Raw genomic sequence first — 115343 nt, 5'->3', positions numbered from 1 at the left:
GGCCGAGGCGACGGCGCTGGTCGTGCTGCGGCTGCTGGACGAGCTGGGCGTGGAGCTGGACGAGCCGGTGGCCCGGTGCATCTACGCGGGCCTGGTGACCGACACCCGCTCGTTCCGGCACGCCTCGGCGGCCACGCACGAGGTGGCCGCCCGCCTGCTGGCGGCCGGGGTGGACGCGGAGGCCGTCGCGCGTCCCCTGATGGACTCTCACCCGTTCGGGTACCTGGCGATGCTGGCCAGGGTGCTGGACCGGGCGCGCCTGGAGCGCGACGTCGCCGGCGGCCTGGGCCTGGTGCACGCGGTGGTGACCCTGGAGGACGCCGCCGGCCTGCGCCCGGAGGAGGTGGAGAGCGTGGTCGACCTGGTGCGCACCACGGCCGAGGCCGAGGTGGCGGCCGTCCTGAAGGAGCTGCGCCCCTCCCACTGGTCGGTCTCCCTGCGCGCCGTCTCCCGCGTCGACGTGAGCCGGGTGGCCCGCCTCCTCGGCGGCGGCGGCCACCGCCTGGCCGCCGGCTTCACCGCCACCGGCACGGCCGACGAGGTCCTGACCAACCTGCGCACCACCCTGAACCACCCCCACTAACCCGCGAGTCGTACCTCCAGACCTCGCGAGTCGTACGTCCAGGACCCCCGAATTCAGTGTTCGGGTACCCAGATGTGAGGGTTTCTTGGGTTCCTCGGACCTGTCGGCTGTCCTGAGTGTTGAACTCGGGGGTCCTGGAGGTACGACACGGTGGGCCTGAACGTACGACTCGCGCGGTCTGGACGTACGACACGCCGGGTCTGAACGTACGACTCGCGCGGGGGGGGCAAGTGGTGGAGAGGGTGCCGGCTCGGCGGGTGGTCGGGTTGGCGGCGCCGGCGCTGGTGGTGCTGGCGGCGGAGCCGCTGTACGTGTTGGTGGACACGGCGGTGGTGGGGCACTACGGGGCGGTGGCGCTGGCCGGGCTGGCGCTGGGCGGCGTGCTGTTCACGCAGGTGGCCACCCAGCTGACGTTCCTGTCCTACGGGACCACGGCTCGGGCCGCCCGGTTGTTCGGGGCCGGCCGGCGTCGGGAGGCCGTCGAGGAGGGGGTGCAGGCCACCTGGCTCGCGCTGGCGGTGGGCGCGCTGGTGATCGTGCTCGGCCAGTTGCTGGCGGGGCCGGCGGCGCGGCTGCTGGCGGGGCCCGGCGAGGTGGCCGACAACGCGGTGGCCTGGCTGCGCATCGCCCTGTTCGGCGCGCCGTTCGTGCTGGTCACGATGGCCGGCAACGGGTGGATGCGCGGTGTGCAGGACACCACCCGGCCGCTGCGCTACGTGCTGGTGGGCAACGGGATCTCGGCGGTGCTGTGCCCGCTCCTGGTGCACGTCGCGGGGTGGGGGCTGGAGGGTTCGGCGGTCGCCAACGTGGTCGCGCAGGTGCTGTCGGCGGGCCTGTTCGGCAGGGCGCTGCGGGCCGAGGGCGTGGGGCTGGCGCCGGACTGGCCGCGGATGCGGGCGCAGCTGGGGCTGGGGCGCGACCTGGTGCTGCGCAGCCTGGCGTTCCAGGCGTGCTTCCTGTCGGCCGCGTCGGTGGCGGCCAGGACGTCGATCGGCGCGGTCGGCGCGCACCAGGTCGTGCTCCAGCTGTGGACGTTCCTGGCGCTCCTGCTGGACTCGCTGGCCATCGCCGCCCAGTCGATCGTCGGCGCGGCGCTGGGCGCGGGCCGGCGCGAGCAGGCCCGCCGGTTCGCCTGGCAGGTCACCGGCTACGGCCTGGTCTTCGGGGTCTTCCTCGGGGCCGTCTTCGCGGCGCTGTCCGGGCCGCTGCCGCTGGTGTTCACCACCGACCGGGCCGTGCTCGACGAGATCCCGCACGCCTGGTGGTTCTTCGTCGCGCTCCAACCGGTCGCCGGGGTGGTGTTCGCCCTGGACGGCGTGCTGTTGGGTGCGGGCGACGCGCGGTTCCTGCGCACCGCGACGCTGGCGGCGGCCGGGATCGGCTTCCTGCCGCTGATCTGGGCGTCGCACGCGTTCGGCTGGGGCCTGGTCGGCATCTGGAGCGGGTTGACGGCGTTCATGTTCCTGCGCCTGGTGCTGCTGCTCGCGCGGACGCGGTCGGGGGAGTGGGCCCGGGTGGGGGCCGGGTGACCAGGGGGTGCCGGTGTGGTGAGTGGCCCGGTGTGGTGAGCGGCACGGCGCGGAATTGTTAACAATAGGCAAGTGTTTCTCGATACTGGGGATGCCACCGCACCGAGTCGAGGAGCTCCGCCTTGCCGGTCGATCGCGCCACCAAGCAAGCGTGGCTGATCTGGTCCACCGCCGTCGCCGTCTACGTCGCCGCCCTGTTCCACCGGACCTCGCTGGGCGTCGCCGGCCTGGAGGCCGGTGACCGCTTCTCCGTCGGACCCGCCGCCCTCGGCACGTTCACCGTGCTCCAGATCGGCCTGTACGCGCTCATGCAGATCCCCACCGGCCTGCTGGTGGACCGCTTCGGCCCGCGCCGCGTGCTCACCGCCGCCGCGCTGCTCATGGGCGCCGGCCAGACCCTCTTCGCGCTCGCCGACTCCTACCCGCTGGGCCTGGCCGCCCGCGCCGTGCTGGGCGTCGGCGACGCCATGACGTGGATCAGCGTGCTGCGCCTGGCCGCCGCCCACTTCCCGCCGCGCCGGTACGCCGTGGTGATGACGCTGTCGGCCGCGCTCGGCGGCGCGGGCAACCTCGTGGCCACGGTGCCGCTGACCCTGCTGCTCCAGCACGCCGGCTGGACGGCCACCTTCCTGGTCGCGGGCGTCGCGACCGCCGCGTACGCGGGCGTGGTCGCCTGGCGGGTGCGCGAGGTGCCCGAGGGCGTGCCGCAGCCGGTAGCCGAGCCGGTGCCGCTGCGCGCGGTGGGCACGCGGGTCGCGGCGGCCTGGCGGGAGCCCAGCACGCGCCTGGGCTTCTGGGTTCACTTCACCTCGATGTTCACGCCCGCGCTGCTCAGCCTGCTGTGGGGCTTCCCCTACCTGGTCGAGGCGCAGGGCATGTCGTGGCCGGCGGCGTCGGCGGTGCTCAGCACGCTGGTGCTGGTGGCCGTGGTCGCCGGGCCGGTGATGGGCGCGGTGATCAGCAGGCACCCGGTGTGGCGGATGCCGATCGTCGCCGGCTACCTGGCCCTGGCCGTGGTCTGCTGGGCGGTGCTGCTGGGGTGGCCGGGCGGGGTGCTGCCGGCGCCGGCGCTGTACGCGCTGTTCGGCGTGCTGGCGCTGGGCAACCCGGTGTCCGGCGTGGCGTTCGCCCTGGTGCGCGACTACAACCCGCTGCACCGGGTGAGCACGGCCACGGGCGTGGCCAACGTCGGCGGGTTCGCCGCGATCACCGTCACCGCGCTGGTGGTGGGCGTCCTGCTGGACGTCGTCGAGCCGGTCCTGACCGCGCCGCAGTCCTACCGGGTCGCGTTCCTGTCGGTGGCGGTCGTGCTGCTGCTCGGCGTGTGGCGCACGGTGGTGTGGTGGCGCCGGGCGCGCGGCGCGGTGCTGGCCGCGCTGGAGCGCGGCGAGGCCGTGCCCGTGGAGGTGCGTCGCCGGCGCTGGGACGTGCTGGCCGACGCCTAAGATGCTCGGTCGTGTCCGCACCCTCTTCTCGCACCCCCGTTCCGCCCGGCCTCGTCGTGGTCGACAAGCCCGCCGGCATGACCTCCCACGACGTGGTGGCCAGGGTCCGCCGCATCCTCGGCACCAGGAAGGTCGGGCACGCGGGCACGCTCGACCCGATGGCCACCGGCGTGCTGGTGCTCGGCATCGAGCGGGCCACGAAGCTGCTGGGCCACCTGGCGCTGGACAGCAAGGCGTACCTGTCGACCATCCGCCTGGGCGCGAGCACGACCACCGACGACGCCGAGGGCGAGGTGGTCTCCACCGCCGACGCCGCGGACGTGCCCGAGGACGCGGTCCGCGCGGGCGTGGCGGTGCTGACCGGCCCGATCCAGCAGGTGCCCAGCGCGGTGAGCGCGATCAAGGTCGACGGCAAGCGGGCCTACGCGCGGGTGCGCGACGGGGAGGTCGTGGAGCTGCCGGCGCGGCCGGTGACCGTGCACCGGTTCGACGTGCTGTCGATCCGGCGCGAGGGCGCCACGACCGAGCTGGACGTGATGATCGAGTGCTCGTCCGGCACCTACGTGCGGGCGCTGGCCCGCGACCTGGGCGCCGCCCTGGGCGTGGGCGGCCACCTGGCCAACCTGCGCCGCACCCGCGTCGGCCCGTTCGACCTGCGCGTGGCGCGGACGCTGGAGGGGCTGGAGGAGTCGCCCGGCCTGTCCCTGGACCTGGACGCCGCCGTGGCGACCGCGTTCCCCCGCCGCGAGATCGCGCCGCGCGAGGCGGTGGCCCTCTCGCACGGTCAGCGCCTGCCCGCGGGCGGGCTGACCGGCACCTACGGCGTGTTCGGGCCGGACGGGCACGTGGTGGCGCTGGCCAAGGACGAGGGCTCGGTCACCAAGCCCCTGGTGGTGCTCACGCCCGCCGGCTGAGCGCCACGCCGGTGTCCCCCGTTGGTGGTGGTCGACCGCGCCGACCGGGCCTACCGTGGACGGCATGGCGAGATGGGTCTGGCCGGCCGCGGCCGGTGTGGTGGCCTCGGCCACCGGTGTGGCGATCAACGTGGCCACGGACTTGAGCGCGAACCCGGTGGCCTGGGTGGCGGTCGTGCTGCTCACCGCGCTGGGCGTGGTCGTGGCGATGCGCGTGCAGGACGGCCCCCGGCCGGCCGGGGGCCCCGCGCCGGCCCGGCCCCGGGCCGAAGTGCACAACAGCGTCAGCGGCACCGTGCACGGCGGCGTGGTGCAGGCGGGCGACCTCGGCTCGGTCACGGTCAACTCGCCCACGACGGTCGACCAGACCGCGATCGCCCGCGACGGCGGCACGGTCTACCAGGCGGGCCGGGACGTCAACCCGAACCGGTGAGGGCGGGACCGCGGGTCGGCGCACGCGACCGACGGTGGTCCGACCGGCCCATCTAGGCTTGCCCGCGTGCAACGCTGGCGAGGGCTGGACCACCGACCGGGCGGCTGGGGCCGCTGCGTCGTGACCATCGGCGTGTTCGACGGGGTGCACCGGGGGCACCAGGCGCTGATCGGCCGAGCCGTCGGCCTGGCCGCCGAGAAGCGGGTGCCCAGCGTGCTGATCACCTTCGACCCGCACCCGGCCGAGGTGGTCCGCCCCGGCAGCCACCCCGCCCAGCTCACCGGCCTGCACCGCCGCGCCGAGCTGGTCGAGGGCCTGGGCGTGGACGTGTTCTGCGTGATCCCCTTCACCCCCGAGCTGTCCCGGATGCCCGCCGACGAGTTCGCCCACGAGGTGCTGGTCGACCGGCTGCACGCGGCGGCCGTGGTGGTGGGCGAGAACTTCACCTTCGGCCACCGGGCCGCGGGCACCGTGGAGCTGCTGCGGGAGCTGGGCACGCGGTTCGGTTTCGTGACGGAGGGGGCCGACCTGGTGACCGACGACGGCGTCACGTACTCGTCGACCTACATCCGGGCCTGCATCGACGCGGGCGACGTGGCCGCGGCCGCCCACGCGCTGGGCCGCCCGCACCGGCTGGAGGGCATCGTGGTGCGCGGCGACGGCCGGGGCAAGGACCTGGGCTTCCCCACCGCCAACCTGTCCACCGCCCGCTTCGCCGCCGTGCCCGCGGACGGCGTGTACGCCTGCTGGTTCGTCGACGGCGACGGCCGGCGCCTGAAAGCGGCGGTGAGCGTGGGCACGAACCCGACCTTCTCCGGCCGGGAGCGGCGGGTCGAGGCGTTCGTGCTCGACGTGGACGAGGACTTCTACGGCCGGCGCGTGGCGCTGGACTTCGCGCACCGCCTGCGCGGCATGGAGAAGTACGACACGGTCGAGGCGCTGCTGGAGCAGATGCACCGCGACGTGGCCGACACCCGCGCGCTGCTGTCGGCCGGGGACGGCGCGTGACCGGGTGGGCCACGTGAGTGGATCCGCACTTGCCGGGCCCACCGAGCTGGCAAGATGCCGGTGACGTCGAGCGGGCTAGGAGAGGGCGCCGGTGGAGGACCACAAGATCGTCCAGCGCAACCTCGCGCTGCAGCGCGAGTGGTACGGGGAACCCCTGGGTGACCGGGTGCGCCGGTTGGTGGTCGCCTTCAGCGTCTCGCAGGCCCAGCTCGCCGACGTCCTGGGCATCAGCGCCCCCATGTTGAGCCAGGTGATGAGCGGTCGGCGCGCCAAGATCGGCAACCCCTCCGTGCTCGCCCGGATGATCATGCTGGAGCGCAAGGTCCTGACCCCGGACGTGGCGACCGGCGCGCCCGAGGCGCTCCAGCGGGCACTCGACGAGGTCCGCGACTCCAAGCCGACGGTGAGCCGCGACTCGCTGCCGGTCAACGTCGCCGACGCCGAGGCCGTCGTGTTCCCGTACCTGCGCACCGTCGCGGACCGCCGCGAGCTGTCCCAGGCGGCCGACGTGCTGGGCGAGGACTTCCCGGGCCTGGCCGAGCTGCTGCGCCGGGTGGCGAAGGAACCGGCCCGCGACCGGTGACCCTCTTCACCGCCCTGTTCCCGCCCGAGGACGTGGTCGCCGAGCTGCACGGGGCCCTGCGCCCGGTCCGGCGGGCCCACCCCCGGCTGCGCTGGACCGACCCGGCCCGCTGGCACGTCACGGTCGGCTTCTTCGGCGACGCCGAGCCCGCCGAGCCCGCCGACCAGCTGGCCGGCCTGGCGGGGGTGACCGCGCCCGTGCTGTCCCTGCGCGGCAGCGGTCACTTCTCCCGGGGCGACGCCGCCGGGGTGCTGTGGATCGGGGTGGCCGGGCCGCTGGACGGGCTGGGCCGGGCCGCGGCGGGCGTGCCGGCCGACTGGCGTCCACATCTGACGGTCGCCCGCGGCGCGCCGCTGCCGCGGGTGGACTTCGTCGGTCGGGAGTGGACCGCCGCGGAGGTGGCGCTGGTGCTGAGCCGCCCCGGCGCGGACTACGTGGTCCTCGACCGGGTGCCCTTGACCACGCCGAACGGGTAGTCGTTCGCCACTGCTGGTAGCCTCGACAGTTGGGTTCGGCTGCGGTCCGCGGCGGCCGGCACCGACTACCCCGTGCAGGCGGGGCCTCGCGGAACGGAAAACAACAGCTAGGAGTAGCGGGAACGTGGCACTGACCACCCAGGAGAAGAAGACCATCCTCGCCGAGTACGGCGTCCACGACACGGACACCGGTTCCGCCGAGGCCCAGGTCGCGCTGCTGAGCAAGCGCATCGCCGACCTGACCGAGCACCTGAAGAAGCACAAGCACGACCACCACTCGCGTCGTGGTCTGCTGCTGCTGGTCGGCCGTCGCCGCCGGCTGCTCAACTACCTGCAGAAGGTGGACATCCAGCGCTACCGCGACCTGATCGGTCGACTCGGTCTGCGCAGGTGAGACGCGCCGGGGGGGAGTGATCACGACGATCACTCCCCCTTCGGCTTAAGCAAAAACAATTCACGAGGGACGTACGCGCGGCGCATCGGGACGACAGTCCGCCGGTCCTCGGTAGTGGCCCCCTGGCGGTGAGACCAGGGGACTTCGATCGAAGACCGGCCTCGTCCGGACCGCGACCCGCGCCCTGGCGCTGCGGCCCCCATGCATGACGAGGAGTTCCACACATGACGGACACCGAGGTCCACGAGACTTCAGCCCTGATCGACAACGGTCGGTTCGGCACCCGCACCATCCGCTTCGAGACGGGCCGCCTGGCCCGCCAGGCCGCCGGCAGCGTCGTCGCCCACCTGGACGACGAGACCATGCTGCTGTCGGCCACCACGGCCTCGAAGCAGCCGAAGGAGCACTTCGACTTCTTCCCCCTCACGGTGGACGTCGAGGAGCGGATGTACGCCGCGGGCCGCATCCCCGGCTCGTTCTTCCGCCGCGAGGGTCGCCCGTCGACCGACGCGATCCTGACCTGCCGCCTGATCGACCGGCCGCTGCGCCCGTCCTTCGTGGACGGTCTGCGCAACGAGATCCAGGTCGTCATCACGGTGATGAGCCTGAACCCGCAGGACCTGTACGACGTGGTGGCGATCAACGCCGCGTCCGCGTCCACGCAGCTGGCGGGCCTGCCGTTCTCCGGCCCCATCGGCGGCGTCCGGGTGGCGCTGATCGAGGGCCAGTGGGTGGCGTTCCCGACCCACGAGCAGCTGGAGAAGGCCGTGTTCGACATGGTCGTCGCCGGCCGCGTGGTCGGTGACGACGTCGCGATCATGATGGTCGAGGCCGAGGCCACCGAGCAGGTCACCGACCTGCTCGCCGAGGGCGCGCAGGCCCCGACCGAGGAGGTCGTGGCCGCCGGCCTGGAGGCGTCCAAGCCGTTCATCAAGGCGCTGTGCGACGCGCAGGCCGAGCTGGCGCGGGTGGCCGCGAAGGCCACCGGCGACTTCCCGACCTTCCCGGCCTACCAGTCCGACGCCTTCGAGGCCGTCGAGCAGGCCGCCGCGGGCGAGCTGTCCCAGGCGATGACCATCGCGGGCAAGCAGGAGCGCGAGGGCCGCATCGACGAGATCAAGGCGTCGGTGCTGGAGAAGCTGGCCGAGCAGTTCGAGGGCCGGGAGAAGGAGGTCGGCGCGGCGTTCCGCTCGCTGACCAAGAAGCTGGTCCGCCAGCGCATCCTGCGCGACAAGGTGCGCATCGACGGCCGCGGCCTGACCGAGATCCGCTCGCTGTCCGCCGAGGTCGAGCTGATCCCGCGGGCGCACGGCTCGGCGCTGTTCGAGCGCGGCGAGACCCAGATCCTGGGCGTCACCACGCTGAACATGCTGCGCATGGAGCAGCAGATCGACTCGCTGTCCCCGGAGACGCACAAGCGCTACCTGCACCACTACAACTTCCCGCCGTTCTCCACCGGCGAGACCGGCCGCGTGGGCTCGCCCAAGCGCCGCGAGATCGGCCACGGCGCGCTGGCCGAGCGGGCCCTGGTGCCCGTGCTGCCCAAGCGCGACGAGTTCCCGTACGCGATCCGCCAGGTCTCCGAGGCGCTGAGCTCGAACGGCTCGACCTCGATGGGCTCGGTCTGCGCGTCCACGATGTCGCTGCTCAACGCGGGCGTGCCGCTGAAGGCGCCGGTGTCGGGCATCGCCATGGGCCTGGTCTCCGACGAGGTCGACGGCAAGACCGAGTACGTGGCGCTGACCGACATCCTGGGCGCCGAGGACGCGTTCGGCGACATGGACTTCAAGGTCGCCGGTACCAAGGAGTTCGTCACCGCGCTCCAGCTGGACACCAAGCTCGACGGCATCCCGTCCGACGTGCTGGCCGGCGCCCTGGACCAGGCCCGCGACGCGCGCCTGACCATCCTGGAGGTCATGGCCGAGGCCATCGACCGCCCGGACGAGATGAGCCCGTTCGCGCCGCGCGTGACCTCGGTGAAGATCCCGACCGACAAGATCGGCGAGGTCATCGGCCCGAAGGGCAAGATGATCAACTCGATCACCGAGCAGACCGGCGCCGACATCTCCATCGAGGACGACGGCACGATCTACGTGGGCGCGGCCGACGGCCCGTCCGCCGAGGCCGCGATCGACATGATCAACGCCATCGCGAACCCGCAGCTGCCGAAGGTGGGCGAGCGCTTCCTGGGCACCGTGGTCAAGACCGCGGCGTTCGGCGCGTTCGTGTCCCTGCTGCCGGGCAAGGACGGCCTGATCCACATCTCCAAGCTGGGCAACGGCAAGCGCATCAACAAGGTCGAGGACGTCGTCAAGGTCGGCGACAAGCTCCGCGTGGAGATCGCGGACATCGACCAGCGCGGCAAGATCAGCCTGGTGCTGGTCAACGAGGACGCGGACGCCGCCAAGGCCGACGCGCCCCAGGCCGACAACCCCGCGCAGGACGCCGCTCCGGCGGAGGCTCCCGCCCAGTGACGACGAGCGTCGACGGGACGGCCGCGGGTGCTCCGAGCACCCGCGGCCGTCCGCTCGGGAGGCGTCCCGGGCACCTCCAGAAGCCGGGCACCACGGTGAGCCTGGAGCGCGGCGACGCCGGTGCGACCGTGCGCCGCACCCTGCTGCCCTCCGGGCTGCGGGTGATCACCGAGCGCGTGCCGGGGGTCCGGTCGGCGTCGGTGGGCCTGTGGGTGCAGGTCGGGTCGCGCGACGAGCGCGCCGAGGTGGCGGGCGCCGCCCACTACCTGGAGCACCTGCTGTTCAAGGGCACCGCGAACCGCACGGCGGCGGCCATCGCGGAGGAGATCGACGCGGTGGGCGGCGAGCTGAACGCGTTCACCGCCAAGGAGCACACCTGCTACTACGCGCACGTCCTGGACGAGGACCTGCCGCTGGCCGTGGACCTGGTGTGCGACGTGGTCTTCGAGGCGCTGTGCGAGCCGCGCGACTTCGAGACCGAGCGCGGTGTGGTGCTCGAGGAGATCGCCATGCGCGACGACGACCCCGAGGACCTGCTGCACGACGCGTTCCTCGACGCCCTGCTGGGCGAGCACGTGCTGGGCCGCCCGGTGCTGGGCACCGAGCAGTCCATCGGGGCGATGGAGCGCGACGCGCTGTTCGGCTTCTACAAGCGGCGCTACGCGCTGCCGCGGATGGTGCTCGCGGTGGCGGGCAACGTCGACCACGCGCAGGTGCTGCGCCTGGTGCGCAAGCAGCTCGGCGCCCGGCTGGACCGGGTCGGCACGCCGGTCGCGCCGCGCGCGGGCCGGGCCCGCATCCCGGCGTCGCGCAAGCTGGTGCTGCACAGCGACGACACCGAGCAGGCGCACCTCATGCTGGGCGTGCGGGCGCTGGACCGGCACGACGAGCGCCGGTTCGCGCTGAACGTGCTCAACGCCGCGCTGGGCGGCGGGATGAGCTCCCGGCTGTTCCAGGAGGTGCGGGAGCGGCGCGGCCTGGCCTACCAGGTGTACTCGTCGGTGGGCCTCTACGCGGACGCGGGCACGCTGTCGGTGTACGCGGGCTGCCAGCCCGACCGGCTCGGCGACGTGGCGGGCGTGGTGCGCGACGTGCTGGCCGCGGTGGCGAGCGAGGGCCTGTCGGACGCCGAGGTGGCCCGGGGCCGGGGCCAGCTGCGCGGCGGGCTCGTGCTGGGCCTGGAGGACACCAGCTCGCGCATGTCGCGCATCGGCAAGGGCGAGCTGAACTACGGCGACCACCTGTCGGTCGAGCAGACCCTGGCCCGCATCGACGCGGTCACCGCGCAGGACGTGGCGGACCTGGCGCGCGAGCTGCTGCGGCGCCCCGTCGCCGCCGCCGTGGTCGGGCCTTACGATTCCGCCGACGATCTGCCGTCCCAGGTGCACGAGGTGATCTCTTGACTGCTCAGCCGCCGCTCGACCCCGCGAGCGGGTCTTCGGGGTCTTCGCTCGACCCCGCGAGCGGGTCTTCGGGGTCTTCGCTCGACCCCGCGAGCGGGTCTTCGGGCGAACCCCTCCGCGTCGGCGTGATCGGCGCCCGCGGCCGGATGGGCGCGGAGGTGGTCCGGGCGGTCGGGGCCGCGCCGGACCTGGAGGTCGTCGCGGCGGTCGACGCCGGGGACCGGTTGTCGGACCTGGCCGACGCGGGCGCCCGGGTCGTGGTGGACTTCACCAGCCCCGACGTGGTGATGGACAACATCCGGTTCTGCGTGGACAACGACATCCACGCGGTGGTGGGCACCTCGGGGTTCGACGCGGGGCGGCTGGCCGAGGTCGCCGGGTGGCTCGAGCCGAAGCCGGGGCTGGGCGTGCTGGTCGCGCCGAACTTCGCCATCGGCGCGGTGCTGTCCATGCGGTTCGCCGAGCTGGCCGCGCGGTACTACGAGTCGGCCGAGGTCATCGAGCTGCACCACCCGCGCAAGCTGGACGCGCCCTCGGGCACGGCCGCGCACACCGCCCGGCTGATCTCCCGGGCCCGGGAGGCCGCCGGGCTCGGCCCGATGCCGGACGCGACGGCGCAGGAGGAGCCCGGCGCGCGCGGCGCGCTGGTGGGCGACGTGCGGGTGCACTCGCTGCGGCTGTCCGGGCTGATCGCGCACCAGGAGGTCGTGTTCGGCACGGAGGGCGAGACGCTGACGCTGCGGCACGACTCGCTGGACCGCACGTCGTTCATGCCGGGCGTGCTGCTGGCGGTGCGGTCGATCGCGGGGCACCCCGGCCTGTCGGTCGGGCTCGACGCGTACCTGGACCTGTGAGGTCCCGGCTGCCGTGAGGATCACCGCCCGGACCGCCGCGTTCCTGATCGCCGCCGCGCTGGCGGTGTACTTCGTGCTGCTCGGCGGTCGGGCGGTGCTGCTGCTGGGCACCGGGGACCCGGTCGGGATCGGCCTGGGCGTCGGCGTGCTGGTGCTGCCGCTGATCGGCGTGTGGATCCTGTGGGCCAACCTGCGGTTCGGCTTCACCGCGGAGCGGATGGCGCGGCAGCTCGCGGCGGAGGGCGGGCTGCCCGACACCTCCGAGCTGCCGCGCCGCCCGTCCGGCCGGGTGGAGCGGGAGGCCGCCGACGCGTGGTTCGAGCTGCGGCGGGCCGAGGCGGAGGAGCGGCCGGGTGACTGGCGGTCGTGGTTCCGGCTGGCCCAGGCGTACGACCTGGCGGGTGACCGCGGTCGGGCCAGGGAGACCATGCGGAAGGCCATCGAGCTTTTCCAGGTGCCGACGAATCCGGTGTGAGCCACCCGGGTGAGATGCGGTTCATTCGGATTTTGCGTTACTTCGCCTTTGATTCGATGGTGACTCTCCGTATCGTGGAGGGCGTGGCCAAGACCTGTCTGAACCTGAGGCTGACCGTTGCCCTCCTGGTGGTCCTCACCGCGCTGAGCACCGCCCTGACCCTCGCCTGAGCCCGTTCTCCCACCACACGAACGTGTGGTTCCGCGTGATGTCGGCCGGCTGCCGGGTAGACGCGGTGGCATGGATCGATCAGCTGTGGAACGCCTCTACGACTTCGACGTCCTGGACCGGAACGGGTGCCCCATCGGTCCCGTCGCGGAGCTGTGGCTGGCCGACGGCCGCCCGCAGTGGGCCGCCGTGCGCGGTGCGGGCGGCACCACCCTCGTCCCCCTGCGGGGCGGTCAGGTCCGGGACCGCGGGCTCGTGGTGCCGGTCGAGCGGTACGAGGTCGACGACGCGCCCCGGGTCGACGGGTCGGACCTGTCCGACACCGAGCAGGCCGACCTGTACGAGCACTACGGCCTGAAGCTGCCCGAGCAGCGCCTGGAGCGCCACCGGCGCGGGGTCAGTGCACCCACCAGCCCGCGAGCGCCGCGGGCGACGCCGCCAGCACGCTGAACCTGGCGAACCGGCCGACCACGCCGGTGGAGACGAACAGCCAGGAGGACATGCCGGCGAGCCCCGCCAGCACGGTGGTGAACATGAACGGCGGCAGGCCGACCACCGAGCTGACCGCGTGCGTGCCGAACATCCAGTGCGGGTGCCGGTGACAGCGCTCCCGCACCCACTCCAGCCGCACCCGCCACCGCTGCCGCCACGGTGACAGCGGCCGTTCGGGCCTGCCCTCGCGCCTGAAGAACGCGGGCAGCCGCAGCGAGCCCCGCGCGGCCAGGAAGTAGAGCATCTTCCCCAGCACCTGGCCCACGGCGACCGCGAGCCCGATCCACCACCACGAGATGTGCGGCTGCTGGGTCACCAGGCCGATCACGAATAACTCGATGCTGACCAGCGGCAGCACCGAGGAGCCGAACGCCACGCCGAACGTCAGGCACAACCACCCCAGCACCAGGCCGAGGCTACCAACGGATCAGCCCGGCGGGGGTGGGGTCAACCCCCCGGAAACCCGAATTTCGCGCAACGGTCGCCCACCGGCGTCCAGGGTGCGCACCGTGCCGTCGGGGTCCCACCCCGCCCGGCCGTAGAAGCCGACCGAGCTCCGGTCCGCCTCGGGCACCCAGGCGATCCCCCGGCCGGCCCCGGCCTCCCGCAGCCGCTCGGCCGCCGCGGCGAGCAGCCGGCCGCCGTGCCCGCGCCGTCCCCAGCGCGGTTCCACCAGCACGCTGACCAGCGCCGTGGTGTCCGCGTCCGCGGGCAGCGAGCCGTCCGCGCGGGCGACCTCCGCCGCGGGTGCCGGGCCGGCCACGCAGAACCCGACCAGCCAGCGGCCCTCGGCGGCCACCAGCACCTGGCCGTTGGCCACCACCCCCGCCCACGCCCCCGCGGTCTCGGCCACGTCGATGCCGGCCAGGACCTCCTCGGGCAGCAGGTCCCGGTAGGCGGTCCGCCAGGTGTCCCGGTGGATGCGGGCGATCTCCGCGACGTCGTCGGGGGTCGCGGTGCGCACGGACACGTCGGCCATGCGATCACCCTAGTGGGGGCCCGTTCCGGGCCGTCCGGGCACGTCGCCGGGGTGCCGCGGCACGAAGACCGAAATCCGCGTGATCCCGAGGGGGTCCGCGTGACAGCGTCTGCACGTGCGTTGGGCAGCGTTGGGCGTCGTCTATGTCGTGTGGGGTTCCACCTACGTGGCCATCAAGTTCACCATCGAGTCGATGCCGCCGCTGTTGTCGGCCGGGTCGAGGTTCCTCCTCGCGGGTGGCGTGCTGGCGCTGCTGGTCGCCTGGCGCGGCGGGATGCGGATGACGCCGCGGCAGTTCGGCACGGGCGTGCTGCTGGGCCTGCTGCTGCCCGCGTGGGGCAACGGGTTGGTGGTGCTGGCCGAGCAGTCCGTGGCGTCGGGGCTGGCCGCGCTGCTGGTGGCGTCCGTGCCGCTGTACGTGGTGCTGATGCGGCGGTTCGCCGGCGACCGGCCGCCGGCGGTGACGTACGCGGGCGTGCTGGTCGGGTTGGCGGGCCTGGCGGTGCTGCTGCTGGACGACGTGGGCCAGTCGTCCTGGTGGGGGCCGTGGGTGGTGCTGCTGGCGGCGTTCGGCTGGGCGTTCGGGTCGTTCCTGAGCGGGCGGCTGACCGGGCCCGCGAACCCGTTCGCGCTGTCGGCGGTGGAGATGCTGGCCGGTGGGGCGGCGCTGGCGGTGGCCGGGCTGCTGGCGGGGGAGCGGCTGTCGATCGGCGAGGTGACCGCGTCGTCGTGGGCGGCGTGGGGGTACCTGGTGGTGTTCGGGTCGCTGCTGGCGTTCAGCTCCTACGTGTACGTGCTGGGGCAGCTGCCGCTGTCGACCGTGGCGACCTACGCGTACGTGAACCCGGTGATCGCGGTGGTGCTGGGGGTGTGGCTGGCCGACGAGCGGGTGGGGGTGTTCCAGGTGGTCGGCGGGCTGCTGGTGGTGCTGGCGGTGGTGCTGGTGGTGCGGGCGGAGCGGGCCGGCGCGTCCCGCCGGCGGGACGGGGACCGGGAGCCCGCGGGGCTGCGGCGCCGGGCGTGATCGGGATGTCGTACCCGGGTGGGAGCATCCGGTGGTGCAGACGATGAGCGCAGACGTCGCCCGCCGGATCGCGTTGGGCGCGCAGGGTTTCGCCGATCCGCGACCGACCGGTGAGCCCACCCGGCGGCACCTGGCGAAGGTGCTGTCGCGGGTGCGGTTGTTGCAGCTGGACTCGGTCAACGTGGCCGTGCGGGCGCACTACGCGCCGGTGTTCAGCAGGCTCGGCCCGTACTCGCCCGCGCTGGTCGACGAGGCGGCGTGGGCGCACAGCGCGCGGCGGCCCCGGATGCTGGTGGAGTACTGGGCGCACGAGGCGAGCCTGGTGCCGGTGGAGGACTGGCCGCTGTTCCGGTCCGGTGCCAAGCGCCAGGGGTGGTGGAAGGGGACCACCGCGCTCGCCGCCTCCTCGCCCCGGCTGGTCGAGGACATCCTCGCGGTGGTGGGGGAGCTGGGGCCGATCGGGGCGGGCGCGATCGAGAAGGCGCTGGCGGGCGGCGTGGCGCGGCGCAGGGACCACTGGGGCTGGAACTGGTCCGAGGTCAAGCAGGTCTGCGAGTACCTGTTCGGGGAGGGCGTGCTGACCACGGGGTCGCGGCGCGGCTTCGAGCGGCTCTACGACCTGACCGAGCGCGTGCTGCCGGCCGAGGTGCTGGCCCGGCGGGTGTCGCCGGAGGAGGGCGCGCGCGAGCTGGTGGCCCGCGCGGCGACGGCGCTGGGCGTGGCGACCGAGCCGGACCTGCGCGACTACTACCGGCTCGCGCCCGAGCGCAGCCGGCAGGCCGTGTCGGAGCTGGTGGAGGCGGGGGTGCTGGAGCCGGTGGCGGTGCGGGGGTGGCCGGCGCCCGCGTACCGGCACGTGGCGGCGCGCGTGCCCCGGCAGGTCGTGGGGCGGGCGCTGCTGTGCCCGTTCGACCCGCTGATCTGGGAGCGCGCCCGCACCGAGCGGATCTTCGGCTTCTTCTACCGGATCGAGATCTACGTGCCGGCGGCCAAGCGCGTGCACGGCTACTACGTGTTCCCGTTCCTGCTGGACGGGCGGCTGGTGGGGCGGGTGGACCTGAAGGCGGACCGGGCGGCGGGGGTGCTGCGGGTGCAGGCCGCGTACGCGGAGCCGGGGGCGGACGTCGCGCGGGTGGCCGTCGAGCTGGCCGGCGAGCTGCGGGCGATGGCGGACTGGTTGGGGCTGGAGCGCGTGGACGTGGCTCCGCGCGGCGACCTGGCGCCGACGCTGGCGGCGGTGGCGCGCTGACACCGATCGGGTGACAAATATTGATATCTGTCAGCTGTCGGGTGATACTTGTTCCATGACTGCCATCCCCCAACGCCACCTGGGCACGTCCGGTCCCGCCGTCTCCGCGCTGGGCCTGGGCTGCATGGGCATGTCCGACCTGTACGGCCCGGCGGACGAGGCCGAGAGCATCGCCACCATCCACGCGGCGATCGACGCGGGCGTGAACCTGCTCGACACCGGCGACTTCTACGGCATGGGGCACAACGAGCTGCTGATCAACCAGGCCCTGCGCGACCGCAACCGGGACGACGTGCTGATCAGCGTCAAGTTCGGCGCGCTCCGCGACGCGGACGGCGGCTGGCGCGGCAACGACGCGCGGCCCGAGGCGGTGGGCAACTTCCTGGCCTACACGCTGCGCAGGCTGGGCACCGACCACGTCGACGTCTACCGCCCGGCCCGCCTCGACCCGGCCGTGCCGATCGAGGAGACCGTGGGCGCCATCGCCGAGGAGGTCCGGAAGGGCCACGTGCGGCACATCGGGCTGTCCGAGGTGGGCTCGGAGACCCTGCGCCGCGCCCACGCCGTGCACCCGATCGCGGACCTCCAGATCGAGTACGCCCTGATCACGCGGGGCATCGAGAAGGACATCCTGCCGACCGCCCGCGAACTGGGCATCGCCGTCACCGCCTACGGCGTGCTGTCGCGCGGGCTGATCTCGGGCCACTGGACGGCGTCGCGCGAGACCAAGGACTTCCGGGCGGTGTCCCCGCGCTTCCAGGGCGAGAACCTGGACCACAACCTGTCCCTGGTCGAGTCCCTGCGCGGAATCGCCGCCGACAAGGGCGTCTCGGTCGCCCAGCTGGCCATCGCCTGGGTCCTGTCCCGGGGCGAGGACATCGTCCCCCTCGTCGGCGCCCGCCGCCGCGACCGCCTGACCGAGGCGCTGGGCGCGCTGGAGGTGACCCTGACCGACGCCGACCTGGCGGCCATCGAGTCGGCCGTCCCCGAGGGCGCGGCGGCGGGCGACCGCTACGCGGCGCTCCAGATGGCCCACCTCGACAGCGAGAGGTGATCGCGCACAATTCGACGCACCACCCGCGATCGGCAAGGAGCACCACCGTGGCGGACGCCCTGACCGCAGAGACCATCCTCAGCGCGACGGAGGACGTCCTGCGCCGCTACGGCCCGGCCAAGGCGACGGTCGTGGACGTGGCCCGCGCCCTGGGCGTGAGCCACGGCTCCGTCTACCGGCACTTCCCGACCAAGGCCGCGTTGCGCGAGGCGGTCACCCAGCGGTGGCTCGACCGCGCGCACGCGGGCCTGTCGGAGATCGCGACCTCCCGCGAGCCCCCTCCCCGGCGCCTGCACTCGTGGCTGGCGGAGCTGTTCGACGCGAAGCGCCGGAAGGCGCTGGTCGACCCGGAGCTGTTCGCGACCTTCACCGTGCTGGTGGGGGAGAGCAGCTCCGTGGTCGCCCTCCACATCGCCGGGATGGTCGACGACCTGACCGGGATCATCACCGACGGTGTGGCATCGGGCGACTTCACCGCGCGCGACCCCCGGTTGGCGGCCAGGGCGGTCTTCAGCGCCACGGCCCGCTTCCACGACCCGGCGCACGCGGGGGACTGGTCGGACCCGGCGATCGAGATGGTGTTCGAGGCGGTGGTGGAACTGCTGGTGGCGGGGCTGCGCTCCGGGAGGTGACCGGCCGCGACGCCGGTGGTGGTCTTGGGCTTTCGGTCCTGGGCTTCCGGCACGCCTCCGGGTCGGGCGTGGCCCCGACCTCGTGGCCCGGGGGAGCCCGGTGGCGGTTCAGCGGCGGTGGCCCTGGCCACCCCGGTCCTGCTCCCCGCCCCGTGCCGCCTTTCCACCACGGGGTTCCCCACCCGGGCAGGGCCGTGGCATCGCGCCGGTGACCACGGCGCGGGCGGCAGCGGAGCGGTACCGGTCGAGCGTGCGGGGCTGCCTGCTGGGCGGCGCCGTCGGCAACGCGCTCGGCGCGCCCGTGGAGCGGTGGTCCGCCGACCGCGTCCTGGCCGCACGCGCCACGGGCGGCGTCCGGGACTACCCGACCGACGGCCCGCTCCCGCCGGGCTCCGTCACCGCCGACACCCAGCTGGCGCTGTTCACCGCGCAGGGCCTGATCCGCGCGGGCATCCGCCGCGACCGGGGGATCGGCCTCACCGTCGCGGTCGTCCACGAGGCGTACGACCACTGGCTGGACACCCAGCTGCGACCCGAACCGGCCCCCGACGCGGTCGGACCGCTGGGCCGGCAACCGTGGCTGCACCAACGACGAGACCCGGGCCGCACCACCCCGGCCGCCCTGACCGCCAACCGCCGCACCGGCCCGCGCTACGGCCACCGGGCGGACAACGGCTCCAAGGGCAGCGGGGCCGTCACGAGGGTCGCCCCGCTCGGCCTGCTGCCACCGGACGGCGCACCGGACCACTGGTTCTTCACCTCCGCGGCCGACGTCGCCGGGTACACCCACGGCCACCCCACGGCCCGGCTCGCGGCGGGGGCGCTGGGGTCGATCGTCCACCGGTTGGTGGGAGGTGCGGACCTGGACGAAGCCCTGGACGCCGCGCTGGACCTGCTCGCCGGCCACGAGGGTCATGAGGAGACCACCGCCGCGCTGCACCGGGCCAGGGCACTCGCTCGCGGCACCCGGCCGGGCATGCCGGGCACGCCAGGCACAGCGGGCTCGGCAGCCACGGCAGGCGCAGCGGGCCCGGCAGGCGCGGCGGGCGCGGTCGGCATGGCAGGCGCGGCGGTCGCAGCGGGCCCGGCAGGCCCGGCAGGCCCGGCGCACATGGCGCACATGGCGCACGTGGCGAACGCGGCGAACGCGGCGAACGCGGCGAACGCGGCGAACGCGGCGAACGCGGCGAACGCGGTAGCCGCAGGGGCGCTGGGCACCGGCCGCGTGGCCGAGGAGGCGCTCGCCATCGCGGTCTGCGCCGCACTCACCGCCCCGGGCCCGCAGGACGTGCTCGACGCGCTGTCGATCGCCGTCACCCACCCCGGCGGCACCGCCGCCACCGGCGCCGTCTGCGGCCAGCTCATCGGTGCCCGGCACGGCGAGACCGCGCTGCCGCCGGAGCTGGTGTTCCGGCTGGAGGGCCGGGGCACCGTCCTCGAACTGGCCGACGACCTGGCCTTCGAGTTCACCCGGTCCGAACGCCTGCACGGCGACTACGGCCCGGAGACCGGCCGGCGGCAGCGCTACTCCTGAAAGCGCGGCCGCCAGCCCCGCCGTGCCCGCCTGAACCGCGTCCCGCCTAAGCCGTCGTCGCCGTGGTCACCAGGGCGGTGCCGGTGCCGGTCCGGCCGGTGATGAAGAGGTTCGGCCCCTGCTCCGGCGGCGTGGCCGACACCTCCAGCTCCGACCGCGCCGTCCCCGAGGTGGACGCCAGGTCGACCTCCGCCGCCACCCCCGGGCGAACGCCCACGCGCACGTCGCCCGACCCGGTGCCCATCTGGAGCCGACCGGAGGCCGCGTCCGCGACCGTCACGTCACCGCTGCCCGTGCGCACCTGCACGTCGTCCTCGACCGCGCCCAGCCACACGTGGCCGGTGCCGGTGTAGAGGACCGCGTTCCCGCCGATCGACGACACCTCGATGTCGCCGCTGCCGGTCTTCACGTTCAGCCCGCCCAGCACCGGACCCAGCCGCACCTTGCCGGCCCGCGAGTCCACCTTGGCGCGTGCCCCGACCTGGTCCGCGGTCACGTCGCCGCTGTCGGTCCGGATCTCCAGCCTGCCCGCGGACCCGAGGACCGTCAGGTCCGCCGAGCCCAGCTTGGCCCTCACGTGCGACCCGTGCGGCGCCCGCACGACCACGCCGATCGGCGCCGCGCGCAGCGGCAGCGCTTGGGACGAGCGCACGGTGAGCCTGCCGTCCGCGAACTCCACCCGCGCGTCGCGCACCGCCTCACCCGGACCGGCCGGCTGCGCCCGATCCCCGAACTGGTCGTTCACCCAGGTCAGCAGGTTGGACAAGCCCGCCGTCCAGGACTCGCCCGGCGCCTCCTCCTGCCGGACCTCCACGTGCACGCCCGGCTCGTCCACCAGGTGCACCCGCACCCGGCCGGCCGGCAGCGCCACGTCGATCTCCACCACGCCCTCGGCGTCGAACCCCTGTTGCCGCACCACGTCGGACTCCACGGTCCTCCCCCTCAGCCCTGTACCCAACCGCGCACGCGCGACGACGAGCCGCCCTGCGGGTCCTTCGAAGAATGCGACGACGACGCCGACCACCCCTTGTGGTGACCGCGCCGCCCGCCGACCGCCCCCTGCACGGCCTGGGCCACGAAAGTGTTCAGCGACATGCCCTGCGCCGCCGCGGCCTGCTCCGCCTTGGACTTCAGCTCGTCGAGCAGGCGCAGGGTGATGCGCGTGGCGTCACCGGCGGTGGGCCGGGGGACCTCCTGCGGTTCCGGCTCCGGCTCCGGGGCGTGCCCGGGGGCGCCGGTGACGACCACCTGCACGTCACGACCGTCGAGCCGCACGTCCACCACCGTCCCGTCCAGGGCGGCGGTGACCTCGGCGGCCAGGTCGGACAGGGCGTTCATGAGGGCCAACCGGGCGGCCGGCTCCAGCGCGGCGGACAGCAGGGCGGCGGTGCGCCGGGTGCTGTCGTCCCCGGCGGAGGCGGCGGTGGCGAGGTCCTCGCGCAGTGCTGCGATGTACGGCGACAGATCCATGACACCACCATGACGCCATCGGTGACACCTGTCAAGGAAAGTGGTGTCAAGCTTGCTGTCGTCGGTGATGTCAGCGGGGACGCTCAAGGCCCGGGACGAGGTCGGTTAGGGTTCGGGCATGGCTCAGACCGCGTCGCCGAAGGTGCAGTTGATCGCGAAGACGGAGTTCTTCCCCCCGGCGGACGTCCCGTGGTCCACCGACGCCGACGGCGGCGAGGCGCTCGCGGAGTTCGCGGGCCGCGCCTGCTACCAGTCCTGGGGCAAGCCCAACCCGGCCACGGCCACCAACGCGGGCTACCTGGAGCACATCCTGGAGGTCGGCCACCTGTCCGTGCTGGAGCACGGCTCGGTCAGCTTCTACCTGACCGGCATCTCCCGCTCGCTCACCCACGAGCTGATCCGGCACCGCCACTTCTCCTACAGCCAGCTCTCCCAGCGCTACGTCCCCGAGCGCGACGCCGCCATGGTCGAGCCGGACGTCATCGCGAACGACCCCGAGCTGCACGAGCTGTTCCTGAAGGCCGCCCAGGCGAGCGTCGACGCCTACAACGACCTGCTCAAGGGCCTCGAAACCAAGTTCCAGGACGCCCCGAGCGCCACCCTGCGCCGCAAGCAGGCCCGCCAGGCCGCCCGCGCGATCCTGCCCAACGCCACCGAGACCCGCATCGTGGTCACCGGCAACTACCGCGCCTGGCGCCACTTCATCGCCATGCGCGCCACCGAGCACGCGGACGTGGAGATCCGCGCCCTCGCCGTGGAGTGCCTGCGCCAGCTCCAGAAGGCGGCGGCCAACGCGTTCGCGGACTTCGCGATCTCGACCCTGCCCGACGGCACCGAGGTCGCCTCCAGCCCGCTGGTCACCGAAGGATGAGGCGGCTCGTCGTCGACGTGCGGCCGGGCGAGTACACGATCTCCCGGCTGCCCGCGGACGCGCCCGTCCCGGCCGGCCTGCTCGACCTCCCCGGTCTGGTCAGCATCACCCGCACCCCCGACGAGCTGTCGATCGTGTGCCCGAGCGACCACGCCCCGAGCGCCGACGCCGGCACCGGCACCGGGGCCACGACGCAGCCCGGCTGGCGCCTGCTGACCGTTCGGGGCCCGCTGGAGTTCACCCTCACCGGCATCATGGCCGCGCTGTCCGGCGAGCTGGCCGCGGCCGGTGTGAGCCTCTTCGCACTGTCCACGTACGACACCGACCACCTGCTGGTGAAGGCCACCGACCTCGGTCGGGCCGTGCAGGCGCTGCGCAACTCGGGGCACGAGGTCACGAAACCGTGAAACCGGATCGGGTGGCTCGCGGTCTGAGTTACCGTTCCGCCCGATCCGGGGCCGGTGTCGAGGAGTCGCGTTGAACAGTCCACAGAGCGTGCAGCCGCGCGTCATCGCGGGGCGCTACACCCTGCTCGCCGAGCTGGGGCGCGGCGGCATGGGCGTGGTCTGGCGCGCCCAGGACACCGTGATCGGCCGCCAGGTCGCGATCAAGGAGCTGCACCTCCCCGACGGCATCGCGCACGAGGAGCGCCGGGTGCTGGAGGAGCGGGTGCTCCGCGAGGCGCGCACCGCGGGCCGGCTCAACGACCCCGCCGTGGTCACCGTGTTCGACGTGGTGGTCGAGGGCGGCATGACCTACATCGTGATGGAGCTGGTCGAGGCCGCCACGCTGTCCGAGCTCATCGGCAGGCACGGCCCGATGCCACCGGACCGGGTGACCTCCATGGCGGTCCAGGCGCTGACCGCCCTCGAATCCGCCCACCAGGCGGGCGTCGTGCACCGCGACGTCAAGCCGGGCAACCTCATGGTCACCGGCAACGGCCGGGTCAAGCTCACCGACTTCGGCATCGCCCAGGCCGTCGACGACCCGCGCCTGACCACCAGCGGCAGCCTCATCGGCTCGCCCGCCTACATGTCGCCGGAGCGCATCCACGGCCACGAGGCGTCACCGGCCTCCGACCTGTGGGCGCTGGGCGCCACCCTGGCCTACGCGGTGGAGGGCGTGAGCCCCTACGAGCGGTCGTCCACCGCCTCCACCCTCCACGCGATCATGAACGAGCCGCCGCGCCTGACCCGGGCCCACGGCGCGCTCGGCGCGGTGATCACCGGCCTGCTGATGCCCGACCCGAACGCCCGGCTCACCGGCCCGCAGGCCCGCGCCATGCTCGAACGGGCCGTCGCCCAGCCCACCCCGCCGACCGGCTTCGGCGCACCGCCGCACACCGCCCGGTACACGCAGGTCACGCGGCCGAAGAAGCCCTGGCTCAAGCCCGCGCTGATCACCGGCGGCGTGCTCGCGTCGGTCGCGCTGCTGGTCGCGGGCGTGTTCCTGGGCCGCTGGATCTTCACCGACTCCCCACCCGCCGCCATGGCCCCGACGATCTTCTTCGGCCCCGGCGGCTCGATGTCGTCGAGCCAGCTCAAGGTCAGCAGCAGCCGGTGCGGCGACAACCACCTGGAGCCCAACACCACGGTCAACTACGCGGACTGCGAGAAGGACCACCGGGTCGAGTTCTTCGCCTCCGGCAGCCCGTTCGGCTCCTCGGGCAAGCGCGCCTACCCGGGCCAGGACTGGCTGCGCGACTACGCCGAGGACTTCTGCACCCTCCACTTCGTCTCCGACGTGGTGCCGCTTGAGGGCAAGGAGGACCGGCTCGCCTACGCCGCCCTCGTGCCGACGCGGGGCGAGTGGCGCGAGGACCCGAACAAGTCCGACGAGGGCACCCGCGAGGTCGGCTGCGTGCTGTGGAACAAGGACCGGACGGAGCTGACCGACCAGGTGTCCGTCGAGTAGGTAGGTTGAGCGGCATGGGTGTCGCGGACGACGAACGCAGGTTGCTGACCGAACTGTTCGAACAGGTGGGGCCCGACGCGCCCACGCTGTGCGAGGGGTGGCGCGCCCGCGACCTGGCCGCGCACCTGGTGCTGCGCGAACGCCGCCCGGACGCGGCGGTCGGCGTGCTGTTCAAGCCGCTGGCCGGGCACACGCAGCGCGTCCAGGACTCCTACGCGGCCAAGCCGTGGCCCGAGCTGGTCGACCTGGTGCGCACTCCGTCCCGGCTGTCCCCGGTGTCCCTGGCGGGCGACCTGGCCAACGCGGTGGAGTACTTCGTGCACCACGAGGACGTGCGTCGGGCCCGACCGGACTGGGAACCGCGTTCACCCGATCCAGTGCGTGACGACGTGCTGTGGCGACGACTGGCCGGCATGGCGCGGCTCGCCTACCGGAAATCACCCGTCGGGGTGGTGCTGCGTCGCCCGGACGGTCGATCGACCACGGCGAAGCCGGGCGCGAACCCCGTGGTGCTGACCGGCCAGGTCACGGAACTGCTGATGCACGCCTTCGGCCGCGACGCCGCGCGCGTGGAGTACGACGGGGCGGAGTCGGACGTCCGCCTGGTCCGGGACCTCGACCGGGGTGTGTAGTCGCAGGTTGCCGAGGGTGACGCGGTAGATTTCCACATATGACCGCCAGTCCTACCGCCTCGCCCGGCCGCCCGTTCGGTCGCGTGCTCACCGCCATGGTCACCCCGTTCGACGCCCAGGGGGCGGTGGACCTCGACAAGGCCCAGCAGTTGGCCGAGCACCTGATCGGCTCCGGCAGCGACGGCCTCGTGGTCAACGGCACCACCGGCGAGAGCCCGACCACCGGCGACGCGGAGAAGGCCGACCTGGTCCGCGCCGTGGTCGAGGCGGTCGGCGACCGCGCCACCGTGGTGGCCGGCACCGGCACCTACGACACCGCGCACAGCATCCGCCTGTCCCGGCAGGCGCAGGACGCGGGCGCGCACGGCCTGCTGCTGGTCACGCCGTACTACTCGCGGCCGACGCAGGAGGGCCTGCTCGCGCACTTCACCACCGTGGCCGACGCGGTCGACCTGCCGGTGATGCTCTACGACATCCCGCCGCGCTCGGTCGTCCCCATCGAGGTCGACACCCTGTTCCGGCTGGCCGAGCACCCGCGCGTGGTCGCGGTCAAGGACGCCAAGGGCGACCTGCCGGCGGGCAGCAGGGTCATCGCCGGCACGGACCTGGCCTACTACTCCGGCGACGACCCGCTGAACCTGCCGTGGCTGGCGGTGGGCGCGGTGGGCGTCGTCAGCGTCATCTCGCACTTCGCCGGCGACCGGCTGCGCGACCTGATCGACGCGTTCGAGGCGGGCGACGTGAAGCGCGCCGCCTCGATCCACCACGACCTGCTGGCGCTGCTGCGCCCGTTCAACCGGATGCCCGGGGTCACCTACGCCAAGGCCGCGCTGAGGTTGCGCGGCCTCGACGTGGGTAGCCCGAGGCTGCCCCTGCTGCCCGCATCGGACGAGGACATCGAGGCCGTCGAGGCCGAACTGGGAGTCAACGCGTGATCAACCCGAGCTCACCCCCGCCCGCACTGCCCGACGGAGGTCTGCGCGTCGTCGCACTGGGCGGCATCGGCGAGGTCGGCCGCAACATGACCGTGTTCGAGCACGCCGGCCGGCTGCTCGTCGTGGACTGCGGTGTGCTCTTCCCCGAGGACGACCAACCCGGCGTGGACCTGATCCTGCCCGACTTCCGGGCGATCGAGGACCGGCTGGAGGACATCGAGGCGCTGGTCCTGACCCACGGGCACGAGGACCACATCGGCGCGGTGCCGTTCCTGCTCAAGCTGCGCCCGGACGTCCCCGTGGTGGGGTCCCGGTTCACGCTGGCGCTGCTCGCGGCCAAGTGCAAGGAGCACCGGCAGACGCCCCGCCTGGTCGAGATCAGCGACGGCGAGCGGCGCGCGTTCGGCCCGTACGAGCTGGAGTTCTTCGCGGTCAACCACTCCATCCCGGACGCGGTGGCGGTCGCCATCCGCACCTCCGCCGGGCTGGTGCTGCACACCGGGGACATCAAGCTCGACCAGTTGCCCCTGGACGGTCGGCTCACCGACCTGGCCGGCTTCTCGCGGCTGGGCGACGAGGGCGTCGACCTGTTCCTGGTGGACTCGACCAACGCCGAGGTGCCCGGGTTCGTGGCGCCGGAGCGCGAGATCGGCCCGGTGCTGGAGAACGTCATCCGCCGCGCCAACCAGCGGGTGATCGTGGCGTGCTTCGCCTCCCACGTGCACCGCGTGCAGCAGGTGCTGGACGTGGCCGGGCAGTACGGGCGGCGGGTGGCGCTGGTCGGCCGGTCCATGGTGCGCAACATGGGCATCGCGGCCGAACTGGGCTTCCTGCACGTGCCGGACGGGCTGTTCGTCGACCTCAACGAGGCCATGGACCTGCCCGAGGACCAGGTGCTGTTCGTGTCCACGGGCTCGCAGGGCGAGCCGCTGTCCGCGCTGTCGCGCATGGCGCGCGGCGAGCACCGGCAGATCTCGATCAAGGCCGGCGACACGATCGTGCTGGCCTCGTCGCTGATCCCGGGCAACGAGAACGCGGTGTTCGGCGTGGTCAACGGCCTGTCCCGGCTGGGGGCCACGGTCGTGCACCAGGGCAACGCCAAGGTGCACGTCTCCGGCCACTCGCCGGCCGGCGAGCTGCTGTTCCTCTACAACGCGGTGCGCCCGTCGAACGTGATGCCGGTGCACGGCGAGTGGCGGCACCTGCGCGCGAACGCGGCGCTGGCCGTGGCCACGGGCGTGGTGGAGGAGCGGGTCGTCATCGCGGAGGACGGCGTGGTGGTCGACCTGGTCGACGGCAAGGCGGCGATCTCCGGCCGGGTCGAGGTGGGCAACGTGTACGTCGACGGGCTGTCGGTCGGTGACGTGGGCGAGTCGACCCTGTCCGACCGGCTGGTGCTGGGCGAGGGCGGGTTCATCGCGATCACGGTGGCGGTGGACTCCTCCACCGGCCGCGCCGTCGCGCCGCCGACGGTGTCCGGGCGCGGGTTCTCCGACGACCCGAAGGCGCTGGACCAGGCGGTCTCGCTGGTGGAGATGGAGCTGTCGCGGACCGAGGCGGAGGGCATCACGGACTCGCACCGGATCGCCCAGGCCGTGCGGCGCGTGGTGGGCCGCTGGGTGGCCGAGACCTACCGCCGGCGGCCGATGATCGTGCCGACGATCATCCCGGTGAACTGAGTTCGGGCGCCGGTCCCCGCGGTGCGCGGTGGGATGAGGAATGCCGGACGCGGGTGGTCCGAGGAGGCGGGGTGGGCAGCCGACGGGCTGCCTGCCCCGCCTCGAACGTCGTCACGGCTTCACCACTTGAACCACCGCCGGTGAGATCACCTCACTGCCACGATCGCGAAACGGGGATGTCCCTCGCCTGTCCCGGTGTCGCGCCTACCTCCCTGCCTCGGCAGTATTTTTTGGGATGGATCCTCAACGGCACATTCGTGGTGTTGATAACGGACTTCACCGCGCGGAGCGGAAGTGTTTTGCAGCCGTTGACCACGGGATTCCAGTAGTACACCAGTGTGCCATCGAATTGTGACTCGCTGTAAAAACATGCGGCGTCGTCGGGGCAACTCGCCTCCGATGCTTCCTCCACTATGACGTAATCTTCTTGGTGGTGTGCGCTTGATGGATCCACGGCACCGTGTGGATGGTCGACGGCTATCGCGTTCTCCGGTGAGGATGCGATGAGGGCCGCGGCCATCGCGGAGACGAGGGTGAAGTTCCTTGATCTGTTCATGTTCCACATCCGAGTAGGGGAGTGGCCCTGTGGGCGACTGGCCATCGTTGGCAAGTCGCCCACAGGGCGTTGCTTGTGGTACGAAAATCGCGTATCAACAGCAGGGGGCTACTTCCAGGAATTGGCTCCGTAGTTGATGTCCTTGGCCTGGCCGGCTCCGAGGATGTCGTAATCGGATCCCTTGCAGTCCAGTTCCTTGTAGACCGTCCACTTCATGTTCGTGTTGTTGATGACGGAGTAGGCCGGTCGGCGGGGGATGTTGCCGCACGTGTGGTAGCGCGGACTCTGGTAGTAGACGAGCGTGCCGACGAACTGTGTCTTCGTGAAGAAGCAGACCGAATCGTCCGGACAGTCTCGCCAGGTCGCGTCCTCCTTGATGTTCGGTTGGTGTTCCAGCAAATCGACGATCCTGCTCCCGTCCGCCTCCGCGACGGCACCGACAGGTGACAGGACGCCCATCATCAACAGGGTCAATAGGGCAAAGAAAGACTTGCGCACAGGCTTCTCCGTACATCTCGTGGACTTCTTCGGGGAACGGCTTGAAGTGATCTCACCGTTCGCCATTCGAAGGTTTCACGGGCAGCAGGGCGTTGCAACCTAAGTGGAGCCGGAACACCCGAGCGGTAAAGGGAAAAACCTGTTCGGTTGCCCAAACGTAACGTTGTGTGACATTCGTGTGCAGTTGGATCTCGGTCGGATGTGAAGGGATATCACGAGTGCGGGTTTGTCGTCCTTCGGTGGGCGACACGGCGTTGGCGATCTTGAAAAGCCGTCCGTTTTAATTCGGGTCGACCACCGGGTCAACGGGGCAACCAGGCCAGCCTGGTGATGACGGCCGCGTGGTCGGAGGTCCACTCGTTGTCGACGTGGTACCGCTTGTCCTTGATGTAGGGCCGCGGGGTTCCTTCCACGTAAGTGATCGATTCCACGACGGTCACCCGCCCAGCCACGTGGATGAAGTCGATGCGGTCCTGGGGTTCCTTCTTGCGCGGGTCGTACTCATCCCTCTTCTTGACCGGCGACCACGTGACACCGGGGTCGGCGATCGGGTCGGGGTGGACCTCGCGGTAGGTGTCGCGCAGGCCCACCGCCTCCATGGCTCGCGTGGAGGGCCACTCGACGGAGTAGCCGCAGTGCGCCCCCGAGGCGGCCCCGGTCCAGTCGAGGTGCGACGGCGCGTTGTAGTCACCCGTCATCACCACGACGTCATCCGTGCCGTCCAGTCGGGTGATCCGGTCCGCCAGCACCATGGCGATCTGCTCGGCCTCCATCCGCCTCCTGTTCTCGCCGCTCAGGATGTCCTCGCAGGTCCTGCCGTCATGACAGGCCAGGTGGGGGCCGTAGGGGGTGTACCAGAGGTGAGTGGTCCACAGCAGCACGTCCCGCTGGTGCGGACCTCCCACGGCGATGCGCGCCCCGATCGCCAAGGGACGGTTCGGACCGGATTTGCCCGCCTCGTCCTCGTCCGGTGAGGCGGACGGCTCACCGGCGCACACCCGGTACTCCTCGACGATGGGGTACTTGCTGACGATCCCGAGGTCGTAAGAGGTCTGCACGTGGTGCCAACCGAGGGCCCGCGCGAGCCGGACCGCGCCGTCGCCGTACGACTCCTGGATGCCGACGACGTCCACACCGGACTCCAGGAGGAACCGCAGCTCCTTGGCGTGGTGGCCGTTGACCTCCCGGCCGCCGTACCACTGGTTCCAGGTTGCGACCACCAATTCGTCGACGAGGTGCGCCTCGCGCGCCCTCACGGTGATCGAGACCTCCGCGGTGGCCGTGCCCTCCCCGTCGGACGCCGTCACCTCCAGCACCGTGGTGCCGACGTGCTCGTCCCTCGGGCACCCGGTGATCTCGCCGTCGGTGGACAGTTCGACCCACTCCGAGCCCCGGGCCAGCGCATAGGTGACCGGGGAGAGGCGCGGGGTGGCGGCAGTAGCCGAAACGGTGGTCGAGTAGCCCACCCCGGCTCGGGCGTTGCGCAGTGAGAACCGGGGGGCGAGGAACTCCACCCCGCGCACCGCGGTCGTGCCGATGGTGAACAGGATGGGTGGAGCCAGCCAGGCATAACCGTTGTCGTGCAGGAAGTAGGCCAGGTACGTCCCCTCGGCGAGCAGGTCGTGATCCCAGAACGCCACCACACCGCTGTTCCCGGGCGCGTACTTCCACAGGCTGGGCGCCGGGCTCTTGCCCTGGTCGGTCGGACCTTTGTCCGGGTGCCGGTACAGCGCCACCCAGTTCTTCTCGGAGGGGAAGGTGGTCGAGTAGGTCAGCTCCACCACTTCGTCGATGGAGTACTCGGCCTTGTCGGAGGACAGCCTTCCTCGCAGCGGGCGATCGGGCGTCGGACAGGTCTTCGACATGGAGCCGCTCCGTGGTCGTCCGGGGTGGCACCGCCTGAACTGCGTGGCGTTGTCACTGCCACCCGCGCGGGCGGGCGGTGCCGGAATCAGGTGGGGCGCTTTCCTTGCGGTCGCTTCATCCCTTTCGCGTTCTCCGTCAACGTAAGACGCCCGGATCGACCCCGCCTCCGGGGCGGCACTTCCGGGAAGGGCTTCACCGTTGCAGGTGACCAGGACGGGTGCGGTGTGGTGCCGTCGGGTAGCGACTGGCCGGTGACGTGACCGGATCGCGCCCGGCGGCTGCGGGAGTGCGGTGATCCGGACAAGCTGGTTGACGGCGATGCGGGCACGCCGCTCGGGTGCGGTCGGGCTGACGCGGTTCGGGGTGCGCAGACCCGGGCCGGGTGCGGCGGCACTCGATCTGCGGACAGGCACGAGGTGGTCCGGTGCGGCGTGCTTCTCGGCGAACGCGTGCTTGTCGAGGACTTCACCGCCGTGGTGTTCCCGCGAACACCGGTTGGAAAATTTCATCCTGATCGGGCCGGGGCAGTTCTTTCCGTGCATCGGCATCTGGTGGCGTGACGTACGGATGATCCGTTCTTTCCTTCTGGTCGCCAACCGAACGGTCGGCACTCGATCGCCGCATTTACCGGGAACCGGCCCGTCCATAGTGTTGGCGCTCGGTTCTCCATCGGCGGATCAGGAATGGTGAGGAAATCCATGGGAAGAATCCTTGAGCGGAGACCGGCTGCCCTCCTGGCGAAGGTGGCCGCGTTCGTGCTGGCGGCTTCGGCGGTGGTGGTGCTCGGTCCGGTCGCGCAGGCGGGGACCGACGGGCCGCGGTCGGTCGTCACCAAGTCGGCCGTGCGGCTCTCGGCCCCGGACGTCTCCGCGCAGGCCGTCAACACCATCACCCGGGGCGCCTGGTCCTGCACGCTGACGGTGAGCAACCCCCTCCGCTGGTACGGCGGCTCGGGCGGCGGCGTCCAGGGCGCGGGGTGGCTGAACTGCTCCCACGTCATGCCCCAGCTGGAGATCTTCGTCGGCGTCATCCGCAACAACGCGGTGGTGAACCTCGTGACCGACTACGACACCTCCACGATCCAGGTCAACACGGTCTCCTCCGTGTCCCCCTACATCCGGGCGAGCTACCTGACGGCCGCGATCGGTTACGTCGAATGGCCCGACGGCGTCATCACCGAATTCCCCGAACTCCAGACCCCCGCTTTCACGATCTGACCCCCGGTCTCCCGGTCCGCCGTCCAGGGGGCGGTGGACCGGGAGGGCCGCTTCCCCGCCGGGTCCAGACCCGGGTTCAGGACCCGGGTCAGAACCCGGTGGGGCACAACAGCAGGCTGATCGTGCTGTCGCCGCACATCATCACGCTCGGCGTGCTCGGGATCGGCACGTGGCTGTCCGCGCCGAACGGCGCGGCGTCGTGCTCGGCGCTCCCGTCCAACACCTGCAAGGCCAGGATGTGGGTCACGGCACTGCCTCCTCGATCCGTTGTTGTGCCACCGGGGTTTTGGTCCTGCCCAGGAACGGCAGCAGCCGCCCCCGGCCGTCCAGTGCGCCGGCCAGCGCCGCCAGGACGCCGGCCGACCCGGTGGCCAGGTCGGTGGACAGCCGCAGCAGCTGGTCGCCGGGGAAGGCGACCTCGTCCCCGTACGGGCATATGTGCCACGCGAGGTTGCGCACGTGCCGGGCCAGGACCGCCTCGGTGCGCTCGCGCGGGCTGCCGTCGTCGGCGTCGGACAGGAACGCGATGAAGCCGGCCCGGCCGTTGAACAGGCCCGAGCCGATCACGAACTCGCACTCGGCGGCCCGGCGGATGCGCGGCAGCGCGTCGGCGAACCGGGGGTGGTCGCGGTGGCCGGGGAACTCGCGCAGCACCAGGCCGATCCCCAGGCTCCCGTCCGCGACGTACGGCATGACCCGCCGGCCCTCGTCCACCTGCACGGTGCCGTCGGACCGGGTCACGCACCGGTCGAGGTCGCGGTGCAGCGCCGTCTCGGCCACCTCCAGGAAACCCCGGTCGCCGGTCGCCCGGTGCAGCGCGAGGAACAGCAGCGCCTGTCCGGACGAGCCGTGCACCAGGCCGGCCTTGGCCGCGCGGTCCGGTTCCCCGGCGCGGGTCACGTGCTCGGCGACCCGCCCGCCCAGCTCGACGGCCGTCGCGGTCAGCTCCCGGTCGCCGGTCAGGCCGGCGAAGTGCAGCAGGTTCAGGCCGATGCCCGCCAGGCCCGCGAACAGGTCGTGCGGCAGGTCGTCGGGGCGCACGGGCAGCGCCCGGTCCAGCACGTCCAGCGCCTCGTCGGGCAGGCCCAGCTCGGCCAGGGCGTAGGCGACGCCGTGCAGCCCGTCGTAGAAGCCGACGTGCCCGTTGTGGTGCCCGTGCCGCACCGCGTCGACCAGCCACCGCTCGTGCTCGGGGAAGCGGCCCGCGCCGCCGTGGGCCAGGGCGAGCAGCACGCCGGCGGCCCCGTGCGCGAGCCCGAGGGAGTTGGAGTCGAACTGCTCGATGTCGCCGGGGAACAGCCGGTCGGGGCGGTCGGGCGTGGCGGCGGCGAGGACGGCGGCGCTGATCGAGCCCCGCAGCCGGGGCCAGTCGACCTCGCCCGCCTCGACCAGGCGGGCCAGCTCGGTGACGCGCGGCGCGGGGCGGAGCCGGTCGCCGCCGTCCGGGGGCCGCCGGTCGCGCAGCACCGCGAGGGTCCGGGCCGCGTGCTCCGCCGGCAGGCCGAACCTCCGGGCCGCGATCCCGACCAGCGCCCCCGCCTTCGCCGGGTGCAGCGGCAGCAGGAACGACAGCGGCAGGAACGCGTTCAGGCGCAGGCAGGCCAGCGCGTAGAGGTCCACGTCCACGCCCCGCCGCCCGTCGGGCGCGACGTAGCCGGGCGCGCCCAGCGGGGTCCGCTCCTCGTCCGCCACCCGGCTCGCGGCCTCCAGGTCCAGGAACGTGATGCGCCCGTCCGGCCGCACCATCACGTTGTGCGGGTGCAGGTCCCCGAGGACCACCCCGGCCCGGTGCACCGCGCGCAGGGCCTCCTCCACCCGGTCCAGCACGTCCGCGGCCCACGCCGTGAACCCGACCACCGCGGCCTCGTCCGGGTCCGGGGTCACCAGGGGGTTGCGCAGCAGCATCGCGCGGCCCAGCGGCGCCCCGTCCACGTGCTCCTCCACCAGGAAGTGGTGCTCCCACACCACCAGGAGGTCGTGCACCTCCGGCACCACCCCGGTGTGCGCCAGCTCCCGCAGCACCGCGTGCTCGTGCCGCAGCCGCGTGACGGCGTCCACGCCGCGCCCGTCCACGCCCGCGTGCGGGCGCGCCTCCTTCAGCACCACCCGGCGACCGGTCCGCTCGTCGGTGGCGAGGTACACGCCGCCGCCGTTGGAGAAGTGCAGGGGCCGCACGTCCCGGAACGGGAACTCGTGCCCCGGACCGGGGTCCGTCCTGGCCCGCACGCAGTCGGCCAGGAACTCCGGCACCCGCACCCAGTCGGGGAGGACGAACTCCGGCGCCCGCACGTCCGGCACCGCCTCGCCCCGGTCGTCCACCACCGCGAGCACCCGCTCACCGCCGGGCAGCCGGAGGTACCGCCGGGCGAACCCGCCGTACCGCACGTACAGCGGTCCGTCCCGCCACCGCGCGTCGCTGAGGACGTACGGGCCGGGACGACCCGCGAGCGCCGCGCCCAGCTCCTCCAGGGTGCGGCGCAGTTCGTCCTCGTCGACCGGGTAGACGGCGACGAACTTCCCGCTGCCGCCCCGGTCGGCGTACTTGCCGTTGCGCAGCAACAACGTCGTCGCGTCGTTGAGGAACTTGAACGCCACATCCCGGGCCAGGCAGTGGTCGCGGACCACCGACAGCACCTCGCGCGCGGTGGCCGGCGTCGTGGACACGTGCACCTTCCAGCCCTGCGCCGGCAGCCGGACCCCGGGCGGCGCCACCATGGTCCAGGTGTCGTCCCGGCTCGACGACCAGCCGGGCGGCAGGGGGAGCGCGAAGTCGCCGGGCCCGCCGTCCACCGCCGGGGCGGTCGCTCGTAGAACATCGAGTCCGTCAGGCAGAACCGCAGGTAGCGCATGTCCACGTGCTTCGCCCCACCTCCGCTACCAGGGGCAGTTGACCAGGCTCACGACGCTGACCTGGCACACCACCAGGCTGGGCAGGCTGGCGACGCTCTCCTCCTCGGGCCCGAGGCCGTCGTGGCGGTCCTCGTCATCGGCACCGGCCACCTGGAGGTTGAGGATGTGGGTCACGGCAACGCCTCCCGTCGACCGCCCGAAGCTACCGCTCGTCCACCCGATCCGAGTACCGCTGGACCGGTGGTACCGGGGTGGATCGTTGGGGTGGAATCGGTCGAGTTGAGTGGAACCCGCTGGTCAAGGCGCTCTAGCTTGCCCGCATGGAGACCAGGACGTCCAACGCGCTCAGTCGCGAACTCGGGGATGCGCTGCGCCGGGCCCGGTACCGGGCGCAGCTCAAGACCAACACCCTGTTGGCGGAATTGGGGTGGTCGGCGGGCAAACTGTCCAAATTGGAGACCGGTACGCGCAACGCGAGCACCGACGACATAGCGCGGCTGGTCGGGCACGTCCGCGCTGAGCCGGAGATGTACGAGCACATCATGGCGCTGGCCCACGAGGAGCCCAGCGGCCACTACGTGCGACCGCACGACGCAACCATGCCCGACAGCCTGCGGATACTGATCCTGCACGAGCAGATGGCCAAGGCGATCTGGTGCTACGAGACCTTGAACATCCCCGGACTGCTACAGACCCGGGACTACGCCCGAGGGCTGATGGTCACGACGAACGCCGAGCAAGCCGTGGCCAACCGGATGGCCCGGCAGAAGATCTTCGACGGGCGGCTCGCCCCGAGGGGGCACTTCTTCGTCCACGAGGCCGCCTTGCGCCGGGTGGTGAGCGGGGCGCAGGTGATGTACGAGCAGATGCTGCAACTGCTCTTCCGTGACGGGGTTCGATTGATCCCGTTCGACGCGAACCTCCCCGGCACGTTGAACACGGGTTTCACCTTCATGACTTTCAGGGACCACTTCCCGATCACCTACGTCGAGGGCGGGTCGGTCTCGCTGTTCCTGGACACCTTCGAGACGACCAGGGAGTCCCAGCGCAACTGCAACGACCTCGCGCGGGTGGCGTTGAGTGAGGAAGAATCGCGGTCGGTGTTCGCCGAGTGGGCGGACCGCTACGACCGACTGCGGGAGGCCGAGGGTGCGCCAGGAGGCGAGGCGGTGGCGTAGGAGCCGCTACAGCGGATCGGAAGGCACGAACTGCGTCGAAGTGCTGTGGCACAAGAGCAGCTACAGCGGGGATGTGGGCTCAGACTGCGTTCAGGTGGCGTTCGCGTCCGAAGCCGTGGGCGTCAGGGACTCCAAGAACACCACGCCGCAGTTGGCCTTCACCCCCGACGCCTGGCGGGCGTTCCTCGCCAGGCTCTGACACGACCACCGAGCTCCTGGTGAGGGGCGTCCGCGCTCACCAGGAGCTTTGGCGTGCGCCCGGTCACGGACGCCAGGGGCTCGTGCCGGTGGTGGGCCTCGTCGGGTCGTGGAACCGGGGCAGGTCCGGCTCGTCGATGCGCAGCGGCACCAACCCCTCGGTGATCGCCCGCATGATCCGCTCGTGGGCGCGGCGCGCGTGGCCGGGACCACCCTCCACCAGGTCGGCCAGGTCCACGGGCTTGCCGAAGTGGACCTTGAAGGTGGGTCGTCGGCGCAGCCCGCGCGCGTAGGACGTCAGGTAGGGCTTGGCGTCGTCCCAGTTCCTGACGCGCGTGTTGCCCCAGTAGACGGCCTCGTGCGCGCCCCACTGGCTGATCGGGACGACCGGCACGCCGCAGCTGAGCGCCAGCCGTGCCGCCCCCGTCTTGCCCCGCTCCGGCCACAGGCCGGGGTCGAGGCTGATCCGGCCCTCCGGGTACAGGGCGATCGGGTCGCCGTCGTGCCGCAGCGCCTCCTCCATGCGGTGGTACGCCTCGCCGACGTTCGTCGAGGCGCGGTCCACCCGCAGGTGACCGGAGGCCCGCAGCGCCGGTCCCAGGACGGGGGCGTCGAGCAGCCCGCCCGCGAGCAGGAAGCGCGGTGCGACGCCGATCCGGCGGCACGCCGCGACGAGCACGAACGGGTCGAGGTTGCCGATGTGGTTGGACGCGAGCAGCAGGGGACGGCCCCTCAGGTCCGCCGGGATGTCGCCGGTGACGTCGAGTCGTCCGCTGAGACCGACGATCGCCTCGTCGACGGCGGTCAGCACGCGCCACAGCAGTGGTGTGGGCACAGCGGGCAGGCTACGGCGTGTCGACGTGCCGGCGCACCGGGTTCCGGGCAACCATGGTGGTCGGGCAGCACACACCCCGCCTCACGTGACTGCTGGGGCGGTTGGGGCTTGAGGGACTACCGTACACACCATGGCCGGCCGAACGGGAACCTCGCGCAAGGGCACGACCCGCAGCAGATCCTCCGGGTCGAAGTCCGGTGCCGGCACGTCCCGCTCGGGCGGCGCGCGGTCCGGTGGCGCGAAGTCCGGCGCCGGTCGGGCCGGTGCCGGTCGGGCCTCGGGCGGCAGCGGGTCCAGGACGGGCGGCAAGCGGCCGGTCCGCCGGTCCGGGCCGCCCGGCGGCGCGTTCGGGATGCTCTGGGGCTGGCTCAGTCGGGGCACCGGGACGGTGGTGAGGACCGTGGTCCGGAGCAAGGAGATCGACCAGGAGCACCGCCGCGACGGGCTGGGGCTGCTGCTGATCGTCCTGTCCGTGATCACCGCCGCGGGCGTGTGGTGGCAGGCGGGCGGCCCGGTGGGGCAGTGGGTCGACGTGGCCGTGCGCAGCTCGGTCGGCGGGCCCGCGGTGATCGTGCCCGTGGTGCTGCTCGGTGTCGGCATCGGGCTGATGCGGACCGACCCCAACCCGGAGTCGAGACCCCGGCTGGTGTTCGGGGGCGTCCTGGTCGGTGTCGGGTTCCTCGGCATGTTCCACCTCGTGGGCGGGTTGCCCGCGGACCCCCTGGCGCGGCGCGACGCGGGCGGCGCGCTCGGGTACCTGTCGGGAGGGTTCCTGGCGCAGGGGCTGACGCCGTGGGTGGCCGGGCCGGTGCTGGTGCTGATCTTCGGGTACGGGCTGTTGCTGCTGCTGCACGTGCCGGTCCGGCAGGTGCCCGCCCGGCTGTCCGGGCTGCTGCACCACCGCCGCGCCGACAAGCCCGCGTTCGAGGGCTTCAGCGACGCCGAGGAGCCGGACGAGGAGCCCGTCGAGGAGAAGCCCGCCAGGCCGCGCCGCGCCCCGCGCAGCCGGCGCGCCGCGGTGGAGGAGCCCGACGAGCAGCCCGAGCTGCCGCTGGACGAGGAGGAGCCGCCGCCGCCCCCGCCGGTCGCACCCAGGGCCGTGCCGAAGGTCCGGGCGAAGGCCGAGCCCGAGGCGACGCCCTCGAAGACCGCGCCGCTGGTGGTGCGCGCGGTGGAGGGGGACTACCGGCTGCCGCCGCCGACCATCCTCAAGGACGGCGACGCGCCGAAGGCCCGCAGCCGGGCCAACGACCAGATGATCGAGGCCATCACCGGCGTGCTGGAGCAGTTCTCCATCGACGCCCAGGTCACCGGGTTCACCCGGGGTCCGACGGTCACCCGGTACGAGGTCGAGCTGGGCCCCGGCGTGAAGGTGGAGAAGATCACCGCGCTGACCAAGAACATCGCCTACGCGGTGGCGACGGACAACGTGCGGCTGCTCGCGCCGATCCCCGGCAAGTCGGCGGTCGGCATCGAGGTGCCCAACAGCGACCGCGAGATGGTGCGGCTGGGCGACGTGCTGCGCGCGCCGTCCACGGTGAACGACGCCCACCCGATGGTCATCGGGCTGGGCAAGGACATCGAGGGCCACTTCGTCACCGCGAACCTGACCAAGATGCCCCACCTGCTGGTGGCCGGCTCCACCGGTTCGGGCAAGTCGAGCTTCGTGAACTCGATGCTCGTGTCGCTGCTGGCGCGGGCCACGCCGGACGAGGTCCGGATGATCCTGATCGACCCGAAGATGGTCGAGCTGACCCCGTACGAGGGCATCCCTCACCTGATCACGCCCATCATCACCCAGCCGAAGAAGGCGGCGGCGGCGCTGGCCTGGCTGGTGGAGGAGATGGAGCAGCGCTACCAGGACATGCAGGTCAACCGGGTGCGGCACATCGACGACTTCAACCGGAAGGTGCGCTCGGGCGAGATCGCCGCGCCGCCGGGCAGCGAGCGGGTGTACCGGCCGTACCCGTACATCATGGCGATCGTCGACGAGCTGGCCGACCTGATGATGACCGCGCCCCGCGACGTGGAGGACGCGATCGTCCGGATCACGCAGAAGGCGCGGGCCGCCGGGATCCACCTGGTGCTGGCGACCCAGCGGCCCTCGGTGGACGTGGTGACGGGTCTGATCAAGACGAACGTGCCGTCGCGGCTGGCGTTCGCGACCTCGTCGCTGACGGACTCGCGGGTCATCCTGGACCAGCCGGGCGCGGAGAAGCTGATCGGCATGGGCGACGGCCTCTACCTGCCGATGGGCGCGGGCAAGCCGGTGCGGGTGCAGGGCGCGTTCGTCGGTGACGAGGAGATCGCCGAGATCGTCAACTTCACCAAGCAGCAGGCGCAGCCCGAGTACACCGACGGCGTGACGGCGGCGAAGGCCGGGGAGAAGAAGGACATCGACCCGGACATCGGCGACGACCTGGAGGTGTTGTTGCAGGCGGCGGAGCTGATCGTGACGTCGCAGTTCGGGTCGACGTCGATGTTGCAGCGCAAGCTGCGGGTGGGGTTCGCCAAGGCCGGGCGGCTGATGGACCTGCTGGAGACGCGCGGGATCGTGGGGCCCTCGGAGGGGTCGAAGGCGCGCGAGGTCCTGATCAAGCCGGACGAGCTGGCGTCCGTGGTCGAGCTGATCCGGGGCGGCGGCGGGGCGTCCGACGACGAGGACTGAGGTCGGGTGCGGGTCGGTGGCTGCCGGGTCGGTGGGCTCGGGGCGTTCCCGGGCAGGGCCGGGACCGATCGGTGCCCACCGACCCCGCGCGTCACCGCTTGAGCAGCTGCCGGACCTGCGCCTCGGTCGCGCTGGCGCCGAACTCGCGGACGGCGCTGTAGTACAGGTCGGCGGTGCGGTTGCACGCCCAGTTGCCCGCGCACTGGTGGTACATGTCGGACTTGAAGTTGTTGTCGATGCTCAGCCGGGTGGCCTCGGTGAACCGGCCCTGCCGCTTGTAGTTCCGGTAGCCGAAGTCGTGGCGGTGGCAGGCCGGGAGGAACTTGAAGCCGAACGGGTTGTCCGGTGACCAGGAGCAGCCGTCCGAGGACCAGTCCAGCTGGTCGCTGTAGGGGGCCTGGGCCCTCAGCGAGCTGAACTGGGCGAGGGACTTGGTGAACACGTAGTCGTCGGTCACCGCCGGGGCGTTGATCGCCGCCTGGCCGAGGCCGGAGCCGAGCAGCAGGGCTGCCGAGGCGAGCACGCCGGCGAAGGCGTTGCGCAGGGTCTTCATGGTTTCCCCTCGTTGCACGGGCTTGGGATTTTCTTACCCGGCGGGGGAGCGACCCGACAGCCCCGATCGGCTCACGTGGCGTCAACGACGGGTGAACGTCGGGTCAAGGGTGCGGATCAGCGCAGTCGTGGACCCCGGCCCCTGGTGCTGGTGCTGGTGCTGGGGTCGGGGTCGGGTCAGCGGGGCTCGTCCTGGTCGTCGCGGTCGAGGAAGCGCCGGATGGCGGGTTCGTCCGGGACCTCGTCGTCCTGGGGGGCCTCGACGAGGCGTTCGGCGATCGGCACCGGCTCGTCGAGCCAGGCGGGCCGGAAGTCGTCGCCGGGCACCAGCCGGTGGCGGCGGGCGAACTCCTCGGCGGCGTCGCGGATCGACTCGCGCAGCGTGCCGACCACGGCCGTCTCGGCGGTGTAGGTCAGCTCGACCAGCAGGGCGCGCATCCGGTCGAGCTGGTCCTCCTGGTCGGCGTTCTCGGCCAGCTTGGGCCACAGGTGGCGCTCGAACAGCTCGACGAAGTTGGCCGCGATGGCGTCGGTCGACCGGCGCAGGTCGGCGAAGCTGTCGAGCACGTCGTCACTGGGCACCAGCAGCGTCGCGAGCCTGCTGCCGGCCTCCAGCGCCCAGCGGCGGGCGTGCGGCCAGCCGCGCCGCCAGCGGATCAGGCCGAGCTGGGACGCCTTGGTGATGATGCTCGGGCGGACGTCGCCCAGCGGCACCAGGCGCCGGATGTCGCGGACGCGGACGCGGACCCAGTCGTCGGGGCCCTCCGCGTCGCCGACGCCCAGCACGGCCGCGACGCTGGCGCCCTCCTCGCGGGCCTTGACCAGCTCGGCGATGGCGGGCAGCGAGAAGCCGCGCGACTGGAGGCGCTGCACCAGGGCGAGGCGTTCGAGGTGGGAGGCGTCGTAGTGCGCGACCCGGCCCTGTCGGCGAGGGGGGTGCAGCACGCCCTTGGTCTGGTACATGCGGATGGTGCTGCCCGGCAGGCCCACGCGGACCGCCAGCTCGTCGACCGTCAACTGCTCCACCGGTCCAGCTTGACCCGTTGTGGTTAGTCGAGTCAAGACTATTCGAGTGATGACTAGAACAGTTGTCAGAGGTGCATCAGCATTCGGGTGTTGCCGAGGGTGTTGGGCTTGACGTAGGAGAGGTCGAGGAACTCCGCCACCCCCTCGTCGGCCGACCGCATGATCTCCTCGTAGACCTCGGGGGAGACCGGCGTGCCGTCGATCTCGACGAACCCGTGGCGACCGAAGAAGGACGTCTCGAAGGTCAGCACGAAGATCCGCTCCAGCTGGAGCTCGCGCGCCGTCGTGATCAGCTGCTTGACGATGCGGTGCCCGATCCCCCGCCCGCTCTGCCCGGGGTCGACGGCGACCGTGCGGATCTCGGCCAGGTCCTCCCAGAGGACGTGCAGCGCGCCGCAGCCGAGGACCGTGCCGCCCTCCTCCGCCACCCAGAACTCCTGGATGTCCTCGAACAGCGTCACCAGGGGCTTGGAGAGCAGCACCTTGCCGGCGTACTGGTCGATGAGGGCTTTCATGGCACGCACGTCGCCGGTGCGGGCGCGACGCACGTTGATCGGGTCGGTCACGGTGCAAACGTAACTCGCGGCGGCGGGGCAGACCCACCGGGCGGCCAAGGTGATGAACTGTCGGCTTATTGGCCACTTCGCGGGCAGTTGTGCGGTTTACTTGCACAGATCGAGCTGTAGGGCCGCTGTGGGAGGTGTCGGGTGCTCCGGAGCTTCAGGTTGAGGAACCACCGGTCGTTCCGCGACGAGCATGAGTTCCTGCTCATGCCGGTGTACGACAAGGGGCGATCCGCGCTGCCGGTGGCGGCCGTCTACGGCGCCAACGCCTCCGGCAAGTCCAACCTGCTCGACGGGCTGCGGTTCATGGCGGAGGCGGTGCGCGACTCGTTCGGTCAGTGGTCGCCCGGGGGAGGGGTGCCGCGTCGGGCGTTCAAGCTCGACCGCGAGGCGCGGGAGCGGCCTTCCATCTTCGTCGTGGAGATCGTCGAGGGAGGCGTCCGCTACACCTACGGCTTCGAGGTCGACGACGAGCGAGTGCTCGCGGAGTGGCTCTACAGCTATCCCGAGAAGCGCAAGCGAATTCTTTTCGAGAGAACGCTCGACGACGTGAGGTTCGGTAGGGCGACTTCGCGTGATCAGGCCAAGTTGGAGGTGCTGGAGGAACTCCTGCGTCCCGGGTCCCTCTTCCTGAGCCTGGCTGCCCAGTCGAACATCACGGCGTTGCTGCCGGTCTACCGCTGGTTCGTGGACGGTCTCGAGTTCCGGTTGGCCGGTGATGCTTCCGGTCTGGAGCGCGAAGTATCGGATTTCATCCAGGACGACGAGGATTCGCGGGTGCGTCTGCTCGACCTGCTGCGCGCTGCCGATTTCGGCATTTCGGACGTCGTGGCCGGTGGCGAAACTGATGCGCGACTGGAAAGTCTCGAGATATGGTGGAAAAACGATCTTCAGGCCCTTGAGGAACGGCGTGTGCAACTGATCGGCGGGTTTCAGGAGCTGGGCGATTCGGTCGCGATGGCAGAGCAAGAACTTGTGCACGTAGAATCCGGCATCGTTGAATACCGCACTAGACTGGCCAGCCTGCGTCGGGCACTTGAGGAAAGTCGTCGTCGTGTGTCGCTTGTCCACGGCGCGGAGTCCTTCGACCTGGAGGAGGAGTCGGCGGGCACCCGCTCCTGGCTGGGCCTCCTGCCACCGGTGCTCGGGGTGCTCCGCGACGGGGGCGTCCTGGTCATCGACGAGATCGACGCCAGCCTGCACTCGCTGCTCTCGGCTCGACTGATCGGCCTGTTCAACGATCCGGTGTCCAACCCGGGTGGCGGGCAACTCATCTTCACCACCCACGACGCCTCGTTGCTGCACCCGCCGCTGGCCGGTGAGGTGCTCGACCGCGACGAGGTGTGGTTCGTCGAGAAGGACGCCAACGGGGCCAGCGCGCTGTACCCCCTGACCGACTTCAAGCCACGTCATGAGGACAACCTGGAGCGGCGCTACCTCGCGGGTCAGTACGGTGCGGTGCCGCAGGTGTACGAGGAGTTGTTCACGAGGGCCGTGCGGGGTGGTTCCGATGATGGCGAGGCGTGAGAACTCGCAGCGCCGGTCGAGTCGGACGGTGCCCGTCCGCCGGCGGAACGTGCTCGTGGTCAGCGGTGGGCAGAAGACCGAGAGCCAGTACTTCACCGGGCTCCGCCTGACCCGCCGCGTGCCGATCACGGTCAAGTGCAAGGTCGACGCGCCGGAGAACCTCGTCAGGTACGCCGCCAACCTGCGCGACCGCTACCGCGAGGAATTCGACGCGGTGTGGTGCGTGGTCGACGTCGACAATTTCGACATACCGCCCGCCGTGCGGCTCGCGGACAAGGTCCGGGTCAACCTCGCGGTGTCGAACCCGTGTTTCGAGCTGTGGCTCCTGCTGCACTTCGCCGACCACCGCGCCCACGTCGCCGACTACCGCGCCGCCCGGGACCTGGTGGCCAAGCACGTCCCCGGCTACGACAAGGAGCTCGACTACGCGGCCTTCGACGCCAACGTCGAACGGGCGGTCGCCCGTGCCGCCGCCCTGGGCCCCGACAACCCGACCACCGCCGTCGGGCGGCTCGTCGAAGCGGTGCTCCAGCGCTGACAGGCCGGCGGCCCCCGCGACGCCGCCGGTTACCCTGAGCACCGTGCCTTCCCCCACCACGTCCAAGCGCGTCGCCATGCTGACCCTCGGCTGCGCCCGCAACGAAGTCGACTCCGAGGAACTCGCCGGCCGCCTCACCGCCGGCGGCTGGGAGCTGGTCGACGACGAGGCGGACGTGGTCGTGGTCAACACCTGCGGCTTCGTGGAGTCGGCCAAGAAGGACTCCGTGGACACCCTCCTCTCCGCCGCCGACAGCGGCGCCAAGGTGGTCGCGGTCGGGTGCATGGCGGAGCGCTACGGTACCGAGCTGGCCGACAGCCTGCCCGAGGCGAACGCCGTCCTCGGGTTCGACCACTACGGCACCCTGGCCGAGCGCCTGGACGACGTCCTGGCGGGCCGGGCCGTCGAGTCGCACAAGCCCGTGGACCGCCGCACCCTGCTCCCGCTCACCCCCGTGCAGCGGCCCCAGGCGGCGGCGGACGTGCAGGTGCCCGGCCACGGGTGGGGGCCCCGCGTGCTGCGCACCCGCCTGGAGGACACGCCGGTCGCGCCGCTGAAGATCGCCTCCGGCTGCGACCGCCGCTGCTCGTTCTGCGCGATCCCCTCCTTCCGGGGCGCGTTCGTCTCCCGCCACCCCGACGAGGTGGTGGCCGAGGCGATGTGGCTGGCCGAGCAGGGCGTCCGAGAGGTCTTCCTGGTCTCCGAGAACTCCACCTCCTACGCCAAGGACCTGCCCCGCGAGCTGGGCGGCCTGGAGCAGCTGCTGGCCCGCCTGGCCGCCGTGCCCGGCATCGACCGGGTGCGCGTCTCCTACCTCCAGCCCGCCGAGACGAAACCGACCCTCGTCCGGGCGATCGCGACCACCGACGGGGTGGCCGACTACTTCGACATGTCGTTCCAGCACTCCAGCGAGCCGGTGCTGCGGCGGATGCGCCGGTTCGGCTCGACCGAGTCGTTCCTGGGCCTGGTCGAGCAGATCCGGTCCCTCGCCCCGCGCGCCGGCATCCGCAGCAACGTCATCGTCGGCTTCCCCGGCGAGACCGAGGCGGACGTGGCCGAGCTGGAGCGCTTCCTCACCGAGGCGCGCCTGGACGCGGTGGGCGTGTTCGGCTACTCCGACGAGGACGGCACCGAGGCCGAGGGCCTTCCCGACAAGCTGGACGCCGACACGATCGCGGAGCGCGTGACCCGGCTCTCGAACCTGGTCGAGGAGCTGACCGCGCAGCGCGCCGAGGACCGGGTGGGCGACGAGGTCGTCGTCCTGGTCGAGACCGAGGAGGACGACGAGAGCGACTGCGTCGGCCGCGCCGCCCACCAGGCGCCCGAGGTCGACGGCGAGTGCGTCATCACCAACGCCGACGGGCTGCGGGTGGGCGACCTGGTGCGCTGCCGCGTCGACGCGGCCGAGGGCGTCGACCTGGTGGTCTCCGCCGTCGAGGTGCTCCCGAGGTGACCGAACCCGCGCGCGTGCCGGTGCTGAACATCGCCAACGTGCTGACGATGTCCCGGCTGGCGCTCGTGCCGGTGTTCCTCTACTTCCTCTTCGCCGAGGACGGCCGGCAGTTCTGGTGGCGGCTGGCCGCGTTCGGCGTGTTCGCCGTCGCGTCGGTGACCGACCACGTGGACGGCAACCTGGCCCGCAAGCTGGGCCTGATCACCGACTTCGGCAAGATCGCGGACCCGATCGCGGACAAGGCGCTGACCGGCGCCGCGCTGGTCGGCCTGAGCCTGCTGGGGGAGCTGCCCTGGTGGGTGACGGTGGTCATCGCGGTGCGCGAGCTGGGCGTGACGCTGCTGCGCTTCTGGGTCATCCGCCACGGCGTGATCCCGGCCAGCCGCGGCGGCAAGCTCAAGACGCTCGTGCAGATCTTCGCCATCGGCCTGTACCTGCTGCCGCTGCCCGACTACCTGGAGCCGGTGGCGCTGGTCAGCATGGGTGCGGCGGTGGTGCTGACGGTGGTGACCGGCGTCGACTACGTGATCCGCGCCTTCCGGCTGCGGGCGCGGGGGAAGCGGGCCGTGGCGGGGGCCGGGTTGGACCTGGAGCAGGAGCGGGACGTGAGCGGCAGCGGGGCCTGAGGGCGGGCGGCCGCCGGGCGCGGGCAGGAGCAGGCCGGAACGGGAGCGGGGTGTGAGCAAAGTCATGACCGAGCGTGACCGGGGGCGTGGGCGGGGCACGGGCGCCGAGGACGTGGTCCGGGCGCTGCGCGAGCGCGGCGAGACGGTGGCCACCGCCGAATCGCTCACCGCCGGCCTGGTCGCGGTCACCCTGACCGAGGTCCCCGGCTCCAGCGCCGTGCTGCGCGGCGGCCTCGTGGTGTACGCCACAGACCTCAAGCACACGCTCGCCGGCGTGGACGGGGCGCTGCTGGCCGAGCACGGCGCAGTTCACCCGGAAGTGGCAAAACAGCTCGCTGAGGGTGCCCGGGACCGCTGTGGCGCGACCTGGGGGCTCGGGCTGACCGGTGTGGCCGGCCCCGCCCCGCAGGACGGCGTCCCGCCCGGCACCGTCCACATCGGTGTGGCTGGTCCACCCGGTTCAGTGACCAGAACGTTCACTCTGAGTGGTGATCGTCGGCAGGTGCGCGAAGGTGCCTCCGCAGCGGCGCTCGATCTGCTGCGGAAACAGCTCATGATCCCGATCAGGTGACTTGACCAGCGGGTTTTCCGTCACACAACGCCGACAACACGGGAACTTACCGGCCGGTTCACTCGTTCGCCCTTGGCGGACGTGTCCAGAACTCACTGCCCGTCGACGGGACGGGTCGGTAACGTGGTGGCACGGCCGGCCGGAAGGAGGCGCGCGATGACCGTGCTGCTGCGCGAGGCGATCGGTGATCGGCTCCGCCATGCCCGCACCACCCAACGCCGCACGCTGCGCGAGGTCTCCAGGACCGCCCGCGTGAGCCTGGGGTACCTCTCCGAGGTGGAACGGGGCCGCAAGGAGGCGTCCAGCGAGCTGCTGGCCGCCATCTGCGAGGCGCTGGACCTGCCGCTGTCCGAACTCCTGCACCTGGTCGCCTCCGACATCGGCGCCGTCCAGAAGTCCGTGACCAGCCCGGCCGAGCTCACCGAGCGGGCCGCGCCCGCCCCGGCGGGCCTGGAGGGCGGCACCATCGTGCCCGCGATGATCGGCAACGACCTGTCCGACCTGCGCCTCCAGCCCGTGCTCACGCACCGGCTGTCCACCTCCCTCAGCGAGCCTCGCGGCGCGGTGGTGGCGGCGTAACCGACCCAGACCTGCGACGAGCCGAGCCGGGAGCACCCGGCTCGGCTCTCGGTCTTGTCCGGTCCCACCGGACGTGGGTCTTGTCACGGGTTGGCAACCACCCGCCGCGCCCGCGCGTCAGGACGGGCGTGCCGGGGAAGCATCCGGGGTGCCGGGCGCACCGGATCCGTTCGACGAAAGTTCGGGGGGCACTCAGGGTGATCCCGGAGATCTCCCCCGGTCGGTGGAACGAGCGCGGCACAACTGGAACGATGGAACCAACAACAGCACCGGGTCGTTGCCAATCACGAGCGCGAGCCAAGGACGTGCGGAGAAGGCAGGCGTAGGAGATGGCCAACCCTTTCGCGAAGGCGTGGAAGTACTTCATGGCGGCTTTTTCGTCGAAGATCGACGAGCACGCCGACCCGAAGGTGCAGATCCAGCAGGCCATCGAGGAGGCGCAGCGGCAGCACCAGGCCCTGTCTCAGCAGGCCGCCGCGGTGATCGGCAACCAGCGGCAGCTGGAGATGAAGCTCAACCGGCAGCTCGGTGAGGTGGAGAAGCTCCAGGCGTCCGCGCGCCAGGCGCTGGTGCTCGCCGACGAGGCCCGCGCCAAGGGCGAGGAGCAGCGGGCGGCCGAGTTCGAGAACGCCGCGCAGTCGTTCGCGACCCAGCTGGTCACCGCGGAGCAGAGCATCGAGGACCTGAAGACGCTGCACGACCAGGCGCTCCAGGCCGCGGGCCAGGCCAAGCAGGCCGTCGAGCGCAACGCGATGGTGCTCCAGGGCAAGCTGGCCGAGCGCACCAAGCTGCTCAGCCAGCTGGAGCAGGCCAAGATGCAGGAGCAGGTGTCGCACTCGCTGCGCCAGATGACCGAACTGGCCGCGCCGGGCAACACGCCGTCGCTGGAGGAGGTCCGCGACAAGATCGAGAAGCGGTACACCACCGCGCTCGGGTCCGCGGAGCTGGCGCAGAACTCGGTCCAGGGCCGGATGCTGGAGGTCCAGCAGTCGACCACGCAGATGGCGGGCTCGGCCCGGCTGGACCAGCTCCGCGCGTCGCTGGCGGGCGGCAAGGTCGCCGGCGAGGTCACCGGTGGCCAGCCGAGGAGCGCGAGCGCGAACATCCAGCAGGAGATCCAGCAGCGGGTGCAGCAGACGCAGGCGCAGCAGGCGCAGGCGCAGCCGGTCCAGCAGACCCAGCAGATCCCGCAGAACCCCCAGACCAACCAGGGCTGAGAGGACGGTGTCCGCGATGGATCCCCGGCGGAAGGCGGCCGGCGAGATCGTCCAGTTCGTCGGCGGCCAGTTGCAGAACCAGTTGCAGGGCCAGTTGCAGGGGCAAGTCGCGGACCAGGTGCGGCGGAGGGTCGCCGCGTGGAACGACCCGCGCGCGAAGCTCGACCGGCGCTACCGCCGGTCGGGCCGCGTGCTCACCTTCTGGCTGATCGTGCTGGCGCTGCTCACGACGCTCGGCGCGCTGGCGGTGTTCGGCGTGCTCGAACCGGCCGTCGGCATCGGCGTGGCCCTCGGGTTCGCCGGCACGTCGGTGCTGGCGGTGCGCACCGGCCTGCGCCGGCGCGAGATCGACCGGGCGCGGCAGGAGCTCGCGGCCGTGCCCGAGCGCACCCCGCTGCCCGCGCGGGCCTCCGCCGCCCGTCAGCCGATGGAGCGGCTGGAGGAGGCCGAGGACACGCTGCGGGAGCTGCTGCGCCAGCTCGACTCGGCGGCGCTGACCTCCGTGCCGTCCGACTCGGTCGAGCAGGCCCGCGCCACCGGCGTCGAGGCGTCCGGCGCGATCCGCGCGGTGTCCCTCCAGCTCCAGGCCGTGGAGCGGGCCCGCGACACCGCCCCGCCGCTGGACCGCGCCCCGCTGGTGGAGGGGGTGCGCCGGCTGCGCGAGCAGCTGGACGAGGGCGTGGAGGGCTACTGCGGGCTGGTCGCGGCCGCCGGTCGGGTGCTGGCCGAGAGCACGGCCGCCCACCCGCGCGAGGTACTGGGCGAGGCGACCGACCACCTGGCCGGCCTGTCGGCCGGGCTGCGCGAGCTGTCGCGCTGGACCCGGGGCGGCGCCGAGCCGGAGCCGGGGTACTGAGGCGGCACCGCGCGTAGCGGTCCACACCCCGAACCCCCTCCTCCGACCCCTGGCCGCGGTCCTGGGCACAGCCCGGGACTGCGGTCAACCGAAGTTCCGCCCGTGCGTCCGCGCGTCCATCTGCACGAACGTCCGCTACCTCACGTTGCGTAGCAGAGTTCGGCTGACGTGCTCGAACCAGTGGCGTACGCTGCTGCAATCGTGTGATTATCAGACCGTTACCCGGGCTGGGTCACTACTTGGCGTGGCAGGATTCCTTGTCGAACAGCGGTGTTCGGCCTGGTCGCCCAGGGAGGTCATTGCGTGGCGTTGTGGACCGTGCACGGCGATGGCCGCACCACAGACGGTGACGCCATCGCCCCGCAGGAGCGGTTGAGCTGGCCCCTCACCGTCGGCTTCGGCGCCCAGCACCTCCTCGCGATGGCCGGCGCCACGATCTACGTCCCCGCCGCCACCGGTCTCCCGGTCAGCACCACCCTGCTGTTCTCCGGCGTCGGCACGTTGCTGTTCCTGGTCCTCACCCGCAACCGGGTGCCCAGCTACGCCGGGCCGTCGTTCGCGTTCATCGCGCCGCTGGCCGCGGCCCGCGACGAGGGCATCGCCGCGCAGCTCGGCGGCGTGCTCGCGGCCGGCCTGCTGGTGATCATCATCGGGATCGCGGTGAAGGCCCTGGGCGTGCGGCTGCTGGAGTCGGTGATGCCGCCGCTGGTGACCGGGGCCGTGGTGATCATCATCGGGCTGGACCTGTCCGGTCGGGCCACCGAGCCGTTCGCGCGCCAGCCGCTGCCCGCCGTGGTGACCGCGGGCGCCATCCTGCTGTGCGGGGTGCTGGGCCGGGGCTCGTCCTTCCGGTTCTCCGTGCTCATCGGCGTGGTGGCCGGGTGGCTGTTCGGCTTCTTCGCGGGCCTGGTCGACACGGGCGCGGTCGCGCGGGCGGCCTGGTTCGGCCTGCCCGAGTTCCACTCGCCCGAGCTGCGCCCGTCGGTGACCCTGCTGGTGCTGCCGGTGGTGCTCGTGCTGGTCGCGGAGAACGTCGGCCACGTCAAGGCGGTCGCCGCGCTGACCGGCCGCAACCTCGACGGCAGCGCGGGCGACGCGATCATCGCCAACGGCCTGTCCACCACGTTCGCCGGCCTCGGCGGGGGCTCCGGCACCACCACCTACTCCGAGAACATCGGCGTGATGGGGGTGACCAAGGTCTACTCCACGGCCGCGTTCGCGGTGACCGGCGTGACGGCCGTGCTGCTGGCGTTCTCGCCCAAGGTCGTGGCGGTGCTGGGCACCGTCCCGGCGGGCGTGGTCGGCGGTGCGACGCTGGTGCTGTTCGGCCTGATCAGCCTGGTCGGCGTGCGGGTGTGGATGGAGAACCGGGTCGACCTGACCAACCCGGGCAACGCGCTGGTCGGCGGCGCGGCCCTGGTCGCGGGCGTGGGCGACCTCACGCTGGTGGTGGGCGACATGGAGCTGGGCGGGATGGTGTGGGGCCCGCTGCTGGTGGTGATCCTGCACCCGCTGCTGCGCCGGCTGCGGGCCGCCCGCGCGGTCTAGCGGGCCGCCCGCGAGGGCCGGCGGACCGCCGGTGACGAGGTCCGGCGCGCCTGCCCGCCGGGCCGCGCCCGCCCGCGAGGTCTAGCGCGCCGCCAGCGCGCGGTTGATCCGCCGCACCAGCCCCGGACCCTCGTAGATGAAGCCGGTGTAGAGCTGCACCAGGCTCGCGCCCGCGTCCAGCATCCGCGCCGCGTCGTCCGGGCTCGCGATGCCGCCCACGCCGATGATCGGCAGCCGCCCGTCGGTCCGCCTGCTGACGAACCGCACCACCTCGCGCGCCCGCTCGGCCAGCGGCCTGCCGCTCAACCCGCCCGCCTCACCCGCCAGCGCCCGGTCGGCCGGGGCGAGCCCCTCGCGCGACAGGGTCGTGTTCGTCGCGATCAGGCCGCTGACGCCGTGGCCGTCGCACACCTCCAGCAGCTCCCCGATCGCCCCGTCGGTGAGGTCGGGGGCGATCTTGACCAGGATCGGCTTGGGCGCGGCGCCGCCGGCCAGCTCGCGCGCGGCCTCGTCCAGCCCGGACAGCAGCTCGGTCAGCGCCCCCCGGTCCTGGAGCCCCCGCAGGCCGGGGGTGTTGGGCGAGCTGATGTTCACCGCGAAGTAGTCGCCGAACCGGTAGAGCGCCCGCAGGGACGCCCGGTAGTCGCCCACTGCCTCCTCGACCGGCGTCACCTTGGACTTGCCCAGGCTGATGCCCAGCGGCACGGACAGCGGCCCCAGGCGGGCCAGCCGGTCGGCCAGGGCCTGGGCGCCGTCGTTGTTGAAGCCCATCCGGTTGATGATCGCCTCGCTGGCGCGCAGCCGGAACAGCCGCGGCCGCGGGTTGCCCGGCTGCGGGTGCCGGGTGACCGTGCCGACCTCCACGAAGCCGAACCCCAGCGCGCCCCACGCGGGCAGCGCCCGGCCGTTCTTGTCCAGCCCGGCGGCCAGGCCGACGGGGTTGGGGAACCGCACGCCGAACACGGTGCGCTCCAGCGCCGGCCTGCGCCGGACGAGCCCCGCGGCCGGGCTCACCCCCTCCAGCAGGCCGAGGGTGGTCTCGTGGACCCGCTCCGCGTCCCCGCCGTGCATCCGGAACAACGCCTTGCGCACCACGCTCCTGTAGACCACGGCGAAACCCTAAGCGATCGGTCCCGGCTGGCAGTGCGGGCACCAGTACGCGGGACGCTCTTGCACGCCCGCGCCCTGCCCGCCGACGCGGACGCGCGTGCCGCAGCGGAAGCACGGCTTGCCGGTGCGCTCGAACACCCAGTGGTGCCGGCCCCGGGCCATGCTCCCGGTCGTGCTCTGCTCGGGGTGCCAGGCGTTGGCCAGCAGCAGCTTGCGCGACAGCCGCACCGCCTCCGCCGGGTCGACCCCGGACACCGGGGTCCACGGCGAGGCGCCCAGCAGGAAGCACACCTCGGCCTTGTAGAGGTTGCCCACGCCGGCCAGCACGCGCTGGTCGAGCAGCGCCACGCCCAGTTCGCGGTCCGGGTCGGCGGCCAGCCTGCGGGTGGCCTCGGCCTCCTGCCCGGCGTCCCAGCCCTCGCCCAGCAGGTCCGGCCCCAGGTGGCCGACCAACCGGGCCTCCTGGTCGGTCGGCAGCAGCTCCACGTCGTGCAGCGAGAACCCCACCGCGACCCGGTCGGGCACCTCCAGCCGCGCCCGCACCTGGTAGCCGGGCCGCTTCCAGCGGTCGCCGGGCCGGTAGAGGTGCCAGGCGCCGTCCATCCGGAAGTGGGTGTGCAGGCTCAGGCCGCCGGAGAACCGGGTGAACAGGTGCTTGCCGACCGAGCGCACCCCCAGCACGTCCCGGCCGCCCAGGTCCGCGGTGGCCCACCGGGGGTGGCGCAGCTCGCCGCGCACCAGCGTGCGGCCGGCCAGCGCCTCGTCCAGGCGGTGCCCGGCCAGGAACACCGTGTCACCCTCGGGCACCGGCGCCCGCGCTTCCCCGGGTCACGCGTCCACGGCCTCCTGGATCTCGTCGTCGTCGAAGTCGTCGTGCGAGGGCCGCCTGCGGCTGCGGCTCATCCGCAGGATGCGGGCCAGCAGCAGGTTGAACGCCAGCGCCACCTCGCGCGCGCCGGGGGTACCCCACTCGTGGATCGGCATGCACGCGCCCTGCGCCTGCTGCACGGCCAGCCGGTCGGGCATCGCCACCGGCATCACCAGGGGGCCGAAGATGTCGCGCAGCTCCTCGATGCGGAACTGGTGCTCGTGCGAGCGCGGCCGGACCCGGTTGACCACCACGCCCAGCGGCTGGAGCTCCCGGTTGTGCTCGCGCTCGGCCTGCACCGCCTCGAACGCCCGCTGCACGCCCGCCACCGCGAACATCGTGGGCTCGGTCACCAGCAGCGCCCGGTCCGCCGCGACCAGCGCCGACCTGGTCAGCTGACCCAGCGACGGCGGGCAGTCCAGCAGCACCAGCTGGTAGGGCTCCTCGTCCTCCTTGAGCAGGCGCAACGCCTCGCGCAACCGGCCGAGGCGGGCCTCGTTCGGGTCGGGGTGGTTCAGCGACTCCGCGTCTTCCGAGCCGACCAGCACGTCCAGGCCGTCGCCCCACCCGCTCGGTGAGACGGCCTCGCGCAGCACCTCCGCGGTGGGTTCCCGGAGCACGTCGTAGATGCTGGCCCCGGTCTCCTCGGGTTCCAGGGTGGAGGTGGCGTTGCACTGGGGGTCCAGGTCGATGACCAGTGTCCGGACCCCGCGCCGCAGAGCGGCCGACGCGAGACCCAACGCGACCGTCGTCTTACCCACGCCACCCTTGAGACTGAGCACCGCCACCGTATGCACAACGTGCAGCCTACGACCCTTACGCTCTGGTGCCATGCGACCGGACGCCGTACACAGGGTGCTCGACACCGAGCTCGCCGCCGCGCGGGACCGCCGGGGCGGTGAGCCGCCGAGGGTGCTCGACGTCGGCGGCGGCAGCGGCGTGTGGGCGGTCCCGCTGGCCGTGGCCGGGTGCTCGGTGACCGTGGTCGACCCGAGTCCCGACGCGCTGGCGACGCTGCACCGCCGGGCCGCCGAGGCGGGCGTGCTGGACCGGGTCACCGCCGTGCAGGGCGACGCGGACGTGCTGGACCAGGACGCCTCGGCCGACCTGGTGCTGGGCCACGGACTGCTGGAGGTGGTGGACGACGCGGGCGCCGCGCTGGCCGCGCTGGCCGCCGCCGCGGCCCCGGGCGGCGCGGTGTCGGTGCTGGTGGCGAACCGGTTCGCGGCCGTGCTGCACCGGGCCATCGCCGGTCGGCTGGTGGAGGCCCGGCGGCTGCTGGACGACGAGGCCGGGCAGCTCGCGGGCACCCGCGACCCGCTGCTGCGCCGGTTCGACGCGGTGGGCCTGGAGGCGCTGGTGTCGGCCGCGGGCCTGAAGGTGGAGCTGGTGCAGGGCCACGGCGTGGTGTCCGACCTGGTGCCGGGCTCGGTGCTGGACGCCAACCCCGGCGCGGCCGACGCGCTGGCGGAGCTGGAACTGGCCGCGTCGACCAGGTCGCCGCTGCGCGACGTGGCGGCCCGCCTGCACGTCCTGGGCCGCAAGTACGGCTGAATGCGGTACAACGGTAGGCATCCGCCGCCTACCGCAGAGGACCGCAGCCGTGGGAGACCCGCCTTTACCCGGAGCCCCGTGATGACCGCCGCCGCGCCCGAGGAGATCGAGGACCGGGTGCGCGAGGCCGTCCGCGGTGACCGGGCCGCCGCCGCGCGGCTGCTGGCCATCGTCCGGCCGCTGGTGGTGCGCTACTGCCGGGCCCGCGTGGGCCGCCAGGAGCGCTCGTACACCTCCGCCGACGACGTGGCGCAGGAGGTGTGCCTGGCCGTGCTGACCTCGCTGCCGACCTACCGCGACCACGGCCGGCCGTTCCTGGCGTTCGTCTACGGCATCGCCGCGCACAAGGTCGCCGACGCGCACCGCGCGGCGCTGCGCAACCGGGCCGAGCCCGTGCCCGAGGTGCCCGACGCCCCCGACGACTCGGCCGACCCCGAGCGGTCGGCGCTGCGCGGGGAGCTGTCGCGCAAGCTCGGCGAGCTGCTGCGCCTGCTGCCGGACAAGCAGCAGGAGATCCTGCTGCTGCGGGTCGTGGTGGGCCTGACGGCCGAGCAGACCGCCCAGGTGGTGGACGCGACGCCGGGCGCGGTGCGGGTGGCGCAGCACCGGGCGCTGACGCGCCTGCGGCGCGAGGTCGAGCGGGTGTCGTGGCTGGCCGTCACGTAGCGTGTCTGGTTACGCAGCGCAGCCAATGGCGGCAGTAGGCTCCCCCGTTCGCAGCCTAAACGCGACCATTTGGAGCAACTTTCGAATACCTGCGTCATCCGCGTGAGGGAGCTGCGTCGCGTTGCCATGTGGCCCAAGAGGTGGTCCAGCGCGCGGACGCCGAGGAGCTCGCGATGGCAGTGGTGGTCGATTTCGGAGTTATGCCGGGACGCGGCGGTGCGTCGCGCGTCCGAGCCGGGGAGGCGGTGATGGCCGTGGACTGCGACGACGCCCCGGTCGCCGTGGTACGTGCGGAAGCGGGTCCGGACGCGCTGGTCGAACCGGCGGTGCGGGGCGACCGGCGGGCCGTGGAGGCGTTGCTGGGGCTGATCCGGCCGCTGGTGGTCAGGTACTGCCGGGCCAGGGTCGGCCGCGGGGAGCGGTCGCGGTCGTCGGCCGACGACGTGGCGCAGGAGGTGTGCCTGGCGGTGCTCAAGGCGCTGCCGTCCTACCGGGACCAGGGGCGGCCGTTCCTGGCGTTCGTCTACGGCATCGCCGCGCACAAGGTCGCGGACGTCCACCGGGCGTCGGCCCGGGACCGGGCGGAGTCGGTCTCGGAGCTGCCCGACAGCGTCAGCGGCGGGCCGGGGCCCGAGCAGGAGGCGTTGCGGGGCGAGCTGGGCGAGCGGATCGGGCGGCTGCTGGGCGTGCTGCCGGAGCGGCAGCGGGAGATCCTGGTGCTGCGCGTGGTCATGGGCATGTCCGCCGAGGAGACGGCGGTGATGGTGGGTTCGACGCCCGGTGCGGTGCGGGTGGCGCAGCACCGGGCGCTGCTGAGGTTGCGCAAGGTGCTGGGGGAGTAGGTTCCCGGCTTGCCCGTTCGGGTGTCTTGTGCGCGTCCTCGCCACTGGTCGGGTGGCGGAGTGCGCGGCACGCCTACCGCTTGGCGTAGGGTGTCGAACGGGTGTTCGACGGGGGTGGATCTTGGGTCGCAGTGCCGACCTGCCGCGCGGTCTGGTCGACCGCTTCATCGCGCGCGGCGACGTGTGGCCGGACGACACCGGTTGCCCGATGCTGCACGTGGACATGGACGCCTTCTACGCCTCGGTCGAGATCCGCGAGCGGCCGGAGCTGGCCCACCGCCCGGTCGTGGTGGGCGGCACGGCGCACCGGGGCGTGGTGGCGTCGGCGAACTACCTGGCGCGCGAGTTCGGCGTGCGCTCGGCCATGCCCACCGCCCACGCGCGCAGGCTCGCGCCGCACGCGGTGTTCCTCCCGCCCGACTTCGCGCGCTACCAGGAGGTCTCGCGCGGGGTGATGGCGATCTTCCGCGACACCACGCCGCTGGTGGAGCCGCTGAGCCTGGACGAGGCGTTCCTCGACGTCAGCGGCTCGCTGCGGCGGCTGCGCGCGACCCCGGCCGAGGTCGCCGGGTCGATCCGCGAGCAGGTGTTCCGGGCGTTCGGGGTCACCTGCTCGGTGGGCGTCGCGCCGACGAAGTTCCTGGCCAAGCTGGCCTCGGGGATGTGCAAGCCGGACGGCCTGATGGTGGTGCCGCGCGCGGAGGTGCTGACCTTCCTGCACCCGCTGCCGGTGTCCGCGCTGTGGGGCGTCGGCAAGCGGACGGCCGAGGCGCTGGAGCAGGTGGGCCTGGAGACGGTGGCCGACGTGGCCGCCACGCCGCTGCCCAGGCTGCGGCGGGTGATCGGGGTGGCGCTGGCCGAGCACCTGCACGCGCTGGCGCAGGGCCACGACGACCGGCCGGTGGTGCCGTCGACCAGGGAGAAGTCGATCGGCGCCGAGGAGACGTTCGAGGTCGACCACTTCGACCGGGACCTGCTGCGGCGCGAGCTGCTGCGGCTGGCGGAGCGGTCCACCGCGACGCTGCGGGAGCGGGGGCTGCGCGGGCGCACGGTGTCGATCAAGGTGCGGTTCGCCGACTTCACCACGATCACCCGGTCCAGGACGCTGCGGGTGGCCACGGACGTGACGCAGGAGGTCCACCGGACCGCCGCGGCGCTGCTGGACGAGCAGGTGCCGCCGGGCGCGGTGCGGCTGATCGGCGTGCGGATCGAGCAGCTGGTGGAGGAGGGGAGCGGCGAGCAGCTGATGTTCGACGCCCCGGAGCGCGGGTGGCGCGAGGCGGAGCAGGCGGCCGACCAGGCGCGGTCGAGGTTCGGCCGGGCGGCCGTGCGGCCGGCGTCGCTGCTCGCGGAGGGGCCGGCGCGGTCCGGGGTGAAGGAGCCGGGTCCCGACCCGGGCTGAGAGACCCGGTCCCGACCCGGGCTGGAGCGACCCGGTCCCGACCCGGGCACCCGAGGCGGCGGAACGGGCCGATCGGGTGGTTGGCGGGCCGGATCGGACCGCGCGCGACGATCACCGGGCACGCTGGTCGGGTGGACCGGTTCTGGGGCTTGCTCACCCCCGCCGAGCACGAGGTGCTCGGCGCCACGGGTGCGGAACGCGACTACCCGCCCGGCTCGGTGATCTGCGCGGAGGGCGAGGTCACCCGGCACGTGCTGGTGGTCCGCCGCGGCCTGCTGCGGGTGACCGCCACCACCGCCAACGGGTACGAGAAGGTGCTCGCGATCCGCGGCTCGGGCGACATCGTCGGCGAGCGGTCCGCCGTGGACGGGCTGCCCCGCTCGGCCACCGTGTGCGCGCTCAACGCGGTCCGGGCGCTGGTCCTCTCGGCCCCGACCTTCGTCGCCCTGTGCCAGCGGTACCCGCGCATCTCGTGGGCGGTGCTGACCGTGGTGATCACCCGGCAGCGCGACACCGACCGGCAGCGGACCCAGATCAGCGGCACCGCCACCCAGCGCGTCGCCGCCGTGCTGATCGACGTCGCGCTGCGGCGCGGCATCGCGGACCAGGGCGCGGTCTCCCTCAGCCAGGAGGAGCTGGCCGGTATCGCCGGGACGTCCCGGGAATCGCTCGTCCGGGTGCTGCGCTCGTTGCGCGAGCGCGGCATCATCTCCACGGGTCGGCGGAAGATCGAGATCCACCAGGTCAGCAGGCTCTACGACCTCACCAACTGAAATTCCCGCTGTGCGTCATCTGACGCAGAAGTCCGTGGTCGGACGCCCTACAAATGAGTTGTCGGAACAGCTCAGAGGGGGAGTCATGAACCACAACGAGGAGCGAGCCAAGTCCCGCCGCAGGTTCACCGAACGGCTCGCCTGCACCCTGCTCTTCACCGCGGTCCAGCTGTGGGCGGCGGTCGTGATCGTCATCAAGTCCGACGCCCGGGGCGTCGTCGCGCTCGCCGTCGCGCTGGTCCTCGCGGGCGGGCTGATCGCGATGTACGACGCGTGGCGCGAGGTGCGCTCCACCCACCGCGAACTGGACGTCGAGTTCCAGGACAACCTGGTGCGCCTGTAGGGCGCGACGAGACCGGGACCCAGCGGTGGCCGGCGAGGGGCGGCCACCGCTCTCCCCGGGCCTTCCGCGGGCGGTCGGGCCCGCGGAAGGCCCTTCTCCACGGGGGGTGGAGGAGGACGAGGTGCGCCCGTTCGGGTCGAGCTGCGCGGACCGGGACGGGCGCGGGGACCGGGACCGGGGAGCGGGTCGTCCCGAGGGGGCGGTGGGCCCGGTGGTGGGCCCGACCCGCCCACCACCGCGAACCGGGCGGCGCAGGGCCTTAACACGGCGTTCGGCGGGGGTCTGCCGCCAGCTTACGGAGGTCTGACCGTTGACCCGTGAGGATGATGGTGACCTAACGAACCGCTTAGGGGCACAGACTGGGTAGTCGGCGGGCCTCCCGAATCGTATCCTGGTCGTGACGCCCCCAGGGCGGGGCGTCCGCCGGGACCGGCGGCAACCGTGATTACCCGGCGCCCGCGACCGCTGTGCCGGAGGAGGAGCCATGCCACTCTCCGAGCACGAGCAGCGACTGCTCGACCAGATCGAGCGCGCGCTCTACGCCGAGGACCCGAAGTTCGCATCCACCGTGCGCGGCGCCAAGCTGCGCAAACCGTCCCGACGGCGTCGTATCCAGGGCATCGCGTTGTTCGCCGTGGGTGTGGCGCTGCTCGTGACAGGTGTGATGTTGCCGAAGCTCGCTGGTATCCCGGTGGTGAGCGTCGTCGGCTTCCTGTTGATGTTCTTCGGCGTACTGCTCACCGTGACGACACTCCGTCGTGGTGATCAGGGTGCCGAAGAGCCCAACGACGAGGGAGGCCGGCCCAGCCGCAGCTCGTTCTCACAGAAGATGGAAGAACGTTTCCGTCGCCGTTTCGAGGACGAGTAGTCCGCGTAACAGCCCTGACCGCACTGCCCGCAGAACGCACACGGCCCGCCCCGGGAGTCCCGGGGCGGGCCGTGGGGTGTTCGGGGGCGGGTGTTCGGGGGCGGGGCGGGGTGGCCGCCTGAGCCGGGGCGGGCTGGAGTCGGGGCCGCGGGCCGGGGCGGGTGCGTGTCGGGTGGCGCCACCGCCGGCGCGGGCCGGCCGGATCGCGCGTCACCTGCGCGGCGCGACCCGACCCAGCCCGTCTTCACCCGTCCGAGGCAAGGCCGGCTCACCTCACCTCAATCTCACTCGTCCGAGTCCGGGCTGGTCGGCGGCTTCGGGTGCAGCACCGACCGGGGCAGCACCCTGGCCTTCAGCGCCAGCGGCGCGTTGCGGTTCAGGCTCGCCCGCACCTCGTCGACCGCCTGCGGCAGCGAGGGGTCCGCCCCCGTCCGCGTGCTGTACCAGGACCGCTCCACCGCCCCGACCACCGCGCGCAGCCCGTCCCGCCCCTGCTCGTCCAGGTTGTGCGCCTTCACCAACCGCCGCGCGGCCACGCGCACCGTCTCGGTGTTCGGCACCCGCGTCCCCCGGTCCACCGACTCGGCCACCAGCTCCCGCCAGGCCGCGCCGGCGGCGTCCGGACCCAGCCCGGCCACCGCCCGCAGCCGCGCCCGCCGCCGCCACTCCCGCACCCCCGCGGGCGCCGCCGCGGCCGCCAGCAGGACCAGCGCGATCGCCAGCTCCCACCACAGCAGCGCCGCCACCAGCGCCAACGTCACCACCCACGCCGCGGCCGCCGCCGCGAGGGCCGCCGGCCGCAGCCTGGGCAGGCGCAGCCACGCGGGTCCGCCGGGCCTGCCGCTCGCGATCGCCAGCCAGGTCAGCAGCGCCGCCAGCAGCGCCGCCACCGCGAGCGCCACCAGGTGCCAGGTGGGCACCGACTCCCCGGTCTCCGTCGTCCCGCCCTGGGCCGGCGCGTCCGGCGCGGTCGACTCCGAGGTGGACGAACCCGAGGTCGGCGCGGTGGTCGTGGTCGTGGCCGCGGTGGCGCTGGACCCGTCCTCCTCGTCGTCGGCGTCCAGTCCGGAGATGTACGGCGGGGTCACGCCCCGGCCGTCCGACAGCGGGGTCGGGTCGAACGTCATCCAGCCGTAGCCGGCGAAGTAGATCTCCACCCACGCGTGCGCGTCCTGCGTGGTGATGGTCTGGAAGTCGTCGGTGGGGAACCCGGCGGTGAAGCCGAGCGCCACCCGCGCGGGCATCCCGACCGACCGCGCCATGATCGCCATCGCCGAGGCGTACTGCTCGCAGTACCCGCGCTTGCCGTTGAACAGGAAGTCCTCCAGCGCGTCCGGCCGGTTGTCGCCACCGGTCTCGGTCGTGTAGGTGAACCCCTGCGTGCCGTCGGTGAAGTGCCGGTACAGGGCGGTCGCCCGGTCGAACTGGTTGTCCTCGCTCGCCACGACGTCCCGCGCCAGCTCGGCCACCCGCTCGCTCACCCCGGGCGCGTCCTGGTAGGCCGGGTCGACGTCCGGCACGCCCGACGCGCGGCGCAGCGTGTCCGCGCCCGGCGACTCCAGCACCGTCTCCAGCGTGTACTGGCCCGACTTGCGCGCCCGGACGCTGTAGACCATGCCGCGCGCCGGGTCGTAGCGCCAGTTGTCCTCGACCTGCCCGATCGAGCGCGGCCGGCCGTACACCGGCAGCCAGTTGTCCACCCAGTTCACCGGCTCGACCTGGACCGAGGTCACCCGGCCGTCACCGGGGTCGCCCGGCTGCGGGGGCAGCTCGCCCTGCGCCGACACGCCCTCGGGCATGTTGCCGCCCAGCTGCCAGCCCTTGTCCGGCACGTACTCGCGCAGCGTCATCGCCCGCAGGTAGGCCGAGCTGGGCAGGCCCCGCACCCGGAACATCTCCCGCGTCGAGCCCTGGTTGAGCATCCCGCGCAGCTCGGTCATCGGGTCGATGCCCAGCCCGCCGGAGCCGCCGCCGATCTCGTCGCCCGTGCCGGGCAGCCGCCCGACCGTGCCGACCAGCGTCAGGCTGCCGCCCACCACCAGGGCGATCACCACGGACAGCCCGGCCACGGCGGCCGCCGCCGGTCCGGAGCCCTGCCGACCGCCGTTGGGCAGCCTGCCCCGCCACGCCTCGTGGCGGTGCTGCCCGTCCACGGCCAGCAGCATCGCGAACGCGCCCGCGCCGAACGCGAACGTCCACAGCGGCAGCATCTCGTCGGCCAGCGACGCGGGCACCGCGAACACGCACAGCAGCACCAGGCCGGACGCCGCGGGCGCCGCCGCGCCCACCGCCAGCCCGTCGACCAGGACCGCCACCAGCCCGATCGCCACCATGACCAGGCACCGCATGGCCGGGCTGTCGGGCACCGGCGGCACACCGGTCTGCACCTCGGCCATCGCCTGGCCGAGCACGTCGAGCAGGTCGTTCAGCGACTGCGGGCCGGGCAGGAACACCAGCACGCCGCTGCGCGTGAAGATCGTCACCAGCAGGCACAGCAGGGCCAGCACCTGCCCGAGGCTCACCACCACCGGGGGCAGCCGCCGGGACGCGCGCAGCAGCACGCCCGTGCCGGCGACCACGGCGATCGCCACGGCCAGGTACACCGGCCACAGCGCGCCGCCGATCACGCTCGACAGCGCGGTCGCCGCGCACAGGGTCGCCAACCCCGCGACCGCGGGCGTCGCGCCCACCGCCCACCTGCCGTCCGCGGTCCTGCCGGTCATGGTCACCCCACCTCCGTGCGCACCACCGGGCCGCGGTTGCCCGCGCTGTGGCACAGCTCCTGCCAGACCTGGCGCATCGGCGTGTTCGGCCGAGCCACCACCACCCCCCACCCGGCGGCGGCGAGCAGCCGCACCGCGTCGTCGGGGTCCGGCGCGGGGTCGTCCGAGGGGGACGCCCACGCCGCCACGTCCATCAGCACCGCCAGGCTGCGCACCCCGCGCGGCCGGTGGCGCGCCAGCGAGTCCACCGCCGCGGGCGTGCAGCCGCCGAGGATCGCGATGACCTCCTGGCCCGCGCCCGGGTCCACGCCCGCCGCCGGCTCGCGGTGGTGCGAGGGCTGGAGCGCGGCCAGCGCGTCGAGCACCACCGCGTCGCTGTACCCGGACCCGCCCGGACCGCCCACCAGCACCCGGCCGTCGTCGCCGACCAGGCGCACCTGGTGGCCGTACCGGTGCAGGTGCAGCGAGATCGACGCGGCGAACGAGACCGCCCACTCCAGGCTCGCGCCGGGCCCGCCGCCGCGGTGCGCGACCACCCGGTGGTCCAGCAGCACGGTCGTGCCGCCGCGCCACGGCCGCTCCTCGACGCGCACCATCAGCTCGTCGCGCCGCGCGGTCGAGCGCCAGTGCACCTTCCGCAGGTCGTCGCCGTGCCGGTACGGGCGCACCACCGCGTCGTCCTCGCCCTGCCCGGCGCGCAGCCGGATCGAGCCGTCGTCGCCGGAGCCCATGCCGGAGCCGCCGGGCAGCCCGGTCAGCGGCAGCACCCGCGGCACCACCACCAGCCTGCTGCGGCCGGCCATCTCCCGGTCGAACTCGGCCAGCCCGAACGGGTCGGTGATGCGAGCCAGCAGCGGCCCGACCTGCTGGACGCCGCGCATGACCGGCTTGAGCTGGTAGCGCAGCACGGTCACGGTGTTGCGCGGCAGCCGCTCCACCACGAACCGGGGGCGCGCGCCCAGCGCGTACGGCACCGCGTCCTCCAGCAGCAGGCCGCCGGTCGGCAGCCGGCCCGCGCTGCGCAGCTCGACCCGCACGTCCGCGGCCGACCCCACCTGGACCCGGCCCGGGTGCAGCAGCCGGTTCGCGTGCAGCCCCACCCGGGCCCGCTGCGCCAGCCACGCCGCCAGCACCGGCAGCACCACCACGAACGCCGCCACGCGCAGCAGGTCGCGCTCGTTGAGCACGATCGCGCACAGGCCCGCCGCGAAACCGGCCGCGAGCAGGCACCGGCCCCTGGTCGTCAGCCCGGACAGGGTGCCCCGCATGTCAGCGGTGGTGGTTCGGGTTGGCGCCGTGCGCGAACTGGCCGCCCTGGTCCGGGCCCGCCTGCGGCACCGGCACCCGCTGGAGCAGGTTGCGCACCAGGTCGGCGGGCGACCGGCGGGCCGCCTGCGCCTCCGCCGTCGGCACCAGGCGGTGCGCGAGCACCGGCACGGCCACCGCGTGGACGTCGTCGGGCACCACGAAGTCGCGCCCGGCCAGCGCCGCCTGCGCCCGCGCGGACCGCACCAGCTGGAGCGTCGAGCGCGGCGAGGCGCCCAGCCGCAGCTCCGGCAGCCGCCGGGTGGCCCCGACCAGCTCCACCGCGTACCGGCGGACCTCGGGGGACAGGTGCACCCGCCGCACCGCGTGCACCAGCTTGAGCACCTGGTCGGCGTCGGACACCGGGCGCAGGTCGGCCATCGGGTCGTGGCCCGCGTGCTCGTCCACCATCGCCATCTCGGCCTGCGGGTCCGGGTAGCCGATGGACACCCGCGCGGTGAACCGGTCGCGCTGCGCCTCGGGGAGGGCGTAGGTGCCCTCCATCTCGATCGGGTTCTGGGTGGCGATCACCATGAACGGCGCGCCGAGCGGGTAGGTCTGCCCGTCGACCGTGACCTGGTGCTCCTCCATGCACTCCAGCAGCGCCGACTGGGTCTTCGGCGAGGCGCGGTTGATCTCGTCGCCCACCACGATGTTCGCGAACACCGGGCCGGGGCGGAACTCGAAGTCGTTGTCCTGCCGGTTGTAGATCGACACACCGGTGATGTCGCTGGGCAGCAGGTCGGGGGTGAACTGGATGCGGCTGACCGTGCAGTCGATCGACCGGGCCAGGGCCTTGGCCAGCGAGGTCTTGCCGACGCCCGGCACGTCCTCGACCAGCAGGTGGCCCTCGGCCAGCAGGGTGACCAGCGCGACCCGCACCACCTCGGGCTTGCCGACGATGACCTTCTCCACGTTGGCGGCGATCCGCCCGACCACCGCGTGCAGCTCGGCGAGCACCTCGTCCGGCCGGACCTGCTGCCCCTGCTGGACCTGCCCCTGTTGGCCGAGCCCCTGGTGCGCCGCCCCGGGCACGTGGTTGTTCGCCGCCGGTCCCCCGCCACCCCCGTAGGAGTGTTCCGGCAGGGTGCCTGGCTGGGTACTCGGAGTCACTCGACCTCCTGGAGCAGGGCGCGGCCCTACCGCGACCGGTTCGCGGTGGCGGTGAGCGTTTCACGCAGTGTGTCAAACCAGGGCGAAGCGCCCCACACCGATTGAACAGTTTCGTGCACTCGGGTGCCACGGGCGCGGGGCGCGACCGGGGTGCGCCCGGTGCGCCACCCCGTTTCGCCACGATTCCCCACCCGGGCCGGGGTCGGACCGATTTTGCCCGGTTTCCCTGGGCCGTTCGGGTGTATTTCGGGACGGATCGCCTCACTCGGCGAGGTGGTGGCCGCCCACTTCCCCCACCGCCCTCCACCGGCGCCATCTTCGCTCTACCAGCGGAAACGTCCCGCTACACGTCGATCAACCACCCGGTTCAGCGTTGACTGTGGTGAAAAGTGGGGTACTGTGGCGGCCGGTGGGGCAGACGGGGGCTCCACCGCCGGTTCGGACGATCGGTCCCGGCACCGGGAGGTGGGCGCCGTGTTCCTGGGCACGCACCACCCGAGGCTGGACGACAAGGGCCGGCTGACGCTGCCTGCCAAGTACCGGGATGCGCTAGCGGGGGGTCTGATGGTCACCAAGGGCCAGGACCACTGCCTGTACGTGTTCCCCCGGGCCGAGTTCGAGCAGATGGCGCGCAAGGTGGCGGAGGCGCCGTTCACCAACGAGGCGGTCCGCGCCTACCAGCGCTACCTGTTCGCGGGCACCGACGAGCAGCGGCCGGACGGCCAGGGCCGGGTGCTGATCGCCCCGGAGCTGCGCCGGTACGCGGGGCTGACCAAGGAGTGCGTGGTCATCGGCGCGATCAACCGGCTGGAGATCTGGGACTCCCTGGCCTGGCAGCGGTACATGGACGAGCACGAGCAGCGGTACGCGGAAACGCGCGAGGAGGTGTTCCCCGGCCTGTTCTGACATCGGCTGGTCGTTCGAGGTTTCGGGTGCCGTTTGGCCTCGGTCCGCTCGGCTTTCGGCCCTGGCGCACCTTCCCCGGCGCCAGGTTCGACGGGCGGGCGGGGACCTGACTGCACCCGAATTTTTCGTCCCGGGCGCGACCGCGCCCGGGACGGCGACGACATGCAGGGCGCAACGCGAGGAGGGGGAGTCATCCAGGGAGGGTTCGTGGTGGAGCGGGCGCGGCACGTGCCGGTGCTGCTCGACCGGGTCCTCGGCCTGCTGGCCCCCGCGCTGGCCGATCGGGACGCGTTGTTCGTGGATTGCACGCTCGGCCTGGGCGGGCACTCCGAGGCGGTGCTGCGCGCCCACCCGCGGGTGCGGCTCGTCGGCCTCGACCGGGACCCGCAGGCCATCGCGCTGGCCCGGGAGCGGCTGGCGCCGTTCGGCGACCGGGTCACGCTCGTGCAGACCACCTACGACGGCATCGCCGAGGCGGTCGAGGGCAAGCGGGTCGACGGGATCCTGATGGACCTCGGCGTGTCCTCGCTCCAGCTCGACGCGGAGGAGCGCGGCTTCGCCTACTCCAGGGACGCCCCGCTGGACATGCGGATGAGCGCCGGCGCCGGGCCGACCGCGGCCGACGTGCTCAACACCTACTCCGCCGACGACCTGACCAGGGTCCTGCGCGACTACGGCGAGGAGCGGTTCGCCCGCAAGATCGCCGCGGCCGTGGTGCGGGAGCGCGCCAAGGAGCCGTTCACCACCAGCGGCCGGCTGGTCGAGCTGCTCTACGCGGCCGTGCCCGCGGCGACCCGCCGCACCGGCGGCCACCCGGCCAAGCGGACGTTCCAGGCGCTGCGCATCGAGGTCAACGAGGAGCTGGAGTCGCTGCGGCTCGCGCTGCCCGCGGCGCTGTCGGTGCTGGCCGTGGGCGGGCGGATCGTCGTGGAGTCCTACCAGTCCCTGGAGGACCGGATGGTCAAGCGCGCGTTCGCGGAGCTGGCCACCTCCACCACCCCCCTGGACCTGCCCGTCGAACTGCCCGGCCACACGCCGCAGCTGCGGCTGGTGACGCGCGGCGCGGAGCAGGCCACGGAGCAGGAGATCGAGGACAACCCGAGGGCCGCCCCGGTCCGGCTGCGGGCGGCGGAACGGATCCGGGAGGCGACGTGAGCGCACCGGCACGGACCGGCGGCTCGTCGCCGTACCCAGCCAAGCCGCGCGAGCGCGCGTTGCGCGCGGTGCCGGCCGAGCGCCGCCGCTCGGCGGCCGTCGAGCGGGCCTACGCGCGGCGGGCGCAGCGCTCCTCGCCCCGGCGCGGTCGCGCGGTGACGCGGCAGTCCGCGCCCGCGCCCAAGGCCCCGTTCGTGGTGATGGTGATGGTCGTGCTCGGCCTGGGCATCACGGCGATCATGTGGCTGTCCACGCAGGCGACCGCGGACTCCTACCGGCTCCAGGACGCGCGGGCCGAGGAGACGGGGCTGGCCAGGCAGGTCGAGCAGCTGCGCCGGGAGGTGGCCCTGGCGGAGTCGCCGCTGGAGCTGGCCGCCACCGCGGCGGAGCTGGGGCTGGTCCCGGCGGGCGACCCGGCCCGGCTGCGCCGGCTGGCGGACGGGACGGTGGAGGTGCACGGCACGCCGTCCGCGGTCGAGCCGCCGCCACCGCCCACCACCCGGTCCACGGCGCCGTCCACCACGCCTGCCACGGCGGCGTCCACGGCACCCCCGGGCACGCCGACCACCACGCCGTCCGCGCCCACCACGACGGCCACGCCCCCCGCCGGCGAGGGGCAGCAGACCCCGCCCGACCAGGGGCGACAGCAGCAGGGCGGGCCACCGCCCGCCGAACAGCCGGTAGCGGGAGGTCGTTGATGCCGGGTCCGAGTCGGGACAGACCCGTGCGGCGCCCGCTGTCGGTGCGCGGCTCCGCGCCCAAGCGGCGGGGCAACAGCCGGGTGCGGCTCGCGGTGGGCCGGTTCCTGCTGATCGGCGCGCTGGTCGCGGCGGGCCTGAAGCTGGTGCACGTGCAGGGCTTCCAGGCCGACGCGCTGTCCGCGCAGGCCGAGCAGCAGCGCGCCACGCCCATCGACATCCCCGCCGAGCGCGGGTCGATCCTGGACCGCAACGGCAACCAGCTCGCGTTCAGCGTCGAGGCCCGCGCCCTGTACGCCGTGCCGCGCCGGATGCGCGTCGAGTGGGGCAAGGCGCTGGAGAAGACGCCCAGGATCGGCAGCTTCGAGCAGCGCATCGCGACCATCGCCGAGGACATCGAGAAGGCCCTGGGCACGCAGGTCAACGGCCAGAAGACCGACCGCGACACGATGTTCGCCAAGCTGTCCCTGGACACCACCTACGTCGAGCTGGTCGACAACGTCGACCCGGCCAAGGCGGCGCTGATCACGGACAAGTACCTCGACATCGGCTCGGAGTACCGGGCGGTGCGCGTGTACCCCAACGGCGAGCTGGCGTCGAACATCATCGGCGCGGCGAACTGGCGCAAGAACGAGGAGCCGCCCGCCACCCACGGCCTGATCGGCCTGGAGAACTCGCAGGACAACCTGCTGGCGGGCAGCAACGGGCGGCGCGTCGTCGACACCATGCAGGGCAACGACGACGTGGTGATCCCGGGCCCCGACCGCTCGCGCGAGCTGGCGGCCGCCACCCCGGGCAAGAGCCTGGAGCTCACGCTCGACGTGGACACGCAGTACGCGTTGCAGCGGCTCGTCACCGACTACACCCGGGAGACGGCCTCGCGCACCGGGTCCGCGACGGTGCTGGACATCCGGACCGGCGAGGTCCTGGCGATGGCCAACGACAAGACGTTCGACCCCGCCGACTTCGGCCGGGCCACCGACGCGGAGCTGCGCAACACCGCGGTCTCGTCGGTGTTCGAGCCGGGCTCGGTGAACAAGGTGGTCACCGCGGCGGCGGCCATCGAGGACGGCGTCTACCAGCCGGACAGCGTGCTCCAGGTCGACGGCCAGATCAAGGTCGCGGACCGGGTGATCAAGGACGCGGTGGACCACGAGCTCCAGGACATGACGTTCACCGGCGTGTTCGCCAAGTCCTCCAACGTGGGCACGCTGATGACCGCCCAGCAGGTCGGCCAGGACCGGTTCGCCGAGATGCTGCGCAAGTTCGGCCTGGGCCAGCGGACCGGGTCGGGCCTGCCCGGCGAGGAGGCCGGCTACGTGCCGCCGCGCAACCAGTGGTCCGGCTCGACGTTCGGCAACCTGCCGATCGGCCAGGGCCTGAACCTGACGCTGCTCCAGATGACCGGCATGTACCAGGCGATCGCCAACGACGGCGTGCGCATCCCGCCGCGGATCATCCGGGCCGAGGTGTCGGCGGACGGCACGCGCAAGGAGACGCCGAGGCCGGAGGGCGTGCAGGTGGTCTCGCCGCAGACGGCGAAGACCGTGCGCGACATGTTCCGGGCGGTGGTCCAGGAGGACACGCCGCAGCAGACCGGGACCGGCCCGTCGGCGGCGCTGCCCGGCTACCAGGTCAGCGGCAAGACCGGGACCGCGCAGCAGGTCGACCCCACCTGCCGGTGCTACTCCTACAGCGACTACTGGGTGACGTTCGCGGGCATCTTCCCCGCCGACAACCCGCGGTTCGTGGTCGGCATCATGCTGGACCGGCCGACCAGGGGCCAGCAGTCGGCCGCGCCGCTGTTCCACGACATCGCCTCCTACCTGGCGCAGCGCTACCAGGTGCCGATGTCGGCGGAGCAGACCCCGGTAGTCCCCCTGATCCTCTGACCCCCCGCGCGAGTCGAACACTCAGACCGACCGTGTCGAACACTCGGAACCACCGTGTCGAACACTCAGGACCATCGTGTCGAACGCTCGGGACCCCCGAGTTCAACACCCGGGTTCGTCGCGGACCCCGTCCGCCGGACCTGAACGCAGAACTCACCCGTCCTGAGCGTTCGACACGGTGGTCCCGGGTGTTCGACTCGCGCGGTTCGGTGGGGTGCGGGAGGTCGGGAGCGGGTCCGGAGTGGACGTGCCGCACGACCACTCTGCGTGCGCCGGTAGCCTTCCGCGCGTGCCTGCCAAGCTCCAGGGCAAGGTCGCGACCGCCCCGCCTCGCCCTTCCCGCACCCAGCCCGTAGCCGTGGCGGAGCTCGCCGCCGCCGTCGACGCCCACCTGACCGCACCGGACCAGGCCCACGTCCAGGTCACCGGTGTGACGCTGCGCGCCCAGCACGTGCGCGCGGGCGACCTGTTCGCCGCCCTGCCCGGCACCCGGGCCCACGGCGCCGACTTCGCCGACCGAGCAGCGGCGGGCGGTGCGGTCGCGGTCCTGACCGACGCGGCCGGCGCGGGGAGGGTGAGCGGGCTGCCGGTGCTGGTGCACCCCGACCCGCGCGCCGTGCTCGGCGCGCTGGCCTCCCGCGTCTACGGCGACCCGTCCGCCCGGCTCGACGTCTGGGGCGTCACGGGCACGTCCGGCAAGACCACCACCACCTACATGATCGAGTCGGCGCTGCGGGCCGCCGGGCGGGCCACCGGCCTCATCGGCACGGTCGAGACCCGCATCGGCGCCGACCGGCTCGACAGCGCGCTCACCACGCCCGAGGCGCCGGACCTCCAGGCGCTGCTGGCCGTCATGCACGAGCGCGGCACCACCGACGTGACCATGGAGGTCTCCAGCCACGCGCTCGGCCTCGGCCGCGTCGGCGGCGTCGGGTTCGCGGTCGGCGCGTTCACCAACCTCTCCCAGGACCACCTGGACTTCCACCCGGACATGGAGGACTACTTCCAGACCAAGGCCCGGCTGTTCGACGGCCGGGCGCGGGTCGAGGTCGTCTGCGTGGACGGGGAGTGGGCGCCCCGGCTGGTCAAGGAGCACACCGTCACGGTGGCCACCACCCGCGACGCCCACTGGACCGCCTCGGACGTCGCCGTCACCCCCACCGGCGAGCAGTCGTTCACCGCGCACGGCCCCGGCGGCGCGACCCTCGACGTCGAGCTGCGGCTGCCCGGCGACTTCAACGTGGCCAACGCGCTGCTGGCCATCGCCTGCCTGTACGCCAAGGGCGTGCCCCTCGACGCCGTCCGGCGGGGCCTGCGGGACGTCCAGGTGCCGGGCCGGATGCAGCGCGTGGACGAGGGCCAGGACTTCACCGCCGTGGTCGACTACTCCCACAAGCCCGCCGCCGTCGCGCTCGCCCTCCAGGCCGTGCGCGCCCGCACCGCCGGCCGCGTCATCACCGTGCTCGGGTGCGGTGGCGACCGCGACGCCGCCAAGCGGCCCCTGATGGGCGAGGAGGCGGCCCGGCGCAGCGACGTGCTCGTCGTGACCGACGACAACCCGCGCGGCGAGGACCCGGCGGAGATCCGGGCCGCCGTGCTGCGCGGGGCGCTCGCCGTGCCCGACGCCGAGCGCGGCGAGGTCGTCGAGATCGGCGACCGCCGCGGCGCCGTGGAGCACGCCGTGTCCCTCGCGCGCGCCGGCGACGTCGTCGTGGTCGCGGGCAAGGGCCACGAGACCGGCCAGGAGGTCGCCGGGGTGGTCCACCCCTTCTCCGACGTCGAAGCGCTGACCACCGCGATCCGGGAGACCACCAAGTGATCCAGCTCAGCCTGGCCGAGATCGCCGAGGTCGTCGGCGGCACGCTGCACAACGCCACCGGCGACGAGGTCGTGACCGGCTCCGTCGAGTTCGACACGCGGAAGGTGACCCCGGGCGGGCTGTTCCTGGCCCTGCCGGGCGAGCGCGTCGACGGCCACGACTTCGCCGCGCGCGCCGTCGCGGCGGGTGCGGCCGGCGTGCTCGCGGCCCGCCCGGTCGACGCGCCCGCCGTCATCGCGCCGCCGGTCACCGGGAGCGACGGCCACGCGCTCGTGCTCGCGGGCGACGCCGACGGCGCGGGCGCGGCGGTGCTCGCCGCGCTGGCCAGGCTCGCCCGCCACGTCGTCGACCGGCTGCCCGACCTGACCGTGGTCGGCGTGACCGGCTCGTCCGGCAAGACCTCCACCAAGGACCTCATCGCGCAGGTGCTGACCCCGCTGGGCGAGACCATCGCGCCGCCCGGGTCGTTCAACAACGAGCTCGGGCACCCGTGGACCGCGCTGCGCGCCACCCCGGACACCCGGTTCCTGGTGCTGGAGCTGAGCGCGCGCGGCCGCGGCCACATCGCCGGGCTGTGCGAGGTCGCCCCGCCGCGCGTCGGCGCGGTGCTCAACGTCGGCAGCGCCCACCTCGGGGAGTTCGGCTCCCGCGAGGGCATCGCGCAGGCCAAGGGCGAGCTGGTCGAGGCCCTGCCCGAGGACGGCGTGGCCGTGCTGAACGCCGACGACCCGCTGGTGGCCGGCATGGCCTCGCGCACCAGGGCCCGGGTCGTCCTGGTCGGGGAGAGCCCCCGGGCCGCGGTCCGCGCCGCCGACGTCACCCTGGACGAGCAGGCCCGCGCCTCGTTCACGCTGGTCACGCCCCGGGGCGAGGCCCCCGTCCGGCTCGCCCTGCACGGCCCGCACCAGGTCGGCAACGCGCTCACCGCCGCCGCGATCGCGCTGGAGCTCGGCGCCGGCCCGCAGCAGGTCGCCGAAGCCCTCGGCCGTGCCGAGCGCGTCTCCGCGCACCGCATGGAGGTCTCCGAACGCCCCGACGGCGTGACGGTCGTCAACGACGCGTACAACGCCAACCCGGAGTCGGTGCGCGCGGCGCTCAAGGCGCTGGCCACCATCTCCCGCGCCACCTCACCGGCCCGCCGCAGCTGGGCGGTGCTGGGTCCGATGGCGGAGCTCGGCGCGGACCACGTCCGCGCGCACGACGAGATCGGCAGGCTCGTGGTCCGCCTGGACATCAACAAGCTGGTCGTCGTCGGCGAGGACGCCCGCGCGATGCGCCAGGGCGCGCACCTGGAAGGATCATGGGGAGAAGAAGCGATTCTGGTGCCGGACGTGGCGGCGGCCGCGGAGCTGCTGCGCGACGAGGTGCGACCGGGTGACGTCGTGCTCGTGAAGGCATCCAACTCATACGGCCTGTGGCGGGTTGCCGAGGCCCTCCTGGAGGCGGTCAGCAAGTGAAGAGCATCCTGATCGCGGCGGCCATCGCCCTGATCACGTCGATCATGCTGACGCCGTACCTGATCAAGATCTTCTCGCGGCAGGGCTTCGGGCAGGAGATCCGCGAGGAGGGCCCGCAGCACCACAAGACCAAGCGCGGCACGCCGACCATGGGTGGCGTCGCGATCCTGATCGCGATGTGGGCCGGCTACCTCGGCGCGCACCTGGTCAACTCGATGTCGGCGTCCGCGCAGGACCAGACGCCCAGCGCGTCCGGCCTGCTGGTGCTGATGCTGACCACCTCGCTGGGCGTCGTCGGCTTCCTCGACGACTTCATCAAGATCCGCAAGCAGCGCAACCTGGGCCTGAACAAGACCGCGAAGCTCGTCGGCCAGTTCATCGCCACGATCATCTTCGCCGTGCTGGTCATCCAGTTCCCGAACCGGGACGGGATCACGCCCGCCTCGGTGAACCTCTCGTTCGTGCGCGACATCACCGTGGTGTCGTTCGGCATCGTCGGCTTCGTGGTGTTCTGCTACGCCGCGATCAGCGCCTGGTCCAACGCGGTCAACCTGACCGACGGCCTCGACGGCCTGGCGGGCGGCACGTCGGCCATGGTGCTGGGCACCTACGTGGTGATCAGCTTCTGGCAGTTCCGCTACAACTGCTCCAACCTGCTCGTGGCCGGCTGCTACGACGTGCGCGACCCGCTGGACCTCGCGCTGGTCGCCGCCGCCGCGATGGCGGGCTGCATCGGCTTCCTGTGGTGGAACGCCGCGCCCGCCAAGATCTTCATGGGCGACACGGGCTCGCTGGCGCTGGGCGGCCTGGTGGCCGGCCTGTCCATCACCACCCGCACCGAGCTGCTGATGGTCGTCATCGGCGGCCTGTTCGTGGTGGAGGCGCTGTCGGTGGTGCTCCAGGTCGCGGTGTTCCGCACGTCGCGACGGCGGTTGTTCCGCATGGCGCCGTTCCACCACCACTTCGAACTCGCCGGGTGGGCGGAAACCACGGTGATCATCCGGTTCTGGCTGCTCGCGGGCATGTGCTGCATGCTCGGCCTGGGCCTGTTCTACAGCGAGTGGCTGACCGCGGTCGGGAGCTGAGCGCATGGGTTTCCTGGCCGGCCGCGACGTCCTGGTCGCCGGCGCCGGTGTCACCGGTCGGTCCGTGGTGGAGGCGCTGCTGGCGGCGGGGGCCTCGGTCACGGTGACCGACGCGTCCGCCGACCGCCTCGACGCGCTGGGGCAGCTGACGCCCGGGGTCGCCCTGGTGCCGGGCCTGGACGCGCCGCCCGCCGGCGTCGACCTGGTGGTGACCAGCCCCGGCTGGCGACCCGGCGGCCCGCTGTTCACGGCGGCGGCCGAGGCGGGCGTCGAGGTGATCGGCGAGGTCGAGCTGGCCTGGCGGATGGGCCTGGAGCTGGCCGACCCGCCCGCGTGGCTCGCGGTGACCGGCACCAACGGCAAGACGACCACGGTCGGGATGCTGGAGTCGGTGCTGCACGCGGCCGGCATCGACGCCGTGGCGTGCGGCAACGTCGGCCTGCCCGTGGTGGACGCGCTGCTGGCGGGCCACCGGGTGCTGGCGGTCGAGCTGTCGAGCTTCCAGCTGCACTGGTCGCCGTCCGTGCGGCCGTTCGCCGGCGTGCTGCTCAACCTGGCGGAGGACCACCTGGACTGGCACGGCGGCTTCGAGGAGTACGCCGCCGCCAAGGCGGGCGTCCTCACCGGTGAGGTCGCGGTGGGCAACGCGGACGACCCGGTGGTGTCCCGCCTGCTGTCCCGCGCGCCCGCCCGCACCCGCGTCGGGTTCACCCTCGGTGAGCCGGCGGAGGGCCAGCTCGGCGTGCTCGACGGGCAGCTGGTGGACCGGGCGTTCGGACCGGGCGCGGTGCTGCTCGGCGTCGGCGAGGTCCGCCCCGCCGGCCCGCCCGGGGTGGCCGACGCGCTGGCCGCCGCCGCGCTGGCGCGGGCCCACGGCGTGCCGGTCGAGGCGGTGGCCGCCGGCCTGCGCGGCTTCCGGCCCGGCGCCCACCGCGCGGAGCTGGTGGCGGAGGTCGGCGGGGTCGTCTACGTCAACGACTCCAAGGCCACCAACCCACACGCGGCGGAGGCGTCGCTGCGGGCCCACGACAGCGTCGTGTGGATCGCCGGCGGGCTGCTCAAGGGGGCCTCGGTGGAGGAGCTGGTGCGGAACCAGTCCCACCGGTTGCACGGCGCGGTGCTCATCGGCGCCGACCGCGAGGTGATCGCCGAGGCGCTGCACCGCCGCGCGCCGTCCGTGCCGCTGGCCGTGCTCGACGACGCGACCATGGAGGACGCGGTGCGGGCGGCCAGGTCCATGTCGCGGCCCGGTGACGTGGTGCTGCTCGCGCCGGCGGCGGCGTCGATGGACATGTTCACCGACTACGCCCACCGGGGTCACGCGTTCGCCGAGGCGGTGCGGGAGCTGGCCGGGCCCCCGCGCAGCGGGCCCTAGCCGGCCGTGATCGTGGTCGCCTTGGGCGACACGCCGCGAATCAGCGGCTTCCCCGGTGTGGTCCGGGAGACGATGGGGTCATGACTGCGGTGGAACAGCGGCCCGCCCGTGCGGGTAGGCCACGGCGGGCGGGTCGTGCGGTGGCGGTGCGCACGTCGTTGACCGCGTGGCTCGGCCGCCCGCTCGCGGACTTCCACCTGCTGCTCGCGATCTTCGGCATGTTGACCGCGATCGGCCTGATCATGGTCCTGTCGGCGTCCGCGCCCGACGCGGTGGCGGTGGGCGAGTCGGCGTTCAGCGTGTTCAAGAAGCAGCTGCTGTACGTGGGCGTGGGCGCGGTGATCTTCCTGGTGGTGCTGCGCATCCCGCTGCGCACCGTCCGGCACGGCAGCACCATGGCCATGCTCGTCAGCGTCGTCCTGCTCGGCCTGGTGCTCACGCCGCTGGGCACGTCCATCAACGGCACCCAGTCCTGGTTCAAGGTCGGGCCCGTCTCGCTCCAGCCGATCGAGCCCGCCAAGCTCGCGCTGGCGCTGTGGGGCGCGCACGTGCTGGTCACCAAGCGGGCCCTGCTCAACCAGTACCGGCACCTGCTGGTGCCGGTGGTGCCGGTGGCGCTGCTGCTGTTCGCGCTGGTGATGCTGCAACCCGACCTCACCGGCACGATCACCCTAGGCGTGGTGCTGATGAGCCTGCTCTGGTTCGTGGGCGCGCCGATGCGGCTGTTCGGCGTCCTGGTCATCGCCGCGGTCAGCGGCGCGGTGGTGCTGGCGATCACCGCCGCCTACCGGCTGGACCGCCTCCAGTCGTTCCTCAACCCGGAGGACGACCCGACCGGCGGCGGCCTCCAGGCGCTCCAGGCGCTGTACGCGCTGGCCGAGGGCGGGTTCTTCGGCAAGGGCCTGACCAACGGCAGCTCCAAGTGGCGCTACCTGCCCAACGTGCACAGCGACTTCATCTTCGCGGTCATCGGCGAGGAGCTGGGCTTCATCGGCTGCCTGCTGGTGCTCGGGCTGTTCGGCCTGCTCGCCGTGGTGGGGCTGCGGATCGCCGCGCGCAACACCGACCCGTGGATCCGCATGGTGTCCGCGACGCTGACCGTGTGGCTGGTCGCGCAGGCCGCGATCAACATCGGGTACGTGGTGCAGCTGCTCCCGGTCACCGGCATCACGCTGCCGATGATCTCCTCCGGCGGCACGTCGGTGGTCACCACCATGGTCGTGTTCGCCATCCTGGCCAGCTGCGCCCGCCACGAGCCGGAAGCGGTGGCCGCGCTGCGCTCGCTCGGTCCCGGCCGGGTCGGCGGGGTGCTGAAGCTGCCCGCGCCCGAGGCGTACAAGCCGCCGCCCCGCCGACGCCCGTCCCGGCCCTCCACGCCGCCCCGCGGGCGCAAGGCCGCGCCGCCGCCGGTGGACGAGAGGCGGATGGCCGGCCGGCACGCTCCGCCGTCGGAGTACCGCCGGCGCGAGTCCCGCAAGGCCGGTCAGGACCGGGACGTGCGGTCGCGCCGCCGCGACGGGCGCTGACGCCGCCGCGACGGGCGCTGGATCCGACTTTCGGCGGGGGCCGCCGCGCATTCGTCGGAATGCATTTCCGCAGTCATCGGGTTTTGCCGTGCGCGCTGCGGCGGCTCGGTGCGCACGGCTGTCCGATCATCCCACGTCCGCTGCGGGTTCCGTGTCGTTGGAGTGAATCGGACGGTAATTCTTCGACCTGATCGGACTATTTCGGAATTCTGCAAAAGCCATTGATACTTGTCGCGCCGGAAGTTGGGGTCGGGGGCCATTCAGCCGGTGTTCCGGTGCTGTTCCGACTGTTGTGGGCGGAGCAGTGGAAGCTCTTCTTGCTCTGTTCTCCCCAATTCTTTCCGCCACATGCGCAGGAGTGCGAAATCATGCAGACGACAAGTCGAAGAAAGAAGATCACGGCCGCCTTCGCCGGGCTGGTGCTGACCCTGGCCTGGGTGGTGTCCGCCCCGGCGGCCTCCGCCGCCGAGGGCAAGTCCGCGGCCTCCGCGACCGGGGGCACGCACTGCACCCTCTCCGTGAAGACCAGGGCGGTGGACTGCTTCGCCACCATCACCGAGTCGATCGCCCACGCCACGGGCGGCCGGGTGGCCGACGCGCCGGCCGACGTCCTCGCCGCCGTCACCGATCCCGGTGTGACGGCCCGGATCAACGGCGGCGGCCCCGGCGCGCTGGCCGTGCTCGGCATCCAGTACTACCTGTCGAACTACGGCAGCCACTCGCTGACCGTCAACGGCCCCGACGTGGGCTGCGACAACCCGGTCGACCCGCCCGAGTACTTCGTCGCGCCGCTGCCCAACCTGGTGCCCAGCGGCGGGATCAACTGGAACAACAACATCCGCTCCTTCCAGTCGTACTCTAACTGCTACCAGCTGATGTTCGACGACGCGGCCTGCACCGTGCCGCTCTACGGCTGGGCGCCCTTCGCCGCCGACCTCGGCGTGGCCAACGACCGCACCGAGTGCATCTACTGGTCGTGACCGGCGGGACTTCGCGCGAGCGGTCCCGATCGATCCGATGATCCCGGGTGGCCCCCGAGGGAAATTTCCCTCGGGGGCCACCCCGCGTCCGGTCGGTCCACGTCCGAATTGCCCGGGGTTCGTTGCCCGGAGTTCATCGGTCGGGGCCCTCGGTAAAGGATTCACCGGTGCGGTGGAATTACTCCGACATCCGACAGTTTTGTTTCACCGCCGATCCGACGCCGGGTCGGCTGGAAATGCGTCGGCGGACCGCCACCGGGCTTTTCGTCCGGTTCCGCGATTGTCCCGGGAGTGCGGGTCCGGGTGGCCGCGGAACCGGTCAGCCGTCGAGTTCCCGCAGCTCCGGCAGGCCGAGCCGCCGGCAGAGGTCGGGACCGCCGGGGAACACCCCGGCCACCCCGTCCGACACCACGCAGGCGACCAGCGCGGGGACCGCGTGCTCGGCCACGGGCGGACCCGCCTTGGGGTCGTGCTCCTGCGGCGCCACCTGGGCCGAGGCCGGGCCGGTGGTCAGCGCGCCCAACCCCCACAGCTCGGCGCACAGGGACACCGCCTCGTCGGCGACGTCGGCGGGCCGGCCCTCCAGGGTGACGCCCACCGCGTCGCCGCGGTGCCCCCCGACGTCGGCCTCGGTGTAGCAGCGGACCTGCTCGCGGACGGTGGCCGGCCGGGCCGCCACGTAGGCCGCCACGGCCACCCCGCCGGTCAGCGCGCACAGCACCACCGCTCCGGGCACCGCCCACCGGACGGCGCGGCGACCCGTCGCGGACCGCTCGGCGACCTCGGCCACCAGGTGCCTGCCTCGGGCGTCGAGCCGGTGCGGTGACATGGGGATCTGGTCGAAGGGCTCGGTCATCGCAACTCCTTTTCCAAGGTGGCGGGCCGGTCGAGCAGCTCGCGCAGGTGCCGGCGGGCCCGGTTGAGCCGGGAGCGGACGGTGCCGACGGGGACCGCCAGGGCGATCGAGGCGTCCTCGTAGCTCAGGCCCGACCACGCGCACAGCGCCAGCACGTCCTGCTCCTCGCGGCGCAGCCGGTGGTAGGCGGGCAGGATCGAGGCCATCTCCACCTCCGCGTCCACGCGGAGCGCGGCCACGTCGGCCGGGTCCGCCTCGTCCGCGAGCGGGGGCAGCCGGGCCAGCGCGCGCTCGTACCGCCCCAGCGCCCGCACGTGGTTGCGCACCACGTTGGTCGCGATGCCCAGCAGCCACGGCAGCACCGAGCCGGTGGCCGACGGCCGCAACCTGCTCCGCTGCCGCCACGCCTCCAGGAACACCACCGAGGTCAGGTCCTCGGCGGTGCTCCAGTTCCCGGTGCGCCGGAAGCAGTGGTTGTAGACGGCGTTCGCGTGCCGCCGGAACAGCGCGCCCATGCCCGCCGCGTCGCCCGCGGCGGCCCGGCGCCACAGCGCCTCGTCGTTCTCGACGGGCTCGACTGGGTCCATGTCCACTCATGTCCGCTCGGCGCGGTGCGGTTCCACCCGGTCCCGGATGGTGCCGTTGCTAGGCTCGGCGCGTCGAGTGGACGAGATCCCGACGAGATCCCGCAGCCCTGGAGGTTCCCCTGTCCGGCGATCGGCTTGTCCCCAACGGTCCGTGCGTGGTGGTCGCCGGAGGCGGCACCGCCGGGCACATCGAGCCAGCCCTGGCCCTGGCCGACGCGGTGATGCGGCTGCGGCCCGACGCGCGCGTGGTCGCGCTCGGCACCGAGCGTGGCCTGGAGAGCAGGCTCGTACCGGCCCGCGGCTACCCGCTGGAGCTGATCCCGCCGGTGCCGATGCCGCGCAAGCCGTCACCGGACCTGCTCAAGCTGCCGCTGCGGGTGCGCGGCGCGGTGAAGCTGACCCGTGACGTGCTGGAGCGCGTGCGCGCGGACGTGGTCGTCGGCTTCGGCGGCTACGTGGCCCTGCCCGCCTACCTCGCCGCGCGCGGCCGGGTGCCGATCGTGGTGCACGAGGCCAACGCCAAGGCCGGCCTGGCGAACAAGGTCGGCGCGAAGTTCGCCGAGCGGGTCGCGGCCGCCGTGCCCGACTCGGGCCTGACCGACGCCGAGATCATCGGCATCCCGCTGCGCCACTCGATCACCACGCTGGACCGGGCCGCGCTGCGGCAGCGGGCCCGTGCCCAGTTCGGCCTGCACCCCACCGCGCCGGTGCTGCTGGTGTTCGGCGGTTCCCAGGGCGCGCGGTCGATCAACAACGCGGTGTCCGCCGCCGCGCCCGCGTTCGCGCGGGCCGGGATCGGCGTGCTGCACGCGCACGGCCCGAAGAACACCGTGGCCGTGCAGTCGGTGCCGGGCGCGCCGCCGTACGTGCCGGTGCCCTACCTGGAGCGGATGGACCTGGCCTACGCCGCCGCGGACGCGGTGCTGTGCCGGTCGGGCGCGATGACCGTGGCCGAGGTGTCGGCGGTCGGCCTGCCCGCGGTCTTCGTGCCGCTGCCGCACGGCAACGGCGAGCAGGCGCTCAACGCCGGCCCCGTGGTGTCGGTGGGCGGCGGCCTGCTGGTCCCCGACGAGCAGCTGACCCCGGAGTGGGTCGCGGCGAACGTGGTGCCGCTGGTCGCCGACCGCAACCGGCTGGCCGCGATGACCGCGGCGACGTTGAGCACCGGGCACCGCGAGGCCGACGAGGTGCTGGCCCGCATCGTGCTGGAGGTGATCCGGAAGTGACGGATCCGGTCGGCGGTCGCCGTTCGGGCGCGAGGGGGAGGACGCGGTGAGCGACGTGTTGGAGCGGGTGCACCTGGTCGGGATCGGGGGCGCGGGCATGAGCGGCATCGCCCGCATCCTGCTCGCGCGGGGGGCGCAGGTGTCCGGTTCGGACGCCAAGGACTCGCGCACGGTGCTGGCGCTGCGGGCGCAGGGCGCGGCCGTGGCGGTCGGCCACGACGGCTCGCACCTCGACCAGTTGCCCGGCGGGCCGACCGCGGTCGTGGTGTCCACCGCGATCCGGGAGGACAACCCGGAGCTGGTCGCGGCGCGCGAGCGCGGGGTGGCGGTGCTGCGGCGGGCGGAGGCGCTGGCCGCGCTGATGGCGGGCCACCGGGTGGCCTGCGTCGCCGGCACGCACGGCAAGACGTCCACCACGTCGATGCTCACCGTGGCGCTCCAGCACTGCCGGATGGACCCGTCGTTCGCCATCGGCGGCGACCTGAACGAGTCGGGCGCGAACGCCCACCAGGGCGCCGGCGGCGTGTTCGTCGCCGAGGCCGACGAGAGCGACGGCTCGTTCCTGTTCTTCTCGCCCTCGGTCGCGGTGGTGACCAACGTGGAGGCCGACCACCTGGACCACCACGGCACCCTCGAGGCGTACGTGGGCGCGTTCGACTCGTTCCTGGAGCGGATCGAGCCGGGGGGCGTGCTGGTGGCCTGCGTGGACGACCCGGGCGCGTCGGCGCTGGCCGAGCGGGCCGCGAAGCTGGGCATCCGGGTCCGCCCCTACGGCCGCGCGGCGGACGGTCCGGGCTCGGCCCGCCTGGTCGACCACCGGCCGGAGGAGGGCGGCGGCCTGGTCCGGGTGGAGCTGACCGGCGTCGGGGGTGACGGCGGCCCGGCCGCCGGTGTCCAGGCCGCCGGTGTCCAGGCCGTGAACACCCGGGCCGTTGACGCCCAGGACTCCGACGCCCAGGACTCCGACGCCCAGGACTCCGACGCTCCGGACGTGCGGGTCGTCGACGTGCGGGTCGCGGTCCCCGGCGAGCACATGGCCGGCAACGCCGTCGCGGCGCTGCTGGCCGCGCTGGAGCTGGGCGCCGACCAGGAGGGCGTGCTGGAGGGCCTGGCCGCGTTCGGCGGGGTGCGCCGGCGGTTCGAGTACAAGGGCCGCGCCGCGGGCGTGCGCGTGTACGACGACTACGCCCACCACCCCACCGAGGTGGCCGCCCAGCTCACCGCCGCCCGCCCGCTGGCCGGCGAGGGCAGGCTGGTCGTGGTGTTCCAGCCGCACCTGTACTCGCGGACCCGCCTGTTCGCCGACGGGTTCGGCGCCGCGCTCGCCCTGGCGGACGAGGTGGTCGTGCTCGACGTGTACGGCGCGCGCGAGGACCCGCAGCCGGGCGTCACCGGCGGCCTGGTCGCCGAGCGCGTGCCGCTGGCGGCCGGCAAGGTGCACTACGAGCCGTCGTTCGACCGGGTGCCCGCGCTGGTCGCGGGCCTGGTCGGGGACGGCGACGTGGTCGTCACCATGGGCGCGGGCGACGTGACCGTGCTCGGGCCGGAGATCATCGGGGAGCTGGACGGAAGGTGAGCACGAAGACGGCGCGTCGCCGCCCGCGGCCCGCGCCGCGGCGGCGCCCGTCCCGCGGCCCCGCCCGCCCCCCGTCCCGGCGCACGGTGCTGCGCCGGAGGCTGGTGGCGGTGCTGGTCCTGGTGGTCGTCACGGCCACCGTGTGCACGGTGTGGTTCACCCCCGCGCTCGGCGTCCGCGAGGTCCAGGTGCGCGGGGTGGTGGAGATGACGTCCGCGCAGGTCGTCGAGGCCGCCGCGATCCGGCCCGGCACCCCGCTGGCCCGGGTGGACGGCGGGGAGGTGGCCGCGCGCGTGCGCGCCCTGCCGCGCGTGGCCGACGTGCGGGTGGAGCGCGTCCTGCCCGGCGTGGTGCGGCTCACCGTGGACGAGCGCGACCCGGTCGGCGTGGTCACCGGGCCCGACGGCGCGCACCTGGTGGACGCCACCGGCCGGGACTACGCGACCGTGGCGCAGCCGCCCGCCGGGCTGCCCGAGCTGAAGGCGTCCGGCGACGCGCTGACCGCCGTCGTGGGCGTGGTGACGCAGCTGCCCGAGGCGCTGCGCAGCGAGGTGCTGGTGGTCTCCGCCGACTCGCCCTCGGGCGTGCGGCTGACCCTGAGCGCCGGCCGCGAGGTCCGCTGGGGCTCCGCGGACGACACGCCGCGCAAGGCCGCCGTGCTGGACGTCCTGCTGACCCGGGACGGGTCCGTGTTCGACGTCTCCAGCCCGCAGCTGCCGACGGTGTCGTGACGTGCCCGTGGTGAACCCCGCCACACCGGCGCACCCGGTCGATTCCGCCACGCCGGGCGCGGCGGGCGTCGATACTGCGGGTGTGACGGGGAAGACGGAGGACGACCGCGTCGAGGTGCCGTTCACGGGGGACGAGCGGACCCTGCTGAACGCGTTCCTGGACTTCCTGCGCGGGACGATCGAGTTCAAGTGCGCGGGCCTGTCGGACGAGCAGGCGCGGCGCCCGGTGCTCCCGTCGCAGCTCACCACCGCCGCGGGGGTGGTCAAGCACCTGCGCTGGGTGGAGAACCACTGGTTCCGCGTGGTGCTGTCCGGACAGCCGAGCGAGGCGCCTTACACGCTGGAGGACCCGGACGCGGATTGGCGCGTCGAGCCGGGCGAGACGATCTCCGGTCTGCTCGCCGACTACGCTGCGGAATGTGCGGCGAGCCGGGAGGTCGCCGCGGGGCTCGACCTCGACCACGAGGTGGCGTTCCGCGGGGGTCGGCTTTCCGCGCGCTGGGTGCTGATCCACATGATCGAGGAAACGGGTCGGCACGCGGGGCACCTGGACGCGGTCCGGGAACTGCTCGACGGGGCAACGGGGGAGTAGACCGCTCACCCGGTCAGGAGACGACACGGCGTGGCTGCTGGACCGAGGCATTCCCGATGCATAACGTCCAGCAGGAACATACGGGGTTGACATAACTCTCCACCTCTGGTTGAGAGTTTCAATCCGGGTGGTGATCCGTCCGGGTGTGACACCGGTGGTCATCCACTCCAGCACATGAGCACGGACACGATCAGGAAGGCGAACCGATGACGCCCCCGCACAACTACCTCGCGGTGATAAAGGTCGTCGGCATCGGCGGTGGCGGCGTGAACGCCGTGAACCGGATGATCGAGGTCGGGCTCAAGGGCGTCGAGTTCATCGCGGTGAACACCGACGCCCAGGCTCTGCTGATGTCTGACGCCGACGTGAAGCTCGACATCGGCCGCGAACTGACCCGCGGCCTCGGGGCCGGCGCCAACCCCGAGGTGGGCCACAAGGCCGCCGAGGACCACAGGGAAGAGATCGAGGAGGTCCTCAAGGGCGCGGACATGGTGTTCGTCACCGCCGGCGAGGGCGGTGGCACGGGCACCGGCGGCGCGCCCGTCGTGGCCTCGATCGCGCGCAAGCTCGGCGCGCTGACGATCGGCGTGGTGACGCGGCCGTTCTCGTTCGAGGGCAAGCGGCGCGCGAAGCAGGCCGAGGAGGGCATCCAGGCCCTGCGCAACGAGTGCGACACGCTCATCGTGATCCCGAACGACCGGCTGCTCCAGCTGGGCGACATCGGGGTGTCGCTGATGGACGCGTTCCGCTCGGCGGACGAGGTGCTGCTGTCCGGTGTCCAGGGCATCACCGACCTGATCACCACCCCCGGTCTGATCAACCTCGACTTCGCCGACGTGAAGTCGGTCATGTCCGGGGCGGGCAGCGCGTTGATGGGCATCGGTTCGGCGCGCGGAGAGGGCCGGGCGGTGACGGCCGCCCAGAAGGCGATCAACTCGCCGCTGCTGGAGGCGTCGATGGAGGGCGCCCACGGCGTGCTGCTGTCGATCGCGGGCGGCAGCGACCTGGGCCTGTTCGAGATCAACGAGTCCGCGTCGCTGGTGCAGGAGGCGGCGCACCCGGACGCGAACATCATCTTCGGCACGGTCATCGACGACTCGCTCGGCGACGAGGTGCGGGTCACGGTGATCGCGGCCGGCTTCGACAGCGGCGGTCCGACCCACAAGAAGCTGGAGCCGCAGGTCCTGGCCGCCCCGCAGCGCGGCAACCCGGTCGCCTCGGCGACGGCGGGTGAGCTGTCGGTGCCCCAGCCCCAGCAGCCCCCGCCGATGGCCCAGCCCACCGTGCCCGCCGTGCAGCCGGTCCAGCAGGTGCAGCAGCCCGTGGAGCACACCCAGGTCGTCCAGCAGCGGCCGACCGTGCCCCAGCAGCCGCAGTCCCAGGGCAACGGCTCGCCCTACGGCTCGCCGGCGCAGCCGTCCGTGCCGCGCACCCTGTCGCCCGGCCTGCCGACCAGCGGCAGCCTCCCCAACCGGGCCGTCCCGGTCACCGACGACCCGGACGACGAGGTCGACGTCCCGCCCTTCATGCGGCGCTGACCTCACCCAGTTCTGCGTTCGAGGGCCCCCGGGACACCGTCCCGGGGGCCCTCGAACGCAGAACTCACCCCTCCCGAACGTTCGACACGGTGGTCCCGAACGTTCGACTCACCCGTCCTGAACGCTGAACTCACCCAACCCGAACGTACGACTCGCGCGGTCTGGACGTACGACACGCCGGGCCCGGACGTACGACTCGCGCGAGTCGTACGTCCGTGACGCGCGAGTCGTACGTTCAGGACCACCGTGTCGTACGTTCGCGACCCCCGAGTTCTGCGTTCGGGACGGGTGGGGGTGTGGGTGGGTGGGTCTGGGAAGCTGGTGGGGTGCGGATCCGTCGTGTTGTGACCACGCGTGAGGGCGGCGTGTCGAAGCCGCCGTATGAGTCGTTCAACCTGGGTGATCACGTGGGGGACGACCCGGTGGCGGTGGCCGCCAACCGGGAGCGGCTGGCCGCGGGGATCGGGTTGGCGCCCGAGCGGCTGGTGTGGATGGAGCAGGTGCACGGGCGGACCGTCGGGGTGGTCGACGGGCCCGTGGACGGACCGCTGGAGGCCACCGACGCCGTGGTCACCGCGCGGCCCGGGTTGGCGCTGGTCGTGCTGACCGCCGACTGCGTGCCGGTGCTGATGGGCGATCCCGAGGCGGGCGTCGTGGCCGCGGTGCACGCCGGTCGGGTGGGGGCCCGGGTCGGCGTGGTGCCGGCGGCGCTGGCGCGGATGGTCGAGCTGGGCGCGGAACCGGGGCGGGTCGAGGTGCTGCTGGGGCCGGCGGTCTGCGGGCAGTGCTACGAGGTGCCGGCCGACATGCGGGCCGATGTGGACAGGCACCTGCCGGGCAGCGCGAGCAAGACGCGGGCCGGCAAGCCGGCGCTGGACCTTCGGGCCGGGCTGTGGCAGCAGCTGGCCGACGCGGGGGTCGGCCGGATCGGCCTCGACCCGCGCTGCACGGTGGAGGAGAGGTCGCTGTTCAGCCACCGGAGGGAGCCGGGCACGGGCCGGCTCGCCGGGGTGGTTTGGGTGGACGGGTGAGCGGGCAACCACGCGGGGGAGCGGAGGGGGAGCGCTTGGAGCGGCGCGAGGAGTTGGCGCTGTCGCTGGCCGAGGTGCGGGCGCGGATCGCGAAGGCGTGCGCGGCCGTCGGCCGGGACGCCGACGAGGTCGGCCTGCTCGCGGTGACCAAGACGTTCCCGGCCGAGGACGTGGCGATCCTGCACGACCTCGGGCTGGCGGAGTTCGCCGAGAACCGCGACCAGGAAGCCGGTCGGAAGACCCGCGAGTTCGCCGGGCTGCGGCCGGGCGCGCGGGTCCGCTGGCGCATGGTCGGCTCGCTCCAGCGGAACAAGGCGCGGTCGGTGCTGGGCTGGGCCGACCGGATCGACACGGTCGACTCGACGCGCCTCGCCGACGCCCTCGCCAAGGCCGCGACCGAGCCGGTGGAGGTGCTGCTCCAGGTCAGCATCGACGGGGACGCGGCGCGCGGCGGCCACCCGATCGGTGACCTACCGCGACTGGCCGATCACGTAGCACGTTCGGGTGAACTTATTCTGCGGGGTGTGATGACCGTCGCACCCCTCTCCATGTCTCCACAGCAGGCGTTTGCTGCTCTGTACGAAGCGGTAACCCGCTTGCGGGACGATCATCCCGATGCCACCGTGATCTCGGCGGGGATGAGTGGTGACCTGGAAGATGCCATCGCACACGGCTCGACGTGCGTGCGTGTCGGAACAGCGTTGCTGGGCAGCCGGAGACTAGCCTCGCCGTAACTGTCCGGAACCTCCGGGACGACCGCGACGTCCTTGCGGGTAGGGATCATCGGCGGAGGAAGGGCTCGAACCATGAGCGGGTTTCACAAGCTGAAGGCCTACTTCGGGATGGTTCCCGCCGAGTACGCCGACGACCCCGACGCCTACGACGGTGACCGCCGCTACTCGGACTACCGGTCCGACTACGCCGAGGCCGACGACTACGAGCCCTACCCGGAGCAGCGCAACAACCGCCGTCGCTCGTTCAACGGCTACCGGCCCGAACTGGAGGAGGCGGACGACTACGAGCCCGATCGAGGTGCCCGACCACGTCGACCGTGGACGCCGGAAACCCACGGTGCGCTGGCCATCGAGCCCCAGCGCGAACCCGTGAGCAGGGTGCGCCCGACCCCTCCCGAACCCGCGCCCCACCAGTTGGGTCGCATCACCACGCTGCACCCGCGCAACTACAACGAGGCGCGGACCATCGGCGAGCACTACCGCGACGGCACGCCGGTGATCATGAACCTCACCGACATGGACGACGCGGACGCCAAGCGGCTGGTGGACTTCGCGGCGGGGCTCGCGTTCGCCCTGCGCGGGTCGATCGACAAGGTCACCAACAAGGTGTTCCTCCTCTCACCTCCGAACATCGATGTGACGGCGGAGGACCGGAGGCGACTCGCGGAGGGCGGGTTCCTCAACCGCGACTGAGGGGTGGCACAGTTGACGCTGTGGATGCCCTCTGGCTCGTGGTCTACTACGTGTTGTTCTCGTTCTGGGTGCTGCTCACGGCGCGTGTCGTCGTGGAACTCGTCCGAAGTTTCGCCAGGGGCTGGCGGCCTGCGGGCGGGGTCGCCGTGGCCCTGGAGACCGTCTACACGGTGACCGATCCCCCGGTCCGCCTGCTGCGTCGGCTCATCCCGACCGTGCGGATCGGCGGCGTTGGTCTGGACTTGTCCATTATTGTGCTGTTGCTGGTCGTTATCATTCTGATGCGAGTAGCCGATCCCAGGTGAGGGGACCAGGGATGTCCACAGCCCAGGAGTGCGTGAGGTGATCTGATGCCGTTGACCCCCGCGGACGTGCACAACGTCGCGTTCAGCAAGCCGCCGATTGGCAAGCGGGGCTACAACGAGGACGAGGTGGACGCGTTCCTCGACCTGGTTGAGGGCGAGCTCGCCCGCCTGATCGAGGAGAACAACGACCTGCGCCAGCAGGTCGAGCAGCTCGACCAGCAGGTCGAGACGGCGCGTGCCGACCTGGAGGACGCGCGGGCGAAGATCGCCGCGGGTGTCGGTGGTCCCAGTCGGGTCGTCGACGAGCCCCGCAGGCTCGCCCCCGTGCCGCCCCCCTCGGCGCTGGAGCAGACCTCACCCGGTGGTGGCGGTGACCACCACGTGCAGGCCGCCAAGGTCCTGGGCCTCGCCCAGGAGATGGCGGACCGGCTCACCGGGGAGGCCAAGGCCGAGGCCGACGGGATGCTGTCGGAGGCCCGGACCAAGTCCGAGCAGCTGCTCTCCGAGGCCCGCTCCAAGGCCGACACCATGGTCAACGAGGCGCGCACGCGTGCCGAGACCATGCTGAACGACGCGCGAACCCGTTCCGAGACGCTGGAGCGGCAGGCCAGGGAGAAGGCCAGCGCGCTCGACCGCGACGCGCAGCGCAAGCACGCCGAGGTGATGGGGAACATCACCCAGGAGAAGAACACGCTGGAGAAGCAGATCGACAAGCTCCAGACGTTCGAGCGCGAGTACCGCACCAGGCTCAAGACGATGCTCGAATCCTCGCTGCGCGACCTCCAGGACCGCGGCCCGGCCGCACCGTCCGACGGTCGTCAGCAGGGTGGGTACACGTTCGGGGCCCGTGCCGAGGCCGGCTGATCGGCCGGCGTGCGGTGTCGGCGTGCGGTGTCGGCGTGCGGCGCTGATCTAGTCTGCTGCACGTGCTGTACGTAGTCCTGCTGCTGGTGCTGGTCGCGCTGGGTCTGCTCGTGCCCGCGCTGACCAGCACCCAGAGCCACTGGGCCTGGTTGTCGGTGGGTGCCAGCGGGGCCGCCGCGGTGGTCCTGGTGCTCGACTGGTGGCGTCGTCGTCGCCGGTCGGGTGTCGGGGGCGCGTCGGTGGGTCCCGCGGGTCCTCCGGTGGTGCCGGTCGGTGGGCGGGACCGCGGTGGTGATCTCGAGAGTGCCGGTGGCGCCGCCCCGGCCGCAGCTGATCGGACCGACTTCGGGGGTCGGGACGGTGGGGGTGCGGTCGGTGGCGGCGCTGCTGTGCTCGGGGGTGTCGAGCCCGGTGAGGTCGGGCCCGGCGAGGTCCGGCCTGGCGGCGTCGAGCCCGGCGGCGTCCGGTCTGATGACGTCGAGCTCGATGACGTCGAGCCCGGTGAAGAGGACGCGGACGCGGCGGACTCGCTCGTCGTGGCCGACCTGACCGACGAGGTCCGGGTGCTCGACGAGCGGCCCCGCTACCACCTGGTCGACTGCCCGTGGCTCGGGGCGCGGGACTCGCTGGCGCTGCCGATCGACGAGGCCCGCCGGCTGGGGTTCACGCCCTGCGCGGTGTGCGCGCCGGACGCCTCGCTGGCGGCTCGTGCGCGGGCTGCGCGCGAGGAGTCGTAGCCGGGGTCGGCTGCCTGCCTCGGGGAACAACCGGGTGGCGCGGTCGGTTACCCTTGGCGGTAGCACGGCGTTGACCCGGCCATCACCGGTGAGCCTCCGGAAGAACGGGCGCGAGCCCCAGTAGAACCGGACGGGTGCGGCCCGTCACAGCCGCCGAACGAGAGGCCAGTGCCTTCGCGCCCTGGCAAGCGAGGTGGTACCGCGGTGCGCCCGCAGCGGCGTGTCGTCCTCGTGAGCCGGTTGTACGCGAGCGAGGAGTGGCACGATGGCCTACCCGAAGGCAGGCGAGGGGTCCGTTCCCTCCCAGCCGTCCTTCCCCGTCCTGGAAGAGGGCGTGCTCGACTTCTGGAAGTCCGACGGGACGTTCCAGGCGTCGATCGACGCCCGCCCGGCGGGCGACAGCGGGTCCAACGAGTTCGTCTTCTACGACGGCCCGCCGTTCGCCAACGGCCTGCCGCACTACGGCCACCTGCTGACCGGGTACGTCAAGGACGTCGTCCCTCGCTACCGCACCATGCGCGGCGAGCACGTCGAGCGCCGGTTCGGGTGGGACACCCACGGCCTGCCCGCCGAGGTGGAGGCCGAGAAGCAGCTCGGGTTCTCGTCCAAGAGCGAGATCGAGGCGTTCGGCATCGAGAAGTTCAACGACGCCTGCCGCACCTCGGTGCTCCGCTACACCGACCAGTGGCGCGACTACGTGACCCGGCAGGCCCGCTGGGTGGACTTCGACAACGACTACAAGACGCTCGACCTGGACTACATGGAAAGCGTCATGTGGGCCTTCAAGACCCTGTGGGACAAGGGCCTGGTCTACGAGGGCTTCCGGGTGCTCTGGTACTGCTGGCGCTGCGAGACGCCGCTGTCCAACACCGAGACCAAGATGGACGACACCTACCGGACCCGGCAGGACCCGGCGGTGACGGTGGGCCTGCGCCTGGAGACCGGCGAGCTGGCCCTGGTGTGGACGACGACCCCGTGGACGCTGCCGTCCAACCTCGCGGCCGCCGTGCACCCGGACGTGGACTACGTGGTGGTCGAGGCCGCCGGCGAGCGGTACCTGCTGGCCGAGGCCCGGGTGCCCGCGTACGCGCGTGAGCTGGGCGAGGAGCCGCCGGTGGTGGCCCGGCTGAAGGGCGCCGACCTGGTCGGGCGCCGGTACCGGCCGCCGTTCGGCTTCTTCGCCGGGCGCGAGAACGCCCACCAGGTGCTCGCGGCCGACTACGTCACCACCGAGGACGGCACGGGCATCGTCCACATCGCCCCGGCCTTCGGCGAGGAGGACAAGGCGGTCACGGACGCGGCGGGCATCGAGGTCGTGGTGCCGGTCGACGCGCACGGCCGGTTCACCTCCGAGGTGCCGCCGTACGAGGGCCTCCAGGTCTTCGAGGCGAACAAGCCGATCATCCGGGACCTGCGCGAGGCCGGCCTGCTGCTGCGCCACGAGACCTACGACCACCCGTACCCGCACTGCTGGCGGTGCGACAACGCGCTGATCCAGCGCGCGGTGTCGTCGTGGTTCGTCGCGGTGTCGCGGTTCAAGGACCGCATGGTCGAGCTGAACCAGCAGATCAACTGGGTGCCCGAGCACATCCGCGACGGCCAGTTCGGCAAGTGGCTGGAGAACGCCCGCGACTGGAACATCTCGCGCAACCGGTTCTGGGGCTCGCCGATCCCGGTGTGGGTGTCGGACGACCCGGCGTACCCGAGGGTGGACGTGTACGGCTCGCTGGACGAGTTGGAGCGCGACTTCGGCGTGCGGCCGGCGGACCTGCACCGGCCGGGCATCGACGCGCTGACCAGGCCGAACCCGGACGACCCGTCGGGTCGGTCGGTGATGCGGCGGGTGCCCGAGGTGCTGGACTGCTGGTTCGAGTCCGGGTCGATGTCGTTCGCCCAGGTGCACTACCCGTTCGAGAACCGCGAGTGGTTCGAGGACCACTACCCGGGTGACTTCATCGTCGAGTACAACGGGCAGACGCGCGGGTGGTTCTACACCATGCACGTGCTGGCCACGGCGCTGTTCGACCGGCCGGCGTTCCGGAACTGCGTGGCGCACGGGATCGTGCTGGGCGACGACGGGCAGAAGATGTCCAAGTCGCGCCGGAACTACCCGGACGTGAACGAGGTGTTCCAGCGGGACGGGTCCGACGCCATGCGGTGGTTCCTCATGGCCTCGCCCATCCTGCGGGGCGGTGACCTGGTGGTCACCGAGCGGGGCATCCGGGACGCGGTCCGGCAGGCCGTGCTGCCGCTGTGGAACTCCTGGTACTTCCTGGCGCTGTACGCGAACGCCGGTGACGTCGAGGGGACGTGGCGGACGGACTCGCCGCACGTGCTGGACCGGTACGTGCTGGCGAAGACGCACGACCTGGTGGCGGGCGTGGGCGCGCAGCTGGACGCGTACGACATCTCCGGCGCGTGCGCGTCGATCCGGGAGTTCCTGGAGGTGCTGACCAACTGGTACGTGCGGCGGTCGCGGGACCGGTTCTGGGCCGGCGACCGGGACGCGGTCGACACGCTGCACACGGTGCTGGAGGTGGTCTGCCGGGTGGCGGCGCCGCTGCTGCCGCTGACGGCGGAGGCGGTGTGGCGCGGGCTGACCGGTGGGCGGTCGGTGCACCTGACCGACTGGCCGGTGGCCGCCGACCTGCCCGGCGACGAGGCCCTGGTCACCGCGATGGACAAGGTGCGGCAGGTGGCGTCGACCGCGTTGTCGCTGCGCAAGGCCAACAAGCTGCGGGTGCGGTTGCCGCTGGCCGAGCTGGTCATCGCTTCGGCGGACGCGGGCGTGCTGGAGCCGTTCGTGGAGGTGCTGCGCGACGAGGTCAACGTGAAGTCGGTGTCGTTGACGGCGGACGTGGACGCCTACGGGCACTTCCAGCTGGCGGTGAACGCGCGGGCCGCAGGGCCCCGGTTGGGGCCCGCGGTGCAGAAGGTGATCAAGGCGGTGAAGGCCGGGGACTGGGCCGAGGTCGACGGGCGCGTGGTGGCGGCCGGGGTCGAGCTGCTGCCGGAGGAGTACGAGCAGCGGCTGGTGGCCCGGGAGGCCGGGGCGACGGCGGCGCTGCCCGGGAACTCCGGGTTGGTGGTGCTGGACACCGCGGTGACCGAGGAGTTGGCGGCCGAGGGCGTGGTGCGCGACCTGGTGCGGTTGGTGCAGCAGGCCCGCAAGGACGCCGGGTTGGACGTGTCGGACCGGATCTCGCTGGTGCTGGGGTTGCCTGCTGACGTGGAGGCGGCGGTGCGGGAGTTCGAGGCGTTCGTGAGGTCGGAGACGTTGGCCGAGTCGGTGGGGTATTCGGCTGGTGTTGAGGGGGTTGAGGGGGTCGTGGGAGAAGGGCGGAAGGTTCGGGTCGCGGTGTCGCGGGTCTGAGCTTGGTTGGCCTTGGGGTGGGTCCGGCTCGATGTGACATGGGCCCTTACGAGTACCGGAGGCAGGCCGCAGTCGGCAGGCTCGGCGGGGGAAAGCGTCCCGCCGAGCCTGCCGGCTCCGACCAGCCTGTGGCACTCGAACCCATGTCAAATCGGGCCTCGTCGGCCGGTGGCCGTCCCCACCTGGTCCCTGTTCTTCCTCGCGAGTCGTACGTTCAGGTCGGGCGAGTCGTACGTTCAGACCCGGTGAGTTGCACGTTCGGGACCGGCTGGTTGTGTGTTCGGGTCGCGAGTCGAACGTTCGTGACCACCGTGTCGAACGTTCGGGACGGGTGAGTTCTGCGTTCGTGGCCTGGTTTCAGAACAGGTCGTCGTCTTCCAGGTGTTGGCGGAGGGTGTTGAGGCACCTGCCCCTGGTCGGGCCGATGGAGCCCCTGGGCATGGAGAGGGCTTCGGCTACCGCTCGGTACTCCGCGCGGCCCGCCAGCACGGTGAGGCGGAGGAGTTCCTGGCACTTGCGCGTCATCCTGCCGAACGCTTGCCAGAGGCGGCGGTCGCGGTCGTCGCGGAGGGCTTCCGCTTCCGGTAGCCAGCGGTCGTCCGGCATGTCCAGGGCCGAGTCGGTGGAGAGGGCCGCTCGGCCGTTCTGGTCGCGCCACGCCCGTTGCGACTCGCGGCGGGTCGCGACGATCAGCCAGCCCGCCACGGCCCGTGGTTCGTGGAGGCGGTCCAGGTGGCGGAGGAGGCTGAGCCAGACCGTCTGCACGACGTCCTCGGCGGTCGAGCGGTCCAGGCCGTTGCCCCGTGCCACGTGCCAGACCAAGGGGGTCAGCTCGGTGACCAGGGCGTTCAGGGCTTCGTGGTCGCCGGCCTGGGCCGCGGTGACGAGGGTGGCTTGGCGGTCGTGGGGGGACGGGGCCTGCGCCATGATCGCCGCTGCTCCCAGCTCGTCGGGGTCGGGGTCGTCCGGGATCGCTTCGGACAGCTCTGCCCGGAGGTGGTCCAACCGGGGGTCCAGCTCGTCCGTCATCTCGTTCCCTTCCCGCGTCCCCGGGCCCGGCGTTCCTGGTTGCCGACCCGGTCGCTGACCTGCGACCTCGCCTCGGACACGTACCTGCGCACCGACGCGCGTCGACAGCCCAGCACCTCGGCGATCTCGTCGTCGTCGAAATCCCAGAACCGCAGCACCAGGGCGGTGCGCTGGTGGTCCGGCAGGCGCGCCACGGCCGCCAGGGTGCTGGTCAGCTCGTGCCACGCCTCGGGGTCCCGGTGCCGCTGCACCAGGACCCGGTGGGCGCCGCGGACCTCGTCGGTCAGCTCGCTCGGCCTCTCCCACCTGCGCGCCTGGTCGACCAGCAGGTTGCGGATCACCTTCACCAGCCAAGCACGCCTCGACGTGGCCGCGATCGCCGGCCAGTGCCGCCACGCGCTGACGAACGCCTCCTGCACCGCGGACTCGTGGTCCAGGTGCGGCGACACGACCGCCGCGAACCTGAACAGGCGCGTGCGCTCGCGGTGGTAGAAGTCGGTGAAGGTGGCTGCGTGGTCGTCGGGGTCTTCCGCCGTCACGAACCCTCCTCCCTCGTGGTCTGCGCCCGGTAACGGGTAGACGGGCGGGACCCGGGGTTGTGGAGGAAATCCGGTCAGACCCTCCTCTTGGCCGCGGCGCGCGGCAACCTGACCCGCGGAGACCACCTGTTCGGGTGAGCGTGTGGGTGGTCCGCGGCTCGGGCGGCGTTGTCCGGCAGGTCCTCGATCAGGGCGTCGTGCGGCGGGCGGATCGCGAGTGGCCAGGTCAGGCGGGCCCAGCCCCGGGGGCGGTCGACGAGTTCGCCGGGGTCGGGGACCTGGCGGGTGTGGACGTTCCTGGTCACGTTCCGCCCTTCCGTACGGGACCGTATGGTGCGGCCGTACGGTAGCGTACGGAAGGGTGAAGCGGAGGACGCCGGACGACTGGACCGGGGTGGCGCTGCGGGCGTTGGCCGAGGGTGGGGTCGCTGCGGTCGCGGTGGAGCCGCTGGCGGTGCGGCTGGGTGCGACCAAGGGCAGCGCCTACTGGCACTTCCCGAACCGGGAAGCCCTGCTCAGGGCCACCGTGGAGCGCTGGGAGCGGGAGCACACCGAGGCGGTCATCGAGCTGGTGGAGTCGGTGGAGGGGCCCGAGGCGCGGCTGCGGCTGCTGTTCGGCACCGTGCTGGAGGCGGTGGACCACAGTTCGGTCGAGTTGGCGATGCTCGCGGCCAAGGATCACCCGGTCGTGGCTCCCGTGCTGGCCCGGGTCACCGCCCGGCGGATCGACTACCTGGGGGCGGTGTTCCGGGACCTGGGCTTCGCCGGCGACGCGGCGCGCCACCGGGCCGTCCTCGCCTACTCGGTCTACCTGGGCCAGGCGCAGCTGCTGGCGGCCGCGCCGGACGTGGTGGCGGCGCGGCGGGCGCTGCTGGAGGAGACGCTGATCCTGGTGACGAGCCGTGGGTGAGGCGTTCCGGTTCTCGGTGCGGGTCAAGCCCGGGGCCCGGAGGGAGGTCGTCGGCGGGCGGTGGGGTGAGGGGGCGCTGATCGTGGCGGTCGCCGCGCCGGCCGTGGAGGGCAGGGCGAACGAGGCCGTGTGCAAGGCGCTGGCCAGGGCTTTCGGTGTGCGGGCGCGGGACGTGGCGGTGGTGGCCGGCGAGCGCGGCCGGGACAAGGTCGTGCAGGTCGACCCCGCCCCGGCCGCCGCTCCGGAGGTGCTGGAGCGGTTGCTAGGCGGCTAGCGTCCAGACCGCGTGCGCGATCGCGTCGGCGTTGCGGTCGAGCGCGGTCGCGTTGATGTTGGCCGTGGTGTCGCAGGAGCGGTGGTAGCAGCGGTCGAACGCCTGGCCGGCGGTGCCGCCCCACTTCTGGGCCTGCGCGGAGGTCTTGATGCCCTCGGCGCCGGTGAACGTGCCGCCGACCGGGATGCTCGCGCGGGCGAACGCCGCGTGGTCCGACCTGCCGCCCACGCTGGTCAGCTCGGTCGGCACGCCGATGCCGCTGAAGTAGCCCTGGATGACCTGCTGGAGCTGCGTCGAGCCCGTCGGCTGGCCGGAGGCGCTGTAGACGAAGTAGCCGGGGTTCGGCGAGCCCGTCATGTCGAAGTTCAGGTACGCCCGGATGCGCGACCGGTCCGTTGTGGACAGCGAGTTGACGTAGTAGGTCGAGCCCACCAGGCCCAGCTCCTCGGCGCCCCACCAGGCGAAGCGCAAGCGCTTGCCCGGCTGGAAGCCCGTGGACCGGACGGCGAGGGCCACCTCCAGCAGGCTCACGGAGCCGGTGCCGTTGTCGTTGATGCCGGGGCCCGCGGTGACGCTGTCGAGGTGCCCGCCGAGCATGATGACGTTGTTCGCGTCACCGGTGGTCCAGTCGGCGATCAGGTTGTAGCCGACGACGCCGTTGCGGGTGAACGACTGCACCCGCGTGGTGTAGCCGGCGGCGTCCAACTTGGACTTGATCCAGTTGACCGAGGCCAGGTAGCCGGGCCTGCCGTGCGCCCGGTTGCCGCCGTTGGCGGTGGCGATGGACTGGAGCTGGTTGAGGTCGGCCTGGAGGGTGGCGACCGAGATGTCGGGGCCGGCCGGGGCGGCGGTGGCCGAGCCCGAACCGAGCAGCGCGCCGGCGGTGACCAGCACGACGGAGATCGTTCGCAGTTTCACGGTTTCTCCCGCAGGGAAGTGGAGGTTCTCCCACCGTGCCCTGGTCGGCGCGCCGCCGGTAGCGTCGTTCGGCTGGTGCCTGATTAGTCCAGATCGGCGGCAACGGGGAGAATGACCGCGACGCGTGACGACAGGAGGTCGAGTGGGTGGTGTGACGGGCTTCCTCGGTGTCGCCGCCGGGGTGCTCCTGCTCTCGGTCGTCGCGGTGCGGCTGTCGATCCGGCTCGGCCTGCCGTCGCTCCTGCTCTACCTCGGCATCGGCGTGCTGCTGGGCGAGGCGGTGCTGGGCATCCAGTTCGAGGACGCGGACCTCACCCGGTCGCTGGGCACGGCCGCGCTCGTGCTGATCCTCACCGAGGGCGGTCTGACCACGCGGTGGCCCGACGTGCGGCCCGCGCTGGGGCTGGGCGTGGCACTGTCCACAGTGTCCGTCGGGGTCAGCATCGCGGTCACCGCGTTCGGGCTGCACCTGCTGCTGGACATGGACTGGCGCACGGCGCTGCTGTGGGGCGCGGTGCTGTCGTCCACGGACGCGGCGGCGGTGTTCAGCGTGCTGCGCGGGGTGGGCGTGGGCAAGCGGCTGATCGGACCGCTGGAGCTGGAGTCCGGCATCAACGACGCGCCGGTGTACATCGCCGTCGTGCTGCTGGCGGCACCCGACCCGATCACCTGGACCGCGCCGCTGCTGATGGGCTACGAGCTGGTCGCGGGCACGCTGATCGGGCTCGGGCTGGGGTGGCTGGGAGGCGTGGGGCTGCGCCGGGCGGCGCTGCCCGCGACCGGCCTGTACCCGCTGGCCACGGTGGCGGTGTGCGTGCTGGCTTACACGGCGGGGGACCTGGCGCACGCGTCCGGGTTCCTCGCGGTCTACATCTCGGCGTTGGTGCTGGGCAACGCGCGGCTGCCGCACCGGTCGGACACGCTGTCGTTCGCCGAGGGGCTGGGGTGGCTGTCCCAGATCGGGCTGTTCGTGCTGCTCGGGCTGTACGCCTCGCCCGGTCGGCTGCTCGACGCGGTGGTGCCGGCGCTGGTGGCGGGAGGGGTGCTGGTGCTGGTGGCGCGGCCGCTGTCGGTGCTGTGCGCGGCGCTGCCGTTCCGGGTGCCGTGGCGGGAGCAGGTGTTCATCTCGTGGTCGGGGCTGCGGGGCGCGGTGCCGATCGTGTTCGCGCTGATCCCGCTGATCCAGGGGGTGCCGGGGGCGCAGCGGCTGGTGGACGCCGTGTTCGTGCTGGTCGTCGTGCTGACGGTGGTGCAGGGGACGACGCTGCCGTGGCTGGCGAAGTGGCTGAAGCTGGTCCGGTCGGGTGAGGCGCTGGAGGTGCAGGTCGACTCGTCGGCGTTGGACGAGCTGGGCGCGGAGCTGCTCCAGGTGCGCATCCAGCGGGGGTCCCAGCTGCACGGCGTGTACCTGTCCGAGCTGCGGTTGCCGCCGGGGTCCTCGGTGAGCCTGGTGGTGCGGGGCGACAAGGGGTTCACGCCCCAGCCGACCACGCGGTTGCAGGAGCACGACCAGCTGCTGGTGGTGTGCACGGACGTCGTGCGCACGGCCACGGAGCAGCGGATCCGGGCGGTGGACCGGGCCGGTCGCTTCGCCCGCTGGAAGGGCGACGCGGGCCTGCCCTGATCGCGCGAGTCGTACGTTCCGGCCCGTCGTGTCGTACGTCCAGGACCTCCGAATTCAGCGTTCGCGTCACCCCGATGGGGTGCCTGAACGTGTAACTCGGGGGTCCTGAACGTACGACTCGCGCGGTCTGGAGGTACGACTCGCGGGGTCTGAGCGTACGACTCGCGGTCTCAGGGGGTGGGATGGGTGGTGGGGTGGTGGGGGGCGGGTTAGGGTGGTGGGGAAGGTCATGAGTGCCAGTGACAAGCCCGGGCTTGCTGGCCGGCAACCCTCCAACCGCGGTGGGGTGCCCCCGGTGAGGACCTGGTCGTGCGCGTCGGGCGTGCGGCAAGCGCGGGCCTCCGGTGGAGTCCCGGACTCCCGGAGGGTCTCGTGGCCGTTGCGGTTTCCCCTGTCGTCGGTGCCGGTCTGCCCCGGACGGTGGGCGCCTCGCTGAGGGTGCCGGTGCTGACCGGCGAGCGGGTCGAGTACGCGAACCTGGACCACGCGGCCGGCGCGCCCTGCCTGGAGCAGGTGCGGGACGCCGTCGACGAGCTGCTGCCCTGGTACGCGAGCGTGCACCGGGGCGCCGGGTTCGCCTCACAGGTGTCGACGCGGGTCCACGAGCAGGCGCGGGAGGCGGTGCGCCGGTTCCTGGGCGCGCGCGACAGCGACTCGGTCGTGTTCACCCGCAACACCACCGACGCGCTGAACCTGCTGGCCAGGGCCCTGCCGCGGCGGACGGCGGTGGTGCTGTTCGACACCGAGCACCACGCGGCGCTGCTGCCGTGGCGCGGGCCGCACGTGCGGCGGCTGCGGACGCCCGGCGACCCGGCCGCGGCGGTGCTGGAGCTGGACCGGGCGCTGCGCGAGGCGCCGGTCGGGCCGCGGCTGGTGGTGGTGACCGGCGCGTCGAACGTCACCGGCGAGGTGTGGCCGGTGGCCGAGGTGGTGCGGGTGGCGCGCCGCCGCGGTGCGCGCGTCGTCCTGGACGCCGCCCAGCTCGCGCCACACCGGCCCATCGACCTGCGGGCCCTGGACGTCGACTACGCCGTGCTGTCCGGGCACAAGCTGTACGCCCCGTTCGGCGCGGGCGCGCTGGTCGGCCGGTCGGACTGGCTCCGGGCCGCCGAGCCCTACCTGGTGGGCGGCGGGGCCACGGCCCGCGTCACCGACCGCGGCGGCCGGTTGGGCGTGTCCTGGTCGAACGGGCCCGAGCGGCACGAGGCGGGCACCCCCAACGTGGTGGGCGCGCACGCCCTGGCCACCGCCTGCGACGTGCTGGCGCGGCACTGGGCGCAGACGCTGGAGCACGAGCGGGTGCTGCTGGCGCGGCTGCGGGACGGCCTGCGGTCGGTGCCCGGCGTGGCGGAGCTGTCGCTGTTCGGGGCCGGGCACGACCGGGTGGGCGTGGTCGGCTTCACGGTGGGCGCGCAGGACGTCGGCTACCTGGCGGCGGCGCTGTCCGCCGAGCACGGCATCGGCGTGCGCGACGGCGCGTTCTGCGCCCACGTGGCCGTCCAGCGGCTGGCCGGCGGCCCCGCGCTGCGCGCCTCGATCGGGCTGGGCACCACCGAGGAGCACGTGGACCGGTTCGTCGAGGCGCTGCGCCGGCTCGTCACCGAGGGTTCGCGGTTCGAGTACGAACTGAGGGAGGGTCGGTGGGCGCCGGTCGACGACGTGCGCCCGCTCCCGCCGTTCCTGCGCTGACGGGGATGCTGGACAATGGCCGGGTGAGCACTGAGCCCAACACCGAGCCCGACGCCGCGGACCAACCGGAGGCGCCGCTGCCCCAGCGCCGCGTCGCCCTGCTGGCCGTCATCGCGCCGCTCGTGCTGGCGCTCGACCTGGGCACCAAGGTCCTGGCGGTGGAGCGGCTGGAGGGCCGGGAGCCGGTCGAGCTGCTCGGCGGCCTGCTCTACCTGCCGCTGATCCGCAACACCGGCGCGGCGTTCGGCCTGGCCGAGGGCTGGACGGTGATCCTCGCGCTGATCGCGTTCAGCGTGGTCGGCTTCATCCTGTGGATCGCCCGCCGGCTGCGGTCGGTCGGCTGGGCCATCGGCCTGGGCCTCATCCTGGGCGGCGCGACGGGCAACCTGGTCGACCGGGTGTTCCGCGCCCCCGGCCCGCTGCGGGGCGGCGTGGTCGACTTCATCTCGGTGCTCGACCCGTGGGGCAACTTCTTCCCCGTGTTCAACCTGGCCGACTCGGCCATCTGCGTGGGCGGCGGCGTCATCGTGCTGATGGCCCTGCTCCAGCGCGACTACGACGGCACCAAGGTGGAGAAGAAGAAGTGAGCGGCTACCGCAACCTGCCCGTGCCCGACGGCCTGGACGGTATGCGCGTCGACGCGGGCCTGGCCAAGCTGCTGGGCCTGTCGCGCACCGCGGTGGCGGCGCTGACCGAGTCGGGCGACGTGGTGCTGGACGGGCACCCGGCGGGCAAGTCCGACCGGCTGGTCGCCGGCTCGGTGCTGGAGGTCACCCTCCCCGAGCCCGAGCGGCCGGTCCAGGTGCAGGCCGTGCCCGTGGAGGGCCTGGAGGTCCTGCACGAGGACGACGACGTGATCGTGGTCGACAAGCCGGTGGGCGTGGCCGTGCACCCGAGCCCCGGCTGGACCGGGCCCACGGTGGTGGGCGGCCTGGCCGCGGCGGGCATCCGCATCGCCACCTCCGGCGCCGCCGAGCGGCAGGGCGTGGTGCACCGGCTGGACGTCGGCACGACCGGCGTGATGGTGGTCGCCAAGAGCGAGGGCGCCTACTCCTCCCTGAAGCACGCCTTCAAGGAGCGGACCGTCGAGAAGCTGTACCACGCGCTGGTGCAGGGCCACCCGGACCCGATCAAGGGCACCATCGACGCGCCCATCGACCGGCACCCCAAGCACGACTACCGGTTCGCCGTGATGGCCAACGGCAAGCCCAGCATCACCCACTACGAGGTGGCCGAGGCGTTCCGGGCCGCGTCGCTGCTGGACGTGCACCTGGAGACCGGCCGCACGCACCAGATCCGGGTGCACTTCTCGGCCCTGCGCCACCCGTGCGTGGGCGACCTGACCTACGGGGCCGACCCGTCGCTGGCCAAGCGACTGGGTCTCACCCGGCAGTGGCTGCACGCCCGGATGCTCGGCTTCCACCACCCGGCCGACGGCCGGTGGGTGGAGTTCACCAGCGAGTACCCGGCCGACCTGGCGAACTCCCTGGAGCTGCTCCGCGACGAAGGTCACTGAGTCGGCGTGACCTGAGCCATAACGCCGCCCCGCGGTTGCTTCGTCTTGCGAAGCTTCTACCGGAGAAACCGGGGGACGGACACATGGACAACAAGACCCGCCTGGCCGCCCTGCTGGGCGCGCTGTGCAGCCTGGGACCGCTCTCGATCGACACCTACCTGCCCGCGTTCCCGGACATGGCCCGGGAGTTCGGCACGGGTGAGTCCCAGGTCCAGCTGTCGCTGACGACCTTCATCATCGGCCTGTCGCTGGGCCAGCTGCTGGTCGGACCGCTGTCCGACTCGTGGGGCCGCCGCCGGCCGCTGCTGGTCGGGCTCGGCGGCTACGTGCTCGTGTCGCTGGTCTGCGCGGCGGCGCCGGGCGCGCTCGCGTTCTCCGGCCTGCGGCTGCTCCAGGGCCTCGGCGTGGCGGCCGGGTTCGTGGTCGCCGCGGCGATCGCCCGCGACCGCTTCGAGGGCCTGGCCATGGCCCGGTTCATGTCGCTGATGATGATGGTCAACGGGATGGGCCCGGTGCTCGCCCCGGTGCTGGGCGGCCAGCTGCTGCGGTTCACCAGCTGGCGCGGCACGTTCGTGGTGCTGGCGCTGCTCGGCCTGGTGCTGCTGGTCCTGCTCGCGCTCACGCTGCCGGAGACCCTGCCGCCGGACCGGCGCCGGCCCGCGAACCTCCTGCTGACCCTCCGGGTGTTCGGCGGGCTGCTGGCGGACCGGAAGTTCCTCGGCTACGTGCTCGCCTCGTCCCTGGCGCTGGGGTCGCTGTTCGCCTACGTCGCGGGCGCCTCGTTCGTGCTCCAGGACGTGTTCGGGCTGACCGCGCAGCAGTTCAGCTACGTGTTCGCGGCGAACTCGGTGGCCATCTTCCTGGCCGGCGTGCTCAACACCAGGCTCACCGGCCGGATCATGCCGCGCCCGCTGCTCAAGACCGGCCTGGCGGGCGCCGCGGTCGGCGGGGTGGGGCTGGTCGTCGGCGCCGCGCTGGACGGCGGGCTGGCCACGTTCCTGCCGCCGCTGTTCGTGCTCACGATCGGCGTCGGCCTGCTCATGCCGAACGCCTCGACGCTGGCCATGTCGCGGCACCCGGAGGCGGCGGGCAGCGCCTCGGCCGTGCTGGGCGTGCTCACGTTCCTGGTCGGCGGGCTGATGGCGCCGCTGGTGGGCGCGGGCGGATCGGCCAGCCTGCTGCCGATGGTGACCGTGATGGGTGCCTCCGCCGTGCTGGCCACCGTCGTGTTCGCGGTGCTGACCAGGGGCGACGTGGGCATCACCCGGGACGGCGAGGCGCGGGGCGGAGAAGAGGTGCGGGACGGTGAGGCGTCGGCCGCGGTGCCCGCGCGCTAGTCGTCGATCGTCCAGACCAGCGTGTTGAGGTCGGGCTCGGGGCGGGCGCTCCAGCGGACCGAGAAGACCCCGGTCTCCTCGGGCAGCACGTAGACGGTGTGCCCGCCCGCCGTCTCGCCCGGCTGCACGCCGATCTTGTGCGGCGGCCGCGACGACAGCGACACCGGTGCCTTGGCGATCGTCTCGCCGGTCTTGGTCATCAGCACCAGGTACATGTCCGGCAGCGCGTTGAACGGCACCTTGCCGGTGTTGGCCAGCTCCGTGTGCACGACCACGGCCCGCTCGCCGGGCGCGAGCTTGTAGCCCGCCGCGGTGAACAGGAAGTCTGCCGGGTCGACCACCTCGACCAGCTGGATGGTGAACCGGGCGCCCTCCAGGCCCTCGGTCGCCAGGGCGCTGCCGATCTTGCCGGTGCGGGAGCGCGGCGCGCCCTGCTGGTCGCCCCGCGCCCACCCGGAGGTGCCGGGCACGCCCCAGGTGCTCATCGGCTCCGGGAGCGGGACGGGCCCCGACGGCGGCTGGGCCGGGAACGGCTGGCTGGGCGGGCCCTGGGCGGGGGTGTACGGCGGGTAGGGGCCCGACGGCGTGCCGCGCACCGAGCCCTGCCGCGGGTACGCGCCGCTGGGCGTGCCGCGGACCTGGGTGGGGCCGGAGGACTGCCCGGGGTTGCCGGGACCGGAGTAGCTGCCCCAGGCCACGCTGTTGGCCAGGGCCGCGCGCACGCCGTTCGGGTCGCACTCCACGCCGACCAGCAGGGGCAGCCCGCTGCCGGACAGGGTGATCAACCGGGTCGCCGCCTCGCGGGGGTCCATGCCCAGCTTCGCCGCCAGCTCGTGGACCGCCGCCCGGCCCGATTCGGCGAGCAGCGCGAGCAGACGTGCGTCGACTGGGTCCGGCGTTACCACACCTCCGAACGCTACCCGCCTGCCACGACCCCCGCGCCATCGGCCTGTCGAGTGGTGGGCGCGGACACGGTCGGACTAGTGTGCGACGGGCGGTGGCGCGGCGGGTTCCGCCACCCGGGTTCCTGCGGGTCCGCAAGGGGGTTCTGGCGTGGCTGACTCGTTCGTGCACCTGCACGTGCACACCGAGTACTCGATGCTCGACGGCGCGGCGAAGCTGAAGGACATGTTCGCCGAGTGCGAGCGGATGGGGATGCCCGCCGCCGCGATCACCGACCACGGCAACATGTACGGCGCCTACGACTTCTTCCGGCAGGCGACCGCCGCCGGGGTCAAGCCGGTCATCGGCATCGAGGCGTACATGGCCCCGGACTCCCGCTTCAACAAGCAGCGCGTGCTGTGGGGCGACCCCGGCCAGAAGTCCGACGACGTCTCCGCCAGCGGCGCGTACACCCACCAGACCATCTGGGCCCGCACCAGCGAGGGCCTGCACAACCTGATGAAGGTCTCCAGCCTGGCCTCCACCGAGGGCCAGCTGGGCAAGTGGCCGCGGATGGACGCCGAGCTGATCGCCGAGCACTCGGCGGGCCTGATGGCGACCACCGGCTGCCCGTCCGGCGAGGTGCAGACGCGGCTGCGGCTCGGCCACGAGCGGGAGGCCCTGGAGGCCGCCGCCAAGTGGCGCGACATCTACGGCGCGGACAACTTCTTCGTCGAGCTGATGGACCACGGCATCGACATCGAGCGCCGGGTCCGCGACGGCCTGCTGGACGTGGCGAGGAAGCTCGCCATCCCGTTCGTGGTCACCAACGACTCGCACTACACCTACGCCGAGGACCGCGAGGCGCACGAGGCGCTGCTCTGCGTGCAGACCGGCAAGACGCTCCAGGACCCGAACCGGTTCAAGTTCGACGGCACGGGCTACTACCTGAAGTCGCCCGAGGAGATGCGCGCGATCGACCCCTCCGACGCCTGGCAGGAGGGGTGCCGCAACACCCTGCTGGTGGCCGAGAAGGTCGACCCGACCGACATGTTCACCTTCCAGAACCTCATGCCGCGCTACCCGGTCCCGGAGGGCAAGACCGAGGCCGACTACTTCCGCGACGAGGTCTGGGAGGGGATGCGCCGGCGCTTCCCCGGCGGGGTGGACGAGGTCCACACCAGGCAGGTGGAGTTCGAGATCGACGTCATCCTCCAGATGGGCTTCCCGTCCTACTTCCTGGTGGTCGCCGACTTCATCAACTGGGCCAAGGCCAACGGCATCCGGGTCGGCCCCGGCCGCGGGTCGGCCGCGGGCGCGCTGATCGCCTACGCGATGGGCATCACCGACCTCGACCCGCTGGCCCACGGCCTGATCTTCGAGCGGTTCCTCAACCCGGACCGCGTCAGCCCGCCCGACATCGACATCGACTTCGACGAGCGCCGGCGCGGCGACGTGATCCGGTACGTCACCGAGAAGTGGGGCGTCGACAAGGTCGCCCAGGTGATCACCTTCGGCACCATCAAGGCGAAGGCGGCGATCAAGGACTCCGCCCGCGTGCTCTACGGGCAGCCGGGCTACGCGGTGGCCGACCGCATCTCCAAGGCCATGCCGCCCGCCGTGATGGGCAAGGACATCCCGCTGTCGGGCGTCTTCGACCCGCAGCACAAGCGGTACGCCGAGGCGTCCGAGGTCCGCGCGCTCTACCAGACGGACCCGCAGGTCAAGGAGATCATCGACACCGGCCGCGGCCTGGAGGGCCTGATCCGCAACGCGGGCGTGCACGCCTGCGCGGTGATCATGTCCGCCGAGCCGCTGATGGACCACATCCCGGTCTGGAAGCGGCCCCAGGACGGCTCGATCATCACGCAGTTCGACTACCCGACCTGCGAGACGCTCGGCCTGCTGAAGATGGACTTCCTGGGCCTGAGCAACCTGACCACGATCGACGACGCGCTGAAGAACATCGCGCTCAACGGCAAGGGCGACGTCGACATCACGACCGTCCCGCTGGACGACAAGAGGGCCTACGACCTGCTCGGCCGCGGCGACACCCTGGGCGTGTTCCAGCTCGACGGCGGCGCGCTGCGCGACCTGCTGCGGCTGATGCGCCCGGACAACTTCGAGGACGTCTCCGCCGTCATCGCCCTGTACCGGCCGGGCCCGATGGGCGCGAACTCGCACACGAACTACGCGCTGCGCAAGAACCGGCAGCAGGAGATCGTGCCGATCCACCAGGAGCTCGAAGAGCCCCTGTCCGACATCCTGAACACGACCTACGGCCTGATCGTGTACCAGGAGCAGGTCATGGCGATCGCGCGGAAGGTCGCGGGCTACACGCTGGCCCAGGCGGACCTGCTGCGCCGCGCGATGGGCAAGAAGAAGAAGGAGATCCTCGACAAGGAGTTCACCGGCTTCGAGAAGGGGATGCTGGACAACGGCTACTCGCCGGAGGCCATCAAGACGCTGTGGGACATCCTGGTCCCGTTCGCGGACTACGCGTTCAACAAGGCGCACTCCGCCGCGTACGGCCTGATCGCGTACTGGACCGCCTACCTCAAGGCGAACTACCCGGGCGAGTACATGGCCGCCCTGCTCACCACGAACTCGGACAACAAGGACAAGTCGGCGATCTACCTCGCCGAGTGCCGGCGCATGGGCATCACCGTGCTGCCGCCGGACGTCAACGAGTCCGAGCGCGAGTTCGTCGCGGTCGGCGACGACATCCGGTTCGGCCTGGGCGCGATCCGCAACGTCGGCGCGAACGTGGTCGACGCGATCACCAAGGCGCGCAAGGAGAAGGGCCGGTTCACCGACTTCTCGGACTTCCTGCGCAAGGTCGACGCCACGGTCTGCAACAAGAAGGTCGTGGAATCGCTGATCAAGGCGGGCGCCTTCGACTCGCTCGGCCACCCGCGCAAGGGCCTGCACATGGTCCACGTGGAGGCGGTCGACGCGGTCATGCTGACGAAGAAGGAGGAGGCCCGCGGGCAGTTCGACCTGTTCGGGGACGGCGGGGGTGACGACGGCGTCGGCGTGTTCGACGTGCGCATCCCCGACGAGCACTGGGAGTCCAAGCACCAGCTGACCCTGGAGCGGGAGATGCTGGGCCTGTACGTGTCCGGCCACCCGCTGCGGGGCGTGGAGCAGGTGCTGGAGTCCTATTCGGACGCCTCGATCGCGCGCATCCTGGAGGGCGACGTGCCCGACGGCACGCAGGTCACCCTGGGCGGCATCCTCGCCTCGGTCACCCGCCGGGTGAACAAGAACGGCGAGCCGTGGGCCTCGGCGCAGCTGGAGGACCTGGCCGGTGGCATCGAGGTGCTGTTCTTCCCCAAGAGCTACGTGGTGCACGGCATGTCGGTCGCGGAGGACGCGATCGTGCTGGTCAAGGCGCGGGTGGCGAAGCGGGAGGACCGCATCTCGCTGATCGCCAACGACCTGGTCGTGCCGGACCTGTCGGAGCTGGGGTCCCAGGCGCTGAAGCTGAAGGTCTCGGCGTCGCGGTGCGACCCGAAGCTGGTGACCTCGCTCAAGGAGGTCCTGCGGGCGCACCCCGGGACCACCGAGGTGCACCTCAACCTCGTCATCAACAGCAGCCGCAACACGCTGCTGAAGCTGGACGACGCGCTGCGGGTCAGCCCGACTCCTTCCCTGATGGGCGATTTGAAGGCATTGCTGGGTCCCGGCTGCTTGGGCTGATCGGGTGAGAACCGGGCCGGGCGGGGACAAGAGGGTGCCTCGGATCGTTTGAGTTAACAGGGTTAACTCATACGAAGGGGTCCTCGATGGGGGAGAAGTTGGACGGTCTGGACGTGCTGGGCGAGGAGTACTTCGCCGACCCGCACGCCTACCACGCCCGGCTGCGCGAGCAGCGGGCCGCGACCGAGGTGGTGCTGCCCCGCGGCTCCCGGGCCTGGCTCGTCACCCGGTACGAGGAGGCGCGGGCCGCGCTCGCCGACCCGCGCTTCAAGAAGCACTACGAGGGCTTCCCGCGGGTGATGGAGCTGTCCCAGACGCGTCCCGTCGAGGCGGGGGTGTTCGCGGAGTCGCTGACCCGGCACATGCTCAACGTGGACCCGCCGGACCACACGCGGCTGCGCAAGCTCGTCACCAAGGCGTTCACCGCCCGGCGGGTCGAGCAGCTGCGACCACGCGTCCAGGAGATCACCGACCGGTTGCTCGACGAGGCGGAGGAGGCGGCCGGGCGGGGGCCGCTCGACCTGGTGGACGCGCTGGCGTTCCCGCTGCCGATCACGGTCATCTGCGAGATGCTCGACGTGCCGATGGAGGCGCGCGAGGACTTCCGCGCCTGGTCCAACGTCCTGGTCGGCGGCTCGGAGCCCGCGGACATCGAGGCGGCGGGCAAGGCGATGGCCGGCTACCTGTTCGAACTGGTCGAGCACAAGCGCGCCACCCCGGGCGAGGACTTCTTCTCCGCGCTGGTGCACGCCAGCGAGGACGGCGACCGGCTCGACCAGGGCGAGCTGATCGCCATGGCGTTCCTGCTCCTGGTCGCCGGCCACGAGACGACGGTCAACCTCATCGCCAACGGCGTCTTCCACCTGCTGCGCCACCCGGAGCAGCTGGCGAAGCTGCGCGACGACCGGTCGCTGCTGCCCGGCGCGGTGGAGGAGTTCCTGCGCTACGAGAGCCCGGTCAACCAGGCCACGTTCCGCTACACCACCGAGGACGTCGAGCTCGGCGACGTGGTGATCCCGGCGGACAGCCTGGTGCTGGTGTCGCTGCTGGCCGGCAACCGCGACAGCGCGAAGTTCCCCGACGCCGACCGGTTCGACATCACCCGGCCGACGGGCGGGCACCTGGCGTTCGGGCACGGCCTCCACTTCTGCCTGGGCGCGCCGCTGGCCCGGCTGGAGGGCGAGATCGCGGTCGGGGCGCTGCTGGAGCGGTTCGACGTGACGCCTGCGGAGCGGCTGGACGCGCTGCCGTGGCGGCCGGGGACGCTGATCCGCGGGTTGGTCTCGCTGCCGGTTAACCTCACGCCCCGTGGACCGCGATGAGCTGCTGAAGCTGGACCGGGAGCACGTCTGGCACCCGTACGGGCCGATGCCGGGCGACCGGGAGCCGCTGGTGGTGACCTCGGCCTCGGGCGTCCGGCTCCGGCTCGACGACGGGCGCGAGCTGGTCGACGGCATGTCGTCGTGGTGGGCCGCCATCCACGGCTACGGGCACCCGGTGCTCGACGCGGCCGTGCGCGACCAGCTCGGCCGGATGAGCCACGTGATGTTCGGCGGCCTCACGCACGAGCCCGCGGTGGCCCTGTGCGCGCGGCTGGTCGAGATCACGCCCGAGCCGCTGCGGCACGTGTTCCTGTGCGACTCCGGCTCGGTGTCGGTCGAGGTCGCGGTGAAGATGGCGCTCCAGTACTGGCGCTCGCGGGGGCGGCCGGCGAAGCGGCGGCTGCTGACCTGGCGCGGCGGCTACCACGGGGACACCTTCCAGCCGATGTCCGTGTGCGACCCGGAGGGCGGGATGCACGCGCTGTGGCGCGGGGTGCTGCCGGAGCAGGTGTTCGCCTCGGCTCCCCCGGCGGAGCTGGAGACCTCCTACGTGCAGGAGCTGGCCGACCTGGTCGAGGCCCACGCGGGGGAGCTGGCCGCGGTCGTGGTGGAGCCCGTGGTCCAGGGCGCGGGCGGGATGCGCTTCCACGACCCGCGCTACCTGCACGTGCTGCGCGAGCTGACGCTGGCCCACGACGTGCTGCTGGTCTTCGACGAGGTCGCCACCGGGTTCGGGCGGACCGGCGAGCTGTTCGCCGCCGACCACGCGGGCGTCAGCCCCGACATCATGTGCGTGGGCAAGGCGCTGACCGGCGGTTACCTGTCGATGGCCGCCACGCTGTGCACGGAGCGGGTGGCGGAGGGGATCTCTCGGGGCGAGGTGCCGGTGCTCGCGCACGGGCCCACGTTCATGGGCAACCCGCTGGCCGCGGCGGTCGCGTCGGCGTCGGTCGACCTGCTGCTGGGCCAGGACTGGCGTGCCGAGGTCGCGCGGATCTCGGCGGGGCTGCGCGGCGGGCTGGCCCCGGCGACCGGGGCGCCGGGGGTGCGGGACGTGCGGGTGCTGGGCGCGATCGGGGTGGTCCAGCTGGACCACCCCGTCGACGTGGCCGCCGCCACGGCCGCCGCGGTGGAGCGCGGGGTCTGGCTGCGGCCGTTCCGGGACCTGATCTACACGATGCCGCCGTTCGTCAGCACCGACGAGGACGTGGCCGCGATCTGCGGGGCGGTGGTGGCGGCCGCGGGGGCGTCAGGTGCGCAGCAGGGTTGAGCCCCAGACGAGCAGCAGCGTCGCGTAGGCCACGCAGATCCAGCCGATCTGCGGCTTGGTCGGCTCCCCCTTGCGACCGGCCAGCTTGGTGACGAACAGCCACCAGAGCAGGGCGACCACGCCGATCGCCAGCGGGGTGGCGATGATCCCGTACGCGCCCGCGAAGACGCCCGCCCAGTAGTCGGTCGGCAGGACGACGGTCTGGGCGCGGCCGACCGGGATGCAGAGCAGGGCCACCGCGGTCCAGCTCCAGGCGGTGGTCTTGAGCCGCTTGACCGTGGCCGGGCGGGCGGTGTCCTCGTTGATCGCCACGACGCCCCAGGCCGCGAACGCGCCGCCGGCGAACAGCCAGCCCGTGACGGTCGAGACGACCGGCACGCGGCCCACCAGGGCGCCGATGGCGGGGATCAGCTCGTACCAGAGGAAGAAGTGGCCGGCGACGGCCAGCGCGATGCCGCCGAGCACCACGCCCGTCTGGGCCAGGCCGGACTGGCGGTTGAACCAGTTCTTCCGCGCCGCCGCCTGGGCCGACGCCTGCGCCGCCGCGGACCGGGCGGCCCCGGCCCGCGGCGCCCTGGTCCGCGTGGTCGAGCCGGTCCCACCCCCGGGCGGGACCGGCCGCTGCCCGCGCTTCCCCCCGCCCACGTCAGGCCCCCGGCGCGAGGGCGTCGGCCAGTTCGGTGTTGGTCGGCTCGACCAGGACCCGGCCGTCCGGCAGTACCAGGACCGGGATGTTCCTGCGGCCGCCCGCGATCTCGACGGCCCGGTCGCGGGCCGCGTCGTCGTGCTCCACGTCCACCTCGGTGAACGGGACTTCGTGCTCCCGCAGCCATGCCTTAGCCCGGCGGCAGTCACCGCACCAGTTCGCGCTGTAGAGGACGATCTCACCCATGCCGGTGACTGTAGAACGCGGTGGCCGGCAACGCTCCGTGCAGTCCTAGGGTGAGTGGCCGTGAGCGTCCTCGTCATCACGGGCACAGGCACCGAAGTCGGTAAGACCGTGGTGGTCGCCGGCGTCGCGGCGCTGGCCGCGGCCGACGGCCGGCGCGTGGCCGTGCTCAAGCCCGCCCAGACCGGCATCCCCGACGGCGCGCCCGGCGACCTGGCCGAGGTGGTCCGGCTCGCGGGCCCGGTCACGACCCGGGAGCTGCGGCGCTACCCCGAGCCGCTGGCGCCCGCCACGGCCGCGCGCCGGGCCGGGATGCCGACCGTGAGCCCCCGGGACGTGGCCGCGGCGGCGGTGGAGCTGGCCTCGTCCCACGACCTGGTGCTGGTGGAGGGCGCCGGCGGGCTGCTGGTGCGGTTCGACGACAGCGGGACCACGGTCGCCGACGCCGCCTGGGCGCTGAACGCGCCGGTGCTGGTGGTGGCCCACCCCGGGCTGGGCACGCTGAACACCACGGCGCTGACGGCGGAGGCGCTGGTGCGGCGCGGGCTGGAGTCGGTGGGCGTGGTGGTGGGGCGGTGGCCCGCCGACCCCGACCTGGCGTGCCGCACCAACCTGGTCGACCTGCCCGAGGCGGCCGGCGCGCCGCTGCTCGGCGCGCTGCCGGACGGGGCCGGGCTGCTGGGCCGCGACGAGTTCCTGGAGGTGGCGCGGGAGGGCCTGTCGCCCTGGTTCGGGGGCACCTTCGACCCCGAGAAGTTCGCCGCTCCGCACCCGTGCTGAGGCTCCGCCCGTAGTGATGCACGTCGCTCGGTCCGGGCGGGTCCGGTGCGGCACACTGACCGGCGGACCACCGCCGTCGTTCGTCTGAGGAGATGACGTGACCGCAGCCCCTGAGCAGGTCGATGTGCTGGGCACCGCGCGCGAGCAGGTGCTGGAGCGGGGCGTCGGCCTGTCCGAGGAGCAGGTGCTCCAGGTCCTCCGGCTGCCCGACGAGCGGATCCCCGAGCTGCTGGAGCTGGCCCACGCGGTGCGCCTGCGCTGGTGCGGGCCGGAGGTCGAGGTCGAGGGCATCGTGTCGCTCAAGACCGGCGGCTGCCCCGAGGACTGCCACTTCTGCTCGCAGTCCGGCCAGTTCCCCTCGCCGGTCCGGTCGGCCTGGCTCGACATCCCGGGCCTCGTGCGCGCGGCGCGGCAGACCGCGGAGACCGGCGCGACGGAGTTCTGCATCGTGGCGGCGGTGCGCGGCCCCGACAAGCGGCTGCTGTCCCAGGTCCGCGACGGCATCAAGGCCATCCGCGAGGACGGCAACGACATCCAGATCGCGTGCTCGCTGGGGATGCTGACCCAGGAGCAGGTGGACGAGCTGGTGGGGATGGGCGTCCACCGCTACAACCACAACCTGGAGACGGCGCGCTCGCACTTCCCGTCCGTGGTGACCACCCACTCCTGGGAGGAGCGGTGGGACACGCTGCGCATGGTCGGCGAGGCCGGCATGGAGGTCTGCTGCGGCGGGATCATCGGCATGGGCGAGACGCTGGAGCAGCGGGCCGAGTTCGCGGCGCAGCTGGCGTCGCTCGACCCGGACGAGGTGCCGCTGAACTTCCTCATCCCCAACCCCGGGACGCCCTACGAGAACTACCCGGTGGTCGAGGGCCCCGAGGCGCTGCGCACCGTCGGCGCGTTCCGCCTGGCGCTGCCGCGCACCATCCTGCGCTTCGCCGGCGGCCGCGAGCTGACCTTCGGCGACCTGGGCGCGAAGCAGGGGATGCTGGGCGGGATCAACGCGATCATCGTCGGCAACTACCTGACCAACCTGGGCCGGCCCGCGCAGGACGACCTGGACATGCTGGGCGAGCTGGCCATGCCGATCAAGGAATTGAGCAAGACGCTGTGACCTACTGCGGCTACTGCGGCAAGCCGGCGGACGGGACCGACCACACCGCCTGCGCCTCCCGCCTGGGTGTCATCGACCCGCCGCGCTTCTGCGCGGAGTGCGCCCGGCGCATGGTGGTGCAGGTGACCCCCGCCGGCTGGACCGCCTCGTGCAGCCGCCACGGCCACCTGACCTCCCCCTAGACCCTCGCGAGTCGTACGCTCAGGACCACCGTGTCGTACGTTCAGGACCCCCGAGTTCAACGTTCAGGACCCCCGAGTTCCACGTTCGGACCGGTCCGGGGCGCGCGGTAACCTGCCTGCGTCGGATCGGGGTGCGGGAGGTTTGCGGGTGGCTGAGCAACCGGTGGGCGAGCGGGCTGAACCGGTTCGGGTGCCGCCCCCGCCCGCGTACGAGTACTACTACGTGGTGCAGCGGCCCCGGGTCGTGGTGAAGCGCGACCTGCTGCCCGGTTTCTCGGTGCTGTCCGCGATCTCCCTGGTCGGCCTGCCGGTCGGGTGGCTGTGGGCCCTGCTCGCGCCGCCGCAGAACGTGGTGGTCCAGGCGGACGCCTCGCTGGTCCCGGTGACCGGCGAGAGCTACCACCGGCTCGACGGGCTGATGCTGTTCGTGCTGATGGGGCTCGGCGTGGGCCTGCTGACCGGGATCGCCGTGTGGATGCTGCGGGAGCGGCGGGGACCCGTCGTGATGGTGGCGGCGACCCTGGGTTCGGTGGTCGCCGCCTACCTGGCGCAGCGGACCGGGCTCGGCACGGCGGGCAGCCGGTACGCCCTGGACGCCGCGCCCGCGGTGGGTGACCTGATCGCCCTGGCCCCGGTGCTGGAGACGTCGTGGGGCTTGCTGGCGTGGCCCTTGGGCACGGCGCTGGCGTACGGCTGCCTGGCCGCGTGGAACGGGTTGGACGACCTGGGGCGTCGGCTCGGCTAGAGCACGTAGGCCGTGTCGGGCACGTCGGTGACGAACATGTGGCCCGGGGCGTGGGTGATGGCGAACGGCGGTCTCGACGCCACCACCGCCGCCTGCGGGGTCACGCCGCAGGCCCAGAACACCGGCACGTCGCCGGGCCGGGGGTCGGCGGCGTCGCCGAAGTCCGGCCGGTCCAGGTCGCGGATGCCCAGGGCGGCCGGGTCGCCGACGTGGACCGGGGCGCCGTGGACCGCCGGCATCCGGGCGGTGACCCCGGTGGCGACGGTGACCAGGTCCTCGGGGACGTAGCGCATCGACACCACCACCGGCCCGTGCAGGCGGCCCGCCGGGCGGCACTGGACGTCGGTGACGTACATGGGCACGTTGCGGCCCTGCTCCACGTGGCGGAGGGGGACGCCCGCCTCCCTCAGGGCCGACTCGAAGCTGAAGCTGCATCCGATGAGGAAGGCCACCAGGTCCTCGCGCCAGTGGGCGGTGGCGTCGGTGGGTTCGGCGACGAGTTCGCCGTGCTCCCAGACGCGGTAGCGCGGGACGTCGCGCCGGAGGTCGGCGCCGGGCGCGAGGGGCGTGGTCGTGCCGCCCTCGTCGGTGACGTCCAGGACCGGGCACGGCTTGGGGTTGCGCTGGGTGAACAGCAGCACCTCGTAGGCCCAGTCGCGGGGGACGGCGATCAGGTTCGCCTGCGCGTAGCCGTCGGCGAGGCCGGCGGTCGGACCGGTGTGCGCCGCGCGCACGTCGGCGGGGGTGCCCGGAGTCATCGGAGCTCGACGCCCTTCGTCTCGGGGAGGCCCAGCAGGGCCAGGACGGCGATGCCGTAGGCGATCGCGCCGAAGATCATCGCGCCACCGACGCCCATGCCGGCCGCGAGGAAGCCGACGGCCGTGGGGAACAGCGCGCCCCCCGCCCGGCCGAAGTTGTAGGTGAAGCCCTGGCCGGTGCCGCGCAGGTCGGTCGGGTAGAGCTCGGCGAGGAACGAGCCGAAGCCGCTGAAGATGGCCGAGGTGGCGAAGCCCAGCGGGAAGGTGACCAGGAGCAGGAGGCCGTTGGCGCCGTCGGGGATCTGGGTGAACAGCACGATCAGCACGGCGCTCAGGGCGGCGAACAGGGTGAAGGTGCGCTTGCGGCCGAGCCGGTCGGTCAGGTAGCCGCCGGTGACGTAGCCGGCGAACGCGCCGCTGATCAGCAGTGCCAGGTACCCGCCGGTGTTGACGACGCTGAGGTCCCGCTCGGTCCTGAGGTAGGTCGGGACCCAGCTGGCCAGGGTGTAGTAGCCGCCCTGGACGCCGGTGGCGAGGACGGAGGCGAAGAAGGTGGTGTGCCCCAGCGGACCCCGGAAGATCGCCTTGAAGCTGCCCTTGCGGGTGCTGGCCGCGCGCTTCTCCTCGACGGCCGGCGCGTCCTCGACGTTGCGGCGGACGTAGAAGATCAGCACGGCGGGGATGGCGCCGGTCCAGAACAGCACCCGCCAGGCCGTGTCCGGCGGCAGGAAGCTGAAGACGACCGTGTAGACGACGACGCTCAGGCCCCAGCCGACCGCCCACGAGCTCTGGATGAACGCGACCGTGCGGCCCCGGTACTGGGGTTTGCAGTACTCGGCGACCAGGATCGCGCCCGCCGCCCACTCGCCGCCGAAGCCCAGGCCCTGGAGGGCGCGGAACACCATCAGCATCTCGTAGCTGGTGGCGAAGCCGCAGGCCACGGTGAACACGGCGTAGGTGATGACGGTGATCATGAGGGTCCGGACCCGGCCGATGCGGTCGGCCAGGACGCCCGCGATCGCCCCGCCGAGCGCCGAGACGACCAGGGTGACGGTGTTGAGCAGGCCCGCCTGGGCCTGGCTGATGCCGAAGTAGGCGGTGATGGCGAACAGGCTCAGGGGCAGGACCTGGAAGTCGTAGGCGTCGAGGCCGAAGCCGCCGAACGCGCCCGCGAACGCGCGCTTGCCCTTGGCGCCCAGGCTGTGGAACCAGGCGAAGGGGCTGGTGGTGGGTGTGGTCCGGGTACTCATGGCGTCACCTCGCGACGGTCGGTTGTGCCGTGGAGCACACGGTAGGGGATTGTTGAACAATCCGACTAGAGGGCAATCGAACGAGTCAACGAAGGGACGCTGAAGTCACCCGTGCGGCGCAGTGGGTGACGCCGGGGTGTGGTGGGGGTGCCGGCTGTCGCGGCGGGCCGGGGCGGTGCCGGCTGCGGGGGCGAGGGCGGGGCGAGGGGAGGCGAGCGCGAGCGGGCGTCCCCGGGCGGAACTCAGCCCTCGCGCCGACCGAAGTCCGGGTGGAAGCGGCGCATGAGGCGGACCGTCTCCTCGAAGTCGAGCTGGCCCGACGTGGGCGCCGCGCCCAGGAACGTGTAGGTGATCTTGGAGCCCAGCGCCGGGAAGAAGATCCGGGACGCGGTGCCGACCTCGCCCATGCCGATGACGATCAGGTCGTCGCCCTCCAGCAGCACGGTGGCCAACCGCCTGAGGTCGTCCCGCGAGCGCGCCATGGTCGAGATCTTGACGAGGTCCGCGCCCGCCTCCCGGGCGTCGCGGACCGTGGCCCGCAGGTCGTCGAGGGGCGGCGTCCGGTCGAAGTCGTGGAAGGAGACCACCGACAGCACGTCGTGCTCGCGGGCGGTGGCGAGCACGTCGGCCAGGACCGCGCGCGACGACAGCTCGACGTCCACCGCGTCCACGTGCGGCGTGAGCGCCCGGAAGAGGTCCAGGCGCTCCTGCTCGGACCCCTGCCAGAACCCGCCCTCGGCCCGGGAGCGGATCGTGGCCAGCGCGGGCAGTCCCCGGAACGCCGCGACCTGGCGCAGGACGTGGTCCGTGCCGGTGTCCCCGAAGCGGTCGACGCGGATCTCGGCCACGTCCACCCGCGCGGCCCGCGCCTCCTCGGCCGCCCGCTCCCCGCCCCGGTCGTCGAAGCTGACCGCGACGAGGGGGACACCGGTGTCGATCAGCGCCCGCAAGGTGTTCATCCGCAGTCCCCCGCCTGGTTCCGGTGCGGGCTGGGATCCTACCGGCTCAGTTGCGGTGGGGCAGGTGCCCCAGCTCGGACAGCGGCGCGGGCACGGCGTTCAGCGCGGTGATGATGCCCGCCTCGCGGTGCAGGATCCGGCGCACCAGGCGCAGCCGGCGGGCCGGCGAGGTCTCCTCCAGCAGCGCCAGGCGGTCTTCGAGGGTGAGCAGGCACTCGCCGGCCA

113 protein-coding genes, 1 pseudogene and 1 riboswitch (2 of these 115 running past the window's edge) are annotated in these 115343 nt (G+C 72.7%); of the genes and pseudogenes, 81 read left to right on the top strand and 33 right to left on the bottom strand.

Going from position 1 to position 115343, the window contains the following annotated elements; all coding sequences use genetic code 11:
- The 14 genes from Q5530_RS19520 to Q5530_RS19455 form a co-directional block, all read left to right on the top strand.
- On the top strand, positions 1–583 hold the 3' portion of the coding sequence (locus Q5530_RS19520; protein ID WP_415364071.1) for a DHH family phosphoesterase. Its footprint begins 419 nt before the window's first position; 583 of the gene's 1002 nt are visible here — the last part of the coding sequence; its start codon lies beyond the left edge, outside the window; it ends in the stop codon at positions 581–583.
- A 233-nt stretch (positions 584–816) separates the two neighbouring features.
- Positions 817–2112, top strand: a complete 1296-nt coding sequence (locus Q5530_RS19515; protein WP_415364198.1) for an MATE family efflux transporter — start codon at positions 817–819, stop codon at positions 2110–2112.
- Between the two features lie 122 nt (positions 2113–2234).
- Positions 2235–3557 (top strand): MFS transporter, encoded by a 1323-nt coding sequence (locus Q5530_RS19510; RefSeq protein WP_415364069.1) that lies wholly within the window; start codon positions 2235–2237, stop codon positions 3555–3557.
- Positions 3558–3568: 11 nt separating this feature from the next.
- Positions 3569–4471 (top strand): tRNA pseudouridine(55) synthase TruB, encoded by a 903-nt coding sequence (truB, locus tag Q5530_RS19505; protein ID WP_380638795.1) that lies wholly within the window; start codon positions 3569–3571, stop codon positions 4469–4471.
- A gap of 64 nt (positions 4472–4535) precedes the next feature.
- A complete protein-coding gene (locus Q5530_RS19500; RefSeq protein ID WP_380638794.1) occupies positions 4536–4904 on the top strand; it encodes a hypothetical protein in 369 nt (122 codons plus the stop codon).
- A 66-nt stretch (positions 4905–4970) separates the two neighbouring features.
- Complete coding sequence (locus tag Q5530_RS19495; protein WP_415364067.1) at positions 4971–5912, top strand: bifunctional riboflavin kinase/FAD synthetase; 942 nt, start codon at positions 4971–4973, stop codon at positions 5910–5912.
- A 91-nt stretch (positions 5913–6003) separates the two neighbouring features.
- Complete coding sequence (locus tag Q5530_RS19490) at positions 6004–6495, top strand: XRE family transcriptional regulator (RefSeq protein ID WP_380638792.1); 492 nt, start codon at positions 6004–6006, stop codon at positions 6493–6495.
- Complete coding sequence (locus tag Q5530_RS19485; RefSeq protein ID WP_415364066.1) at positions 6492–6971, top strand: 2'-5' RNA ligase family protein; 480 nt, start codon at positions 6492–6494, stop codon at positions 6969–6971. The genes Q5530_RS19490 and Q5530_RS19485 overlap by 4 nt, the downstream gene beginning before the upstream one ends.
- A gap of 124 nt (positions 6972–7095) precedes the next feature.
- Positions 7096–7365 carry a 30S ribosomal protein S15 gene (rpsO, locus tag Q5530_RS19480; RefSeq protein ID WP_073899540.1) on the top strand — a complete coding sequence of 90 codons (270 nt, stop codon included), beginning with the start codon at positions 7096–7098 and terminating at the stop codon, positions 7363–7365.
- A gap of 224 nt (positions 7366–7589) precedes the next feature.
- Positions 7590–9839, top strand: coding sequence for a polyribonucleotide nucleotidyltransferase (locus tag Q5530_RS19475; RefSeq protein ID WP_415364064.1), 2250 nt, complete (start codon positions 7590–7592; stop codon positions 9837–9839).
- Between the two features lie 95 nt (positions 9840–9934).
- Positions 9935–11242 carry a M16 family metallopeptidase gene (locus Q5530_RS19470; RefSeq protein ID WP_415364197.1) on the top strand — a complete coding sequence of 436 codons (1308 nt, stop codon included), beginning with the start codon at positions 9935–9937 and terminating at the stop codon, positions 11240–11242.
- A 125-nt stretch (positions 11243–11367) separates the two neighbouring features.
- The gene (gene dapB / locus Q5530_RS19465) at positions 11368–12096 is read left to right on the top strand and encodes a 4-hydroxy-tetrahydrodipicolinate reductase (protein ID WP_415364063.1); all 729 of its coding nucleotides are present in this window, start codon (positions 11368–11370) and stop codon (positions 12094–12096) included.
- Positions 12097–12115: 19 nt separating this feature from the next.
- Positions 12116–12571, top strand: a complete 456-nt coding sequence (locus Q5530_RS19460) for a tetratricopeptide repeat protein (RefSeq protein ID WP_380638807.1) — start codon at positions 12116–12118, stop codon at positions 12569–12571.
- A gap of 240 nt (positions 12572–12811) precedes the next feature.
- The gene (locus Q5530_RS19455; protein ID WP_415364062.1) at positions 12812–13189 is read left to right on the top strand and encodes a hypothetical protein; all 378 of its coding nucleotides are present in this window, start codon (positions 12812–12814) and stop codon (positions 13187–13189) included.
- On the opposite strand, the gene Q5530_RS19450 is transcribed toward Q5530_RS19455, so the two are convergent.
- Together Q5530_RS19450 and Q5530_RS19445 are read right to left on the bottom strand one after the other, a co-directional pair.
- Entirely contained in the window at positions 13137–13637 is a 501-nt protein-coding gene (locus Q5530_RS19450) for a hypothetical protein (RefSeq protein WP_415364060.1), read from the bottom strand. The genes Q5530_RS19455 and Q5530_RS19450 overlap by 53 nt on opposite strands.
- Positions 13638–13658: 21 nt before the next feature.
- Complete coding sequence (locus Q5530_RS19445; protein ID WP_415364059.1) at positions 13659–14210, bottom strand: GNAT family N-acetyltransferase; 552 nt, start codon at positions 14208–14210, stop codon at positions 13659–13661.
- Between the two features lie 115 nt (positions 14211–14325).
- On the opposite strand from Q5530_RS19445, the gene Q5530_RS19440 reads away from it, so the two are divergent.
- From Q5530_RS19440 to Q5530_RS19420, 5 genes are all read left to right on the top strand, one after another.
- Positions 14326–15234 carry an EamA family transporter gene (locus Q5530_RS19440; protein ID WP_415364058.1) on the top strand — a complete coding sequence of 303 codons (909 nt, stop codon included), beginning with the start codon at positions 14326–14328 and terminating at the stop codon, positions 15232–15234.
- 43 nt (positions 15235–15277) lie between these two features.
- A complete protein-coding gene (locus Q5530_RS19435; RefSeq protein ID WP_415364057.1) occupies positions 15278–16483 on the top strand; it encodes a winged helix-turn-helix domain-containing protein in 1206 nt (401 codons plus the stop codon).
- A 55-nt stretch (positions 16484–16538) separates the two neighbouring features.
- Positions 16539–17537 carry an aldo/keto reductase gene (locus tag Q5530_RS19430; protein WP_415364055.1) on the top strand — a complete coding sequence of 333 codons (999 nt, stop codon included), beginning with the start codon at positions 16539–16541 and terminating at the stop codon, positions 17535–17537.
- 47 nt (positions 17538–17584) lie between these two features.
- On the top strand, positions 17585–18169 hold the full coding sequence (locus Q5530_RS19425; protein ID WP_415364054.1) for a TetR family transcriptional regulator: 585 nt from the start codon (positions 17585–17587) through the stop codon (positions 18167–18169).
- A gap of 208 nt (positions 18170–18377) precedes the next feature.
- On the top strand, positions 18378–19703 hold the full coding sequence (locus Q5530_RS19420) for an ADP-ribosylglycohydrolase family protein (RefSeq protein ID WP_415364052.1): 1326 nt from the start codon (positions 18378–18380) through the stop codon (positions 19701–19703).
- A gap of 46 nt (positions 19704–19749) precedes the next feature.
- Here the strand turns inward: Q5530_RS19420 and Q5530_RS19415 are convergent, their stop codons facing one another.
- Together Q5530_RS19415 and Q5530_RS19410 are read right to left on the bottom strand one after the other, a co-directional pair.
- Complete coding sequence (locus Q5530_RS19415; RefSeq protein WP_415364050.1) at positions 19750–20634, bottom strand: DUF4097 family beta strand repeat-containing protein; 885 nt, start codon at positions 20632–20634, stop codon at positions 19750–19752.
- Positions 20635–20645: 11 nt separating this feature from the next.
- Positions 20646–21173, bottom strand: coding sequence for a toxin-antitoxin system HicB family antitoxin (locus tag Q5530_RS19410; protein WP_380638780.1), 528 nt, complete (start codon positions 21171–21173; stop codon positions 20646–20648).
- A 118-nt stretch (positions 21174–21291) separates the two neighbouring features.
- Between Q5530_RS19410 and thyX the strand changes: the two genes are divergently transcribed.
- From thyX to Q5530_RS19380, 6 genes are all read left to right on the top strand, one after another.
- The gene (thyX, locus tag Q5530_RS19405) at positions 21292–22044 is read left to right on the top strand and encodes an FAD-dependent thymidylate synthase (RefSeq protein ID WP_380638779.1); all 753 of its coding nucleotides are present in this window, start codon (positions 21292–21294) and stop codon (positions 22042–22044) included.
- Entirely contained in the window at positions 22041–22451 is a 411-nt protein-coding gene (locus Q5530_RS19400) for an ACT domain-containing protein (protein WP_415364048.1), read from the top strand. The genes thyX and Q5530_RS19400 overlap by 4 nt, the downstream gene beginning before the upstream one ends.
- A 70-nt stretch (positions 22452–22521) precedes the next feature.
- Positions 22522–23958, top strand: a complete 1437-nt coding sequence (locus tag Q5530_RS19395) for a serine/threonine-protein kinase (RefSeq protein ID WP_415364046.1) — start codon at positions 22522–22524, stop codon at positions 23956–23958.
- Positions 23959–23972: 14 nt separating this feature from the next.
- Positions 23973–24590, top strand: coding sequence for a TIGR03085 family metal-binding protein (locus Q5530_RS19390; protein ID WP_415364045.1), 618 nt, complete (start codon positions 23973–23975; stop codon positions 24588–24590).
- Between the two features lie 38 nt (positions 24591–24628).
- Positions 24629–25525, top strand: a complete 897-nt coding sequence (dapA, locus tag Q5530_RS19385) for a 4-hydroxy-tetrahydrodipicolinate synthase (protein WP_415364043.1) — start codon at positions 24629–24631, stop codon at positions 25523–25525.
- Positions 25522–27204 (top strand): ribonuclease J, encoded by a 1683-nt coding sequence (locus Q5530_RS19380; RefSeq protein WP_415364041.1) that lies wholly within the window; start codon positions 25522–25524, stop codon positions 27202–27204. The genes dapA and Q5530_RS19380 overlap by 4 nt, the downstream gene beginning before the upstream one ends.
- Positions 27205–27355: 151 nt before the next feature.
- On the opposite strand, the gene Q5530_RS19375 is transcribed toward Q5530_RS19380, so the two are convergent.
- From Q5530_RS19375 to Q5530_RS19365, 3 genes are all read right to left on the bottom strand, one after another.
- Positions 27356–27769: a peptidase inhibitor family I36 protein gene (locus Q5530_RS19375; protein WP_415364039.1), complete on the bottom strand. Its 414-nt coding sequence runs from the start codon at positions 27767–27769 to the stop codon at positions 27356–27358.
- A gap of 99 nt (positions 27770–27868) precedes the next feature.
- The gene (locus tag Q5530_RS19370) at positions 27869–28258 is read right to left on the bottom strand and encodes a peptidase inhibitor family I36 protein (protein WP_415364038.1); all 390 of its coding nucleotides are present in this window, start codon (positions 28256–28258) and stop codon (positions 27869–27871) included.
- A 302-nt stretch (positions 28259–28560) separates the two neighbouring features.
- Entirely contained in the window at positions 28561–30123 is a 1563-nt protein-coding gene (locus tag Q5530_RS19365) for an endonuclease/exonuclease/phosphatase family protein (protein ID WP_415364036.1), read from the bottom strand.
- A 699-nt stretch (positions 30124–30822) separates the two neighbouring features.
- Here Q5530_RS19365 and Q5530_RS19360 point away from each other — a divergent pair.
- Entirely contained in the window at positions 30823–31341 is a 519-nt protein-coding gene (locus Q5530_RS19360) for a hypothetical protein (RefSeq protein WP_415364035.1), read from the top strand.
- An 88-nt stretch (positions 31342–31429) separates the two neighbouring features.
- On the opposite strand, the gene Q5530_RS19355 is transcribed toward Q5530_RS19360, so the two are convergent.
- From Q5530_RS19355 to Q5530_RS19345, 3 genes are all read right to left on the bottom strand, one after another.
- Positions 31430–31588 (bottom strand): SapB/AmfS family lanthipeptide, encoded by a 159-nt coding sequence (locus tag Q5530_RS19355; RefSeq protein WP_415364034.1) that lies wholly within the window; start codon positions 31586–31588, stop codon positions 31430–31432.
- On the bottom strand, positions 31585–34131 hold the full coding sequence (gene lanKC, locus Q5530_RS19350) for a class III lanthionine synthetase LanKC (RefSeq protein ID WP_415364032.1): 2547 nt from the start codon (positions 34129–34131) through the stop codon (positions 31585–31587). The genes Q5530_RS19355 and lanKC overlap by 4 nt, the downstream gene beginning before the upstream one ends.
- A gap of 84 nt (positions 34132–34215) precedes the next feature.
- The gene (locus tag Q5530_RS19345) at positions 34216–34365 is read right to left on the bottom strand and encodes a hypothetical protein (protein ID WP_415364030.1); all 150 of its coding nucleotides are present in this window, start codon (positions 34363–34365) and stop codon (positions 34216–34218) included.
- Positions 34366–34511: 146 nt separating this feature from the next.
- Between Q5530_RS19345 and Q5530_RS19340 the strand changes: the two genes are divergently transcribed.
- Both Q5530_RS19340 and Q5530_RS19335 read left to right on the top strand, forming a co-directional pair.
- Entirely contained in the window at positions 34512–35369 is an 858-nt protein-coding gene (locus Q5530_RS19340) for a helix-turn-helix domain-containing protein (RefSeq protein WP_415364028.1), read from the top strand.
- Between the two features lie 94 nt (positions 35370–35463).
- On the top strand, positions 35464–35568 hold the full coding sequence (locus Q5530_RS19335; protein ID WP_380638768.1) for a DUF397 domain-containing protein: 105 nt from the start codon (positions 35464–35466) through the stop codon (positions 35566–35568).
- A gap of 63 nt (positions 35569–35631) precedes the next feature.
- Here Q5530_RS19335 and Q5530_RS19330 read toward each other — a convergent pair whose 3' ends face one another.
- Positions 35632–36402 carry a lysophospholipid acyltransferase family protein gene (locus Q5530_RS19330; protein ID WP_415364027.1) on the bottom strand — a complete coding sequence of 257 codons (771 nt, stop codon included), beginning with the start codon at positions 36400–36402 and terminating at the stop codon, positions 35632–35634.
- A 130-nt stretch (positions 36403–36532) separates the two neighbouring features.
- Here Q5530_RS19330 and Q5530_RS19325 point away from each other — a divergent pair, with 130 nt between their 5' ends.
- Positions 36533–39070 carry a DNA translocase FtsK 4TM domain-containing protein gene (locus Q5530_RS19325; protein ID WP_415364025.1) on the top strand — a complete coding sequence of 846 codons (2538 nt, stop codon included), beginning with the start codon at positions 36533–36535 and terminating at the stop codon, positions 39068–39070.
- Between the two features lie 91 nt (positions 39071–39161).
- Here Q5530_RS19325 and Q5530_RS19320 read toward each other — a convergent pair whose 3' ends face one another.
- The 3 genes from Q5530_RS19320 to Q5530_RS19310 form a co-directional block, all read right to left on the bottom strand.
- Complete coding sequence (locus tag Q5530_RS19320; RefSeq protein ID WP_415364023.1) at positions 39162–39623, bottom strand: phospholipase; 462 nt, start codon at positions 39621–39623, stop codon at positions 39162–39164.
- 176 nt (positions 39624–39799) lie between these two features.
- Positions 39800–40648 carry a MerR family transcriptional regulator gene (locus Q5530_RS19315; RefSeq protein WP_415364021.1) on the bottom strand — a complete coding sequence of 283 codons (849 nt, stop codon included), beginning with the start codon at positions 40646–40648 and terminating at the stop codon, positions 39800–39802.
- Positions 40649–40713: 65 nt separating this feature from the next.
- Positions 40714–41214: an amino-acid N-acetyltransferase gene (locus Q5530_RS19310; RefSeq protein WP_380638760.1), complete on the bottom strand. Its 501-nt coding sequence runs from the start codon at positions 41212–41214 to the stop codon at positions 40714–40716.
- A 141-nt stretch (positions 41215–41355) separates the two neighbouring features.
- Here Q5530_RS19310 and Q5530_RS19305 point away from each other — a divergent pair, with 141 nt between their 5' ends.
- The 9 genes from Q5530_RS19305 to Q5530_RS19265 all read left to right on the top strand — a co-directional run bounded on the left by Q5530_RS19305 (position 41356) and on the right by Q5530_RS19265 (position 50126).
- On the top strand, positions 41356–42738 hold the full coding sequence (locus Q5530_RS19305; protein WP_415364019.1) for an AAA family ATPase: 1383 nt from the start codon (positions 41356–41358) through the stop codon (positions 42736–42738).
- Entirely contained in the window at positions 42722–43276 is a 555-nt protein-coding gene (locus Q5530_RS19300) for an RloB family protein (RefSeq protein ID WP_415364017.1), read from the top strand. The genes Q5530_RS19305 and Q5530_RS19300 overlap by 17 nt, the downstream gene beginning before the upstream one ends.
- A 76-nt stretch (positions 43277–43352) precedes the next feature.
- A complete protein-coding gene (gene rimO / locus Q5530_RS19295; RefSeq protein ID WP_415364196.1) occupies positions 43353–44729 on the top strand; it encodes a 30S ribosomal protein S12 methylthiotransferase RimO in 1377 nt (458 codons plus the stop codon).
- On the top strand, positions 44726–45355 hold the full coding sequence (gene pgsA, locus Q5530_RS19290) for a CDP-diacylglycerol--glycerol-3-phosphate 3-phosphatidyltransferase (protein ID WP_415364016.1): 630 nt from the start codon (positions 44726–44728) through the stop codon (positions 45353–45355). The genes rimO and pgsA overlap by 4 nt, the downstream gene beginning before the upstream one ends.
- A 64-nt stretch (positions 45356–45419) precedes the next feature.
- Entirely contained in the window at positions 45420–45926 is a 507-nt protein-coding gene (locus Q5530_RS19285) for a CinA family protein (protein ID WP_415364194.1), read from the top strand.
- A 156-nt stretch (positions 45927–46082) separates the two neighbouring features.
- Positions 46083–46505 carry a helix-turn-helix domain-containing protein gene (locus Q5530_RS19280; protein WP_380638757.1) on the top strand — a complete coding sequence of 141 codons (423 nt, stop codon included), beginning with the start codon at positions 46083–46085 and terminating at the stop codon, positions 46503–46505.
- Between the two features lie 329 nt (positions 46506–46834).
- A complete protein-coding gene (locus Q5530_RS19275) occupies positions 46835–47722 on the top strand; it encodes a PspA/IM30 family protein (protein WP_415364015.1) in 888 nt (295 codons plus the stop codon).
- Positions 47723–47738: 16 nt separating this feature from the next.
- Positions 47739–48578: a phage shock envelope stress response protein PspM gene (gene pspM / locus Q5530_RS19270; protein ID WP_415364013.1), complete on the top strand. Its 840-nt coding sequence runs from the start codon at positions 47739–47741 to the stop codon at positions 48576–48578.
- 303 nt (positions 48579–48881) lie between these two features.
- The gene (locus Q5530_RS19265; RefSeq protein WP_415364012.1) at positions 48882–50126 is read left to right on the top strand and encodes a uracil-xanthine permease family protein; all 1245 of its coding nucleotides are present in this window, start codon (positions 48882–48884) and stop codon (positions 50124–50126) included.
- A gap of 81 nt (positions 50127–50207) precedes the next feature.
- Here Q5530_RS19265 and Q5530_RS19260 read toward each other — a convergent pair whose 3' ends face one another.
- Genes Q5530_RS19260 through Q5530_RS19250 form a run of 3 tightly spaced genes read right to left on the bottom strand, consistent with a single transcriptional unit; the run spans position 50208 to position 52901 of the window.
- Positions 50208–51236, bottom strand: a complete 1029-nt coding sequence (locus Q5530_RS19260; protein ID WP_415364010.1) for a quinone-dependent dihydroorotate dehydrogenase — start codon at positions 51234–51236, stop codon at positions 50208–50210.
- Positions 51237–51245: 9 nt separating this feature from the next.
- Positions 51246–52043, bottom strand: coding sequence for a DNA-formamidopyrimidine glycosylase family protein (locus tag Q5530_RS19255; protein WP_415364008.1), 798 nt, complete (start codon positions 52041–52043; stop codon positions 51246–51248).
- 21 nt (positions 52044–52064) lie between these two features.
- Positions 52065–52901 (bottom strand): ParA family protein, encoded by an 837-nt coding sequence (locus Q5530_RS19250; protein ID WP_415364006.1) that lies wholly within the window; start codon positions 52899–52901, stop codon positions 52065–52067.
- A 34-nt stretch (positions 52902–52935) separates the two neighbouring features.
- Between Q5530_RS19250 and Q5530_RS19245 the strand changes: the two genes are divergently transcribed.
- From Q5530_RS19245 to Q5530_RS19215, 7 genes are all read left to right on the top strand, one after another.
- Complete coding sequence (locus Q5530_RS19245; RefSeq protein WP_380638750.1) at positions 52936–53658, top strand: class I SAM-dependent methyltransferase; 723 nt, start codon at positions 52936–52938, stop codon at positions 53656–53658.
- An 81-nt stretch (positions 53659–53739) separates the two neighbouring features.
- Positions 53740–54324, top strand: coding sequence for a sigma-70 family RNA polymerase sigma factor (locus Q5530_RS19240; protein ID WP_415364005.1), 585 nt, complete (start codon positions 53740–53742; stop codon positions 54322–54324).
- Positions 54325–54572: 248 nt separating this feature from the next.
- Positions 54573–55166, top strand: a complete 594-nt coding sequence (locus Q5530_RS19235) for a sigma-70 family RNA polymerase sigma factor (RefSeq protein WP_415364192.1) — start codon at positions 54573–54575, stop codon at positions 55164–55166.
- Between the two features lie 121 nt (positions 55167–55287).
- Positions 55288–56568 (top strand): DNA polymerase IV, encoded by a 1281-nt coding sequence (locus tag Q5530_RS19230; protein WP_415364004.1) that lies wholly within the window; start codon positions 55288–55290, stop codon positions 56566–56568.
- A gap of 131 nt (positions 56569–56699) precedes the next feature.
- Entirely contained in the window at positions 56700–57341 is a 642-nt protein-coding gene (locus Q5530_RS19225; RefSeq protein ID WP_415364003.1) for a Crp/Fnr family transcriptional regulator, read from the top strand.
- An 85-nt stretch (positions 57342–57426) separates the two neighbouring features.
- A complete protein-coding gene (locus Q5530_RS19220) occupies positions 57427–57684 on the top strand; it encodes a hypothetical protein (RefSeq protein WP_380638747.1) in 258 nt (85 codons plus the stop codon).
- A gap of 484 nt (positions 57685–58168) precedes the next feature.
- On the top strand, positions 58169–58552 hold the full coding sequence (locus tag Q5530_RS19215; RefSeq protein WP_380638746.1) for a DUF3040 domain-containing protein: 384 nt from the start codon (positions 58169–58171) through the stop codon (positions 58550–58552).
- Between the two features lie 284 nt (positions 58553–58836).
- On the opposite strand, the gene Q5530_RS19210 is transcribed toward Q5530_RS19215, so the two are convergent.
- From Q5530_RS19210 to Q5530_RS19200, 3 genes are read right to left on the bottom strand one after another with little or no spacing between them, the layout of a single operon-like run.
- Positions 58837–61275 (bottom strand): transglutaminase TgpA family protein, encoded by a 2439-nt coding sequence (locus Q5530_RS19210; RefSeq protein WP_415364001.1) that lies wholly within the window; start codon positions 61273–61275, stop codon positions 58837–58839.
- Between the two features lie 2 nt (positions 61276–61277).
- Complete coding sequence (locus Q5530_RS19205) at positions 61278–62543, bottom strand: DUF58 domain-containing protein (protein WP_415364000.1); 1266 nt, start codon at positions 62541–62543, stop codon at positions 61278–61280.
- 1 nt (position 62544) lies between these two features.
- Complete coding sequence (locus tag Q5530_RS19200) at positions 62545–63693, bottom strand: AAA family ATPase (protein WP_415363999.1); 1149 nt, start codon at positions 63691–63693, stop codon at positions 62545–62547.
- 474 nt (positions 63694–64167) lie between these two features.
- Between Q5530_RS19200 and mraZ the strand changes: the two genes are divergently transcribed.
- From mraZ to Q5530_RS19150, 10 genes are all read left to right on the top strand, one after another.
- The gene (gene mraZ / locus Q5530_RS19195; RefSeq protein WP_380638742.1) at positions 64168–64599 is read left to right on the top strand and encodes a division/cell wall cluster transcriptional repressor MraZ; all 432 of its coding nucleotides are present in this window, start codon (positions 64168–64170) and stop codon (positions 64597–64599) included.
- 162 nt (positions 64600–64761) lie between these two features.
- On the top strand, positions 64762–65754 hold the full coding sequence (gene rsmH / locus Q5530_RS19190; protein WP_415363996.1) for a 16S rRNA (cytosine(1402)-N(4))-methyltransferase RsmH: 993 nt from the start codon (positions 64762–64764) through the stop codon (positions 65752–65754).
- Positions 65751–66452, top strand: coding sequence for a hypothetical protein (locus tag Q5530_RS19185; RefSeq protein WP_415363995.1), 702 nt, complete (start codon positions 65751–65753; stop codon positions 66450–66452). The genes rsmH and Q5530_RS19185 overlap by 4 nt, the downstream gene beginning before the upstream one ends.
- Positions 66452–68344, top strand: coding sequence for a peptidoglycan D,D-transpeptidase FtsI family protein (locus tag Q5530_RS19180; RefSeq protein ID WP_415363993.1), 1893 nt, complete (start codon positions 66452–66454; stop codon positions 68342–68344). Before Q5530_RS19185 ends, Q5530_RS19180 begins: the two co-directional genes overlap by 1 nt.
- Positions 68345–68633: 289 nt before the next feature.
- On the top strand, positions 68634–70163 hold the full coding sequence (locus Q5530_RS19175) for a UDP-N-acetylmuramoyl-L-alanyl-D-glutamate--2,6-diaminopimelate ligase (protein WP_415363991.1): 1530 nt from the start codon (positions 68634–68636) through the stop codon (positions 70161–70163).
- Entirely contained in the window at positions 70160–71620 is a 1461-nt protein-coding gene (locus Q5530_RS19170; protein WP_415363990.1) for a UDP-N-acetylmuramoyl-tripeptide--D-alanyl-D-alanine ligase, read from the top strand. Before Q5530_RS19175 ends, Q5530_RS19170 begins: the two co-directional genes overlap by 4 nt.
- Positions 71617–72705, top strand: a complete 1089-nt coding sequence (gene mraY, locus Q5530_RS19165) for a phospho-N-acetylmuramoyl-pentapeptide-transferase (RefSeq protein WP_415363989.1) — start codon at positions 71617–71619, stop codon at positions 72703–72705. Before Q5530_RS19170 ends, mraY begins: the two co-directional genes overlap by 4 nt.
- Before the next feature lie 4 nt (positions 72706–72709).
- Entirely contained in the window at positions 72710–74080 is a 1371-nt protein-coding gene (gene murD, locus Q5530_RS19160; protein ID WP_415363988.1) for a UDP-N-acetylmuramoyl-L-alanine--D-glutamate ligase, read from the top strand.
- An 80-nt stretch (positions 74081–74160) separates the two neighbouring features.
- Positions 74161–75606, top strand: a complete 1446-nt coding sequence (gene ftsW, locus Q5530_RS19155; RefSeq protein WP_415363986.1) for a putative lipid II flippase FtsW — start codon at positions 74161–74163, stop codon at positions 75604–75606.
- 368 nt (positions 75607–75974) lie between these two features.
- Positions 75975–76586, top strand: coding sequence for a hypothetical protein (locus Q5530_RS19150; RefSeq protein WP_415363984.1), 612 nt, complete (start codon positions 75975–75977; stop codon positions 76584–76586).
- A 319-nt stretch (positions 76587–76905) separates the two neighbouring features.
- Here Q5530_RS19150 and Q5530_RS19145 read toward each other — a convergent pair whose 3' ends face one another.
- Together Q5530_RS19145 and Q5530_RS19140 are read right to left on the bottom strand one after the other, a co-directional pair.
- Positions 76906–77442, bottom strand: a complete 537-nt coding sequence (locus Q5530_RS19145; RefSeq protein ID WP_415363983.1) for a hypothetical protein — start codon at positions 77440–77442, stop codon at positions 76906–76908.
- Positions 77439–78029 (bottom strand): RNA polymerase sigma factor, encoded by a 591-nt coding sequence (locus Q5530_RS19140; protein ID WP_380638729.1) that lies wholly within the window; start codon positions 78027–78029, stop codon positions 77439–77441. The genes Q5530_RS19145 and Q5530_RS19140 overlap by 4 nt, the downstream gene beginning before the upstream one ends.
- 155 nt (positions 78030–78184) lie before the next feature.
- Here Q5530_RS19140 and murG point away from each other — a divergent pair, with 155 nt between their 5' ends.
- The 12 genes and pseudogenes from murG (at position 78185) to ileS (ending at position 91429) form a co-directional block, all read left to right on the top strand.
- Positions 78185–79255 carry an undecaprenyldiphospho-muramoylpentapeptide beta-N-acetylglucosaminyltransferase gene (gene murG, locus Q5530_RS19135; protein ID WP_415363981.1) on the top strand — a complete coding sequence of 357 codons (1071 nt, stop codon included), beginning with the start codon at positions 78185–78187 and terminating at the stop codon, positions 79253–79255.
- A 58-nt stretch (positions 79256–79313) separates the two neighbouring features.
- A pseudogene (locus Q5530_RS19130) lies at positions 79314–80831 on the top strand (UDP-N-acetylmuramate--L-alanine ligase); the annotation flags it as partial.
- Positions 80828–81562, top strand: coding sequence for a cell division protein FtsQ/DivIB (locus tag Q5530_RS19125; protein WP_380638726.1), 735 nt, complete (start codon positions 80828–80830; stop codon positions 81560–81562). The pseudogene Q5530_RS19130 and the gene Q5530_RS19125, both read left to right, overlap by 4 nt.
- Positions 81563–81644: 82 nt before the next feature.
- Positions 81645–82154, top strand: a complete 510-nt coding sequence (locus Q5530_RS19120) for a DinB family protein (RefSeq protein WP_415363979.1) — start codon at positions 81645–81647, stop codon at positions 82152–82154.
- A 206-nt stretch (positions 82155–82360) separates the two neighbouring features.
- Complete coding sequence (gene ftsZ / locus Q5530_RS19115) at positions 82361–83692, top strand: cell division protein FtsZ (protein ID WP_415363978.1); 1332 nt, start codon at positions 82361–82363, stop codon at positions 83690–83692.
- Between the two features lie 326 nt (positions 83693–84018).
- Complete coding sequence (gene pgeF / locus Q5530_RS19110) at positions 84019–84723, top strand: peptidoglycan editing factor PgeF (RefSeq protein ID WP_415363976.1); 705 nt, start codon at positions 84019–84021, stop codon at positions 84721–84723.
- Positions 84720–85457 carry a YggS family pyridoxal phosphate-dependent enzyme gene (locus Q5530_RS19105; protein ID WP_380638723.1) on the top strand — a complete coding sequence of 246 codons (738 nt, stop codon included), beginning with the start codon at positions 84720–84722 and terminating at the stop codon, positions 85455–85457. Before pgeF ends, Q5530_RS19105 begins: the two co-directional genes overlap by 4 nt.
- A gap of 72 nt (positions 85458–85529) precedes the next feature.
- Complete coding sequence (locus tag Q5530_RS19100; RefSeq protein WP_415363974.1) at positions 85530–86150, top strand: cell division protein SepF; 621 nt, start codon at positions 85530–85532, stop codon at positions 86148–86150.
- Between the two features lie 20 nt (positions 86151–86170).
- Positions 86171–86455, top strand: coding sequence for a YggT family protein (locus Q5530_RS19095; protein ID WP_380638721.1), 285 nt, complete (start codon positions 86171–86173; stop codon positions 86453–86455).
- Positions 86456–86500: 45 nt separating this feature from the next.
- Entirely contained in the window at positions 86501–87319 is an 819-nt protein-coding gene (locus tag Q5530_RS19090) for a DivIVA domain-containing protein (protein WP_380638720.1), read from the top strand.
- 62 nt (positions 87320–87381) lie between these two features.
- Positions 87382–88056, top strand: a complete 675-nt coding sequence (locus Q5530_RS19085) for a hypothetical protein (protein WP_415363972.1) — start codon at positions 87382–87384, stop codon at positions 88054–88056.
- Positions 88057–88321: 265 nt separating this feature from the next.
- Positions 88322–91429 (top strand): isoleucine--tRNA ligase, encoded by a 3108-nt coding sequence (ileS, locus tag Q5530_RS19080; RefSeq protein WP_415363970.1) that lies wholly within the window; start codon positions 88322–88324, stop codon positions 91427–91429.
- Positions 91430–91786: 357 nt separating this feature from the next.
- Here the strand turns inward: ileS and Q5530_RS19075 are convergent, their stop codons facing one another.
- From Q5530_RS19075 to Q5530_RS19065, 3 genes are all read right to left on the bottom strand, one after another.
- Complete coding sequence (locus tag Q5530_RS19075; RefSeq protein ID WP_415364191.1) at positions 91787–92356, bottom strand: RNA polymerase sigma factor; 570 nt, start codon at positions 92354–92356, stop codon at positions 91787–91789.
- Between the two features lie 98 nt (positions 92357–92454).
- On the bottom strand, positions 92455–92997 hold the full coding sequence (locus Q5530_RS19070; protein ID WP_415363968.1) for an RNA polymerase sigma factor: 543 nt from the start codon (positions 92995–92997) through the stop codon (positions 92455–92457).
- A 74-nt stretch (positions 92998–93071) separates the two neighbouring features.
- The gene (locus tag Q5530_RS19065) at positions 93072–93302 is read right to left on the bottom strand and encodes a hypothetical protein (RefSeq protein ID WP_415363967.1); all 231 of its coding nucleotides are present in this window, start codon (positions 93300–93302) and stop codon (positions 93072–93074) included.
- A gap of 56 nt (positions 93303–93358) precedes the next feature.
- On the opposite strand from Q5530_RS19065, the gene Q5530_RS19060 reads away from it, so the two are divergent.
- Positions 93359–93907 carry a TetR/AcrR family transcriptional regulator gene (locus Q5530_RS19060; RefSeq protein ID WP_415363965.1) on the top strand — a complete coding sequence of 183 codons (549 nt, stop codon included), beginning with the start codon at positions 93359–93361 and terminating at the stop codon, positions 93905–93907.
- Positions 93900–94181, top strand: coding sequence for a DUF167 domain-containing protein (locus tag Q5530_RS19055; RefSeq protein WP_415363964.1), 282 nt, complete (start codon positions 93900–93902; stop codon positions 94179–94181). The genes Q5530_RS19060 and Q5530_RS19055 overlap by 8 nt, the downstream gene beginning before the upstream one ends.
- Here Q5530_RS19055 and Q5530_RS19050 read toward each other — a convergent pair.
- Positions 94170–95099, bottom strand: coding sequence for a M28 family metallopeptidase (locus tag Q5530_RS19050; protein WP_415363962.1), 930 nt, complete (start codon positions 95097–95099; stop codon positions 94170–94172). The two genes, Q5530_RS19055 and Q5530_RS19050, sit on opposite strands and share 12 nt — an antisense overlap.
- A gap of 151 nt (positions 95100–95250) precedes the next feature.
- Here Q5530_RS19050 and Q5530_RS19045 point away from each other — a divergent pair, with 151 nt between their 5' ends.
- The 5 genes from Q5530_RS19045 to Q5530_RS19025 all read left to right on the top strand — a co-directional run bounded on the left by Q5530_RS19045 (position 95251) and on the right by Q5530_RS19025 (position 101265).
- Positions 95251–96723 (top strand): potassium/proton antiporter, encoded by a 1473-nt coding sequence (locus Q5530_RS19045; protein ID WP_415364189.1) that lies wholly within the window; start codon positions 95251–95253, stop codon positions 96721–96723.
- A gap of 225 nt (positions 96724–96948) precedes the next feature.
- A riboswitch (SAM riboswitch) is annotated at positions 96949–97063 on the top strand.
- 32 nt (positions 97064–97095) lie between these two features.
- Positions 97096–98412: an aminotransferase class V-fold PLP-dependent enzyme gene (locus tag Q5530_RS19040; RefSeq protein ID WP_415363960.1), complete on the top strand. Its 1317-nt coding sequence runs from the start codon at positions 97096–97098 to the stop codon at positions 98410–98412.
- A gap of 23 nt (positions 98413–98435) precedes the next feature.
- Positions 98436–98999, top strand: a complete 564-nt coding sequence (gene lspA, locus Q5530_RS19035) for a signal peptidase II (protein ID WP_415363959.1) — start codon at positions 98436–98438, stop codon at positions 98997–98999.
- A gap of 41 nt (positions 99000–99040) precedes the next feature.
- Entirely contained in the window at positions 99041–99928 is an 888-nt protein-coding gene (locus Q5530_RS19030; protein WP_380634231.1) for an RluA family pseudouridine synthase, read from the top strand.
- An 83-nt stretch (positions 99929–100011) separates the two neighbouring features.
- Positions 100012–101265 (top strand): multidrug effflux MFS transporter, encoded by a 1254-nt coding sequence (locus tag Q5530_RS19025; RefSeq protein WP_415363958.1) that lies wholly within the window; start codon positions 100012–100014, stop codon positions 101263–101265.
- Here Q5530_RS19025 and Q5530_RS19020 read toward each other — a convergent pair.
- Complete coding sequence (locus Q5530_RS19020; RefSeq protein ID WP_415363957.1) at positions 101262–102170, bottom strand: AsnC family protein; 909 nt, start codon at positions 102168–102170, stop codon at positions 101262–101264. The two genes, Q5530_RS19025 and Q5530_RS19020, sit on opposite strands and share 4 nt — an antisense overlap.
- Positions 102171–102318: 148 nt before the next feature.
- Here Q5530_RS19020 and dnaE point away from each other — a divergent pair, with 148 nt between their 5' ends.
- The 3 genes from dnaE (at position 102319) to Q5530_RS19005 (ending at position 108441) form a co-directional block, all read left to right on the top strand.
- Positions 102319–105849, top strand: coding sequence for a DNA polymerase III subunit alpha (gene dnaE / locus Q5530_RS19015; RefSeq protein ID WP_415363955.1), 3531 nt, complete (start codon positions 102319–102321; stop codon positions 105847–105849).
- Positions 105850–105935: 86 nt separating this feature from the next.
- Positions 105936–107171, top strand: a complete 1236-nt coding sequence (locus Q5530_RS19010; protein ID WP_415363954.1) for a cytochrome P450 family protein — start codon at positions 105936–105938, stop codon at positions 107169–107171.
- Positions 107158–108441: an adenosylmethionine--8-amino-7-oxononanoate transaminase gene (locus Q5530_RS19005; protein ID WP_415363953.1), complete on the top strand. Its 1284-nt coding sequence runs from the start codon at positions 107158–107160 to the stop codon at positions 108439–108441. Before Q5530_RS19010 ends, Q5530_RS19005 begins: the two co-directional genes overlap by 14 nt.
- On the opposite strand, the gene Q5530_RS19000 is transcribed toward Q5530_RS19005, so the two are convergent.
- Both Q5530_RS19000 and Q5530_RS18995 read right to left on the bottom strand, forming a co-directional pair.
- Positions 108421–109086: a hypothetical protein gene (locus Q5530_RS19000; protein ID WP_415363952.1), complete on the bottom strand. Its 666-nt coding sequence runs from the start codon at positions 109084–109086 to the stop codon at positions 108421–108423. The two genes, Q5530_RS19005 and Q5530_RS19000, sit on opposite strands and share 21 nt — an antisense overlap.
- 1 nt (position 109087) lies before the next feature.
- Positions 109088–109333 (bottom strand): glutaredoxin family protein, encoded by a 246-nt coding sequence (locus tag Q5530_RS18995; RefSeq protein WP_380633856.1) that lies wholly within the window; start codon positions 109331–109333, stop codon positions 109088–109090.
- A gap of 60 nt (positions 109334–109393) precedes the next feature.
- Here Q5530_RS18995 and bioD point away from each other — a divergent pair, with 60 nt between their 5' ends.
- From bioD to Q5530_RS18975, 4 genes are all read left to right on the top strand, one after another.
- On the top strand, positions 109394–110110 hold the full coding sequence (gene bioD, locus Q5530_RS18990; RefSeq protein ID WP_415363951.1) for a dethiobiotin synthase: 717 nt from the start codon (positions 109394–109396) through the stop codon (positions 110108–110110).
- 97 nt (positions 110111–110207) lie between these two features.
- Positions 110208–111224: a biotin synthase BioB gene (bioB, locus tag Q5530_RS18985; protein ID WP_415363949.1), complete on the top strand. Its 1017-nt coding sequence runs from the start codon at positions 110208–110210 to the stop codon at positions 111222–111224.
- A complete protein-coding gene (locus Q5530_RS18980; RefSeq protein ID WP_380633860.1) occupies positions 111221–111406 on the top strand; it encodes a hypothetical protein in 186 nt (61 codons plus the stop codon). The genes bioB and Q5530_RS18980 overlap by 4 nt, the downstream gene beginning before the upstream one ends.
- 148 nt (positions 111407–111554) lie before the next feature.
- Positions 111555–112151 carry a DUF2567 domain-containing protein gene (locus tag Q5530_RS18975; RefSeq protein ID WP_380633862.1) on the top strand — a complete coding sequence of 199 codons (597 nt, stop codon included), beginning with the start codon at positions 111555–111557 and terminating at the stop codon, positions 112149–112151.
- Here Q5530_RS18975 and Q5530_RS18970 read toward each other — a convergent pair.
- The 4 genes from Q5530_RS18970 to Q5530_RS18955 form a co-directional block, all read right to left on the bottom strand.
- Entirely contained in the window at positions 112148–112909 is a 762-nt protein-coding gene (locus Q5530_RS18970; RefSeq protein WP_415363947.1) for a putative hydro-lyase, read from the bottom strand. The two genes, Q5530_RS18975 and Q5530_RS18970, sit on opposite strands and share 4 nt — an antisense overlap.
- Positions 112906–114159, bottom strand: a complete 1254-nt coding sequence (locus tag Q5530_RS18965; RefSeq protein ID WP_415363945.1) for an MFS transporter — start codon at positions 114157–114159, stop codon at positions 112906–112908. Before Q5530_RS18965 ends, Q5530_RS18970 begins: the two co-directional genes overlap by 4 nt.
- A gap of 242 nt (positions 114160–114401) precedes the next feature.
- Positions 114402–115118: a type I 3-dehydroquinate dehydratase gene (locus Q5530_RS18960; RefSeq protein WP_415363943.1), complete on the bottom strand. Its 717-nt coding sequence runs from the start codon at positions 115116–115118 to the stop codon at positions 114402–114404.
- A 46-nt stretch (positions 115119–115164) separates the two neighbouring features.
- On the bottom strand, positions 115165–115343 hold the final stretch of the coding sequence (locus Q5530_RS18955) for an LON peptidase substrate-binding domain-containing protein (protein ID WP_380633866.1). The gene runs 496 nt beyond the window's last position; the window shows 179 of its 675 coding nt (coding positions 497–675); its start codon lies off the right edge, out of view; the stop codon is at positions 115165–115167.

The sequence above is a fragment of the Saccharothrix sp. BKS2 genome (genome assembly GCF_047689505.1).
Lineage (GTDB): Bacteria > Actinomycetota > Actinomycetes > Mycobacteriales > Pseudonocardiaceae > Actinosynnema > Actinosynnema lopnurensis.
The sequence above is the reverse complement of the archived record's forward strand: the minus strand, read 5'-3'. Positions and strand labels throughout refer to the sequence as shown.

Coding starts and splice junctions, on each gene's coding strand:
- Q5530_RS19500 (WP_380638794.1), top strand. CDS start 4,536: ATGGCGAGATGGGTCTGGCCGGCCGCGGCCGGTGTGGTGGCCTCGGCC.
- Q5530_RS19475 (WP_415364064.1), top strand. CDS start 7,590: ATGACGGACACCGAGGTCCACGAGACTTCAGCCCTGATCGACAACGGT.
- Q5530_RS19455 (WP_415364062.1), top strand. CDS start 12,812: ATGGATCGATCAGCTGTGGAACGCCTCTACGACTTCGACGTCCTGGAC.
- Q5530_RS19445 (WP_415364059.1), bottom strand. CDS start 14,210: ATGGCCGACGTGTCCGTGCGCACCGCGACCCCCGACGACGTCGCGGAG.
- Q5530_RS19435 (WP_415364057.1), top strand. CDS start 15,278: ATGAGCGCAGACGTCGCCCGCCGGATCGCGTTGGGCGCGCAGGGTTTC.
- Q5530_RS19430 (WP_415364055.1), top strand. CDS start 16,539: ATGACTGCCATCCCCCAACGCCACCTGGGCACGTCCGGTCCCGCCGTC.
- Q5530_RS19410 (WP_380638780.1), bottom strand. CDS start 21,173: ATGGATCTGTCGCCGTACATCGCAGCACTGCGCGAGGACCTCGCCACC.
- thyX (WP_380638779.1), top strand. CDS start 21,292: ATGGCTCAGACCGCGTCGCCGAAGGTGCAGTTGATCGCGAAGACGGAG.
- Q5530_RS19400 (WP_415364048.1), top strand. CDS start 22,041: ATGAGGCGGCTCGTCGTCGACGTGCGGCCGGGCGAGTACACGATCTCC.
- Q5530_RS19390 (WP_415364045.1), top strand. CDS start 23,973: ATGGGTGTCGCGGACGACGAACGCAGGTTGCTGACCGAACTGTTCGAA.
- dapA (WP_415364043.1), top strand. CDS start 24,629: ATGACCGCCAGTCCTACCGCCTCGCCCGGCCGCCCGTTCGGTCGCGTG.
- Q5530_RS19375 (WP_415364039.1), bottom strand. CDS start 27,769: ATGTGGAACATGAACAGATCAAGGAACTTCACCCTCGTCTCCGCGATG.
- Q5530_RS19365 (WP_415364036.1), bottom strand. CDS start 30,123: ATGTCGAAGACCTGTCCGACGCCCGATCGCCCGCTGCGAGGAAGGCTG.
- Q5530_RS19360 (WP_415364035.1), top strand. CDS start 30,823: ATGGGAAGAATCCTTGAGCGGAGACCGGCTGCCCTCCTGGCGAAGGTG.
- Q5530_RS19340 (WP_415364028.1), top strand. CDS start 34,512: ATGGAGACCAGGACGTCCAACGCGCTCAGTCGCGAACTCGGGGATGCG.
- Q5530_RS19325 (WP_415364025.1), top strand. CDS start 36,533: ATGGCCGGCCGAACGGGAACCTCGCGCAAGGGCACGACCCGCAGCAGA.
- Q5530_RS19320 (WP_415364023.1), bottom strand. CDS start 39,623: ATGAAGACCCTGCGCAACGCCTTCGCCGGCGTGCTCGCCTCGGCAGCC.
- Q5530_RS19300 (WP_415364017.1), top strand. CDS start 42,722: ATGATGGCGAGGCGTGAGAACTCGCAGCGCCGGTCGAGTCGGACGGTG.
- rimO (WP_415364196.1), top strand. CDS start 43,353: ATGCTGACCCTCGGCTGCGCCCGCAACGAAGTCGACTCCGAGGAACTC.
- Q5530_RS19285 (WP_415364194.1), top strand. CDS start 45,420: ATGACCGAGCGTGACCGGGGGCGTGGGCGGGGCACGGGCGCCGAGGAC.
- Q5530_RS19280 (WP_380638757.1), top strand. CDS start 46,083: ATGACCGTGCTGCTGCGCGAGGCGATCGGTGATCGGCTCCGCCATGCC.
- Q5530_RS19275 (WP_415364015.1), top strand. CDS start 46,835: ATGGCCAACCCTTTCGCGAAGGCGTGGAAGTACTTCATGGCGGCTTTT.
- pspM (WP_415364013.1), top strand. CDS start 47,739: ATGGATCCCCGGCGGAAGGCGGCCGGCGAGATCGTCCAGTTCGTCGGC.
- Q5530_RS19245 (WP_380638750.1), top strand. CDS start 52,936: ATGCGACCGGACGCCGTACACAGGGTGCTCGACACCGAGCTCGCCGCC.
- Q5530_RS19240 (WP_415364005.1), top strand. CDS start 53,740: ATGACCGCCGCCGCGCCCGAGGAGATCGAGGACCGGGTGCGCGAGGCC.
- Q5530_RS19235 (WP_415364192.1), top strand. CDS start 54,573: ATGGCCGTGGACTGCGACGACGCCCCGGTCGCCGTGGTACGTGCGGAA.
- Q5530_RS19220 (WP_380638747.1), top strand. CDS start 57,427: ATGAACCACAACGAGGAGCGAGCCAAGTCCCGCCGCAGGTTCACCGAA.
- Q5530_RS19215 (WP_380638746.1), top strand. CDS start 58,169: ATGCCACTCTCCGAGCACGAGCAGCGACTGCTCGACCAGATCGAGCGC.
- Q5530_RS19210 (WP_415364001.1), bottom strand. CDS start 61,275: ATGACCGGCAGGACCGCGGACGGCAGGTGGGCGGTGGGCGCGACGCCC.
- Q5530_RS19205 (WP_415364000.1), bottom strand. CDS start 62,543: ATGCGGGGCACCCTGTCCGGGCTGACGACCAGGGGCCGGTGCCTGCTC.
- rsmH (WP_415363996.1), top strand. CDS start 64,762: ATGCAGGGCGCAACGCGAGGAGGGGGAGTCATCCAGGGAGGGTTCGTG.
- Q5530_RS19180 (WP_415363993.1), top strand. CDS start 66,452: ATGCCGGGTCCGAGTCGGGACAGACCCGTGCGGCGCCCGCTGTCGGTG.
- murD (WP_415363988.1), top strand. CDS start 72,710: ATGGGTTTCCTGGCCGGCCGCGACGTCCTGGTCGCCGGCGCCGGTGTC.
- ftsW (WP_415363986.1), top strand. CDS start 74,161: ATGACTGCGGTGGAACAGCGGCCCGCCCGTGCGGGTAGGCCACGGCGG.
- Q5530_RS19150 (WP_415363984.1), top strand. CDS start 75,975: ATGCAGACGACAAGTCGAAGAAAGAAGATCACGGCCGCCTTCGCCGGG.
- Q5530_RS19145 (WP_415363983.1), bottom strand. CDS start 77,442: ATGACCGAGCCCTTCGACCAGATCCCCATGTCACCGCACCGGCTCGAC.
- Q5530_RS19140 (WP_380638729.1), bottom strand. CDS start 78,029: ATGGACCCAGTCGAGCCCGTCGAGAACGACGAGGCGCTGTGGCGCCGG.
- ftsZ (WP_415363978.1), top strand. CDS start 82,361: ATGACGCCCCCGCACAACTACCTCGCGGTGATAAAGGTCGTCGGCATC.
- Q5530_RS19100 (WP_415363974.1), top strand. CDS start 85,530: ATGAGCGGGTTTCACAAGCTGAAGGCCTACTTCGGGATGGTTCCCGCC.
- Q5530_RS19090 (WP_380638720.1), top strand. CDS start 86,501: ATGCCGTTGACCCCCGCGGACGTGCACAACGTCGCGTTCAGCAAGCCG.
- ileS (WP_415363970.1), top strand. CDS start 88,322: ATGGCCTACCCGAAGGCAGGCGAGGGGTCCGTTCCCTCCCAGCCGTCC.
- Q5530_RS19075 (WP_415364191.1), bottom strand. CDS start 92,356: ATGGCGCAGGCCCCGTCCCCCCACGACCGCCAAGCCACCCTCGTCACC.
- Q5530_RS19030 (WP_380634231.1), top strand. CDS start 99,041: ATGCGCGTCGACGCGGGCCTGGCCAAGCTGCTGGGCCTGTCGCGCACC.
- Q5530_RS19025 (WP_415363958.1), top strand. CDS start 100,012: ATGGACAACAAGACCCGCCTGGCCGCCCTGCTGGGCGCGCTGTGCAGC.
- Q5530_RS19010 (WP_415363954.1), top strand. CDS start 105,936: ATGGGGGAGAAGTTGGACGGTCTGGACGTGCTGGGCGAGGAGTACTTC.
- Q5530_RS18995 (WP_380633856.1), bottom strand. CDS start 109,333: ATGGGTGAGATCGTCCTCTACAGCGCGAACTGGTGCGGTGACTGCCGC.
- Q5530_RS18970 (WP_415363947.1), bottom strand. CDS start 112,909: ATGACTCCGGGCACCCCCGCCGACGTGCGCGCGGCGCACACCGGTCCG.
- Q5530_RS18965 (WP_415363945.1), bottom strand. CDS start 114,159: ATGAGTACCCGGACCACACCCACCACCAGCCCCTTCGCCTGGTTCCAC.
- Q5530_RS18960 (WP_415363943.1), bottom strand. CDS start 115,118: ATGAACACCTTGCGGGCGCTGATCGACACCGGTGTCCCCCTCGTCGCG.